Here is a 113,757-nt window from a genome sequence, read left to right as displayed (position 1 = left end):
TCGTCGCGCACGACCGCCACGATGCGGCGCTCCCCCGCCGCCGACAGGGCGGCGCTGCCCGCGTCCGCTCCCGTGAACGTGCCCGCCTCCGTGCCGGGGAGCAGGGCGGTCAGTTCCGCCGCGACGCCCCACGGGGTCTCGTCGCCGACGGCGATGTTGGCGACGGGGGTGAGGGCCGCGACGTAGGGGGGCGCGGTGAGGGGCGTGAAGGCATCCCCACCGGTGACCTTCAGCGCCCTTCGCGCCGCGCGCAGGCCCACGTCACCGTCCGCGCCGGCCTGCGTCCCCGCCTGCCCTGCGACCTGCCCCCCGGCCTGCCCCGCGGGCCGCGCGCCCGCCGCCGTCGGGCTCGCCCAGGTCGCCAGCCGGCGTACGCGGTCCGCCGCGTCCGCCAGCCGTTCCTCGGGGAGTTCACCGGCCCGCACCGCCGCCACGAGGGCGTCGCGCAGGCGCCGTACCGTCTCGTCGTCGGCCAGGCCGCCGCCCACGCAGATCGCGTCCGCGCCGGCCGCGACGGCGAGGACGCTGCCGCGTTCGATGCCGTAGGTGCCCGCGATGGCCTGCATCTCCATGCCGTCGGTGACGATCAGGCCGTCGTAGCCGAGGTCGCCGCGGAGCAGTTCCGTGAGCACCCTGCCCGACAGCGTCGCCGGGCGCTCCGGGTCGAGGGCGGGGACGAGGATGTGGGCGCTCATCACGGCCCGCGTGCCCGCCGCGATGGCCGCGCGGAACGGGGCCAGCTCCCGGTCCCCGAGCACGGCCGTGTCCGCGTCGATGCGGGGGAGGGCGTGGTGGGAGTCGACGTTCGTGTCGCCGTGGCCGGGGAAGTGCTTGGTGCACGCCGCCACGCCCGCCGACTGGAGGCCGGTGACGTAGGCCGCGGTGTGGCGGGCGACCAGCGCCGGGTCGGCGCCGAACGACCGCACGCCGATGACGGGGTTCACCGGGTTGGAGTTCACGTCCGCCGACGGGGCCCAGTTGAGGTTCACCCCGCACGAGGCGAGGCGGCGGCCCAGTTCCGCGGCCACCTCCCGCGTCAGCTCGACGTCGTCCACCGCGCCGAGCGCGTGGTTGCCGGGGAAGGAGGAGCCCGTGCGCACCTCCAGGCGTGTGACGTCACCGCCCTCCTCGTCGATGGCGACCAGGACGTCGTCCCGTTCCGCCCGCAACTGTGCGGTCAGGGCAGAGAGTTGCTCGGGCGAGGCAATGTTGCGGCCGAACAGGCCGACCGAGGCGAGGCCCTCGCCGAGGCGGCGCAGCAGCCAGTCGGGGGCCGCCGTCCCGGTGAAGCCGGGCTGGAGGACCGTCAGCGCGTCCCGGGTCAGCGTGTCGGTGTCGCTGGCGAATGTGGTCATGGAGGGTGCTATCCCTTCACCGCGCCGGCGGTCAGACCACTGACGGCCCTGCGCTGCAGGAAGACGAAGAGGATGAGGATCGGGATCGCGAACAGCGAGGACGCCGCCATGGTCGCGCCCCAGTCGTTGCCGAAGACGCTCTGGAAGCTGGTCAGCCACAGCGGCAGCGTCTGGGCCTCGGCGTCCTTGTTCAGCACCAGGACCAGCGGCAGCTCGTTCCAGGCGGTGATGAAGCCGAACATCGAGGTGGCCATCAGGCCCGGTGCGAGCAGCGGCAGGATGACCCGGCGGAAGGCCTGCACCCGGGTGCAGCCGTCGACCATCGCCGCCTCCTCCAGCTCCACGGGCACGGCGGCGACGAAGCCGCGCAGCGTCAGGATGGTGAAGGGCAGGATCATCATCATGTAGAAGGCGGTCAGCGGCACGAGGCTGTTCAGCATCGAGGCGTCGCGCACGATCATGTACATCGCGATGATCATGACTTCCCAGGGCGCCATCTGCGCGACCATGAAGCCGATGACGAAGCCGCGCCGCCCCCGGAAGCGCATCCGCGCCAGGGCGAAGGAGCCGGCCAGCGCGATGACCAGGGAGAAGAGCACGGCGAGGGCGGTCACGGTCAGGGAGTTGGTGACGAACGTCCAGAAGTGGTCGGCGTCGACCGCGGTCTTGAAGTGGTCGAGGGTGACGTCCGTCGGGAACCAGACCGGGTCCTCGGCGATGATGTCGCCGGTCGGCTTGAAGGCCGTGGCGAACATCCAGTAGACGGGGAAGACGAAGCCGACGAACAACACGACGGCCGTGACGTTGGGCCACAGGCGGCCGAAGAGCGAGCGCTTCACAGCTCGTCCTCCTCTTGCTTGAGCACGATCCTGAGGTAGTAGGCGGTCAGTCCGAGCAGGATCAGGATGGTCAGGACGGCGATCGCGGCGCCCATGCCGTAGTGCTGGTTGCCGACGCCCTCGACGTAGGCGTAGACGGGCAGGATCTCGGTGAGCCGGTCGGGACCGCCGCCGTTGATGGTGAAGACCTGCACGAACGCCTTGAAGATCCAGATGATCTCCAGGAACGTCGTCGCGTAGAGGAAGGGCCGCAGGAACGGCATGGTGACCGTCGTGAAGCTGCGCCATGCGCCGGCGCCGTCGAGGGAGGCGGCCTCGTACAGCTCGTTCGGGATGGTGGTGGTCGCCGCGTAGAGGTTGATCGCGACGAACGGGATCGACATCCACACGATCAGCAGGGTGACGACGAAGAAGGTCGACATCTGGCTGCTGGTCCAGCTGTAGTCGGCCATCGAGTGCCAGCCCAGCTTGTCCAGCACCCAGTTGACGACGCCGAAGCGCTGGGCGAACAGCCACTGGTAGACGGTGCTCGCCGCGACGACCGGCATGGCCCACGCCAGCACCAGGCCGAGCAGCAGCGTCAGCCGCATCCGCCTGCCGAGCCGGGCGAGCAGCAGGCCGACCAGCGTGCCCAGGACCATGGTCAGGGCGACGTTGACCGCCGTGAACAGGATCGAGCGCAGGGTGACCCGCCAGAAGTCCTCGCCGGTGAGGACCTCCTGGTAGTTCTCGATGCCGTTCCACTCGGTGGCGTGCTGGATGAGCTGCGCCATGTTGAGGTTCTGGAAGGACAGCAGGACGTCCTTCACCAGCGGCCAGCCGAGCAGCAGCACGGTGGCCGCGCAGGCCGGCAGCAGCAACAAGTACGGGACGGACCCGCCGAGGCGTCCCGCGGCGCGCGGCCGGGGCTCGCCGGAGGCCGAGCCGCCGGGTTTGCGCACCTCCACCGGACCGGAGGGCGGCAGTTCGGTCTGCACGGTCATGCTCGCGATCTCTCTCTCGACCTACGTGAACCGGGGGGCGGGGGCCGTACGCTGCACGTGCGGCCCCCGCCCCCGAGGCGGTCAGCTCTCCTGCGACAGGCGCTTGTTGAACTCGTCCTCGACCTGCTTGGCGGCCTCGGCCGGGGTCTTGCCGTTCAGCACGGCGGTCATGTAGGTCTTGATCGGGTTGGGCGCGTTCTCGACCGCGGCCCACTCCGGGATCAGCGGCGTGGTGCCACCGCCCGCGGCGGCCGGCGCGGCGGCCTCGGCGGCGGCGTTGCCCGTGAGGTTGGACTGCAGCGACTCCTTGTTCGGGATGACGCCGTTGAGCTTGGCCAGCTGGCCCTCGTACTGGTCGCTGAGGGCGATCCTCAGGAACTCCTTGGCCAGCTCCTGCTTCTGGCTGCCCGCGGCGACCGCGAGGTTGGAGCCACCGAGGAAGACACCCTCGGGCTTGTCGGCCGTGGCGCCCGGGATGGTGAAGTAGCCGATCTCCTTCTCGATCTCCGGGTTGGCCTCGATCGCGATGCCGGCTTCCCAGCCCATGCCGATGAAGGCGCCGACGTCGCCCTTGCCGAAGACCTCACCCTGCTGCGGGGTGGCCTCGTCCTTGTCCTTGGGCGCCTTGGACAGGGCCTGGAACTTCTTGTACGTCTCCATGGCGGCGGCGACCTTCGGGTCGGCGAGGTTGGAGACGTACATGTCGCCGTCCTTCTTGACCAGTTCGCCGCCCTCGCCGACCACCAGGCCGACGAAGTGGTACCAGTTCTGGCCGGGCAGGTAGATCGGCTCGGCGTCGGTCTTGTCGCCGATCGTCTTCAGGGCGTCGTAGAACTCGTCGCGGGTCTTGGGCGTGTCCTTGATGCCGGCGTCGGCCCAGACCTTCTTGTTGTAGATGACGACGCGGTTGGCGAAGTACCAGGGCGCGGCGTACTGCTTGCCCTCGAACACCGAGGAGTTGTTCAGGGACTCGGTCCACTCGCCGCCGATCTCGGCCTTGAGGTCGGCCAGGTCGGCGAGGCCGCCGGTCTTGGCGTAGGCCGGGGTCTGGGTGTTGCCGATCTCGAAGACGTCCGGCGGGTTCTCCTCGGACAGGGCGGTGGTCAGCTTCTGCTGGATGCCGTTCCACTGCTGGATCTCGAACTTGACCTTCGCCTTGGTCTTCTTCTCGAAGGCGGCGGCGACGTCCTTCTGCCACTGGTCCGGCGAGGAGCCGTCCATCACCCACACGGTGAGCGTCTGGCCCGCGTAGCCGTCCGCCCCGGCCTTGCCCTCGTCGTCGCCCTTGTCGCCCCCGCACGCCGCAATGGAGACCATCATCGCCGCGACACCGATCGCGGATATCAGCTTGCGCTTCACGCCACCCTCCTCAGGGATGCCACAAACCCCCCTCGTCCCCGCGGTGACTGACGTACCGCCCTGGGGCCGGGACCTGGACCAATGGTGTAGACCAGTACGGGGAGCTTGGCCCAGACCATAGGGCGTGTCAAGGGTCTCGAGTACGCCCCCACCAGCCGTTATGGGACCTACATATGCAGGAACCTTTAAGTAAGAACCCGTCGAAAAGAGCGGCCCAACCGGCCTCCGCCAGGTAGACCACATGGTCGTCGTGGACTAGACCATACGAGGCGGCGACGGTATACAGGGGGGATCACGGAGCGTGCGGGGGAATCTCTCGCGCGCGGCCGTGCCACGATGTGAGCCGTGACCGACGGACGTCGGTCGTGTCGGTACGTGAGCCGGGAAGGCGGAGCATGAGCACTGAGGTCAGCAGTGCGGAGAACGAGAGCGGGACGCCCGTCCGTACCGCACGCGTGCCCAAGTACTACCGCCTGAAGAAGCATCTGCTCGACATGACGGAGACCCTGCCGCCCGGCACGCCGGTCCCGCCGGAGCGCACGCTGGCCGCGGAGTTCGACACCTCCCGCACGACCGTGCGCCAGGCCCTGCAGGAGCTGGTGGTCGAGGGGCGGCTGGAGCGGATCCAGGGCAAGGGCACGTTCGTCGCGAAGCCGAAGGTCTCGCAGGCGCTGCAACTCACCTCGTACACCGAGGACATGCGCGCCCAGGGGCTGGAGCCCACCTCCCAGCTGCTGGACATCGGCTACATCACCGCCGACGACCGGCTCGCCGAGCTGCTCGACATCACCGCCGGCGGCCGGGTCCTGCGCATCGAGCGGCTGCGCATGGCCAACGCCGAGCCGATGGCCATCGAGACCACCCACCTGAGCGCCAAGCGCTTCCCGGCCCTGCGCCGCAGCCTCGTCAAGTACACGTCCCTGTACACCGCGCTGGCCGAGGTGTACGACGTCCACCTCGCCGAGGCCGAGGAGACGATCGAGACCTCGCTGGCCACGCCCAGGGAGGCGGGACTGCTGGGCACCGACGTCGGCCTGCCGATGCTGATGCTGTCCCGCCACTCGCTGGACCGCGACGGCAATCCGGTGGAGTGGGTGCGCTCGGTCTACCGCGGCGACCGCTACAAGTTCGTGGCACGACTGAAGAGGCCCGAGGCATAACCCTGTCCGCGGTGTAGCGCAGATCACATCGCCTGCCCTACGGTCCTCCCGTCATCGCATCGACGGGAGGACGACCCGTGCGCACAGCGAACCCCCGAACCATCGTCATCTGGAGCCTCGTCGCCCTCGTCGGCGCCCTCGGCTGGACCGTGCTCGCGCTGTCGCGCGGTGAGGAGGTCTCGGCCGCCTGGATGGTCGCGGCCGCCCTCGGTTCGTACGCGATCGCGTACCGGTTCTACGCCAGGTTCATCGCGTACCGGGTGCTCAAGGTCGACCGGACCCGCGCCACCCCGGCGGAACGGCTCGACAACGGCATCGACTACCACCCCACCGACCGCCGCGTCCTGCTCGGCCACCACTTCGCGGCCATCGCCGGCGCCGGACCCCTCGTCGGCCCCGTGCTCGCCGCCCAGATGGGTTATCTGCCGGGCACGATATGGATCGTCGCCGGCGTCATCTTCGCGGGTGCGGTGCAGGACATGGTGGTGCTGTTCTTCTCGACCCGCCGGGACGGCCGCTCGCTCGGCCAGATGGCCCGGGAGGAGATCGGCCCGTTCGGCGGGGCGGCGGCGCTGCTCGCCGCGTTCGCCATCATGATCATCCTGCTCGGCGTGCTGGCCCTGGTCGTCGTCAACGCCCTCGCGGCCTCCCCCTGGGGCACCTTCTCCATCGCGATGACCATCCCGATCGCCCTGCTGATGGGCTTCTACCTGCGCGTCCTCAGGCCCGGCCGGGTCGCCGAGGTGTCGCTGATCGGCGTCGGCCTGCTGCTGCTCGCGCTGGTCGCGGGCCGTTGGGTCGCCGAGTCGTCCTGGGCGGAGACTTTCACGCTCGCCCCGTCGACACTGGTGATCTGGCTGGTGGCGTACGGCTTCATCGCCTCGATCCTGCCGGTCTGGATGCTGCTCGCCCCGCGTGACTACCTCTCCACCTTCATGAAGATCGGCACGATCGTGCTGCTCGCCGTCGGCGTCGTGGTCGCGCTGCCGACGCTGAGGATGGACGCGGTCACCGGCTTCGCCTCCCGCGGCGACGGCCCGGTCTTCGCCGGTTCGCTGTTCCCGTTCGTCTTCATCACGATCGCCTGCGGAGCCCTGTCCGGCTTCCACTCCCTCATCTCGTCCGGCACGACCCCGAAGATGATCCAGAAGGAGACGCAGGTCCGGATGATCGGATACGGCTCCATGCTGATGGAGTCGTCCGTCGCGGTGATGGCGCTGATCGCGGCCAGCATCATCGACCCGGGCCTGTACTTCGCGATGAACGCGCCCGCCGGCGTCATCGGCACCACCGTGGAGAGCGCCTCGCAGGTCGTCAGCGGCTGGGGCTACCAGATCTCGCCCGACCAACTGGCCGCGGCGGCGCGGAGCGTCGAGGAGTCCACGCTGCTGTCCCGCACCGGCGGCGCGCCCACACTGGCGGTCGGCGTCGCGGAGATCTTCTCCACGGTCACCGGTGACGGCCTCAAGGCGTTCTGGTACCACTTCGCGATCATGTTCGAGGCGCTGTTCATCCTGACCGCGCTGGACGCCGGCACGCGTGTGGGCCGGTTCATGCTCCAGGACACCCTCGGCAACGTCTACAAGCCCTTCCGGAACGTCAGCTGGAAGCCCGGCCTGATCATCACCAGCGCGGTCGTGTGCGGGCTGTGGGGCTACTTCCTGTGGGTGGGCGTCCACGAGCCCCTGGGCGGCATCAACCAGCTGTTCCCGATCTTCGGCATCTCCAACCAGCTCCTCGCGGCCGTCGCGCTGGCGGTCTGCACGACGCTCCTCATCAAGTCCGGCCGCCTGAAGTGGGCCTGGGTCACCGGTGTCCCGCTCGTCTGGGACGCGGTGGTGACCCTGACCGCCAGTTGGCAGAAGGTCTTCTCCAGCGACCCCAGGGTCGGCTTCTTCAAGCAGCGCCAGGTCTTCCAGGACGCCATCGACCGGGGCGAGATCCTGCCGCCGGCCAAGTCCATGGACGACATGCACACCGTCGTCACCAACTCCACGGTGGACGGCGTCCTGTCCGCCGTACTCGCCCTGCTGATCGTCGTCGTGATCGTGGACGCGGCGCGGATCTGCGTCCGGCATGTCCGCCGGCCCGCGCTCACCACGCTCAGCGAGGCGCCGCACGTCGAGTCGAGGATCGTGGCACCGGCCGGCCTGTTCGCCACGCCGGAGGAGAAGGAGGAGGAGCGCCGTGCGACCGTCGGCACTGCTGCGCCGGCTGACTAGCGGGGTGCGCTGGTACGTCCGCGAGCTGACCGACGAGTCGGCATACGACCGCTATGTCGCGCACATCCGTGAAGGCCACCCGGATGCGGAGGTGCCGTCCCGACGGGAGTTCGAGCGAATGCGGACAGAAGGGCAGGAAAGGGACCCTCGGCAGGGCTTCCGCTGCTGCTGAGATACCGGTATCTGAACGAGGGCTTCCGGTAACGGGACACCGTGACCTACATTGCCTGCGTTTTACGCCAGGTAATTTGCGAGGGGACGGAGCCGTCAGATGTCAGATGCCCCAGATGTGAACAGAGGGCCGGTGGTGACGCCCGTGCGCGTCGCCGTCGCCCTCTGCTTGATAGCACCCTTCGTGGCCATGCTCTGGGTGGGCTCGTACGCGAAGGTGGAGCCGACGTTGATCGGCATCCCGTTCTTCTACTGGTACCAGATGGCCTGGGTCGTGATCTCCACCGGGCTCACCATGATCGCGTACCGGCTGTGGCAGCGTGACCAGCGCGCCCGCAAGTCGCAGGGGGGTGCCGGAGCATGAACGACGGAGTGAACGGCGTCGCGCTCGCCGTCTTCATCCTCTTCTTCCTCGCCGTCACGGTGATGGGCTTCCTGGCCTCGCGCTGGCGCAGGGCCGAGAACGAGCACAGCCTCGACGAGTGGGGCCTGGGCGGCCGGTCGTTCGGCACCTGGATCACCTGGTTCCTGCTCGGCGGCGACCTCTACACGGCGTACACCTTCGTCGCCGTGCCGGCGGCGATCTACGCGGCGGGCGCGGCCGGCTTCTTCGCGGTGCCCTACACGATCCTCATCTACCCGCTGATGTTCGTCTTCCTGCCGCGTCTGTGGTCGGTCTCGCACAAGCACGGATACGTGACCACCTCCGACTTCGTCCGGGGCCGCTTCGGCTCCAAGGGTCTGTCCCTGGCGGTGGCGGTGACCGGCATCCTCGCGACCATGCCCTACATCGCGCTCCAACTGGTCGGCATTCAGGCCGTGCTGGACGTGATGGGCATCGGCGGCGGCGAGGACACCAACTGGTTCATCAAGGACCTGCCGCTGCTGATCGCCTTCGGCGTGCTGGCCGCGTACACGTACTCGTCGGGTCTGCGCGCGCCGGCCCTGATCGCGTTCGTCAAGGACACCCTGATCTACCTCGTCATCGCGGTCGCCATCATCTACATCCCGATCAAGCTCGGCGGCTTCGACGACATCTTCGGCGCGGCGAGCGAGAAGTACTCGGCGGCGGGTGCCGGCGGACTGGTACCGAACGCGGCCTCGCAGTGGACGTACGCCACGCTGGCACTGGGCTCGGCGCTCGCGCTGTTCATGTACCCGCACAGCGTGACGGCCGTGCTCTCCAGCCGGAGCCGGGACGTCATCCGCCGCAACTCCACGATCCTGCCGCTGTACTCGCTGATGCTCGGCCTGCTCGGCCTGCTCGGCTTCATGGCGATCGCGGCCGGCATCAAGGTGGAGAACGGCCAGCTGGCCATCCCGCAGCTGTTCGAGAACATGTTCCCGGACTGGTTCACCGGCGTCGCCTTCGCGGCGATCGGCATCGGCGCGCTGGTCCCCGCGGCCATCATGTCGATCGCCGCGGCCAACCTCTTCACCCGCAACATCTACAAGGACTTCATCAAGCGGGACGCCACGCCCGCGCAGGAGACCAAGGTCTCCAAGCTGGTGTCCCTGCTGGTGAAGGTCGGCGCGCTGGTCTTCGTCCTCGGCATGGACAAGACGGTCGCGATCAACTTCCAGCTGCTGGGCGGCATCTGGATCCTGCAGACCATGCCCGCGCTGGTGGGTGGCCTGTTCACCCGCTGGTTCCACCGCTGGGCCCTGCTGGCCGGCTGGGCGGTCGGCATGCTCTACGGCACGGTCGCGGCGTACGGGGTGGCCTCGCCGACCCAGAAGCACTTCGGCGGCTCGTCGGCGGAGATCCCCGGCATCGGGGAGATCGGTTACATCGGCCTCACCGCGTTCGTCCTCAACCTGCTGGTCACGGTGGTCCTGACCTTCGTACTGAAGGCCGCGAAGGCCCCCGAGGGCATCGACGAGACGAGCCCGGAGGACTACACGGCGGACGCCGGCGACCCCGGAGTCCAGGCGGAGCTCCCCCCGGCAACGGCTGGGGCAAGCCACTAAGAAGCGCGAGAACAGCGCCCTCAGGGGCGCGGGGAACTGCGCGAGAACCCACCACAATCCGCAGCGGGCCGCCGGCATCGAGCCATACGGCGGCCCGCTGTCGTGCACACTCCCCCCATGGACGTCCGAATCCGCCCCGCACACACCACCGAATTCGGCACCCTCGGCGAGATCACCGCCCAGGCCTACCTCCAGGACGGCCTACTCGACTTCGGTGAAAGCGACGAATACCTCCACGAACTCCGAAACGTCGCCAAAAGAGCCTCCGCCGCCGAAGTCCTGGTGGCCACCCAGGACGGCCACGTCGTCGGCGGCGTGACGTACGTGCCGCAAGGCGGCCCCATGGCCGACATTGCCCGCCCCGGAGAGGCGGAAATCCGCATGCTGGCCGTAGCGCCGGAGGCGCGAGGCCGAGGTGTCGGCGAGGCCCTCGTACGCGCCTGCGTCGAGCGCGCACGGGCCACCGACGGCTGCACGCGCATCGTCCTGTCGACCCAGCGCACCATGCGCTCGGCCCACCGCATCTACGACCGCCTGGGCTTCACCCGCACCCCCGGCCGCGACTGGAACCCGCTCCCGCACCTGGACGACATCACGCTCCTCACCTACGAGTTGACGCTCTGAAGTCATCGACGACACAACATATAGGGGTGGCTCTCGTCCCCGGCACTAGATGTATGCTCATGCTCGCTGTCGCCGCAGGGGAATCCGGTGCGAATCCGGAACTGTCCCGCAACGGTGTACTTGTGCATGTCCGTGCACAGGAGTCAGTCCGAGGACCTGCCGACAGTGCGCCCGGCCACCCGGTCCGGGTGCCCTGACGTCCGGGCCTCGTGGAATGGGCCGGTGGACGCGACGCCGCGTGCGCTCGTGTGCTGCCCCCTGCCCTCCGCAAGGCCCCCGTGCCGAGCGAGGGAGAGCCCCACGTGACCATCGCGCCAGCCGATCCGGCCTCAGCGATCCAGGAGTCCGACGGCCCCGGAACCGCGTTGCTGCGGACCCTGACGGAGCTGACCGCCGACCTCCCCGACGCCGACCCCGGCCGGGTCGCCGCCGCCGCGCTGCGCGGCCGCTCCGCGCGGGCGGACGAGACGGAGCTGCGCGAGCTGGCCACGGAGGCCGCCGCCGGTCTCATCTCCGAGGACCCCGCCTACTCGCGGCTGGCCGCCCGGCTGCTGACCCGTTCCATCGCCGCCGAGGCCGCCTCCCAAGGCGTCACGTCCTTCACCGAGTCGGTCGCCGTGGGGCACCGGGAGGGCCTCATCGCCGACCGCACGGCCGACTTCGTACGCCTGCACGCCGGCCGGCTGGACGCCCTGGTCGACCCCGAGGGCGATGACCGCTTCGGCTACTTCGGGCTGCGCACCCTGCACAGCCGTTACCTGCTCCGGCACCCGATCACCCGCAAGGTCGTCGAGACGCCCCAGCACTTCATGCTGCGCGTCGCCGCCGGCCTCGCCGAGGACGACACCCCTCGTGCGGTGGACGAGGTCGCCGCGCTCTACGGGCTCATGAGCCGCCTCGACTACCTCCCCTCCTCCCCCACCCTGTTCAACTCCGGCACCCGCCACCCGCAGATGTCGTCCTGCTACCTCCTGGACTCCCCCAAGGACGAGCTGGACTCGCTCTACGAGCGCTACCACCAGGTCGCCCGGCTCTCCAAGCACGCCGGCGGCATCGGGCTGTCCTTCTCCCGCATCCGTGCCCGCGGTTCCCTGATCCGCGGCACCAACGGCCACTCCAACGGCATCGTCCCGTTCCTGAAGACGCTCGACGCCTCGGTCGCCGCCGTGAACCAGGGCGGCCGGCGCAAGGGCGCCGCCGCGGTCTACCTGGAGACCTGGCACTCCGACATCGAGGAGTTCCTCGAGCTGCGCGACAACACCGGCGAGGACGCCCGCCGTACGCACAACCTCAACCTCGCGCACTGGGTCCCGGACGAGTTCATGCGCCGGGTGAACGCGGACGCGCCGTGGTCGCTGTTCTCGCCGTCGGACGTGCCCGAGCTGGTCGACCTGTGGGGCGAGGAGTTCGACGCCGCCTACCGCCGGGCCGAGGAGCGGGGCCTGGCGAAGAAGACGCTGCCCGCGCGCGAGCTGTACGGCCGGATGATGCGCACCCTGGCGCAGACCGGCAACGGCTGGATGACCTTCAAGGACGCCGCGAACCGGACCGCCAACCAGACCGCCGAGCCGGGCCACGTCGTGCACTCCTCGAACCTGTGCACGGAGATCCTGGAGGTCACCAGCGACGGCGAGACGGCAGTCTGCAACCTGGGGTCGGTCAACCTCGGCGCGTTCGTCACCGGGGACGGCATCGACTGGGAGCGGCTGGACGCCACCGTCCGCACCGCCGTCACCTTCCTCGACCGCGTGGTCGACATCAACTTCTACCCGACCGAGCAGGCGGGCCGCTCCAACGCCCGCTGGCGTCCCGTCGGCCTCGGCGCGATGGGCCTGCAGGACGTCTTCTTCAAGCTACGGCTGCCCTTCGACTCGCCCGAGGCCAAGGCGCTGTCCACCCGGATCGCCGAGCGCGTCATGCTCGCCGCGTACGAGGCGTCCGCCGACCTCGCCGAGCGCAACGGGCCGCTGCCCGCGTGGGACAAGACCCGTACCGCCCGGGGCGTGCTGCATCCCGACCACTTCGACGTCGAGCCGGCGTGGCCGGAGCGCTGGGCGGCGCTGCGCGAGCGGATCGCCGCGGTCGGCATGCGCAACTCCCTGCTGCTGGCCATCGCGCCCACGGCCACCATCGCCTCGATCGCCGGTGTCTACGAGTGCATCGAGCCGCAGGTGTCGAACCTGTTCAAGCGAGAGACCCTGTCCGGCGAGTTCCTGCAGGTCAACTCCTACCTGGTGCGGGAGCTCAAGGCGCTCGGCGTCTGGGACGCCCGCACCCGTGAGGCGCTGCGCGAGGCGAACGGCTCGGTGCAGGACTTCGCCTGGATCCCCGAGGACGTACGGCGGCTCTACCGCACGGCGTGGGAGATCCCGCAGCGCGGGCTGATCGACATGGCGGCCGCGCGGACCCCGTTCCTCGACCAGGCGCAGTCGCTGAACCTGTTCCTGGAGACGCCGACCATCGGCAAGCTCTCCTCGATGTACGCCTACGCCTGGAAGTCGGGCCTGAAGACGACGTACTACCTGCGCTCGCGTCCCGCGACCCGTATCGCCCGCGCGGCCCGAGCCACCGTCCCCGTACAGGCGACCCCGGACCCCGAAGCGGTCGCCTGCTCCCTGGAAAACCCCGAGTCCTGCGAGGCCTGCCAGTAATGACCACCCGTCACCAGAATCTTCTCGACCCGGGCTTCGAGCTGACCCTGCGTCCCATGCGCTACCCCGACTTCTACGAGCGCTACCGGGACGCCATCAAGAACACCTGGACCGTCGAGGAGGTCGACCTCCACTCGGACGTCGCCGACCTCGCCAAGCTGACGCCGGGCGAGCAGCACCTGATCGGCCGACTGGTCGCGTTCTTCGCGACGGGCGACTCGATCGTGGCCAACAACCTGGTGCTGACGCTGTACAAGCACATCAACTCCCCCGAGGCGCGGCTCTACCTGAGCCGTCAGCTGTTCGAGGAGGCCGTGCACGTCCAGTTCTATCTGACCCTGCTGGACACCTACCTGCCCGACCCGGACGACCGGGCGGCGGCGTTCGCGGCGGTCGAGAACATCCCGTCCATCCGCGAGAAGGCCGAGTTCTGCTTCCGGTGGATGGACTCGGTCGAGAAGCTGGACCGCCTGGAGTCCAAGGCCGACCGCCGGCGCTTCCTGCTCAACCTGATCTGCTTCGCCGCGTGCATCGAGGGCCTGTTCTTCTACGGCGCCTTCGCGTACGTCTACTGGTTCCGCAGTCGGGGCCTGCTGCACGGCCTGGCGACCGGCACCAACTGGGTGTTCCGCGACGAGACCATGCACATGAGCTTCGCGTTCGACGTGGTCGACACCGTCCGCAAGGAGGAGCCGGACCTCTTCGACGACCAGCTCCGGCAGCAGGTCACCGACATGCTGCGGGAGGCCGTCGAGGCCGAGCTGCAGTTCGCGCGCGACCTGTGCGGTGACGGCCTCCCGGGCATGAACACCGACTCGATGCGGCAGTACCTGGAGTGCGTCGCCGACCAGCGCCTGACGCGCCTCGGCTTCGCCCCGGTCCACGGCTCCGAGAACCCCTTCTCCTTCATGGAGCTCCAGGGAGTTCAGGAACTGACCAACTTCTTCGAGCGGCGTCCCTCGGCGTACCAGGTCGCGGTGGAGGGGACGGTCGACCTGGACGAGGACTTCTGATCCTTCATCTCCTCGAGGTGGTCCTGGGCCTCCCTGATCTCCCGGTCGACGCGCCGGTCGTGCGCGGCGCCGATGAGCGCGGGGAGGACCATGATCGCGAAGAGTGCGACGACGGCCAGCATTCCGATGAGTGCTTCGATCTGGTTCGCGTTCATGGACACCACTGTCGCGCTCTATGCTCCTTACCAACAGTGGCAGGACTGCCGTAGACCCTCGATTTACTGCCACCGCCGAGGCACACTGGGCGCATGCTTCAGAACGTGGCGGCCGTCCTCGTCGACGGCGTGAACCCCTTCGAGCTCGGTGTGGTCTGCGAGGTCTTCGGCATCGACCGCAGCGACGACGGACTGCCGGTCTACGACTTCGCGGTGGCCTCCGCCGAGGGGCCGGTGCTGCGGGCGAACGCCGGCTTCGCCGTGCGGGTCGAGCACGGGCTGGAGCGCCTGGAGACCGCCGACCTGATCGCCGTGCCGGCGGGCTCGGCCTACGAGTCGCGGACCTTCCCGCCCGAGCTGCTCGACGCCCTGCGCCGGGGCGTCGAGCGCGGGGCGCGGGTGCTCAGCGTGTGCTCCGGGGTCTTCGTGCTGGGGGCCGCCGGACTGCTGGACGGGCGGCGGTGCGCGGTCCACTGGCGGCACGCCGAGGAGCTGGAGCGGCAGTACCCGCGGGCGGTCGTCGAGCCGGACGTGCTCTACGTCGACGAGGACCCGGTGATCACCTCGGCCGGTACGGCCGCGGGCATCGACGCCGCCCTGCACATCGTGCGCAAGGAGCAGGGGCCGGAGGTCGCCAACAAGATCGCCCGGCGGATGGTGGTGCCGCCGCACCGGGACGGCGGCCAGGCCCAGTACATCGAGCGCCCGCTGCCCCGCTCCGAGGGCGACGCGGTCGCCGAGGTGCTGGTGTGGATGCAGCGCAACCTCGACCAGGAGGTCACCGTCGAGCAGCTCGCCGCCCGCGCCCTGATGTCCCCGCGCACCTTCGCCCGCCGCTTCCAGCAGGAGACGGGGACCACTCCGTACCGCTGGATCCTTCGCCAACGGGTGCTGTTGGCCCAGCGGTTGCTGGAAGCGACGGACGAGACGGTGGACGCGATCGCCGGCCGGACGGGGTTCGGCAACGCGGCCGCGCTGCGCCACCAGTTCGTCCGGGCGCTGGGGACCACCCCCAACGCCTACCGGCGCACGTTCAGGGGCCCGGAAGCCGCCTGACCGCACGCCCCGCGACTCACCTCGGCACAGGGGTGAGCAGCAGCTTGTGCGGGCGGAGCGTGATGCCGACCCGGGTCGCGTCATTGGAGCCGGGCACCTGCTCGAAGCGGTACTTCGTCGCCACCGCCGCCGTGATGAGCGTCAGCTGGGCCATCGAGAAGTGGTCGCTCGGGCACTTGCGATTACCCACGCTGAACGGACTCATGGCATATTTCGGCACGTCCTTGACGCGTTCCGGAAGCCATCGGTCGGGGTCGAACTCCAGGTTGTCCGCGTACGATCGCGGATCGCGCTGTATCGCGTACGGACTGTAGATGATGTCGGCTCCGGCCGGAATGCGATAGCCGCCGAGTTCCGTGTCGGTGACCGCCCGCCGGGTCAGTATCCACACGGCGGGACGCAAACGCATCGCCTCCACGACGACATTGTTCGTGTGCGTGAGCTTCCGGACGTCCGCGAATGCGACGGGCCGGCCACCGGTTACGGATTCAACTTCGTCTCGGATCCGGTCCGCGTGTTCCGGATGCTCGGCGAGCACCTGAAGCAGCCACATGATCGTGGAGGCCACGGTTTCGCTTCCCGGGGTGAGTATCGCGACCACCTGGTCGTGGATCTCCTGTTCCCCGATGGGCTCGCCATTCTCGTCCTTCGCTTCCAGCAATGCCGTCAGCAAATCGTCCGGCTTTTGACCGGATGCCCGGCGTTCGGCCACGATCTCGTCGACCAGGAGATGCAAATCGGCCAGCGCCCGGTTGAATTCGCGGTTCGCCGGGAGCGGCAGCCGGTACAGCGGCCCGAGCGGGATCACCATCCGCTGGTACATGCCGCGGAACACCGTGGCGAGGGCGAGGCACAGCCGCTCGGCGCGCTCGTCCATGTACTCGCCGCGCAGCAGGCAGCGGGCCGCGATGCGCACGGCCACCCGGAAGGACTCCGAGGTGCAGTCGACGGTCCGGCCGGGCTGCCAGCGGGTGGTGAGCGCGTGCGCCTCCTCCTCCATGATCGGCCCGTAGGCGGGGATCGCGTCGAGCCGGAACGCGGGCTGAATGGTGCGGCGTTGACGCCGGTGGCGGGGGCCGTTGGCGGTGGCCACGCCCTCCTTGCCGAGCAGGCCCTCCAAGGACTCCCACAGGGGGCCGTCGATCTTGTAGTCGGGGCTCAGCGCCAGGGCGCCGGTGAGTGCGGGGGTGGTGACGGCGTACACCGTCTTCGGGCCGAGCCGCAGCCGCACCACGTCGCCGTGGTCGCGCAGCCGCGTCATGAAGGCCAGGGGATCGCGGGCCAGCCGCCAGCCGTGGCCGAGGAGCGGGACTCCGCCGCCCGCGAGGGGCGGCTCCCGCAGCGGTGACGTCTGCTGCTGTTGCGGGGCCCGGGGCCGCACGGATTCGACGGTCATTTCTCACCTGCCGTTTCGTTGTTGACGTACGGGGGCGTGGACCGGTCGTCCCAGCTGTCGACCATGTAACGGCCGGACTCGTGGTGGAACCAGTAGACGGAGCTGAACCAGTTCCGCATATTCCCGAGGCAGGCGCGCACGGCAGCGCTCAGTTCCTTTCCGCGCACCGTGCCGTCGGCGAGGGAGTCCGCGAAGCGTAAGCCCTCCCGTTCGGCGACGAGGAAATCGGCGATGCATTCCTCGACGCGCCGCCGGACTTCGGCGATCGCCTCTTCCAGATTCAGTCCCTCATGGGTTATGAGACTGATTCCGAGATTGTGCACCTCGTCGCCCGCGATTTCCTTGGGGAGCGAACAGAGGTCGTTGTACCAGGCGGCGAACTCCTGGCTCAGCAGCGCCGCTCTCCGATACGCCGGGTGTTCCCGCACCGCCTCCGGGAGTTCCTGCCCGGCACTCGGCTCCAGCAGGTCCGTCCATATCCAGTGCGCGAAGGTGAGCCGGCGCAGCGCCAGGTATTCGTCGACCGTCGGGACGATGCCCTCGACTCGATTGCGGAATTCCTTGTCGTACGCCTCGATCACCGCGTGGAAATGCCGGGCGAAGCGCTCGTTCCAGGTGCTGGGAAGAAACGAGTACAGCCGCAGCACACTGTCCGCGAACCCCGCGACCAGCGGGTCCTCGTGGTGCAGATGGTCCTGGGGGGAGTCGAGCGCCTCGTGCAGCCGTGCCCGGAGCCCGCGCCAGGCCACGGGACGGCGGTGGACGATGTCGCGGTCGTGCCGGTCGTCCCAGACGAAGAACCACGCGCTGTAGTCCGCTATCGCCTGCAGGACGTCGTCGGGGGCGCCTATGTAGTACCCCGCCATGAGATCGGTGTAGCACAGGCCGTCGGCATATTCCTCAACCTTGTCCGCCGGCATGAGCCGTTTTTCCAGGAGCCACGCACGGGTCTTCTCCTGGAGCCTGGGCCAATACGGGTGCAATTGCCTGGGAAACGCCGCCTCGATCACCGGAAGAGACAGCGAGGGTGGGACCGGGACCGCGGTTGCGGTCGCGGTGGTGCTGTGTGGGAAAGCAGGCACGAACAAACCCCTCTCAGCCGCCAGTTGGGCACGCCCCTTCCGCTGTGCCGGGCGTGCGCCGTTGCGTTACCCCGCACTTCCATTCAGCACCACAACTGACCGATCTGGGAACGGATTTGCTTCATTCACTACCCCACAGTGCCGAGATCCTCCCGCCGCCCGACTGGTTCTGGATCACTCGCGACGCGCATCCGCTCACACGTGCGAAGGACAGACGAACGGCGCCTGATCAGGCGGAGAAACCTGATCAGACGCCGTACGGGAGAGACGGGTGAGGTGTCAGTCGTTGGCGACCACGGGGTAGCGGGGCTCGTTCTCGGCCATCTGCCGCAGCGCGTCCTTGCGTTCCCGCTTGGACAGCCGGTCGATGTAGAGGTAGCCGTAGAGGTGGTCGGTCTCGTGCTGCAAACACCGAGCGAAGTAACCGCTGCCGCGGACCTTGATCGGGTTGCCCCGCTCGTCCTGCCCGGTGACCTCGGCGTAGTCCGGTCGGGCCAGCGGCATGTACGCCGTCGGCACCGACAGGCAGCCCTCGTTGCTGTCGTCCAGCCGGCGCTTGTCGGCGGGCAGTTCGACGAGCTTGGGGTTGCAGACCACGCCGACGTGCCGGACACCCTCGTCGTCCGGGCAGTCGTAGACGAACACCTTCAGGTCGACGCCGATCTGGTTGGCGGCCAGGCCCACGCCCTCGGCGGTGCGCTGGCTGGCGAACATGTCCGCGACCAGCTGCTGGAACTCCTCACCGAAGTCGGTGACGTCCTTGCACTCCTTGTGCAGCACCGGGTTGCCGACCACGGTGATCGGCCGCGAGGTGCCCCGCTCGCGCCAGGCCGCCTCGCGCTCCTCGCACTCCTCGGTGTCGATGACGAAGCCCTCGTCGTCCACGGGGAGCACGCCCGCGTGCTGCTGATCGGTGTCCTGCTGCGCCATGACCGACGTACGCCTTCCTCGGAAATCTGGGGTGTGGTGCTGATACAGGGTACGGGGAACCCTCCCCGCCAGGGGCCGGGACCGTGTCCGACGGGGGGCTCCGCCGCGTGGACGCGGACGGCCCCCGCGCATCGCCCGGCCGGCCGGACGGCCTCAGCAGACCTCTTCCAGGTCCCGCCAGTCCCGGGAGTCGGGGCTGTCCGCGACCCACCCGTCCAGCAACCCGCGGACCAGCGAAGCCGGCGCGGCCACCCCGCACTCGCGCTCCGGGACCCACAGCTGCCCGTCCGTGCGATGGCCGAGCGGCCCCGGATGCCCGGGCTCGCTGTGGTCGTGCGGGTCCAGGTGCTCGCCGTCGCCCTCGTCGGCCGGCATCCGCGACTCCGAGCACAGCCGGCACAGCAGCCGCACCGACGACGACCAGTCCTCCGCGGCGAACCCGGCGTCCGCCGCGAGCTGCTCCAGGGAGTCCCGGTCGGCCTCCGTCGCGGCCTCCAGCAGCACCACCCAAGTGGGCACGGGCGAGGGCGCCCACAGCTCGATCTCGTCGAACACCGGGTAGGAGTGCCCGGCAGCCGTGGTCCGCTCCCCGTGCGGGACGCCGTCGTGCAGGACGACCTCGCCCCAGCGCCGCCCCGACGACGGCAGCGGGATGGACAGCACCTCGATCCGCGCCGGATCCAGCCGCCGCCCCCACACCACCTCGGCCTCGCCCTCGGGCGACAGCCGGACGGCTGCGCTGCCCAGCTCCATGCCGAGGGGCTCGCCGGAGTCCGTGGCGCCGCCGGGCACGTGCAGCCCGTACGCCTGCCAGGCGCGCCGGGCCAGCGGCCAGTCCTGCAGGGCGGTCGCGGCGATGCCGACGTTCCACCAGTCGGGTGCTCCGGTCTCCCGGTCGAGCAGGGCGACGGCCCGCAGACCGGCCGCCCGGGCCTGCTCCCAGTCGTGCCGGAACTTGTGCAGCAGCGCGAGGTTGAACCAGGACTCCGACAGCCAGGGCTCGAGATCCGCGGCCCGTGTGAGGAGCGCGCCCGCGTCCTCGTACCGACCGTCCCCGATGAGCGTGAACGCCCGGTCGGTGGCCTGCCGCCAGGAGGCGGAGGGCCGGTGCCGTCCCTTGCCGAAGATCCTCACGATTCCCGCCTGCCAGTTCCGTGGAGTGGGCCGGCCTGTGCCCCCGGACACCCTCTCCTTCGCATCCAACCACGTGCGGCTGGAGAGGCGCTCATTACCCATGGGTTACCCAGCCGAGGGCAGGGTCAGACCCTCCCTCGACAGCACCCGGGCCAGCGCCTCGACGACCTCGGGAGCGTAGTCCCCGGCGGTCCCCAGCCGCAGTTCCTCCAGCGCGGTCAAAGGCCCGCCGGGACCCGCGTCGCGCGCCTTCTCCTCGTAGGCGTTCACCGCCCGCACGATCCGGGCGGCCGGTGGCTGCTCGGGGTACGGATCGGCCTGGCGCTCGACCACCACGGCGACCTCGGCGTCCACCCCGGTCTGCCGTACGACCGCGCCGCCCAGGAGCGCGATCCGCCGCTGCTCGGCATCGGGCAGCCCGGCCGTCGCCCCGGCCGGCACCGGGTCGACCAGGCTCAGCTGCCCGATGTCGTGCATCAGCGCCGCATACTCCAGCACGGTGAGTTCCGCCTCGCTCAGCCCCAGGTCCCGCCCGACGGCGCGGCTGAGCGCGGCGACCCGGCGCGCGTGTCCCGCCGGGGTGCAGCCCGCGATCTCGGTGGCCCGGGCCAGGGAGGCGATGGTCTGCCGGTACGTCGTCCGCACGGCGGCGTACCGGCGCACGGACACCTGCGCGAGGAGCAACGGCAGACAGAACACGGGCAGCGCCCACAACCCGACGACGGCGACCGCGAGCGCCATCACGGCTCCCGTCGCACACACGGCCGAACCGATCCCGAGCATGCCGCGCAGCTCTTCCCGCAGCAGCGGCCCGAACGGCCACCCGGTGCGCAGATGCGCCGGCGCGGCGGCGAGCACGGCGTCGCACAGCGCGGTGAGGGCGAGCAGGGTGATGAGCAGCAGCGCGTAGGCAGGGCCGCTCCAGTCCGTGAACGCGCCGCTGTTGTACAGCGGTTGGAAGCACACGGCGGCGAACCCGACGGTCAGCACCCGCCGCGCCAGATGGTCGAAGACGGGCCCCCGCCCCCGGGCGACGTGCGGCACGCACCCGACCAGCGAGGCGGCCAGCACGACACTCACCACCTGCGCGACCCCGTGGGTGGTGGCCCGCCCGGCGTCCTCCCCGAGCAACGCGTACGACAACGCCCCGGCGGCCCCGAGCGGCGCGGCCTCCCTGACCTGCGGCCCGTACCAGCGGGCGAGTTCACCGAGGGCGACGAGCGCGCCGAAGGCGAGCGCGATGCCGCGCTGCTCGAGGCCGGTCCAGGAGGTGACGCCGAGGCAGACCAGGGACAGGAGGGCGGCGGAGCCGTGGATCAGCAGGAGGGCCCGGCCGTCTCTCACCGGTTCGCTCCCGTCCGGCCGGGAACGGACGGGGCGGGCGGGGGAACGCTCCGGGAGCGCATGCCGTCGGCGGTCACCACGGGGCGCCACCCGGACCGCCGTACGACCCGGACCAGCGCGGCGACCATCACCGGGTCGAACTGCCGCCCGGCGCACCGCTCGAGTTCTTCGAGCGCCAGGGGAACCGGCCGCGCCCTGCTGTAGGACCGGTTGGACGTCATCGCGTCGAACGCGTCGGCCACCGCGACCACCCGGGCCGACTCGGGGATCTGGCTGCCCGCGAGCCCGTACGGGTACCCGCTCCCGTCCAGCCGCTCGTGATGGTGCAGTACGGCGGCCCGGGCCTCCCCGAGGAACGAGATGCCGCGCACCATCTCGTGCCCGTACTCCGGATGCAGCTCGATCACCCGCCGCTCCTCGGGCGTCAGTGGCCCGTCCTTCCGCAGCAGCCGCGTGGGCACCCCCAGCTTCCCCACGTCGTGCAGGATCCCGGCGAACCGCAGGACCTCGACCCGCTCGTCGTCCATGCCCAGCTCGCGCGCGATCATCATGGAGGCCAGCCCGACCCGCTCGCTGTGCCCGCGCGTGTACCGGTCCTTGATGTCGACGGCCTGCACCAGCGCCCGGATGGTCGCCTGATGGGCCCCTCGCTCCCGGTGGTACTGCGCGAACGCCCACCACGACACACCCATCGGCAGCAGCACGAGCAGCGCGGCCACGGCCCCGTACGGGCTGCGCCACAGCACGGCCATCATCAGTCCGGCGAGCCCGTGCACACCGACCGGCGCCAGCGACCGCAGGAACAGGCCGCGCCAGGCCCGCCGGGCCGGCACCCGTTCGGCGACGACGAGGATCCCCCCGTCGAGCACCGTCAGGACCGCGCACAGCGTCAGCACCGCACCGGCCGCCGGGCCGAGGGCGTGGGCGACGTCGGACGTCACGACGGCGTCCCGGCCGCCCAGTGCCCAGAACACCCGCCCGGCCGCCCATACGGCCACCACCAGCTCGGCCGCCCGCCAGGCCCGCCGCAGCCGGGCGGGGCGCTGCGCAACGGGCGACAGCAGCGCACCCGACAGCGCGACCAGCGCGGCGGCGGGCGGGGGCAGCAGGAAGACCCCGGCGAGCAGCACGGGGTAGAAGGTGCCGGGAAACCGCCTGAGGGCGAGCCACTCCCCGCCGGCGTACAGGACGGCGAGCAGCGCCACGGCCCACCAGGGCGTCCGCAGCAGGGGCAGCGGAAGCAGGCACAGCAGCGCGCCGCCGACGACACAGGCCACGTACGCGCGTGCCCCCGCCGGAACCGCTTCCATCACGACCGCCCTCCCGGTCCGAGCCTGTCCAGGCTCCGGAGCCTAGGGCGGTGGGGGAGGGGGCCAGGGCCGATGGCCGGCCGATTAACGCATTCGGGTGACCAGGACCTTGTGACCGGGAAACGTGCCTGCGCCCCTCGTGCGGCGCAGGCACGACATGCGGCGCGGGCGCACTGCGCGCGCCGTCAGGACTCCTTCGCGGCGGCCGTCACGTCGTGCTCCGGCGCGCCCTGCCCGGAGCGGATCAGCTCGATCCGCCCCATGACCTTGGCACGCAGGTCGGTGGGCACGTCGTCATGCCCGCAGCACCGCTTGACCAGCTTCTTCACGGCCTGCTCCAGGCCGTACTTCTCCAGGCACGGCGAGCACTCCTCGAAGTGCTGCTGGAACTTCTCGCGATCGACGTCCGGCATCTCACTGTCGAGGAACTCGTACAGATGATCGAGAACCTCGCCGCAGTCCGTCTCGTGCGGCTCTCCGCAGCTCATGAGCCCGAGCCTTTCGCTTCGTTCGACTCTCCGGCGCCGGCCGGGACCAGCCCGCGCTCACGGGCGTAGTCCTCGAGCATGCCGCGCAGTTGACGGCGGCCCCGGTGCAGCCGGGACATCACCGTCCCGATGGGTGTCCCCATGATGTCCGCGATCTCCTTGTACGCAAAGCCCTCTACGTCGGCGAGATAGACGGCGATGCGGAATTCCTCGGGGATCGCCTGCAGCGCTTCCTTCACGTCCGAGTCGGGCAGGTGGTCCAGCGCCTGCGACTCGGCGGAGCGCAGCCCCGTCGACATGTGCGACTCGGCGCGGGCGAGCTGCCAGTCCTCGATCTCCTCGGCCGCACTGCGCTGTGGCTCGCGCTGCTTCTTGCGGTACGAGTTGATGAAGGTGTTCGTGAGAATCCGATACAGCCACGCCTTGAGGTTGGTGCCCTCGCGGAACTGGTGGAAGGACGCGTACGCCTTGGCGTACGTCTCCTGCACCAGGTCCTCGGCATCGGCCGGATTGCGCGTCATGCGCAGCGCGGCCGAGTACATCTGGTCGAGGAATTCGAGCGCGTCCCGTTCGAAGCGCGCGCTGCGCTCCGTGGTCGACTCCGCGCTGTTGCCCCGGCCCTCGGGCAGCTCCGCCTGGCCGTTGTCGGTCCCTGCGTCGTTACCGGTGACCGGACCCACCTCCTCAGCAATCTGGGCAGGGCCGAAACCGGTCCCACCAGAATCGGAGGATAGACGACGATCCGCACTCGCCGCCGCCCGAAGAGGGGCGGTCTTCGCCGCATGCAGCACCGTCCAGTCCAGATCAGTACGGCTGCTGCGGCTCGGGCAGAAGGTCGAACCCATGCGGCGGACTTCCTCTCCTACGACGTCGGTGCTGGTCATCAGCACTTACGTCCGCCTCAACAGTGCACGGGGTCCCGGCATTCCCGCATCCTCACCCCAGTGACCCGGTCCACCTCACCACCGCGTCCGTGATGATCCGGACGGCCTCCTCCTGACCGATCCCGGCCCGTTTCGGCACGGCGAAGCCATGATCGCCGTAGGGCACCTCGACCAGCTCGTACTCCCCTGCCGGGAACTCCTCCGGCCTGCCGAACGGGTCGTTCCCCCCTTGGACGACGAGGGTGGGCACCCCCGCGCCGAGCAGTTCCCCGGCGCGGGACTTCTCCGGCCTGCCCGGCGGGTGCAGCGGGAAGCTGAGGGCGAGGACGGCTGCCGCGCCCAGCTCGGTGGCCGTACGGCAGGCGACCCGGGCACCCGCGCTGCGCCCGCCCGAGACCACCGGGTGCCCCGGGGCGGCCAGCGCGGGCCAGACGCCGCGCCAGCCGACGTCCAGCGTCTTCGGCGCCGGTGCCACCTTCTTCCCGGCGACCCGCCAGGGCTGCTCCACGCGGGCGACGGTCACGCCGTGCCGGGGCAGCACGTCCGCGAGCGCCTTCAGGTCGCGGGCCTCGATGCCGCCGCCGGCGCCGTGGCTGACGGCCAGGACCAGCCCGGGCCGGTCCGCCCTGTGCCAAGTGACGCGGGCGGTGCCTGCCTCGGTCTCGACCGTCTCTGCCTCTACCGTCCCTGCGGTCTCGGGGGTCGTAGCAGTCACCTCGTTCGCACCGGTCACGTCGTTCACGTGGTTCACGCCGTTCCGTCGTTCACATCTCGGCTCACGTCAGAAGAGTGTGCCCTCCACCGGCCCCTCCAGCTCCTTCAGCAGCTCCGGCCCGTTGTTGCGGACGTTGGAGACGGCCGTGGTCACCGGGTAGGCGCGCATCAGGCCGGGCGGCGGCGGAGCGAGCAGTTCCCGCAGGTCGTCGGGGTCGGTGCGGGACGGGTCGAGCCAGGCGTCCCAGCGGTCGGGGGTGAGCATCAGCGGCATCCGGGGGTGGATGTCGGCGAGCGAGTGCGGACCCTCGGCCGGGGACACGGCCAGCGGGCCGCTCTCGGCCTCGGTGGTGATCACCGAGCAGGTGACCCACCACGCCTGCGGGTGGTCGTCGGGCAGCGTCCGGTCCCGCCAGAACTCGTACAGCCCGGCCATCGCGAAGACCGATCCGTCGGCGGGCAGCACGAAGTACGGCTGCTTGCGCGGCCGCTTCTTCTTGCCCTCGACCTCCAGGTCCCGCTCCTGCTTGCCGGTGACCCACTCGTAGTAGCCGTCGGCGGGGAGGACGCAGCGCCGGGCGGCGAAGGCGCGGCGGTAGGCGGGCTTCTCGTGGACGGTCTCGGCACGCGCGTTGATCATCCGGGCGCCGCCCTCGGGCGTCTTGGACCAGGACGGGACGAGTCCCCACTTGAGCCTGCGCAGCTGCCGAACCGGCCGCGGGTCGTCGACGTCCTTCAAAGGACGGTCGAGGACCGCGTAGACCTCCTTCGTGGGCGCCACGTTGTAGTCGGGCTCCAGGGTCTCCTCGGGCTCCCACTTGTCGATCTCGAAGATTCCTGCGAGATCCTCGGGCCTACGACTCGCTGCATACCGTCCGCACATACGTGCCACACTGCCAGACCTTCGCCGATCACAGGGAGCGCCCCAGCCACATGGACAGCACGACAGCCACCTCCCTCTGGGACGAACTCGTCGGCACTCAGCCCGACCCCGACCTGTGGGTCGTCCTCGCCACCCTGGCCGCCGCCGTCGCCGTGGTCGTCCCGCACGGGCTGTGGCGTCTCGCCCGCAACGCCATCACCATCGCCCACGAGGGCGGCCACGGCCTGGTCGCACTGCTCACCGGCCGCACCCTGACCGGCATACGCCTGCATTCCGACACCAGCGGCCTCACGGTCAGCCGGGGCAAGCCGTACGGCATCGGCATGATCCTCACCGCGGCCGCCGGCTACACCGCTCCCCCGCTGCTGGGCCTCGGCGGCGCGGCGCTGCTCGCGACGGGGCGCATCACGCTGCTGCTGTGGGTGGCGACGGCCCTGCTGCTGGCCATGCTGGTGATGATCCGCAACGCGTACGGCGTCCTGACCGTCTTCCTGACCGGCGGCGCCTTCCTGCTGGTCTCCTGGCTGGCCGGGCCCCAGGTGCAGGCGGCGTTCGCGTACGTGGTCGTGTGGTTCCTGCTGCTCGGCGGGGTGCGTCCGGCGTTCGAGCTCCAGGCGAAGCGGCGGCGGTCGGGCGCCGGCGACTCGGACGCGGACCAACTGTCACGGCTGACGCACGTACCGGCGGGGCTGTGGCTGTTCCTCTTCCACGTGGTGTCGCTGAGCTCGCTGATCGGTGGCGGGCGCTGGCTGCTGGAGGTGTGAGCGCCCCGCGACGGCGCACCGCCGACTGCCCGACCAGCCACAACGCACCCGTACCCGAACCACCGCCGCCCACTAGAGTGGGGCCCATGGCGCAGAACCCCGCAGACACCGCCCTCTGGCCCGCCCCGCACGCGAGCGGAGCCGTCGACGCGACGGTCCACGTGCCCGGGTCCAAGTCGGTCACCAACCGGGCGCTGGTGCTCGCCGCCCTCGCCTCGGAGCCCGGCTGGCTGCGGCGCCCGCTGCGCTCCCGCGACACGCTCCTGATGGCCGGCGCCCTGCGGACGATGGGCGTCGGCATCGAGGAGGGCGTGGGCCCGGACGGCACCGGAGAGGCGTGGCGCGTGCTCCCGGCAGGCCTGCGCGGCCCCGCCACGGTCGACGTCGGCAACGCCGGCACGGTGATGCGCTTCCTGCCGCCGGTCGCCGCGCTCGCCGACGGCCCCGTCCGCTTCGACGGCGACCCGAGGTCGTACGAGCGTCCCCTGAACGGCGTCATCGACGCCCTGCGTGTGCTCGGCGCCCGGATCGACGACGACGGCCGCGGCGCGCTGCCGCTGACCGTGCACGGCGGGGGCGCGCTGGACGGCGGCCCGGTCGAGGTCGACGCCTCGTCGTCGTCCCAGTTCGTCAGCGCCCTGCTGCTGTCCGGCCCGCGGTTCAACCAGGGCGTCGAGGTCCGCCACATCGGCTCCACGCTGCCGTCCGTGCCGCACATCCGGATGACCGTCGACATGCTGCGCGCGGTCGGCGCGCAGGTCGACACCCCGGAGTCGGGCGGCGAGCCCAACGTCTGGCGGGTCACGCCGGGTGCCCTGCTCGGCCGGGACCTGACGATCGAGCCGGACCTGTCCAACGCCCAGCCGTTCCTGGCGGCGGCCCTGGTCACCGGCGGCAAGGTGCTGATCCCGGACTGGCCGGCCCGCACCACCCAGCCCGGCGACCGACTGCGGGAGATCTTCACCGAGATGGGCGGTTCGTGTGAACTGACCGACTACGGCCTGGTATTCACCGGATCGGGTGCGATCCACGGCATCGACGTGGACCTCGGCGACGTCGGTGAACTGACCCCCGGCGTCGCGGCGGTCGCCGCCCTCGCCGACTCCCCCTCCACGCTGCGCGGCGTGGCGCATCTGCGGCTGCACGAGACGGACCGCCTGGCCGCGCTCACCAAGGAGATCAACGAACTCGGCGGTGACGTCACCGAGACCGCCGACGGTCTGCGCATCCGCCCGCGTCCGCTGCACGGCGGGGTCTTCCGCACCTACGAGGACCACCGCATGGCGACCGCCGGCGCGATCATCGGCCTCGCGGTGGAGGGCGTGCGGATCGAGAACGTGGCGACGACGGCGAAGACCCTGCCGGACTTCCCCGAACTGTGGACCGGGATGCTCGGGGCCTAGGGATCACGCCATGCGCCGTTACGGCAAGCACACCGACGAGGACGACATCCGCTCCCGCCCCAACCGCAAGGGCAACCGGCCGCGTACGAACATCCGCCCCAAACACGAGGACGCGGCCGAGGGCATGGTCCTCACGGTCGACCGCGGCCGCCTGACGTGTCTGGTCGAGGACCGCGTCGTCCTGGCCATGAAGGCCCGCGAGCTGGGCCGCAAGGCGGCGGTGGTCGGTGACCGGGTGGCCCTCGTCGGCGACCTGTCCGGCGCGAAGGACACGCTCGCGCGGATCGTGCGCATCGAGGAGCGCACCTCGGTGCTGCGCCGCACCGCGGACGACGACGACCCGTACGAGCGGGTGGTCGTCGCCAACGCCGACCAGCTCGCCGTCGTCACGGCCCTCGCCGACCCCGAGCCGCGCCCGCGCCTGATCGACCGATGCCTGGTGGCGGCGTACGACGGCGGCCTCGACCCCCTCCTGGTGCTGACCAAGTCGGACCTCGCCCCGCCCGACAAGCTCCTGGAGCTCTACGGCGACCTGGACATCCCGTACGTCGTCACCAGCCGCGAGGAGCTGGAGGACGGCAGCGCGGCGGAGCGGGTGTTCGAGCAGTTGGAGGGCAAGGTTACGGCGTTCGTCGGTCACTCGGGCGTCGGCAAGACGACGTTGGTCAACGCGCTCGTCCCGGAGGAGCGGCGGCGGCTGACGGGGCGTGTGAACGCGGTGACCGGCCGTGGCCGGCACACCACCACGTCGGCGCTGGCCCTGCCGCTGACCGGCACGGACGGCTGGGTGATCGACACCCCGGGCGTACGGTCGTTCGGGCTCGCGCACATCGACCCGTCCCGGGTCATCCACGCCTTCCCCGACCTGGAGCCGGGCACGGAGGGCTGCCCGCGCGCGTGCAGTCACGACGAGCAGGACTGCGCGCTGGACGCGTGGGTGGCCGAGGGGCACGCCGACCCAGCCCGGCTGTACTCGCTGCGGCGGCTGCTGGCGACCCGGGAGCGCACGGAAGGAGACTGACCGTTCCCTTGTTTCTCTGCACGCAGGGTTTGTCTTCGCGCGGGTTCGGTAAGGGCATAATCGCAAAAGCCGGATGCCAACCCTGACAAACGCCTGACAAGCGGTCACAGTACGTGAGAAACGGGGAGGACAGCACATGGCGTGGCTGCTGGTCATCGTGGCCGGGTTGCTCGAAACCGGTTTCGCCGTCTGTCTGAAGCTGTCGCACGGCTTCACCAGGCTCTGGCCGACCATCGCTTTCTGCGTCTTCGCGCTCGGCAGCTTCGGTCTGCTGACGCTGGCCCTGAAGAGACTCGACGTGGGTCCCGCCTACGCGGTGTGGACCGGGATCGGCGCGGCCGGTACCGCGATCTACGGCATGGTCTTCCTCGGCGACATCGTCTCCACGCTGAAGATCGTCTCGATCACCCTGGTCATCGTGGGCGTGATCGGGCTCCAGCTGTCGGGGTCGGCACACTGAGGCGTGCGCGGGCGGTGCGTACAGCGTCGTACGGTGCGTACAGCGTCGTACGGTGCCTGCGGGATGCGTGCGGCGGGTGCGTCGGGGTGCGTGCGGGGCTCACGCCGGCTGCCGGTGCAGGGCGTCGCGCACCAGGCCGGCAACGCCGCCCTGCCCGGGGGGCGCGGCCACGCAGGACAGCGCGAGACGGACGACGAGCTCGCAGGAGCTGACCAGATCTGCGGTGTCCGCCCTGGCCACGCCGGGTCCGGCCAGCACCGCAACGGCGCGGTCGCGGACCAGCGCGACTAAGTCGCCGGGCGAGGGCAGGGGCCCGTCCGCCCGCCGTTGCGCGGGCACCGCGGCGGAGGCGGAGGGCACCGCGGACAGCGTGGGTGAGGGCAGCCGCTCGCTCCAGCAGCCGGTGAGCATGGCACGGACGATGGCGTTGTCCCGGGCGGTCGCGAGCGTCCACTCGGCGGCCGCCATGAGCCGCTCGCGGTGGTCGCCGCCGGCGGCGAGGGCCCGGTCCACCCCGGCGAGATAGCCGTCGGCCTCCCTGCGCACCAGGGCTCTGGCCAGCCCCTCCTTGCTGCCGAACTCGTTGTACAGCGTCTGCCGGGACACCCCGGCCGCCGCGGCCACGTCCACCATCCGCACCGCGGCCCACGGCCGCCGCGCGAGTGCCGTGTAGGCGGCGTCCAGCAGGGACTCCCGGGCAGCAGGCATCATCGCCTCCCTGGGGGGACGGACTCTGCGCCCAGATTTGACGGGTGCGGGAGCACTGTCAAGGGTCCGCGCGGAGGCTCGGGACGGGACGGGCCCGTGGGGGTCGACGGGCGTGCGAGGCGCTCGAACGGCCCGGGGTGGTGGGGTTACTCGCACCTGAGTGGAGGCTCGGCGAGCACGGGCGACGAGCAATCCCCGCACCTGCGCGACGGCACGGCGGGCGCGGGTCGCGGGCAATCCCCGCACCTGCGCGGCGGCACGGCGAGAGCGGAGCGTGGGCAAACCCCGCACCTGCGCGACGGCACGGCGAGAGCGGAGCGTGGGCAAACCCCGCACCTGCGCGACGGCACGGCGAGAGCGGAGCGCGGGCAAACCCCGCACCTGCGCGACGGCACGGCGAGCGCGGAGCGCGGGCAAACCCCGCACCTGCGCGACGGCACGGCGAGCGCGGAGCGCGGGCAAACCCCGCACCTGCGCGACGGCACGGCGAGCGCGAGCAATCCCCACACCTGGGCGCGACGGCACGGCGAGCGCGGGGCGCAGGCAAACCCCGCACCTGGGCGCGGCGGCACGGCGAGCGCGGGCGATGGGCGCTCCCCACAACTGCCATCGCACCCCCTGCCTGCCCGGCTCCCCGGCGGGCGTGGTGGTGTGGTCTCGCGCCGGGACGTGCGCCCGCTCGCGCCCGGCCGCACGCCGCGCAACCCCCGCCGTCACCGACCCCTGTAGCCCCGTACCGATCAGGACAGATACCGTGCCTCACATGCCCGACTATCTCGACGACCTGCGTCTGGCCCACGTCCTCGCCGACGCCGCCGACGCCGCGACGACGGACCGCTTCAAGGCCCTCGACCTGAAGGTCGAAACCAAGCCCGACATGACGCCGGTCTCCGAGGCCGACCGGGCCGCCGAGGAACTCATCCGGGGCCACCTCCAGCGCGCCCGCCCGCGCGACGCGATCCTCGGCGAGGAGTACGGCGTCGAGGGCACGGGCCCGCGCCGCTGGGTCATCGACCCCATCGACGGCACCAAGAACTACGTCCGCGGCGTCCCCGTCTGGGCGACGCTCATTTCCCTGATGGAGGCGTCGGAAGGCGGCTACCAGCCCGTCGTCGGCGTCGTCTCCGCCCCTGCCCTCGGCCGCCGCTGGTGGGCCGCGAAGGGCCACGGCGCGTTCAGCGGCCGCAGCCTCACCTCCGCGAGCCGGATGCACGTCTCACGCGTCGCCAAGCTCTCGGACGCGTCCTTCGCGTACTCCTCCCTCTCCGGCTGGGAGGAGCAGGGCCGCCTGAACGGCTTCCTCGACCTCGGCCGCGAGGTGTGGCGCACGCGCGCGTACGGCGACTTCTGGCCGTACATGATGGTCGCCGAGGGGTCCGTCGACATGTGCGCCGAGCCGGAGCTGTCCCTGTGGGACATGGCGGCCAACGCGATCATCGTCACGGAGGCCGGCGGCACCTTCACCGGCCTCGACGGCCGCCCCGGCCCGCACAGCGGCAACGCCGCCGCGTCGAACGGCCTGCTGCACGACGAGTTGCTGGCATACCTCAACCAGCGTTTCTGAACGCCTACTTGTTGACCCGGGCTTTGCCTGCCACCCTGAAGGTCCCCCCACTTGTGAACTTGTGAAACTCTGAACGAACGGACACTCGGCGGGGGCACTCCAGGAGGTGGCTCCATCCATGCTCGTACGTGACGCCATGAGCACAGTCGTCCTCACCATCGGCCCCACCCACACCCTGCGCCAGGCCGCGGCGCTGATGTCCGCCCGCCGGGTGGGCGCGGCCGTGGTCCACGACCCCGACGCCGGCGGAATCGGCATCCTGACCGAACGCGACATCCTCAACTCCGTGGGCCACGGCCAGAACCCCGACACCGAGCACGCCCACGCCCACACCACCACCGACGTCGTGTTCGCGGCCCCGTCGTGGACCCTGGAGGAGGCCGCCCGCGCCATGGCGCACGGCGGCTTCCGGCACCTCATCGTGCTGGACGGCGGCGAACCCGCCGGCATCGTCTCGGTCCGCGACATCATTCGCTGCTGGGCGCCGGTACGACAGCAGATCCCGGCCTGATCGCGTCCCGCCGCCGGTTCGATGCGATTCGCGTGCACGAACGGGCCGGATCCCCCCGTGTGCGGGGGGATCCGGCCCGTCCTCTCGGCAAGCGGTCCAGTGCTGGTTGTGTCAGCCGCGCAGGGCCTGGACCGCGGCCTCCAGCCGCTTGCCGAAGTCGGCGTCCGCCTGACGGAAGTTGTCGATCGCGCGCTCGACGATCTCCTCGCGCGAGACCTGCGAGAGGGCGCCCGCCAGGTTGCCGACCAGACGCTCCTTCTCGTCCTCCGACATCAGCCGGTACAGGTTGCCCGCCTGGACGAAGTCGTTGTCCTCGGCGTGCACAGGGGCCGGGTGGTTGCCGGTGCCGCCCGTGAAGGCGTCGAACGGCTGCCACAGCGCACGGCCGGTCTGCGCCGGACCGCCGAAGCTGTTCGGCTCGTAGTTCTTCGCGCCGCCGTGCCGACCGTCGTAGAGGAAGCCGTCACGGGAGTGGGTGCGCGCCTCGGTGGCGTGCGGGCGGTTCACCGGCAGCTGGTCGGCGTTGATGCCGACGCGGTAGCGGTGGGCGTCGCCGTACGCGAAGAGGCGGCCCTGGAGCATCTTGTCCGGGGACGGGCCGATGCCCGGCACGAAGTGGGCGGGGCTGAAGATCGACTGCTCGACCTCCGCGAAGATGTTCTGCGGGTTGCGGTTGAGCTCCAGCTTGCCGATCTCGATGACCGGGTAGTCCGCGTGCGGCCACACCTTGGTCAGGTCGAACGGGTTGAAGCGGTACGTCGCCGCCTCGGCCGCCGGCATGATCTGCACGCCCACGGTCCAGCTCGGGAACTCGCCGCGCTCGATCGCCTCCCGCAGGTCGCGCTGGTGGGAGTCGGGGTCCTTGCCCGCGAGGACCTCGGCCTCCGCGGCGGTGAGGTTCTTGATGCCCTGGTCGGTCTTGAAGTGGTACTTGACCCAGAAGACCTCACCGGCCTCGTTGTTCCACTGGAAGGTGTGGGAGCCGAAGCCGTCCATGTGACGGTACGAGGCGGGGATGCCGCGGTCGCCGAACAGCCAGGTCACCTGGTGCGTGGACTCGGGAGACAGGCTCCAGAAGTCCCAGACGTTGTCCGCCTCGGTCGAGCCCGTGTACGGGTCGCGCTTCTGGGTGTGGATGAAGTCCGGGAACTTGATGGCGTCCTTGACGAAGAACACCGGGGTGTTGTTGCCGACGAGGTCGTAGTTGCCCTCCTCGGTGTAGAACTTCAGCGAGAAGCCGCGCGGGTCGCGGACGGCGTCCGCCGCGCCCAGGTTGCCGGCCACCGTCGAGAAGCGGAGGAAGACCTCGGTCTGCTTGCCGACCTCGGAGAGGAACTTCGCCCGCGTGTACTTGGTCACGTCGGCGGTCACCGTGAAGGTGCCGTAGGCGCCGGCGCCGCGGGCGTGCACGACACGCTCAGGGATGCGCTCACGGTTGAAGTGGGCCAGCTTCTCGAGCAGGAGCTGGTCCTGGACGAGGACCGGGCCACCGACGCCCGCGGTCTCACTGTTCTGGTTGTCGGCGACCGGAGCACCGGTCTCCGTCGTGAGCGGTCCGTGGGTCACGTGCGCCTCCTGCGTCATTCCTTGCGTGGTCCTGCTCCTGGGCCGAATTCCTGTCCGTCGACCAGAGCCGAACCAGATCCTACATTGGACTAAGTCCAAGTCAAGTGGAGCTCCAAAGTCACACCTGTTCGGATTTTGTTCCCCCTGCTGCTAGGCTTGGCGCCATGAGCGACCTTCTGGAGAGGCTGCGCGGACGCGGATGGCGGATGACCGCGCAGCGACGCGTCGTGGCCGAGGTCCTTGACGGCGAACACGTCCATCTGACGGCCGACGAGGTGCACGCCAGGGCTGTCGCCAAGCTGCCCGAGATCTCCCGGGCGACGGTCTACAACACGCTGGGCGAGCTGGTCTCCCTCGGCGAGGTGCTCGAGGTCAGCACGGACAAGCGTGCCAAGCGGTACGACCCGAACGCACGCCAGCCGCACCACCACCTGGTCTGCGCCCAGTGCGGCGCGATCCGCGACGTGCACCCGAGGGGCAACCCGCTGGCCGACCTCCCCGACTCGGAGCGCTTCGGCTTCACGGTCTCGGACGTCGAGGTGACGTACCGCGGCGTGTGCCCGAACTGCGCGTCCGCGTAAGTACAGGAGTTTCCCGCGAGCCCCCGGCACCCACAGGGTCGCCGGGGGCTTCGTGCGTCGCCTGCGGCGGCACCAGCACGACGACACGACGACACAAAACCGAGGGCCGGATTCCCGTGACGGGAATCCGGCCCTCGGCCTTCAGTAGCGGGGACAGGATTTGAACCTGCGACCTCTGGGTTATGAGCCCAGCGAGCTACCGAGCTGCTCCACCCCGCGTCGGTGAATGCAACGTTACGTCAAGAACGCGGACAGAAGCAAATCCCTTGAGAATCCGACCGCCGTGGCTCCGTGCAGTCATGCCGCTGGGCCGGCACGGGTGGGCGCAGCGGCACCCCGCCCAGGCGGCACGCGTGGCCTCAACGACACCCTGCCGACGCGGCACGCGTGGGCGCAGCCGCACCCTGCCGACGCGGCACGCGTGGGCGCAGGGGCACCCTGCCGACGCCGGCAAGCGACACGCCCCCGGGCGCCGAGGCGCCGGGCGACTGCTCACGCACTCGGCACCGACGCCGGACCACCGCAAACGCACCCCCGTACCGACCCGGACGACCGCTCACACACCCCGCCGGCCCCCCCGTCAAGCCGACAGCTCCTCGCGCAACGCGTCCCGCAGCCGCGCCGCCCGCTCGGCCACCTCCGACGGACCCAGCGTCACCGCCCGATCGGCCCACCGCTGCCCTTCCGCCAGCTCCCCACGACGCGCGTAGACGAGGGCGAGCCGCAACGCCGCCCGCCCGTGCCCGGCATCGGCCGCCCGCGTCCACCACACCGCCGCCTCCGGCTCACTGCCCTCCCGAGCCAGCAGCAGCCCCAGGTTGAACGCCCCGTTCCGCGACCCCGCCTCGGCCGCCTCCCGGTACCACCGGGCCGCCTCGACCACGTCCCCGCGCGCCGCCGCGAGCATCCCGACCCGCACCTGTGCGCGCCGGTGCCCCTGCATCGCCGCCCGCTCGTACCACTCCTCGCACTCGGACTTCTCCTGCGACGGCTCCCCCAGCTCGTGCGGCGACACCGGCGGCCGCCGCGCGTCGAGGACGGCCGCGAGCCGGTACGCCGCCTCCGCGCTGCCGCCCCCCGCCGCGCACCGCAGATGCCGCTCCGCCTCCAGCTCGTCCCCGTCCCGCAGCCGCGCGATGCCGACCTGCAACGCCGCCTCGGTGTGCCCGGCGGCCGCCGCCCGCTCGTACCACCGCAGCGCGGCCGCGTCCTCGCCCCGCTTGGCGTACAGGATGCCCAGGTTGAACGCGGCGTCCACGCTCCCCGCCTCCGCGGCTTTGGAGAACCAGGGCTCCGCCCCGGTCTCGTCGCCCCCCTGGAGCAGCAGGATCGCCAGCGCGTTCGCCGCCTCGCGGTGCCCGGCGTACGCGGCACGCCGGTACCACTGCTCGGCCTGCGTGGTCCGCCCCTGCTCCGCGCAGAGCAGCCCGAGGTTGTACGCCCCGTTGACGTCCCCGGCGTCCATGGCCGCCCGGTACCACCGCTCGGCGGTCTGCGTCTGCCCGCGCTCGGCGTGCAGCGCGCCCAGCGCGTTCGCCGCGTTGCCGTCGCCGTCCTGCGCGGCCCGCAGCCACCACACGGCGGCACTCTCCTCGTCCCCCGCGTCGCGCAGCAGGAACCCGAGCGCACAGGCGGCGCGCGGCTCGCCGTCCTTGGCGGACGTCAGATACCAGCGTCCGGCCTCCTTCAGCTCCCCGCGCCTCTCCAGGATCGCCCCGAGGTGCAGCGCGGCCCGCCGATGCCCGCGCGCCGCGGCCTGCCGGTACCACTGCTCGGCCTCCTCGTCCGAAGCGGCCTCCGGGTAGCCTCGCGGACCGGCCCGACCGGCGCCCCCGACACCGTTGTCAGCCACGGCCCCGCCCTCGTGCACGGTTCTGCGATCAAGGGTCCGCGCCAGCCGGTACGCCGCTTCCCGGTGCCCCCGCTCGGCGGCGACCCGCATCCACTGCTCGGCGTCGTCGTCCCCCCGGTGCTCCAGCAGATCGGCCAGCGCGTACGCCCCCAGGACGTGTCCCTGCTCGGCGGACTGCCGCAGCCAGTACTCGGCGGCCGGCTCGTCGCCGCGCTCACGGTGGTGCCGCCCGAGCGCGTGCGCGGCGGCGGCGCTGCCGGCGACGGCGGCGATCCGCCACCATCCGGCGGCCTCGTCGGCGTACCCGCGCTGGTGCAGCAGGACGCCCAGGTTGTTCGCGGCGGCGCGGTCGCCCTCGGCGGTCGCGGCGCGCAGATGGGATTCGGCTCCGTCGAGATCGCCGCGGCGCAGCAGCATGGCCCCGAGAACGCTCATCGCCTCGATGTCACCAGCCTCGGCGGCGAGCCGCTGACGCGCCTCCTCGGCCGCTTCGCCCGTTTCGTCCCGGGCTTCCTCCTGGCCGGTAGGCTGCACAAATCGCCCTGTCTCGCACAGAGTTGCCTTGTCCCCCATAACGTCCATCGTCGCACCACCTGCAACCTGGGTACACCTCGTATACCGCAGCCAGTGAGGTCACTTCAGCGTTTTGTCGACATGCCCACAGAGAGATAAGTCAAACACAGATCCCCCAACTCCCCACGGCGGCACGGCGACAACGCACATCGGCACATGCGTTCGCACACCACGAAGGCCCGGATCCTCGAGAGGATCCGGGCCTTCGCCTCGGCCGACAATCATGTCGACATCCGTAGCGGGGACAGGATTTGAACCTGCGACCTCTGGGTTATGAGCCCAGCGAGCTACCGAGCTGCTCCACCCCGCGTCGTTGTTCGGCAACCGTATCACGACGCGGGAGGAGCTTTTCGATCAGCCGCTCTGCGGACTGCGGGTGGGACTCGGACTGCCGGTCGGACTTGGACTGCCGGTCGGGCTCGGACTGCTGGCGGCGCCGCCGCCTGCACCTCCGGAGCCGCCGGCCCGCGACTGCGCCTCCTCGGCCTTCCGCAGCGCCGCCTCCAGGTCAGCCTGCGCCTTTCCGTACGCCTCCCAGTCGCCGTTCTTCAACGCCTCCTGGCCGGCCTCGAAGGCCTTCTGGGCGTCGTTGAGCGCCTCCTGGACCGTCGGGTTGTCACTCGTCGGTGGTGGCGGCGTGGTGTCGCCGTCGCCCTCGCCGGTGTCCTCCTCCGGCGGCGGGGTCGAACCCTCCGCCCCGAACACCTTGTTGAGGGCCTCGTCCAGGGTGTCCTCGAACGCGGTGTTGCCGCCGTAGCTCACCAGCACCTTGCGCAGCAGCGGGTACTGGAGCCCGCCACCGCGTACGTAGACCGGCTCGACGTACAGCAGTCCGCCGTCCAGCGGCACCGTCAGCAGGTTGCCGTACTCCACCTCCGAGTCGCCGCCTCGCAGCAGCCGGATGGATTCGGCGATGTCCTGTTCGGAGTTGAACTGGCTCTGCACCTGCTTGGGTCCGTTGACCGTGGTGCTCGTCGGCAGTTTCAGGATTCTGATCTTGCCGTAGTCGCTCTTGCCCGCCTCGGCGTCGACCGCCATGAACGCGCTCAGATTGTCCCGGCCGTTGGGAGTGAAGGTCGTCGTCAGCGAGAACGCCTGCTCCTGCTGGTCGGGCATCCTCATGCTGAGGTAGTACGGCGGCACCGCGTCACCCGACTTGTTGGTCGGGTCGTCCGGCACCTGCCACACCTCGCTGCCGCTGAGGAAGGTGTCGGCGTCCTTCACGTGGTAGCGGGTCAGCAGCTCACGCTGGACCTTGAACAGGTCCTGCGGGTACCGGAGATGGTCCATCAGGGCGCCGGAGATCTCACTGCGGGGCTCGACCGTGCCGGGGAACGCCTTCATCCAGGTCTTGAGGACCGGGTCCTGGGTGTCCCACTGGTAGAGCTTGACCTCGCCGGTGTACGCGTCGACGGTCGCCTTCACCGAGTTGCGGATGTAGTTGACCTGGTTCTGCTGGGCCACCACGGCGCGCTGGTCGTTGGTCGCGGTCAGCGAGTCGGCGGTGGTGTCACCGAGGGTCGTGCGCGAGGCGTACGGGTATCCGTTCGTGGTCGTGTACGCGTCGACGATCCACTGGATCCGGTTGTTGACGACCGCCGGGTAGGCGTCGCCGTCGATGGTCAGCCACGGGGCGACGGCCTCGACGCGCTGCTTGGGCGTGCGGTTGTACAGGATCCGCGAACCGTCGCCGATCGCACCGGAGTAGATGATCTGCGGCTCGTTGAGCGCCACGGCGTAGGCGGCCCGGTTTATCGGGTTCTCCAGGTTGACGCCGCTCTTGCCCTCGTAGCTGTAGGTCTTCTCACCGCTGTCGTCGGAGTAGTCGATCTCCTTCTGGGGACCGCCGACGATCGAGTACGTGTTGGTCTTCTCGCCGTAGTAGATCCGCTGCTCGTACTGGCCGAGCTGGCCCTTGGACGGCAGGTCCGACTCGGTGAAGACCGGGCGGCCCTCTGAGTCCACGGCGGTGCCCTTCGCGGCGACCGCGCCGTAGCCGTGGGTGTAGCGGAAGTGGTTGTTGATCCAGTTCTTCTTGTCGATACCCGCGTAGTTCAGCTCGCGCAGACCGATGACCGTGTCCTGCTCCGTGCCGCCCGCGCCGTAGCGGTCGACGTCCAGATTGGTCGGGAACGCGTAGTACTTCCGCATCTGCTGGAGCTGCTGGAAGGTCGGCGAGATGATGTTCGGGTCCATGATGCGGATGCTCGCCGTGGAGTCGACGTCGTCCCGCAGCTTGGCGGTGTCCTTGGTGTTGGCCGTGCCCGAGTACTCGGTGACCTGCGTGCCGTCGATGCCGTAGGCCTCACGTGTCGCCGCGAGGTTCTTCTCGACGTACGGGGCTTCCTTGGCCTGCTCGTTCGGCTGGACCTGGAACTTCTGCACGATCGCCGGGTACAGCCCGCCGATCAGGATCGCCGAGAGCACCATCAGGCCGAAGCCGATCAACGGCAGCTGCCAGGTGCGACGCCAGATCGTGGAGAAGAACAGCAGGGCGCAGATGACGGCGATGCAGAACAGGATCGTCTTGGCCGGCAGGTAGGCGTTGGCGTCGACGTACCGCAGGCCCGTCCAGTTGTCCGTCGCCTTGAAGTCGCTGGACTTGACCGCCAGGCCGTACCGGTCGAGCCAGTAGGCGACCGCCTTCAGCGCGACGAAGATGCCGATGAGGACCGACAGATGGCCGGTCGCGGCGGCCGTGGCGCGCGCGCCCGGGCTGGAGACGCGCAGCCCGCCGTACAGGTAGTGCGTGAGCGAGGCCGCGATCAGGGAGAGGATGGCGGCGGCGAAGCCGAAGCCGAGCAGGAACCGGTACCACGGCAGGTCGAAGGCGTAGAAGGCGACGTCCAGGTTGAACTGGGGGTCCTTCTGCCCGAACGGCACGCCGTTGACCCACATCAGCCAGGTCCGCCACTGCCCGGACGCGGAAGCGCCCGCGATCAGACCCACCAGGGCGGTGATCCCGAACAGCAGCCACTTCTTGTACGGCGCGATGCCCATCCGGTAGCGGTCGAGGCTCTGCTGCTCCAGCGACATCGCGCTCAGCGGGGGGCGCAGCCGGTGGGCCAGCCAGATGTTGAACCCGACGGCGACGGCCATGAGCAGGCCGAAGACGAAGAAGAGCCCGATCTTGGTCCACAGGGTGGTGGTGAAGACGGAGGAGTAGTTGACCGACCGGTACCAGAGCCAGTCCGTCCAGAAGCCCGCGAACATGGTGAACGCCATGCCGAGCACGGCAAGGACACCCAAGGTCATGAGCAGGGTCCGGACACGCCGGGACGGGCGGCCCACTCTGATCCGTGGCCCCGTCGGGCCTCCGCCGCGGTCCGGCATCTGGAAAGCCAAGGTGGCACCTCGAAAAATCGCTGTTGGTCTGTCAGGCCCCCGTTTTGTGGGCCGTCCGTGGGCCCCGTGATCGTAGGGCCTCACCTATGCAACTTACTCACGCTTTACTCGGTTCCCGATTCCGGGCGGGAACGAGGCAGGATTGTGACCATGTCCAACACACCCATGGCGGCGAGCCCGCTCACCCGGGCCGTACTCGAGATCGACGAGTACGCCTCCGGCCTCGGCTGGGACCAGCCCGCACGCCTTTTCGCCCTCGTAGACACCGCGCGGCTGCGGGTCCAGGAACCCGCGCTGGCGGCGCAGCTCGGCCTGGGTGACGAGCCGGACGCCGCCGGTCTCACCCCGATCGAGCAGGACGAGATTCCAACGGACAAGCCGCTCGACGAGTTCCTCGGCACCATCGCCTGGCCCGACGCGGTGGCCGGCTGCGCGCTCACGGTGGAGCGGCTGATGCTGCCGCCGTCCGCCGAGGCCCAGGTCCCCGACGACCTGGACGAGGCCGCGCTGGCCAAGTGGGTCGCCCGGCACCCCGAGCGCCAGGAGGTCCGCATGACGGTGGCCGTGCTGCGCGACGGCGCGCGCGAGTCGGCCCTGCGACTGCGCGAGAAGGACTCCCCGACGGAGGTCCTCACCGGTTCCGAGCTGGTGCCGGGCCTCGCGGAGGCGCTGGCGGCCACGTTCGCGGACTGAGTGACTCGGGTACGACGCCGGACCGTGCCGGGCGCGTGGTGCACGGCGCCGGGCGGCCGGCGCCTGCCTCGTGTGCGCCGTCGGGGACGCGCCAGGTCCCCTGTACGCCGCTGGGGGCGCCCTCGATCATGAGGGCGCCCCCAGCGGCGTACCGGCCCTGTCAGCCGGTCAGCCCTTGGCCGTGCACCTCGGCAGGCCGGCGGTGTCGCCGTCGCGGATGTCCTTCAGGGCGCCGAGGGCGTCGTCGATGGTGTCGACCTTGACGAGGGTCAGGCCCTCGGGGGTGTCCTTGGCGGCGGCCGCGCAGTTGTCGGCGGGCGTCAGGAAGTACTGGGCGCCCTTGCTGCGCGCACCGACGGTCTTCATCTCGACGCCACCGATCGGGCCGACCGTCCCGTCGTCGTCTATGGTGCCGGTGCCGGCGACGAACGATCCGCCGGTGAGCGAACCCGGGGTGAGCTTGTCGTAGATTCCGAGCGCGAACATCAGGCCGGCGCTCGGCCCGCCGACGTCCGCGAGCTTGATGTCGATGCTGAACGGGAAGGTGTGGTCGGTGCCGGCCGAGATGCCGACGATGGCGCGCTTCTCGCCGGCGTCGTCGGAGGCCCTGGTGGTGATCGTGACCTTCTCGGTCTTCAGCGGTTCCCGTTTCTCCTTCTCGGCCGCGGCCTGCTCCTTGGCGGGCACGATGGTGAAGACGACGTCCTGGCCCGGTTTGTGTCGGGTCACGAGCTCGGCCACGTCCGCGGGCGCCGTTACCGTCGTCCCGTCGACCGCCTTGATCACGTCACCGGCGTGCAGCCTGCCCTGGGCCGGGGAGTCCTTCACGACGGTGGAGACGATCACCCAGGACTCCACCGCTACGCCGAGTTCCTTCAGGGCGGCGACCTTGGCGCTCTCCTGGGACTGGCTGAACTCCTCGGCGTTCTCCTGCGTCGACTCCTGCTCGGTCTTGCCGTCCGGGTAGAGGGTGTCGTGCGGAACGACCTTGTTGTCGTGCGCCAGCCAGCCGTAGACCGCCTCGACGAGGTTCATCCGGTAGTCGGCGCTGGTGACGCGGACGGTGGTCATGTTGAGGTGACCGTCCGTCGGGTAGGTCTTGTGCCCGGAGATCTGCAGCACCGGCTCGCCGTCGTGGTCCCCCAACGTGTTCACCGTCGGCCCCGGGGACATCTCCGCGTACGGCACGGGGATGAGCACTCCCGCGCACAGGAGCGCGATCAGCATCAGGGTGGAGGCGAGCATCGTCGCGGTGCGGCGTGGCATGTCACGACAGTACGGGACAGTTCTGTCAGCGCACCGTCAGGGCCGCCTCCGGGTTCACGGCCCGGTGTGGGACTTCTCCATGGCGGCGCGGAAGCGGGCGTATCCGTCCAGCTCGGGGCCGTCACTGCGGGCCCTGCGGGTCCTGTTGGCCCAACTGCCCCACAGTCCCGCGCCGACAGCAGCCACAAGCGGAATCAGCAACCAGGCAAGCGCCGCCATGCCGACCTCCAACCCCATGAGCGTCCGCAAACTGATCAACACATTAACCGTCCGCAGTGACAACGCTCATCTCAGGGGTGCGGTTACGCAACCGGAGTCGCCCGGCCGGCGGGTCGGCGCGCGCCCAGCCGGCCTCCCGGCGACGGCCCTACGCGCCGACCCACTCCTCGGAGCCGTCCGAGAACTTCTGGTGCTTCCAGATCGGCACCTCGTGCTTGAGGTCGTCGATCAGCTTCCGGCAGGCCTCGAAGGCCTCACCGCGGTGGGGACAGGACACGGCCACCACGACCGCGAGATCCCCGACCTCCAGATCCCCCACACGGTGTACGGCGGCCAGCGCCCGCACCGGGAACTCGGCGACGACCTTCTCGGCGATCCGCCGCATCTCGGCCTCGGCGCTCGGGTGACAGGAGTACCCGAGCTCGTCGACGTCTGCGCCCCCGTCGTGATTGCGCACGGTGCCCACGAACAGGGCGGTTCCCCCGGCGGCGTCGTCGCCGACGGCCCGGAAGACCTCGTCGAGGGAGAGCGGCGTCTCGCGGACGGCGATCAGCTTGATGGGCTCCTGAGCGCCGTGCTCACCGGGGTGATCGTTACTGGCTGCCATGGGATCCATCGTGCCCCACGCGCGTGGGGACGCGGAATAGCGCTTTCACCCCGCACGCGCGCGTGGGCGTTGGAGTCTTCTACAGGCAGGCGCCCGCCGTCCGGCAGCGGCCACGTCCTCCCGGCGCGCACGTCGTAGCCGACGCCGCACCTCAGAGCCGCCGCCGCGCCTTCCGGGCCCTGCGCACCACGGCCGCCGCGCCCAGCAGCGCGACCGTCGCCCCCGCGGCCCCCGCGGCCGTGGCGTCCTTGCGCCCCAGTCGCCTCCCGGCCACCGTGTGCCGCCCGGAGACCTCCTCGAGCAGCTCGGCGAGCACCTCCTCGTTGGTCCACCCCGCCCGCCACCCGGCGTCGTGCAGCCGGCTTCCGCTGACCACCCAGGGGTACATCGTGTACGCCAGATCGCCCGCCGGCGACGGCGTGAGCCCGATCCGGTGCAGCCGGGCCGCCGCCCCCAGCGCCACCGCCGACGGCAGCTCCATCCGCCGGATGCCGCTGAGCTCCTCGACCTCCTCCTGCTCCAGCCACCCGTCGCACCCCACGGCGAGCTCCCCGTCGACCTTCTCCAGGACGGCGTACTCCAGAGCGCTGCACAGGTCCTCGACGTGACAGAACTGCCAGGCCGGCCGCGATCCCGCGACCACGAGTAGTCGAGGCGACTCGAAGTACCTGGTCAGCGCGGTGTCGGTGCCTCCGACCAGGACAGCGGGACGCACCACGGTGACGTTGAGCCCCGGATGGGCGCGCGGCGCCCGCCGTGCCAGCCGCTCGATCTCCAGCAGGTCCCCGACCCCGGTGGCCTCCGCCGTCGCCCGCAGCTCGGCGTCCTCCGAAAGCGGCAGCTCGTTGTCCGGCAGCGCCCCGTAGACCATGGCCGACGTGCACAGCACCACCCGGTGCACGCCCACCGCCGCGGCCGCGGTCAGCACGGTCTGCGTGCCGCGCACGTTGTACGCCGTCCGGGCGGCCCCGTCCGTCTCCAGGTCCAGGTCGAGCGCCAGATGCACCACCACGTCCGCGCCGCGCAGCTTCTCCGCGATCGCCGGGTCCCGCACGTCCAGGATGTGCCACTGCGCGGCCGCGCACTCGCCGCGCCGCTCGTCGATGGCGATGACCTGCTTGATCTCCTCCGAGGCGGCCAGTCGCTCGGTGAGCAGCGCGCCCACGCCGGACGCGGCGCCGGTGACCGCGACGACGGGCCCGCGCAGGGCAGGCGTGTGGCCGGCGCGAAGCGCCGTCGTGGAGGGGCGGTGGTCGGGCGACGGGTGGGCGGAGAGGTTTCGCGCTGCGCGAACCTGCGGATCTGGGGAACTCACCGGGTGACTCCAGCGGTTGTCTTCACATACGAGCGCGAGTGACGCGTACGTACCAGGTGGCATCCATCCTGCCGCAGGCGGTGAGTCGGCGAAGCACCGAGGCCCGATCCGTTCCAGGTGTCTAGGCTGGGTGGTGTTGTCGGGCAGTCGTGCCGTCGGAGAAGACCGGCGGCCTTACCAGCCGAGGAATCCCGTGAGTGACACCCCATTCGGATTCGGCCTTCCGCCGGAGGAGCCGGAAGACGGCGACGAGGGCAAGAAGAAGGACCAGCAGAGCGGTGGTGGTCAGGGACCGGCCAACCCGTTCGGTTTCGGCGGGCTGCCCGGTGCCGGAGGCTTTGGTGGCCCCGGTGCGGACAATCCGCTCGCTGCCATGTTCGGTTCGCTGAACCCCACCGACCTGGGCGCCGCGTTCCAGCAGCTGGGCCAGATGCTCTCCTACGAGGGCGGCCCGGTGAACTGGGACATGGCCAAGCAGATCGCCCGCCAGACGGTCTCCCAGGGCACCCCGGACGGTACGAAGGACGCGAGCGTCGGCCCCGCCGAACGCACCGCGGTCCAGGAGGCCGTCCGCCTGGCCGACCTGTGGCTGGACGACGCGACGTCCCTGCCGTCCGGCGCCGCCTCCGCGGTGGCCTGGAGCCGCGCGGAGTGGGTCGAGGCGACGCTGCCGGCGTGGCAGGAGCTCGTCGACCCGGTCGCCGAGCGCGTGGGCGCCGCCATGGGCGACGTCCTGCCGGAGGAGATGCAGGCCATGGCCGGCCCACTGATCGGCATGATGCGCTCGATGGGCGGCGCCATGTTCGGCACGCAGATCGGGCAGGCCGTGGGCGTGCTCGCCGGCGAGGTCGTCGGCTCGACCGACATCGGCCTGCCGCTCGGCCCGGCCGGCAAGGCCGCGCTGCTGCCGGTGAACATCGAGGCGTTCGGCAAGGACCTGGGCGTGTCCAAGGAGGAGGTGCGGCTGTATCTCGCCCTGCGCGAGGCCGCCCACCAGCGTCTCTTCGCACACGTGCCGTGGCTGCGCTCGCACCTGTTCGGCGCGGTCGACGGGTACGCGCGCGGGATCAAGGTGGACACCGCCAAGCTGGAGGACGTGGTCGGCCAGTTCGACCCGCAGAACCCCGAGCAGTTGCAGGACGCGCTCCAGCAGGGCATGTTCCAGCCGGAGGACACGCCCGAGCAGAAGGCCGCCCTCGCCCGTCTGGAGACGGCTCTGGCGCTCGTGGAGGGCTGGGTGGACGCCGTCGTGCACGCGGCCGCGAAGCCGCGCCTGTCGTCGGCGGACGCGCTGCGTGAGACGCTGCGCCGCCGCCGCGCCTCGGGCGGCCCGGCCGAGCAGACGTTCGCGACGCTGATCGGCCTCGAGCTGCGCCCGCGCCGGCTGCGGGACGCCTCCCGTCTGTGGGCGTCTCTCACGGACGCGCGCGGCGTCGACGGCCGGGACGCCCTGTGGGCCCACCCGGACATGCTGCCGACCGCGCAGGACCTGGACGACCCGGACGGCTTCGTCCACCGCGAGCACCTGGACTTCTCCGAGCTGGACAAGATGCTCGGCGAGGCGGCGGACGGTTCCTCCGGAAAGCCGGACCTGAAGAAGGACGAGGACGACGGCAAGGGCGACGGCGCCGAGTGAGCCTCCATGACGACGCTGTCCTCGTACTCAAGGGCTACGAGGACCAGCAGAAGTTGCGCGAGGTCTACCTCGACCACCTGGCGGCCCACCCGGACGGCATGTGGAAGTCCTGTACGGACGGTCACATCACGGCGAGCGCCCTGGTGCTCGACGCGGAGCGCGGCCGGGTCCTGCTGACCCTGCACCGCAAGCTGCGCATGTGGCTGCAGATGGGTGGTCACTGCGAGCCCGGGGACGTCTCCCTGGCTGCCGCCGCCCTGCGCGAGGGCACGGAGGAGTCGGGGATCCGGGGCCTGACCCTGCTGCCGGGCGGTCCGGTGCGCCTGGACCGGCATCACACGCCGTGCGCCTGGCACCTCGACGTCCAGTACGCGGCACTCGCTCCGGCCGGGGCCGTGGAGGCGATCAGCGACGAGTCCCTCGACCTGCGCTGGTTCGCCTACGACGAGGTCGCGGACGTCGCCGACGAGTCGGTCGTACGACTGGTGGCGGCGACCCGCGCCAGGCTCTGAACGTGTAAGGGGCGCCCGCACGAGCGGGCGCCCCTTACTGACGTGCGTTTCCGGACGGTCAGCTCCAGACGTTCCCCTGGTTCTGCCCCCGCGCGCCCTGCTGCCCCATGCCGTACTGCGCGGCGATGCCGGAGCCGATCCGGGCGTTCTGCGGTGGCAGCAGCTCACTGGGCTGGACCAGCACGTAGCCGGTGCCCATGAAGCTGAGCTCCCAGCCCTCGCCGGTGTTGCCGCGGCGCCGCCACACCCCGGACGAGTGCGTCTGGGCCTGCATCTGCACGCGCAGCGCGGTGGACCAGGCGACGATCGCGTCGGCGTCGCAGTTGACGTACTTGTCCGGGGTGACCTGCATCATCAGTGGCGCGCCCGAGGTCATCAGGGCGACCTTGCCGCGGCCGGTGATGTTGAGCTGGTACTTCCCGGACCCGGAGATGCCGTACAGGCTGTCGACGGCGATGACCTCGTGGTGCAGCCCGGAGTCCATGGCCAGCACGTAGGTGCTGTCGACGGTGAGCCCGTCCTGGTCGACGTCCACGACGTGGATGTGCTGGGCGAGGTTGGCGAAGTAGACCGTGCCCTGCCCGTGACAGCGCATCAGGTCCAGGCCCTCACCGGTGCGGGCACGCGCGCGTGACTGCTGGTTGCTCTGGAACTCGGCGTCGAACTCCACGAAGCCCTGGTAGGCGACCATCGTGCCCTTGCGCGCCAGGACGTCGTCGTGGCCCTCCAGGGCCACGCGCAGCATCTGCTTGTTCTGCAGGCTCCAGCGTTCCTGGGTCTGCTGGTCGTTGTGGGCGAAAAGCGGACTCTGCATGGTGTGGTGCTCCCCCTCAGCCCCGGACCCGGAGACGGTCGGTGCTGTCCTCGCTGGGCTGGACGACGACGATGCCCTGGCCGGAGAAGGCCATCTGGTAGGCCTCGCCGCTGCCCCGGCCGATCAGTGACTGGGCCCTGAAGCTGCGCTTGCCCTTCACCTTGAGGTTCGGGGACCAGGCGACGAGTGCGTCCGGGTCGACGTACGTCTCGTCCTCGCCACCGCCGCAGTCGACGACGATCGGCTTGCCCCGGGAGGTCAGCGCGACCCAGCCCTGCCCGGAGATCTTGGTGTTCCACAGGCCCTGCCCGGCGAACTTCGCCAGCCCCTTGACCCGTTCGACACCCCACGTGAGGTGCGCGTCGAAGGCGAGCAGGTTGGTTGCGTTGACGGAGATGCCGTCGCCGTTGAGGTTGATCACGACGACGTTGGCGCCGTAGTCGGCGAGGTAGAGCAGTCCGTCGCCGGAGCACTTCATCAGCGGCGCGCCCTCGCCGGTCATCCAGTCCTTGGCGATCTGGCGCACGGCGGGCGGGTTGGGCTCGTACTGCACGAACCCTTCGTAGGCGACCATCGACCCCACGCGCGCGAGGAGGTCGTGCCCGGTCTGCATGGCGACCTTCAGCATGTGGTTGCCGTGGTTCTCCATGCGGGCGGTGACGGGTGCGGGAGCGTAGCCCGCGAGCGGCTGGTTCATGACGGGCTCTCCCTCAGATCTCGTACGGCTGGACGACGATGAAGTTGCCGGGCGCGCCGCGGAACTGGAGGTTGACGCTCTCCCCGCTGTCGCCGGGGTAGGCGTTGCGGCGCATCCTCACCTGGCTGGAGACGACCACCTGGGAGGCGGCGGACCAGGCGACCACGGCGTTGCAGTCGGCGAACGTCGTCGGCGTGACCGGCAGCACCACGGGTGTGCCGTGCGTCTTGACGACGATGGTGCCGGTGCCGGTGAACTGCATGGTGAACAGCGCACCACCGGGGATGCCGTGACCCTCGATGCGGCGCACCTCGTACTGGAGCCCCTCGTCGAACGCGAGGACGTTCTCCGCGGAGACGCAGATGCCGTCGCCCTGCAGTTCGATGGGGTGCAGCATCGTGGAGTTCTCCGCCAGGAACACCTGCCCCTGGCCCGTGCAGCGCATCAGCTGCATCTCCTGGCCGGTCGCGTTGCCCACGATCCGGCCGGTGAACCCGGCGCCCTTGTAGCTGAAGTCGACCTTGCCCTGGTAGAGCACCATGCTGCCCTGCCGGGCCAGCACGGGCTGTCCGCCGATGCCGAGGTCCACGCGGACGAGCTTCTTGTTCTGCTGCGTCCAGCGCTGCCCGGTGGGCGTCTCCTTGAACTGCTGCAGCGCCCCGGCGACACCGGGTGCCTGGGACGCAGCCTGGGGTCCGGCTTGCGGCACCCCGTAGGGAGCCTGCTGGCCGTAGCCGGGAGGCGGGGTGGGGGCCTGCGGAACGGGCGGCTGGCCGTAGCCCGGGGGCAGCGGGGCGGTCTGGCCCGGGGCGCCCTGGCCGTACGGCGGCTGTTGCTGGGGCGGCTGACCGTACGACGGCTGCGGCTGACCGCCGTAGGACGGCGCGGGTGCCGGTGCGGGCGGCGGCACGGAGACGCCACCGGGCGGGGTCATGGGCGCGACGACGGTCGGCGCGGAGTGCACCTGCGGCGCGGGGGCCGGGGGCGGGGTGGCACCAGGGGGCGGCGCGAAGCCCTGCGCGGCCGGCTGCGGCGCGGGAGCCGGGGCCGGAGTCGAGGCCGGTCCCGTCGGGACGCCGAACGCCGGTGGCGCGGAGGTCTGGGCGGGCGGGGCGAAGCCGGGAGCGGCGCCGGCCTGGGGCTGCGGCTCGGCCGGCGTCTCCTCCTCGAGCACCTGGCCGCCGAAGTTCTTCAGCAGCGCCTCCAGGCCGCCGTCGAAGCCCTGTCCGACGGCCGCGAACCGCCACACGTCCTTCAGGTAGAAGTCGCCCAGCATCACGGCCCGTTCGGTGGAGAACTCCGAGCCGTTGAACGCGTACCGGGCCACCTCCTGGCCACCCGCGACGATGCGGATGTAGCCGGGGGCGATCTGCGACATCTGCCCGGCGCCGTCGATGGTCGCCGTGAACGACAGCTTCTGGATCTGCGGCGGGATACTGTCGAGCGTGACCCGGAAGGACTCCGTGTCGCCCGCCTGGGCACCCAGCAGCTGAATGGCCTCCTCCGGGGACTTCGGCTGGTTGAAGAAGACGAAGTACCGGTCGTCCGAGAGCCGTTCGTCGGCGTCCAGACCGAAGCAGCTGATGTCGAAGGTCAGTCCGGGGCCCGAGATCTGCACGCCTACGTACAGATCCGTCCCCGCGGTGAGGTCACTGATCCTGGCCTTGTGGCCGCGTTGGAATTCCCTGGCCATGCGTAACGACCGTCCCCCATCCCGAAGTGCGAGTGCGTCGCGTCAGGCTAACGGCAAACTCGGACACCGGACGCGGTCGGTACAGACCCGGTACACAACCTCTTTCCCAGCCATGCCGGGGGCACATGCGGTGGGGGCGGCTCATTCCCCGCGCGCGGTGGGCAGATGCGGCAACCGGTCCGCGGCGACGACGCCCTCGAGGTAGCCCCGGGCCCGCTCGGTGCGCGGATAGGCCTCCAGCAGCCGCCAGAAACGAGGCCCGTGCCCGGGCACCAGCAGATGCGCCAGCTCGTGCAGGAGCACGTAGTCGAGGACGTACTCGGGCATGCCCTGGAGCCGGTGCGACAGGCGGATGCTGCCCTCGGAGGGGGTGCACGAGCCCCAGCGCGTGTTCTGGTTGGTGACCCAGCGCACCGACGTGGGCCGGGCCCGGCCGTCGAAGTACTGCGCGGACAGCCGCTCGGCGCGCTCGGCCAGCTCGGCGTCGCCCAGCACCCGCTTGCTCTCCTGGGCGGCCAGCTTGTCGAGCATGAGGGTCACCCAGCGCTGCTCCTCGGCCTCGGACATCCGGGCGGGGATGAGCACGACGGTGCGATCGCCCTCGCGGTACGCGGAGACCGTCCGGCGTCGACGGGTACTCCGGCGCACCTCGATCACGCTCGCCCCCGAGCCGCTCGGCGACGGGCTCGTCGTGCTGCGCTGCGGCTTTCCGGCGCGGTGCAGTGGGTCGGCGGACACGCCCCGACGTTACCCGCTGCACATGGGGGAAGTCCCGAGTCCGGGACGGTTCGATTCCGATCCCCCGCCATGCGTTTGAGTTGTACGACGAACATCCCCTGCCTGTGGATAACTTTCGGCGGCGCACCGCCGGGCCGGGCATGCTGTCACTCGTCGGCGAAGACCCGACCGGGCCCGACCATCCCGGCACCTTCACCGACGAACAGTGACATTCAGGACGTTCCTGACTACGGGGGCCTGTCATGCATCCGATGGTGAAATCCGCGCTGCGGCGCGGCTGGCGCGACCTCAGCACCGTGCAGTTCGGCATGACGCCGGCGCACGCGATGACGCTGGGCCCGGTGGACACCGCGACCGCCGCCTTCCTGGACCTGCTCAACGGCACACGCGGGCTGCCTCTGCTGCGCGAGGAGGGCCGCCGGATGGACCTGCCCGACGGCCACGTCGACGAACTGGTCCGACGGCTGGCCCGCTCCGGGCTTCTGGACGACGCCAAGGGCGGCGGGCCGGCCGCGGATGCCCTGCGAGCCAAGCAGGCCGTCCTCGACCGGCTCCGCCCGGAACTGGCCACGCTGTCCCTGACCACCGCCGAACCGGGCGAGGCGATCCAACGCCTCGCCGCCCGCCGCGCCCTGCGCGTGCAGGTACGGGGTGCCGGCCGCGTGGGCGCCACGGTGGCGGCGCTGCTGTCGGGCGCGGGCGTCGGAGAGGTGGACGTACGCGACGGCGGCTGCGTCGAGCCCTGGGACGTCGCGCCGGGCGGGCTGCCCGCAGAGTCCGTCGGCGAGCGCCGCGACGATGCCGCCCGCCGCGTCGTTCGTGGGGCCGCGCCGGACCGCCCGCCCCGCCGCGACCACCGGACCCCGACGGATCCCGCCGAGCCCGGCCTGTCCCTGGTGATCCTCGCCCCACGCGACGACGTCGCCGTGCACGCGCCCGCCCCGGACACCGCCGAGCCCCTGATCGCCTCCGGCACACCCCACCTCTACGCCGGGGTCGTCGAGGGCACCGGCGTCGTCGGTCCCTTCGTCCTGCCCGGCGAGACGGGCTGCGCCCGCTGCCTGCACGAGACGCGGACCGACCGGGACCCGACCTGGCCCCGGTTGGTCGCCCAGTGGCGCTCGGGCCGGCAGCGGCACGTCCGGCCCTGCGACGTGACCTTGGCCACCACGGTCGCCGGCCTGACAGCCGCACACGCCCTCGCCTTTCTCGACGGACACCGCCCCACCAGCACCGGAGCCCGCTGGGAGGTCTCCGTCCCGGCTCTGCAGTGGCACGCGCGACCGGTCTGGGCCCACCCGGCGTGCCCGTGCGGGGCCGCGGAGAGGGGTATGGAGAAGGCCAAGGGGGAACGCGCCTCGGAGAACGGCGAGGCGCACGAGACAATGGCGGTGGAACGGTCGTCGATGCGGGTACGCCGTCGGGCAGGCGCGGCACGGCCGGCTGGGACTTGGAGGGCGCATGTCTGATCTTCCCCGCAAGGCGGTCACCCGGACCGCCAAGCTCGCCGCGCTGCCGCTCGGCTTCGCCGGCCGGGCGACCTGGGGGCTGGGCAAGCGGATCGTCGGCGAGTCCGCGGAACTCGTCGGCCGCGAACTGCAGCAGCGCACCGCGGAGCAACTCTTCAAGGTGCTCGGCGAGCTCAAGGGCGGCGCGATGAAGTTCGGGCAGGCCATGTCCGTCTTCGAGTCGGCCCTGCCCGAGGAGATCGCCGGGCCCTACCGGGCCGCCCTGACCAAGCTCCAGGACGCGGCACCCCCGATGCCGACGCGCACCGTCCACACGGTGCTCGCTGAGCGGCTCGGCCGGAACTGGCGGAAGCTGTTCCTGGAGTTCGAGGACAAGCCGTCCGCGGCGGCCTCGATCGGCCAGGTGCACCGCGGGGTGTGGCACGACGGCCGCGAGGTCGCGATCAAGGTGCAGTACCCGGGGGCCGGCGAGGCGCTGCTGTCCGACCTCAACCAACTGAGCCGTTTCGCACGCCTGTTGGGTCCACTGATCCCCGGCATGGACATCAAGCCGCTGATCGCGGAGCTGAAGGACCGCGTCTCGGAGGAGCTTGACTACGGGCTGGAGGCGCAGGCCCAGCAGGCGCACGCCGAGGAGTTCGCCGACGACCCGGACTTCGTGGTGCCCGCCGTGGTCCACCAGAGCGACGAGATCCTGATCACCGAGTGGATCGAGGGCATCCCCCTGTCGGAGATCATCGCGGACGGCACCCAGGAGCAGCGGGACCGGGCCGGTCAGCTCCTGGCCCGCTTCCTCTTCTCCGGCCCCGCCCGCACGGGCCTGCTGCACGCCGACCCGCACCCCGGCAATTTCCGCCTTCTTCCCGGCGGCCCCGCCGGTGACGACGACTGGCGTCTGGGTGTCCTGGACTTCGGCACGGTGGACCGCCTCCCCGGCGGCCTGCCGACGACCATCGGCGACTCGCTGCGCATGACGCTGGACGGCGAGGCCCAGGCGGTCCACGACCTCCTGTGCGCCGAAGGCTTCATCAAAGAGTCCGTCGAGCTCGACCCCGACGCGGTCCTCGACTACCTGCTGCCGATCATCGAACCGGCCCACGTCGACGAGTTCACCTTCACCCGCGGCTGGATGCGCAGCCAGGCGGCCCGCGTCGCCGACATCCGCTCCCCTGCGTACCAACTCGGCAAGCAGCTCAACCTGCCCCCGGCGTACCTGCTGATACACCGAGTGACCCTGAGCACGATCGGCGTCCTGTGCCAACTGAACGCCACGGTCAGCCTCCGCGAGGAACTGGAGGAGTGGCTGCCGGGGTTCGTGCCGGAGGACGCCGGTGACGAGGAGGAGTCGGCGGCGGAGGCGTGACGTCGGGCTGCTCGGCGATCGACCGATGAGGTGTCGGCGCCCTGGCCGCGTGCTCCTGCTGTCTCACCACCACGCCGAGTCCAGCCGCCCCTCGATGGCCCTCAGGTTCTCCCGGGAGCAGGCGTCGCAGAAGTACCGGCGTGCGCCGTTCTCCACGGAGCAGGTCCAGGTGGGCTGGGGCACGCGGGCCTGGGCGCCGCAGCGGGCGCAGACGACGGGGTGGGCCAGCGAGGCAAAACCGCCCTCGCCGTCTCCGGGAAGACTCGTCATCCAGCGACGATATCGCCGTGTCCGGCGGATGGGCGGACACAACGCACCGCGGGGGCCGGTCCGTTAGGTGGGACCGGCCCCCGCGGGGAAGGATCTGCCTCCTCGGCAGGGAGGCCACCGCTTCAGGTGTGGTGGTTACTGCATGACGGCCATGGCCAGCGCCCGCCGGGCGCGCCGCGAGGCGCGCTCGGCCCGGCGCTGCATCCGGCGGGCGGCCACCAGGCTCATGGCCTGGCGCTCCTGCCTCGCCTCATGCAGCCGGTCGTGCATATGCGCACGAGCCAGGGCTTCTGGGATGAGTTGCATCTCTCGGGTCCTGTTCTGACGCGAGTCGTTCGCGCCGGTGGTGGTGACGTCTTCGGTCGCGGAGCCGGTGGGCTCGCTGGTGGACGGCTTCATCGGGGCCTGCTTCTGGGGGTCGTGCGTGAGGGGGCGATCGATCGTTCCTGCGGTGTTCATGCCGTGACCGGGTTCTTCCGCGGGCGACCACGCGGCCGCTTCCGGGCGACGACGACACCCTGGACGAACAGCTCGCCACCCCAGACGCCCCAGGGCTCACGCCGCTCCTTGGCGCCGGCGAGGCAGGCCTCGATCAGCGGGCAGGTGCGGCAGAGGGACTTGGCGTACTCGACGTCCGCCGGCGACTCGGCGAAGAAGACCTCCGGGTCGTACGAACGGCAGGGGACGGGTACGCCGAGGTTCTCGATGGCGTCGTCGAGCGCGGTGAGCGCGGTGAGCGCGGTGAGCGGGGTCAAGGTGGAGTCCTCCGTGAGGCCGGGCGGGGGGATCGTTTCGGAAGGCGGTACGGACGGGGCGTGCGCTTCGAGTTGCACGGTGTCGACTTCCTCGTCTGGTCGTTCCGGTCCGGTAGGACCGGGTGGCGGCTGGTACCGGGTTCTTTTCTTGTCCCGAGGCCCCTTCGCCCTGCCGTCCCGTTCGGGACAAACAGAAGGGCCGCGGATCCCGGATGGGGTTCCGCGGCCCTGAAGGCGCCGGCCTGATTGCCAATCAGGCTGGATCACTCCAGGGTTCTGGCCCACGGAAGGCCCACATCAGGTGGTGCTGCGTCGTCTGCTTCCGGAATCCGGCACCGGTCGCCGTAAAGGCATAGGCCTGGGCCTGTGCCACTACTGCTGCTTCCAGTGCCTTGGTCGGTCGCTCATCGCGCTCGCGGACGGGAAGGCCGGCGAGAGACAGGGAGGACGCCGGACGGACGGCACGAATGCCGGACAGACCGGTGCCCGGGTTCGAGGCGCCGAGCATGCACACGGAGGCGACCGAGCGATCGGTCATTTTGACGATGCTGGTGCTGCTGTTCTTCATGCTGATCACTGGACTCGCCTCCTCTCGGCGTCTCGGGGGACTGGCGTGAGCCAGTCCGACGGATATGAAGTACACCACGGAATCAGGGCCTCCGAGAAGGCCGCTGCTCTCGTGCCTAAGAACCTATGGGGATCGCTGGGGCATGCGCAAACTATTTTTTCGACGAGTTGGCGTCAGTCTCCGTCTTCCTCTCCCACGGGCTCTTGGCCGGCGCAGATGGCCAGAACGTCGGCTCCGTAACGGTTCAGCTTGCGCATCCCGACCCCGGGGATCCGTGCCAGCTCACCGTCGTCGTCCGGGGCTGCCTCGGCGATCGCCATGAGGGTCTTGTCGGTGAAGACGCAGAAGGCGGGTTGACCGCTGCGCCGGGCCTGCACCGCGCGCCAGTCCCGCAACCGCTCGTACAACCCCTCGTCCATGTCGGAGGGGCAGTCCTCACACCGCATCAGCTTCATCTCGCCGGCGTCGGTGAGGGTGCGTCCGCAGACGCGGCAGCGGGCGGGAGCGCGCTGCGTCCGTCTCGGCGCGGCGCCCCCCACCGTGCCGTTCGCCCCCCTGGAGTAGCCGCGCTCGACGCCGCCCGCGGCCCCTCCGCCGGCGCGGCCCGCCGCGCCGGCGGAGGGGCCGCGGCGCAGCCCGTCGAGGAAGCGGCTGGGTCGGCGGCTCGGACGGCCGCCGGGTGAGCGGGCGAGCGCCCAGGAAAGGTGCAGGTGGGAGCGGGCGCGGGTGACGCCGACGTAGAGGAGGCGGCGTTCCTCCTCGATCTGATCGTCCGTCTTGGCATAGGTGATCGGCATCATGCCCTCGGCCACTCCGACCAGGAAGACGACGTCCCACTCCAGACCCTTGGCCGAGTGCAGGGAGGCGAGGGTGACGCCCTGCACGGTCGGGGCGTGCTGGGCGTTCGCCCGTTCGTCGAGTTCCGCGACGAGGTCGGCGAGGGTGGCGCCAGGCTGCGCGGCGGCGAAGTCCTGGGCGAGGCCGACGAGCGCGGCCAGGGACTCCCAGCGCTCTCGGACGGCGCCGGAGCCGGCGGGGGGCGTGGTCGTCCAGCCCTCCCCGGACAGCACCGCCCGGACCTGCGAGGGCAGGTCCACAGCCTCGTCGAGGAGGGAGTCGTTGCCGCCGAAGCGGGCGGCCCCGCGCAGGGCGATGCCCGCCTTGCGCACCTCGGGCCGGTCGAAGAAGCGTTCGGCGCCGCGCAACTGGTAGGGGATGCCTGCGTCGGCGAGCGCCTGCTCGTAGGTCTCGGACTGGGCGTTCGTGCGGAAGAGCACGGCGATCTCGCTGGCCTGGACGCCGGAGTCGAGCAGCTCCCGGATGCGGCGGGCCGCGCCCTCGGCCTCGGCGGGCTCGTCGGTGTACTCGGTGAAGACGGGCTCGGGGCCCGCGGGTCGCTGGGAGACCAGTTCCAGCCGGTTGTCGGCGGCGCGGCCGCGGGCCTGGGCGAGCAGTCCGTTGGCGAGGTGCACGACCTGGGGGGTGGAGCGGTAGTCGCGGACGAGCTTGACGACGGTCGCGCCGGGGTGGCGGGCGCGGAAGTCGAGGAGGTAGTCGGGGGTTGCGCCCGTGAACGAGTAGATCGTCTGGCTGGCGTCACCGACCACGCACAGGTTGTCCCGGTCGCCGAGCCAGAGGTCGAGCAGGCGCTGCTGGAGGGGGCTGACGTCCTGGTACTCGTCGACCACGAAGTGCTGGTACTGGGCACGTACCTGGTCGGCGATGTCGTGGCGGTCCTGCAGGACGGCGACGGTCAGCAGCAGGACGTCCTCGAAGTCGATGACCGCGCGGTCGCGCTTGAGGTCCTCGTAGGCGGCGTAGACCTGGGCGACCTCGGCGGGGTCGCGGGGCGTCTCACGGCCGGCCTTCGCGGCTGCGAGCGCGTAGTCGGACGGAACGGTCTGGGTGACCTTGGACCACTCGATCTCCCCGGTGACGTCCCGCAGCTCGCCCCTGTCGAGGCGGATACGGCAGGCGGCGGCCGCGTCGGCGACGAGCTGGACCTTGCGGTCGACGAGCCGGGGCATCGAACCGCCGACGGCTTTCGGCCAGAAGTACTGGAGCTGGCGCAGGGCCGCCGAGTGGAACGTACGGGCTTGGACTCCGGCGGCGCCGAGCCGGCGGAGGCGGCCGCGCATCTCGCCGGCCGCGCGGTTGGTGAAGGTGACGGCGAGCACGCTGGAGGGCTGCAGGATCCCGGCGCGCACGCCGTAGGCGATGCGGTGGGTGATCGCCCGGGTCTTTCCGGTACCGGCGCCCGCCAGCACGCACACCGGTCCGTGCAGTGCGGTGGCGACCTCGCGCTGCTCGGGGTCGAGTCCTTCGAGCACCGCGTCGGCCGAATCCGGTACCTGCGGGAAGAGGGTGGAGTGCGTTGCTGCTGTCACACGGCCATGCTGCCAGGTCGCCGGAGACGGGTGAGCCGGTTATCCACAGGCGGGGTACTGCGGTCGTATTAATGCGGCGGGGATCACGTCGACGGGCAGCCCTCCCATGCCGGTGCCCCGGGCCCGGGGAGCACCGCCCGCCCTTGGGCGCCTCGGGTCACCCGCATACCCCCCACGGGAATGGCGGCGCCATCGCGTACGTTCCCCCACTGCGACCACTTCCCCGACCCGCAGAAGGAGCGCGAGCGACATGCCGGGCACTGTGACGATGTACAGCACCACGTGGTGCGGCTACTGCCGCCGGCTGAAGAGCCAGCTGGACCGCGAGGGCATCGCGTACGACGAGATCAACATCGAGCAGGACCCGGAGTCCGCGGCGTTCGTGGAGAAGGCGAACGGCGGGAACCAGACGGTCCCGACCGTCCGCATCATGCCCGTCGCGGGTGGCGCGGAGGTCGTGATGACCAACCCGAGCCTCGCCCAGGTGAAGCAGGCCCTCAGCGCCTGACCCACCAGCGGCCCCCACCGGAAACTCTCCGGTGGGGGCCTGTTTGTTTTCGCCCCGCTCCGATGTGCCCGTGCCTGGGCACGTCCCCTTCCGCCCTGCCACGCCGCGTCGCGCGTCGACAGGGACAGCCAAGGGCACGTCCGCCCCGTCGGGTCAGGCCGCGCTGCGTGTCGGGAGGGGCTTGCCGTACCAGAGTTCGATCAGGCGGGCGGCGATGGAGATGCCGTACGGCGGCAGCACCTCGCCGGACTCGAAGGCGGCGCACAGTTCGTCTCGGGAGAACCAGCGGGCCTCGTGGATCTCGTCGCCGTCGACCTCGATCTCCGTGGACGTGGCGCGGGCCATGAAGCCGAGCATCAGGCTGGACGGGAACGGCCAGGGCTGGCTGGCGACGTACTCGACCTCGCCGACGGTGACGCCGGCCTCCTCGCGGACCTCGCGGCGTACCGACTGCTCGATGGACTCGCCGGGCTCGACGAAGCCGGCCAGCGTGGAGAAGCGCCCCTCGGGCCAGTGGACCTGGCGGCCGAGCAGGATGCGGTCGTCCTCGTCGGTGACCGCCATGATCACGGCGGGGTCGGTGCGCGGGTAGTGCTCGGCGCCGCAGGCGGGGCAGCGGCGGATGTGCCCGGCCGCCGCGATCACCGTGCGTTCGCCGCAGCGGGAGCAGAAGCGGTGGGTGCGCTGCCAGTTCTCCAGACCGACGGCGTGCACCATCAGCCCCGCGTCGCGCGGCGACAGCAGCAGCCCGGCCTCGCGCAGGCCCGCCGGGCGCGCGGACTGGTCCATGCGGCCGGGCAGCGCGTCCTTCTGGAGCGCGAAGTAGCTGACGCCGTCCTCGTCGATGCCCAGGAAGTAGCGGTGCGCCTCGGTGAGCGGGGCTTCGAAGGACGGACTCATGACGAGTTCGGTACGTCCGTCGGGTGTCTCGTCGATGAGGACCTGGCCGCCGGAGACCACGAAGCAGCGGGTCGAGGGGTGGCTCCACGCCGCCGCGAGCCAGGCCTCGTCGAGCCGGTGGTGCGCGGCACGGTCGATGCCGCTGGGGGCGGTGAGTGAGATGGGTCGGTCGGCGGTGTGGTCGGTCCAGGTGGTCACGGGTGCTTCCAACTCCCCCGGTGGAACGGTTGATTCAGCGGCGGTTCAGCGGGTCGTGCGGCAGGAGGCGACCGGGTCCGGCGCTGCTCCGTGCTGCGGGCGGCCTCTCCAGTGTGCCCCGCGCGGGGCACATCCCCGGCCCGGACGGTCAGGGCGCATGGCGCCAGTGTTCGGCGAGGTCAGCCCACAGGTACGCGCTGGTTTCGGCGCCCTTGAGAAGCAGGTCGAGCTCGACCTTCTCGTTCGGGGCGTGCCAGCCGTCGGAGGGGACGGAGATGCCCAGGAAGAGGACCGGAGCGCCGAGGACTTCCTGCAGGTCGGCGGCCGGTCCTGAGCCGCCCTCGCGCGTGTACCGGACGGGTTCGCCGAAGGCGCGGCTCATGGCGCGTACGACGGACTGGAGCGCGGGGTGGTCCAGGGGCGTCAGGCACGGGCGGGTGGCCGCCGAGAAGGCGATCTCGTGCCGGATCCCGGCGGGCACCTGGTCGGCGGCCCAGGCGCGGACGGCCCGCTCGACGTGGTCGGGGTCCTGCCCGGCGACCAGGCGGAAGGACAGCTTCACCATCGCCGAGGACGGGACGATCGTCTTGCTGCCGGGGCCCTGGTAGCCACCGCCGATGCCGTTGACCTCGGCGGTGGGACGGGCCCAGACGCGCTCCAGGGTGGTGAACCCGGCCTCACCGTGGGTGGCGTACGACTTCGCGGTGCGCAGCCACTGCCGCTCGTCGAAGGGCAGCTCCGCGAACAGGGCGCGCTCACGGTCGGTGAGGTCGACGACACCGTCGTAGAAACCGGGGATCGCCACGCGCGCGTGCTCGTCGTGCAGGGCGGCGACGAGACGGGCGACGGCTGTCGCCGGGTTGGGGACGGCGCCGCCGAAGGACCCGGAGTGGATGTCCTGGTCGGGGCCGTACAGCCGGATCTCGCACTCGGCGAGGCCGCGCATGCCCGTACACACCGTGGGGGTGTCCTCGGACCACATACCGGTGTCGGAGACGATCACCGCGTCGGCGGCGAGCCGCCCCGCATGCTCCTCGACCAGTGCCCGGAAGTACGGGGAGCCGGACTCCTCCTCGCCCTCGATCAGCAGCTTCAGGCTGACGGCCGGGGTGGTGCGGCCGGTGGCGGCGAGGTGGGCGCGGACACCGAGGGTGTGGAAGAAGACCTGGCCCTTGTCGTCGGCCGCCCCGCGCGCGTAGAGGCGGTTGTCGCGGACGACGGGTTCGAAGGGGTCGCTGTCCCAGCCGTCCTCGCGTGCGGCGGGCTGCACGTCGTGGTGGCCGTAGACGAGGACCGTGGGCGCCTGCGGGTCGTCCGAGGGCCACTCGGCGTAAACGGCGGGTGCGCCCGGTGTCTGCCAGACCTCCGCGGTCGGGAACCCGGTCTCCTTGAGCCTGCTCGCGAGCCAGTCGGCGCTGCGCCGCACGTCAAAGGCGTGCTCGGGCTGCGCGGACACCGACGGGACGCGCAGCCACTCGGCGAGGCCTTCGAGGAAGGCGGCACGGTGCTCGTCGAGGTACGTGCGGACGGCGCTGTCCGGGGTCTGGCTCATGCGCACGAGCCTATCGGCCCGCGCCGACACCCTGTTCGTGCGGTTCGTCACCGTACGGCTCGCCCAGCAGCAGCCGTTCCAGCGCGGCCCGGTCCGGAAGGTCGTCCGGCCGTACGACCTCGCCCGTGCGCACGTAGACGAACGCGGCCGTGACCGACTCCAGGGGCACGCCCTTCTGCTCGGCCCAGGCGAGCCGGTACAGGGCGAGCTGGAGGGGGTCCGCGGTCCGGCCGCGGCCGGTCTTCCAGTCGACGATCTCGTACGTCGTCCCCTCGCCGTCCCCGTACCGGTAGACGGCGTCAATACGGCCCCGGACGACGCGGCCGGCGAGGGCCAGCTGGAAGGGCGCCTCCACCCGGTAGGGCGTGCGGTGGGCGTACTCGGTGCGCTCGAACGCCTCCTTCAGAGCCTCCAGGTCACGCTCGTCGGCGATCTCCGCCTCACTGCCCGGCAGCTCCTCCGGCTCCAGCATGGGCAGCGTCAGCTCCTCGAAACGGGCCTCCACCCAGGCGTGGAAGCGCGTTCCCCGGCGGGCCGCGGGCTGCGGCGGCCGCGGCATGGGGCGGGCCAGTTCCTGTGCGAAGCCGTCCGGGTCGGCGGCCAGGCGCAGCAACTGGGAGGCGGTCAGCGAGGCGGGCAGCGCGACTTCCGTGACGGACTCCCGCGCGCGGAGCAGCTCGCCGGTGAGGGCGTCGAGGTCACGGTCCCAGGAGGCGATCGTGCGGGCCTCCTCGGGGGTGAGGGGGTGCGGCCCGGACTGCGGGGGGTGCGGGCGGGCGCCCGGTGTCGCGTCGACGTCCGGGGGCGTCGCCTGGTGCGGGACGGTCGGGCGGCGCGCGTCCGCGGCCCCACGGGAGTCCGTGTCGGTCGGCCGGTGCGTGTCCCACGAGTCCCAGTCGGCCGGGTCCCCTTCCCCGTACGGGTCGTCCTCGTACGCGTCCCCGTCGCCCGGAATCTCGTCGTCCGGCGGTGCGGGCCAGTCCGGGTCGTCGTACGTGCCGGGGTCGTGTACGGCGCCGGGGTGGGCGGTGGCGAGGGTGTCGAGGTGGGTCAGGACCGTCTCGGCCGCCGCGCGGCGGCGCGCCAGGGCGTCCTCGTCCAGGGGCAGCGGCCACAGCTGGTCGGCGGCCGTCCGGTGGAGGGCCGGGTTCTCCTCGTCCTCGGCTGGTTCGTCCGCCCACGCCTCGATCTCGCCGTGACCGGCGGCGCAGTGCTCGTAGAGGGCGAGGAGGAAGTCGGAGGGGCCGCGGGGCTTCTTCTGGGTGGGGCCCCACCAGTGGCCGGAGCCGAGGAGGAGGGAGCGAGGGCGGGTGAAGGTGACGTAGCCGAGGCGGAGCTCCTCGGTGTGCTGGTGGTCCTTCATGGCCTCGTGGAAGGCCTTCATGCCGCGCGCGTCCCACGTGCGGATGTCGGGCAGCGTGTCGGCGTCGCCGCGCAGTTCGTGCGGGAGCACCCTGGCCTGGGAGGTCCACTTCTCACGACCCTGACTGCTGGGGAACGTCCCGGTGACGAGCCCGGGGACGGCGACGACGTCCCACTCCAGGCCCTTGGACTTGTGGGCGGTGAGCACCTTGACGGTGTTCTCACCGCCCGGCAGCGCGTTGTCGAGGCCCTTCTCGTACTGGGCGGCGGTGCGCAGGAAGCCCAGGAAGGCGAGCAGACTGGCCTCGCTCTCGTTGGCGGCGAAGGAGGCGGCGACGTCCAGGAAGTTGGACAGGGTCTCCCGGCGACGGGCGGCCAGAGCGTGCGGGGACGCCGACAGCTCGACTTCCAGTCCGGTGACGGCGAGGACGCGGTGCAGGACGTCCATGAGCGGGTCGGACAGGGAGCGGCGCAGTTCACGCAGCTCGGTGGCGAGGCGGGCGAACCGCACACGCGCGTCCGGCGAGAACGGCAGCCCGTCGTCGTCCCCGCCGCCCTCCAGCGGGGTCTCCAGGAACGTGTCCAGGGCGTCGGCGAGGGAGATCACCTCGGCCGGGTCGACGCCCTCGACCGCGTCGGCGAGCCTGCGGTCGGGGTCGTCGTCGGCGTCCACCCGCGCGTGGGACACCAGAAGCCGGGCGCGTCGCCCCAGGAGAGCGAGGTCGCGCGGACCGATGCGCCAGCGGGGGCCGGTGAGCAGGCGGACCAGGGAGGCGTTGGCGCCCGGGTCCTGGAGCACCTCGCAGACGGCGACCAGGTCGGCCACCTCCGGCAGGTGCAGCAGCCCCGAGAGGCCGACGACCTCGACGGGAATGTCCCGGGCGACGAGCGCGCCCTGGATCTGGGCGAAGTCGGTCGCCGTGCGGCACAGGACGGCGATCTCGCCGGGCCCCTTGCCGGTGCGGACCAGATGTGCGATCGAGTCGGCGATCCAGTCGATCTCCTCGGCGTGGGTGCGCAGCAGGGCGCAGCGGACCATGCCGTCGCGTTCGGCGCCGGGGGCGGGGCGGAGGGCCTCCACGCCCGCGTGCATGGCGCGCAGCGGCTCGGCGAGACCGTTGGCGAGGTCGAGGAGGCGGCCGCCGCTGCGGCGGTTCTGGCTCAGCGCCTGGCGCTCCGCCGTGCTGCCGTCGGGGTGGGCGAAGTGCTCGGGGAAGTCGTCGAGGTTGGCGACGGAGGCGCCGCGCCAGCCGTAGATGGCTTGGCAGGGGTCACCGACGGCGGTCACCGGGTGGCCGGTGCCGCCGCCGAACAGGCCTGCCAGGAGGACGCGCTGGGCGACGGACGTGTCCTGGTACTCGTCGAGGAGGACCACGCGGAATTCGTCGCGCAGGATGCGGCCGACGTCGGGGAGCTGGGCGAGCCGTGCGGCGAGGGCGATCTGGTCGCCGAAGTCGAGCAGGTCCCGTTCCCGCTTGGCGGCCCGGTAGCGCAGGACGAGCTCGGCCAGCTCGCGGCGGGCGGCGGCGGTGTCGGGGACCTTGCGCAGGTCGGCGTTGGTGAGCTTGGCGCCCTCCAGCGTGCGCAGCAGCCCGGCGTCCCACGCGCGCAGGCTTTCCGGCCTCACGAGGTGTTCGGCCAGCTCGGAGTCGAGGGCCAGCAGGTCGCTGACCAGGTCCGGGAAGGAGCGGGTGAGCGCCGGGTAGGGACCCGGGGCCTCGCGCAGCACGCGTGCGGCGAGCTGGTAACGGGTGGCGTCGGCGAGCAGGCGGGAGGCCGGTTCGAGGCCGATGCGCAGGCCGTGGTCGGTCAGCAGGCGGCCCGCGAAGGCGTGGTAGGTGGAGATCACCGGCTCACCGGGCGGATGGTCCGGGTCGATGACGTCCGGATCGGTGACGCCGGCCTTGACGAGCGCCTTGCGGACCCGCTCGGCGAGTTCACCGGCGGCCTTGTTGGTGAAGGTGAGGCCCAGCACCTGTTCGGGCGCGACCTGGCCGGTACCGACCAGCCACACCACGCGTGCCGCCATCACCGTCGTCTTGCCGGACCCGGCTCCGGCCACGATCACCTGCGGGGCGGGCGGCGCGATGATGCAGGCCGTCTGCTCCGGGGTGAACGGAATCCCGAGGAGCTCCTTGAGCTGCTCGGGATCGGTGATACGTGCGGACACCCCAGAGAGGCTAGCGGCGGGCACTGACAGCGGATGCCGGATCGGCCTCCCGGACGAAAGAAGTGCAGGTCAGCCCCTGTGGTGCCGTAAATCACTCCACTACGTGGCGTCCCTCGGGGCGGGCGCTGCACGACGCCCGGAACGCGCAGTGCGCGCAGTGCTGGCCGGTCGTCGGCGTGAAACGCTCGTCGAGCACCTTGCCGGCCGCCGTCGCCAGCAGCTCGCCCACCCACTCCCCTTCCAAGGGCTCCTGGGCCTGCACCTTGGGAAGGGTCTCGCCGCCGTCCCGTTTGGCGGCGCCCTGACGGAGCTGGACCAGTTCGGCGCCACCCGGCTCGGGCCGCACGCCGTCGAACGCCGCGTCCACGGCGCCCTCGCGCACCGCCAGCTGATAGACGGCCAGCTGGGGATGGCGGGCCACCTCGGCGGCGCTGGGGGCCTGCTTGCCGGTCTTGAAGTCGACGACGTACGCGCGTCCGTCGCCGTCCGCCTCGACCCGGTCCATGGAGCCGCGGATGCGTACCGCGTAGTCGCCCGCTTCGAGGGTGACGTCGAAGTCGTGCTCGCTCGCCACCGGCGTACGCCCCGTGCGGTCCGTCACATGCCACTCGAGGAAGCGTTCGAGCGCCACGCGCGCGTGCTGCTTCTCCTGCGCCGACTTCCACGGCGCGTCGAAGGCGAGCGCGTCCCACACCGAGTCGAGGCGTTCCATGAGGACGTCCAAGTCGGCCGGCGTGCGCCCGGAGGCGACCTCGTCGGCGAGGACGTGCACGACGTTGCCGAACCCCTGGGCGGCGGTTGCGGGCGCGTCGGCCTTCACCTCGCGGCCGAGGAACCACTGCAGGGCGCAGGTGTTGGCGAGCTGGTCCAGGGCGCTGCCCGACAGCACGACGGGTTGGTCCCGGTTGCGCAGCGGCACCTTGGACTCGGTCGGCTCGAACATGCCCCACCAGCGGTACGGATGGGCGGACGGGACCAGTGGCCTGCCGTCCTCGTCGGTGAGCGCGGCGAGCCTGGCCAGCCGGCGGGCGGCCGCCTCCCGCAGAGCGTCCGACACGCGCGGGTCGACGGTCGTGGCGCGCAGTTCGGCCACGAGCGCCGCGACGGACAGCGGGCGGCGCGGGCGGCCGGTGACGTCCCGGGGTTCGACGCCGAGCTCGGTCAGGAAGCGGGACGGCTGGTCGCCGTCGTCCGCGGGGGCCTTCACCGCGGTGACGACGAGGCGTTCACGCGCGCGCGTGGCGGCGACGTAGAACAGGCGGCGTTCTTCCGCGAGCAGTGCGCCCGGGGTGAGCGGTTCGGCGAGCCCGTCGCGGCCGATGCGGTCGGCCTCAAGGAGCGAGCCGCGGCGGCGCAGATCGGGCCACAGGCCCTCCTGGACGCCCGCCACGACGACCAGACGCCACTCGAGCCCTTTGGAGCGGTGCGCGGTCATCAGGCGCACGGCGTCGGGCCGCACGGCCCGCCCCGCTAGGGTGTCGGCGGCGATGTCCTCGGCTTCCAGCTCCTCCAGGAAGTTCAGTGCGCCGCGCCCGCCGGTGCGCTCCTCCGCGCGGGCCGCGGTCGCGAACAGCGCGCACACGGCGTCCAGGTCGCGGTCCGCGTTGCGTCCGGCGGCGCCGCCGCGGCGGGCGGCCCGCTCCAGGCGGGTGGGCCACGGCGTGCCCTCCCACAGGTCCCACAGCGCCTCCTCGGCCGTACCACCGCCCGCGAGCCGCTCCCGCGCCTTCCGCAGCAAGGCGCCGAGGCGCTGGGCACCGCGCGCGTACGCCGGGTCGTGCGCCACGAGGCGCTCGGGTTCGGCGAGCGCCCGCGCGAGCAGCTCGTCCGACGGCGGCGGCACGGGGTTGCCGGCCGCCCGTTCCTCGTCCCGCAGGGCGCGCCCGAGCCGGCGCAGGTCGGCGGCGTCCATGCCGGCGAGGGGTGAGGCGAGGAGGGTGAGGGCGGTCTCGGTGTCGAGCCAACAGGAGCTCTGCTCGGGCCCGGACTCGGGCTCGGGTTCGGACGTGGGCTCGGGCCCGGACCCGGACTCGGGCTCGGGCTCGGGCTCGGGCTCGGGCCTGAACTCGGACTCCGGCTCGGACCGGGACTCCGGCTCGGACGTGAGCTCGGGCTCGGGCTCGGACCGAGGCTGCCGCTCGGGCTCGGGCTCGGGCGCCGGCTCCGGCTCGCACGCCGGCTCCGGTTCGGACGCGGACTCGGACTGGGGCTCCGGCTTCGGCTTCGGCTCCGGCTCCGGCTCCGGCTCCGGCTCGGCCAATCCCCCATCAGCGACCTGCCGAGGTGGGCTCCCCGCCTCGGCCGCGGCCACCGCCCGCAGGGCCGTCAGCAGCGGCGTCACCGCCGGCTCGTGGCGCAGAGGCACGTCGTCGCCGTCGATGTCGAGGGGAACGCCGGCCGCTGTCAGGGCCCGGCGGACGGTCGGGATCGTCCGGGATCCCGCGCGGACCAGGACCGCCATCTCACCCCAGGGGACGCCGTCCTCCAGATGGGCCCGGCGCAGGATGTCGGCGACGTTGTCCAGCTCGGTGCCCGGCGTCGGGTAGGTGTAGACCTCGACGCGACCGCCGTCCCGCACAGGGGTCAGCTCGCGATGGGCGCGCACCTTGTCGGCCGGGAGGCGGGTGAGGGGCATGCGCTGGGTCAGCAGCCGGGTCGCGGCCAGCAGGGCGGCGGAGGAACGGCGGGAGGTCCGCAGGACCTCGACGGGGGCCGGGGGGCCGTCCGCGCGCGGGAAGGCGCCCGGGAAGTCGAGGATGCCGTTGACGTCCGCGCCCCGGAAGGCGTAGATCGACTGGTCGGGGTCGCCAAAGGCGACGAGGGTGCGGCCGTCGCCGGCCAGCGCGCGCAGCAGCCGTACCTGGGCGGGGTCGGTGTCCTGGTACTCGTCGACGAACACGGCGTCGTACCGCGCGGCGAGCTGGGCCGCGACATCGGGGCGGCGGGCGAGGAGCACCGCGCGGTGGACGAGTTCCGCGTAGTCGAGCACGCCCTGCAGGTCGAGGACGTCGAGGTACTCGGCGAGGAACGCGGCCGCCGCGCGCCAGTCGGGGCGGCCGATGCGCCGGGCGAAGGCGTCCAGGGCGTCCGGGCCCAGGCCGAGTTCGCGGCTGCGGGCGAGCACCGCGCGCACCTCGTCGGCGAAGCCACGCGTGGTCAGGCAGGCACGCAGCTCGTCCGGCCAGCGCACGTGCGCCAGGCCGAGCCGCTCCAGGCCGGGCTGGCCCGCGAGCAGCTCACGGACGGCGACGTCCTGCTCGGGACCGGACAGCAGCCGCAGGGGTTCGACGAACAGGTCGCTGTCCTGGTGGGCGCGGACCAGGGCGTAGCAGTACGAGTGGAAGGTGGTCACCTGCGGCGCGTGCGCCGCCCCCATGCGCAGCGCCATGCGGTCCCGCAGTTCGACGGCGGCCTTGCGGCTGAACGTCAGCACCAGGATCCGCTCGGGGTCGCCTCCGCGCGCGATGCGGGCCGCGACGGACTCCACCAGGGTGGTGGTCTTGCCGGTTCCCGGGCCGGCGAGGACGAGCAGCGGACCGGCCTCGTGGTCAACCACCGCGCGCTGTGCCGCGTCCAGACGAGGGGGGTCCGAACGGGCCGGCGGGGTTCGCACCAGCCGGTAAGCACCACGGTTCCCCTGTCGCACCGGGTGGTGCGACAGCCGCTTGGTGGAGGAAGAGGAGCTCACGTGGTTCGCCGGTCCTGGTGGGTGTGCTGGTGTGCGGACCGCCCTGCGTGGAAGGCGGTGGTCGCGGGGTGAGGGGGACACGTGCAGCCGACGCTACGCCGACGGGCTGGGTGGAAGCAGGGCTTCCGCTTCTTCCCGTGCGGCTCACGGAACCCACGAGTCCCTCGCACCACGAACGTACGTCATGCCACGGACGTGCCTTGTTTCCCCCGTACGGATCACGCGTCACCCGCGGACGCGTCCGATGGCGGAAGCTGTCAGGTGTGAGCCTCCGTGCGTTCGCCGCCGTCCCACCGCGCGCGTCTCATGTCGATGCGCGGCTGGTGGCCCTCGGCCGCCCGGGCAGCCTCCTTCAGGGGCGTGCCCTCCGCCCGGTAGCGGTCGAGCGCCACCAGCTCGTGCCCCGGGAGCAGCACCCCGTCCGCACGGACGACGCGCCACCAAGGAACGGCGCCCCCGTAGAGAGCCATCACCCGGCCCACCTGCCGCGGGCCGCCCTCCTCCAGCCACTCGGCGACGTCCCCGTACGTCATGACCCGCCCTGCCGGAACCAGTTCGGCGACCTCGAGAACCCGCTCGGCGTACTCCGGCAGGCCCTGCGCATACTCCGGGCGGGCGTCCTCGGAAAGGCTGTCCTCGCTCATTCGCCCCATCCTGCAACACGCCTCCGACAACGCGACGCGCTGGCCACTGTGCGTCACCCTCGCTCTCGGGCAGTGCGTCGGGCAGACTGTGCGCCCCCGCATTTGCACCCTGATGCCCCCGTGTGTCGGTGCGGCATGCCACCATCGTGCGGGCGGTGACTGGTGATACGAGACCAAGAAGAGACGATGAAGCAGCAGGGCGTGCACCCCGAGAACGCGGAGAGCACCCCTGATGCCTCGCCGCGCCCACCCACCGCCGACGCGGACGAGGCGCCCGTGATGGGGGCCGAGCCCGTGAAGGGAGCCGGGGAGCCTGCCGGGCCCGCAGCGGCCGAGGAGGCCGACGGCGCGGCCGGGCGGGTTACCGGCAACGCCTCCGGCCACCCGGCGGGGCGTGGCACCGCCGACGCCTCCGGCACCACGGCCGGGCGAGGCACCATCGACGACTCCGGCACCACGGCCGGCACCGGCAGCCACCCCGGGGAGCCCCACACCGACGAGGTGGAGGGCGACGAGCCGCTCCTCCCCGCGCGCGTGCACCGCCCCTCGGACCTGATGCGGCTCCTGGTGGGCGTGCTCGCCATCGCCGTACTGCTCGCCATCGCCGCGTTCGCGCACGGCACCACCTCGGGGCTCGAACAGGACATCAACAAGGGCACCGGACAGGCGCCCGACCTGCTCATCAAGATCGCTGGACTGGCGTCCAGCATCGCGATCCTGCTGGTGCCCGTCGCGTTCGCGATCGAACGGCTGATCAAGCGGGACGGGCTGCGCATCGCCGACGGCGTGCTCGCGGCGGTCCTCGCACACGGTGTGACGCTCGCCACCGACCTCTGGGTCGCCCGGGCCGCCCCCGACTCGATCCAGGAGGCGCTCACCCAGCCCTCCCCCGGTGACATCCAGGCCCTGACCGACCCCGTCCACGGCTACCTGGCCCCGGTCATCGCGTACATGACGGCCGTGGGCATGTCCCGCAGACCACGTTGGCGCGCGGTGCTGTGGATCGTGCTGCTGCTCGACGCCTTCTCGATGCTCGTCACCGGCTACACGACACCGTTCTCGATCATCCTGACGGTGCTGATCGGCTGGACCGTGGCCTACGGCACGCTGTACGCGGTCGGCTCGCCCAACGTCCGCCCGACGGGCCGCACGCTGATGGCGGGCCTGCGGACCGTCGGCTTCCACCCGGTGAGCGCGGCCCGCGAGGACACCCTGGACGCCGCGGACGCCGGCGACCGCGGCCGGCGCTACTTCGTCACCCTGGAGAACGGCCCGCCGCTCGACGTCACGGTCGTCGACCGGGAGCAGCAGGCGCAGGGCTTCTTCTACCGGGTGTGGCGCAACCTGACCCTGCGCGGCTTCGCCACCCGGCGCAGCCTTCAGTCACTGCGGCAGGCTCTGGAGCAGGAGGCGCTGCTGGCGTACGCGGCGATCGCCGCGGGCGCCAACGCGCCGAAGCTGATCGCCACCTCCGAACTCGGACCCGACGCCGTGATGCTCGTCTACGAGCACACCGGTGGCCACACCCTCGACTCCCTGCCCGAGGAGGAGATCACCGACGAGCTGCTGCGCCACACCTGGCACCAGGTGCGGGCGTTGCAGTCGCGGCGCATCGCGCACCGCAGGCTGGCGGGTGACGCAATCCGGGTGGATCGTTCCGGCACGGTGATCCTCACCGACCTGCGCGGTGGCGAGATCGCGGCCGGTGACCTGCTGCTGCGCATGGACGTGGCCCAGCTCATGACGACGTTCGCCCTGCGGGTCGGCGCCGAACGCGCGGTGGCCTCCGCCGTCGAGGTGCTCGGTCCCGACGCCGTGGCCGACTGCCTGCCGATGCTCCAGCCCATCGCCCTGACGCGCTCCACGCGCGCGACGCTGCGACGGCTGGCGAGGGAACGTGCGGATCGCGAGCGCGAGGCCGTGCTGGAGGCGTCGCGGCAGGCCAAACCGGCCCGTCCGGAGGCGGCCGGGGCCGACGCCGCGGTCGTCCTCGACAAGCCCGACAAGAAGGCCGTCCGCGCGCAGAACCGGGCCGAGAAGCGGGCCATCGACGAGGCGCTGGACGAGGCACGCGAGGACGATCTGCTCACGCAGATCCGGCACGAGGTGCTGCGGATCCGGCCGCAGGCGCCGGTCGAGCCGGCCCGCCTGGAACGGGTGCGGCCGCGCACGCTGATCAGCTTCATCGCCGGCGCGATCGGCGCGTACTTCCTGCTCACGCAGCTCACACACATCGAGTTCGGGCCGCTGGTGGCCAACGCCGAGTGGGGCTGGGTCATCGCGGCCGTGCTGTTCTCGGCGCTGAGCTACGTGGCCGCAGCGATGGCCCTGCTGGGCTTCGTGCCCGAGCGGGTGCCGTTCCCGCGGACCGTGGCGGCGCAGGTCGCCGGGTCGTTCGTGAAGATCGTGGCGCCCGCCGCCGTGGGCGGTGTCGCACTGAACACGCGCTTCCTCCAGCGCTCGGGCGTACGGCCGGGGCTCGCGGTGGCCAGCGTAGGCGCGTCGCAGTTGTTCGGGCTCGGCTGCCACATCCTGATGCTGCTGGCGTTCGGCTATCTGACCGGCACCGAGAAGACGCCCTCGCTGTCGCCCTCCCGGACCGTCATCGCGGGCCTGCTGACGGTGGCGGTGCTGGTGCTCGTGGTGACCTCGGTGCCGTTCATGCGGAAGTTCGTCTCCTCACGCGTGAGGTCGCTGTTCGCGGGTGTCGTGCCGCGCATGCTCGACGTGCTCCAGCGGCCGCAGAAGCTGGTCACCGGCATCGGCGGCATGCTGCTGCTCACCGCCTGCTTCGTGATGTGCCTGGACGCGTCGATCCGCGCGTTCGGCGACGAGACCACCTCGCTCAGCATCGCCAGCGTGGCCGTGGTCTTCCTCGCCGGGAACGCGCTCGGCTCGGCCGCCCCGACGCCCGGCGGCGTGGGAGCCGTCGAGGCGACCCTGACCGTCGGCCTGATCGCCGTCGGCCTGCCCAGCGAGGTCGCCGCCCCTGCCGTGCTGCTGTTCCGCCTGCTGACCCTGTGGCTGCCGGTGCTGCCGGGCTGGCTGGCGTTCAACCATCTGACGCGCAAGGGCGCGCTGTAGGGGATCGGTGCGGGCACGGGCGGGGCCGCCGTACGCGCGCGGGTACTCTGCCCCTGCCTCCCACGGGCACCTCTACGTGCACGCCGATGTACCCCGTCCCACCGGCAACGCCACGCACGCCACACCTACCTCGTACGGCCCGCGTCCCGAGCGGCCCGGCGGCTGCGGGCGCAGGATGGATGCATGCCGAATCCGTCCCGGCTGCGCGCCGCCGCACTGACCGTCACCGCCGTGCTGCTGTCCACCGTGCTGGCGGGGTGCGGCGGAGCCTCCGAGAACGACCAGGATCTGTCGGCCCAGAAGCTGAGCTGGACGGACTGCCCCGTGCCCTCCCAGGCGGAGGGCGGCGGCGATGCCCCGTCACCACTGCCGGACGGTGACGAGTGGCAGTGCGCGACCATGAAGGCGCCCCGCGACTGGGACGACCCCCGGGGCGACACCATCGACATCGCGCTGATCCGGGCGAAGGCGAGCGGCGAGGCGAGCGAGCGCATCGGCTCGCTGATCTTCAACTTCGGCGGCCCCGGCGGCTCGGGTGTCACCACGCTGCCCGCGTTCGGCGCTGACTACACCACCCTGCGCACCCGCTACGACCTGGTGAGCTTCGACCCACGCGGCGTCGGCCGCAGCGCCGCGGTGTGGTGCGAGAACGACCAGCAACTCGACGTCTACTTCCAGCAGGACGCCACACCCGACGACGCCCGCGAGCGCACCGAGTACGTCGACAACGTCAAGGAGTTCAACGAGGCCTGCGAGAAGAACTCCGAGGAGATGCTGCCGCACGTGCGCACCACCGACGCGGCCCGGGACATGGACCTGATGCGCCAGGTGCTCGGCGACGACAAGCTGCACTACTTCGGCATCTCCTACGGCACCGAACTGGGTGGCGTCTACGCCCACCTGTTCCCCAAGAACGTGGGTCGCGCGGTGTTCGACGCGGTCGTCGACCCGACGCAGAACCCCGAACAGGGCTCGCTCGGTCAGGCCAAGGGCTTCCAGCTCGCCCTCGACAACTACGCGCAGCACTGCGTGTCGCAGGTGGAGGACTGCCCGGTCGGGGACAGCGCCCAGGACGTCAAGGACCGCATCGCCCAGCTGCTGAAGGACCTGGACGGCAAGCCGATCCCGGGCATCTTCCCGCGTGAGCTGACCCAGACCGCCGCCACCAGCGGCATCGCCCAGGCGCTGTACTCGCAGGACTTCTGGGAGTACCTCACCGAAGGCCTCCAACAGGCCTACGACGGGGACGGCCAGATCCTGATGCTGCTGTCGGACTCGCTGAACGGCCGTAACCAGAACGGCGAGTACAGCAACCTGACCGCGGCCAACGTCTCCATCAACTGCGCCGACGACAAGCCGCGCTACGACACCGAGTACGTGCAGCGGAAACTGTCCGAGTTCCGGGCCGCCTCGCCGGTGTTCGGCGACTACCTGGCCTGGAGCATGCTCAGCTGCACCGACTGGGCCGTGCCCGGCGCCGCCGATCATCCGGACGTGAGCGCCCCCGGTTCGGCGCCGATCCTCGTCGTGGGCAACACCGGCGACCCGGCCACTCCCTACGAGGGTGCGCGCAGGATGGTCCAGGCGCTGGGCAAGGGCGTCGGCGTGGAGCTGACGTACAAGGGGCAGGGGCACGGCGCGTACGACAGCAAGAACACGTGCGTTCAGGGCGCGGTAGACGGTTATCTCCTGAACGGCAGGATGCCGACGGCCGGGACGGTCTGCTCCTGACAATGGCCGCCCGGCAGTCGGCGCCGGCGTCCGCGGTTCGGCGGTCCCGGCCCGATTGGCGCTTGAACGCGCAGGTCAGCGGGTTATCCACAGGCTCCGGCGGGTGCGGTTCGATCGGCCTACCATGGCGGGACACCTGTTCGCGATCGAGCGCGGGCGGCCCGACTGGGGGGATCGAGACCATGGCACGTTTCGTACGGTGGACGGCGCTGACCGTCGCGGCCGGGCTACTGGCGGCGGGATGCGGCGGCTCGTCCGACGACTCCTCCGACGACGGCAAGGGGACGTCCGCCCCGCCGCCGGCCGAATCGTCCGGCGGGTCGGCGTCCGGGCTGCCCTCCTCGCTCACCGGCCAGAAACTCGACTGGGGCGACTGCGAGGCCACCGACGACGCCCCCGCGCCGGGTGACGAGTGGCGCTGCGCGACGCTGAAGGTCCCGCTGGACTGGGCGGAACCGGGGGGCAGGACGATCGACCTGGCCCTGATCCGCTCCGAAGCCGCCGGCGACGACCGCATCGGCTCGATGCTGTTCAACTTCGGCGGCCCCGGCGGCTCGGGAGTGTCGACGCTGCCGGCGTACGCGTCCACCGCCTCGGCGCTCCACGAGCGGTACGACCTTGTGAGCTGGGATCCGCGGGGCGTCGGCGCCAGTGAAGGCGTCCGCTGCCGCAGCGACGAGGAGATACAGGCCGCCGAGGCGGTGGACGTCAGCCCCGACACACCGGCCGAGGAGACGGCGTACTTCCGGGACGCCGCCGACTTCGGCCAGGGCTGCGAGGAGTCCGCCGGTGAGCTGCTGGCGCATGTGTCGACCGCCGACACCGCCCGCGACATGGACCTGATGCGGCATGTCCTCGGGGACGCGAAGATGCACTACTTCGGCATCTCCTACGGCACCGAGCTCGGCGGCGTCTACGCCCACCTGTTCCCGAAGAACGTCGGACGCCTGGTCCTCGACGCGGTCGTCGACCCGAGCGCCGACGCGGTGGGCCACGCCAAGAACCAGACGATCGGCTTCCAGCGCGCGCTCAACGACTACCTGAAGGCGACCGGCCAGGACCCGGAGCAGGGCACCCGCAAGATCGCGGACCTGCTGGAGCGGATCGACGCGGAGCCGCTGCCGACGTCGAGTGAGCGCGAGCTGACGCAGACGCTCGCCTTCACCGGCGTCGTCCTGCCGCTGTACAGCAAGGCGAGCTGGCCCACGCTCACGGGCGCCCTGGAGGCCGCCGAACAGGGCGACGGCTCCGGGCTGCTGGCGCTCGCCGACAGCTACAACGAGCGCGATGCCGCGGGCGACTACGCCACGACGACCCACTCGCAGCGGGTCATATCGTGTCTGGACGACAAGCAGCGGCCCACGCCCGAGGAAGCGGAGAAGCTGCTGCCGGAGTTCGAGAGGATCTCGCCGGTGTTCGGTCCGTTCCTCGGGTGGGACACGGCGGGATGGTGCCACGAGTGGCCGGTGGCCGGACAGTTCGACACCCCGGAGGTGAGCGCCCCGGGCGCGGCGCCGATCCTCGTCGTGGGCAACACGGGCGACCCGGCGACACCGTACGAGGGCGCCCGCCGGATGGCGGACGAACTGGGCAAGGGCGTCGGCGTGATGCTCACCTGGAAGGGCGAGGGACACGGTGCCTACGGGAGCGGCAGCGACTGCGTCGACTCCACGATCAACGCCTACGCACTGAACGGAACGGTCCCGAAGGACGGCAAGGTCTGTTCATGACCCCGCCGGGGCCCAGCGACGACCGCTGGGCCGTCTCCCCCGGTGAACCGGGGGCGAGTCAGGCCCCGTACGACGGTGAACTGCGCCCCCGGTCGATGGTTCGAACCCGTGTCAGCTGGTCCGCCCGCGCCGGCCACGGGCATCCCGTTCCGCGGGGCTTCGCCTGGTGGCTGCGTCGAAGCGGGCCCGGTTCTCCCGGATCTCGTCGTGGTGGATGCCGGCCCAGTCGATCAGGGACACCACGATGTCGTGCAGGGTGAGGCCCAGGGGCGTGAGGACGTACTCCACGCGCGGCGGCACTTCGGCGTAGGCCGTGCGGCTGATCAGTCCGTCGCGATGCAAGTGCCGCAGCGTGAGGGTCAGCATGCGCTGGGAGATGCCGGGGATGCGGCGCAGCAGGTCGGTGTAGCGCAACGGGCCGTCGTCCAGGGCGGCGATCACGAGCGTGCTCCATTTGTCGCCGGCCCGATCCAGGATCTGCCGGATGATCTCCCTGTTCTCCGCCGGCCAGCGGGCACAGGGTCCCGAGACCGCGGCGATGTCCGTCTCGCCTGTGACCTGACGTGCGGTGGTCTCCATGACGCACATTCCCTTCCGGTCGCGCACACGCGTGTGCCTTTTGTACGGCCTTCCGTGCCGGCCCATCATGGCGCTACACCCAAAGCGTAAGTATGGGAGGTGGCAGCCCATGAAAGTGGAAATCTGGTCCGACCTCACGTGCCCGTGGTGCGGTCTGGCCGGCCACCGTCTCGACAGGGCCGTGGAGCGGTTCGCCCATGGCGGCGACGTCGAGCTCATCCACCGCTCCTTCCCGCTGGACCCGGACCTGCCGAGCAGTCCCGCGGTGCCCACGCGGCAGGCGCTCAAGCAGAAGTACGGGATGGACGACGCTCAGGCCGAGGCGGCCACCCGCCGGGTGGAGGTGCTGGCCGAGCGCGAAGGGCTGAGGCCGTACATCGTGCTGGACAACAAGAAGGCCGGCACCCAACTGGCCCACGAGTTCCTTGCCCATGCCACCGCCCAGGGCAAGCACGCGGAGGCGTGGCGCCTGACCTTTCGCGCCTACTTCGGCGAGGCCCACTCGCTCTTCGACGTGGACGCGCTGCTCGAACTGAGCGACGAACTCGGACTGGACCGGGAGGAGACCCGGCAGGTCCTGGTGGAGCGCCGATTCCGGCAGCAGGTCCGGGACGAAGCGCGCCGCGCCGGCACCCTCGGCGCCCGCGGGGTGCCCTTCCTCGTCATCGACGGCCAGTACGCCGTCGCCGGCGCCCAGGACACCGAGACATTCCTTGACGTGTTCCAGCAGGTGTGGGACGCCACCCATCCGCAGCTCGTCCAGACCCCGGACGGGGACGCCGACGGGGTCTGCGGCCCGGACGGCTGCGTGCTGCCGGGCGATCACGCCGCCCGTGCCTGACCCCCGCTCGGGTCCGCTGCGCTCCTAGCTCGGTGGTCCGCACGAACCCCGGCCCACCATCCATCACCCCGTACGAAGGGCTTTGCTCACCATGTCCTACCTTCTGCACCTCGACTCCTCCTCCCTCGGTGCCGCGTCGGTCTCCCGCCAGGTCGCCGACTCCTTCCGGGAGGCCTGGACGGGCGAGGTCGTCCACCGGGACCTGGCCGCCTCTCCCGTGCCGCACCTGAGCGCGGCGGCCGTTGCCGCCCAGCACACCGACCCCGCCCAGCACACCGCGGAGCAGGCCGCGGCTGCCGCCGTTCGGGACGAACTCGTGGGGGAGTTCCTGGGAGCGAGCGCCTACCTGTTCACCGTGCCGATGTACAACCGCACGATGCCCTCGGTGTTCAAGGCCTGGCTCGACCAGGTCATCATCGTCGGCCGCACCGTCATCCCCTCCGGCACGGCCCCCTCCGCCGGCCGGCCGGCCGTGCTGATATCCGCCCGCGGCGGCGGCTACGGCCCCGGCACCCCCAACCACGGCAAGGACTTCCTCGTCCCGACCCTGGAGTCCGTCCTGGGCGACCCGGCCTACCTCGGCCTCGACGTCACCACCCTCACCCCCGAGCTGACCAAGGCCCCTGTCGTCCCGGCGCTCGCCCACCTCATCCCGGCCCACGAGACCTCCCTGGCCAACGCCCACGAGCAGGCCCGTGTGCAGGCGGAGAAGATCAGCCAACAGCTCGTCGCCTGACTTCCCAACGGGAGAAGCCGACGCCCCAACGGCAGAAGCCCACGGCATCCGAGCTGGTCGGGGCCGTGGGCTTCGTGGGCCTCGCGGGGCGGCGAGAGCCCTGGTCAGTAGACCGGCTTGTGCGGTTCGATCTGGTTGACCCAGCCGATCACGCCGCCGCCGACGTGGACGGCGTCGGAGAAGCCCGCGGACTTCAGGACCGCGAGGACTTCCGCACTGCGGACGCCCGTCTTGCAGTGCAAGACAATTTTCTTGTCCTGCGGGAGGCTCTCCAGGGCGGTGCCCATCAGGAACTCGTTCTTCGGGATCAGTCGAGCGCCCGGGATCGAGACGATCTCGTACTCGTTGATCTCACGGACGTCGATGATGTCGATGTTCTCGCCGTCGTCGATCCACTCCTTGAGCTGCTTGGGAGTGATCGTGGAGTCGGCGGCCGCCGCCTGGGCCTCCTCCGACACGACGCCGCAGAAGGCCTCGTAGTCGATGAGCTCGGTGACGGTCGGGTTCTCGCCGCAGACCGCGCAGTTCGGGTCCTTGCGGACCTTGACCTGGCGGTACTGCATCTCCAGGGCGTCGTAGATCATCAGGCGGCCGACCAGCGGCTCGCCCGTGCCGGTGAGGACCTTGATGGCCTCGGTGACCTGGATGGAGCCGACGGACGCGCACAGCACGCCGAGCACGCCGCCCTCGGCGCAGGAGGGGACCATGCCGGGGGGCGGGGGCTCCGGGTAGAGGCAGCGGTAGCAGGGGCCGTGCTCGGACCAGAACACGGAGGCCTGGCCGTCGAAGCGGTAGATCGAGCCCCAGACGTACGGCTTGTTCAGCAGCACGCAGGCGTCGTTGACCAGGTAGCGGGTGGCGAAGTTGTCCGTGCCGTCGACGATCAGGTCGTACTGGCTGAAGATGTCCATCACGTTGTCGGCCTCGAGCCGCTCTTCGTGCAGGACCACGTTCACGTACGGGTTGATGCCGAGCACGCTGTCGCGGGCCGACTCGGCCTTGGAGCGGCCGATGTCCGCCTGGCTGTGGATGATCTGGCGCTGCAGGTTGGACTCGTCGACCTCGTCGAATTCCACGATGCCGAGGGTGCCGACGCCCGCCGCGGCCAGGTACATCAGGGCCGGCGAGCCCAGGCCGCCGGCGCCGACACAGAGCACCTTGGCGTTCTTCAGCCGCTTCTGCCCGTCCATCCCGACGTCGGGGATGATCAGGTGGCGGGAGTACCTGCGGACCTCGTCTACGGTGAGCTCGGCGGCCGGCTCGACCAGGGGTGGCAGCGACACGGGGACTCCGTTGGTCGGTCAATCACTACGGATGTTCTCCCCGTAACACTGCCACGGCCTTTTTCATTCCGAGACACCCGTTCCGACCAGCGAGACGATCTCGTCCCAGTAGCCGGGCATGCCCTCCCAGGGGTCCGTCCGCCCGCCGCGCTCCGTGCGGTCGGTGAAGTAGATGGTCGCGGCGCCCTGCCAGCGGGCGATGCGCAGCGCCTCGTCGAGATGACCCCGGGGCACTCCGTGCACGAAGTGGCAGAAACGCTCGGGCTCGTGGTCGGCGGTCCACTCGGCCGCCTGCGACCAGCGGTAGTCGCTCCACGAGCCGCGGAAGGTGACCAACTGGTCGGCGCACTCGACGTAACCGGGATACGGGTGGGTGCCGTGCCCGAGGACGATGTGGGCATCGTCACGCAGGGCACGCAGGGCGGTCGCGGTGCGGCCGGTCCCGGGCAGGGAGTCGCGGTCGGCCGGGCAACAGTCCAGGAGGAAGCCGTCGACCTGGTACCAGTCGAGATACCGGCGGGCGTCCGCGACCGTCTCGCCGAAGGCGCGGGCCCCGTACCGGATGTCGAGATGCCCCAGGACGCGGACGCCGGCGTTGCGCAGCCGGCCCGCGGCCTCCAGGCAGTGCGGGTCCGGCAGGACACCCGGGCCGTCGGCGATGTTCAGGACGACCCAGTGCAGAGCGGCGCCCCGGCGGGAGAGTTCGGCCCACTCGGTGGGGGCGAGGAGGGGGTGGGCAGGGCCGGGGACGCCTAAGCCGGTGTCGAAGCCGGTACCGGCCGTTCTTGCCTTTGCCCTGGTCAGATACGGCATGCCGCCTCCATCCAGATGTCGGCGAGGGACTCCTCGAGGTTGATGCGGGGGCGCCAGCCGAGACGGTCGCGGGCGGTGCGGACGTCGGCCTGCTGCCAGCTGCCGCAGCCGTCGGGGTAGGGGTAGGCGCCGGGACCGGTGTGCGCGGAGTGCGTGGCGTGCGGGTGCGCGCCGTGGGTGCTCAGGGCGCTGTGGGTCGTCGCTTCGTGAGACGCGTGGTCCTGGTCCGTGCGGTGACCGAGGGGGTCCGTCGAGCGGGGATGGACCAGTGGCTCGGGGCGAGGGTGGCCGATCGACGGGCGCAGGGCACCAGGAGGGCTGTCGAGTTCGTGCAGGGCGCCGCCGAAGCCGGCCACGCGGGCCAGGATCGCGGCGGCGTCGCGGAGGCGGACGGCACGGCCGGAACCGATGTTGATGACGCCCTGAGCGGCGGAGAGCGAGGCGGCGTGCACCGCGCGGGCCACGTCGCGTACGTCGACGAAGTCGCGCTGGGCGCCGAGGCCGCCGAGCTTGAGTTCGCCGTCGCCGGTCTGCATGGCGCGGCGCATGGCCTCGGCGAGGCGGCCAAGGGGGGAGCCTGCGGGGGTGCCGGGGCCGGCCGGGGAGAAGACGCGCAGGACGACCGCGTCCAGGCCGGAGCCGAGCACGAGTTCGGTCGCGGCGAGTTTGCTGACGCCGTACGGGCCACCGGGGCGGGGGACGGCGTCCTCCGCCGTGGAGGAGCCGGGCTGGCTGGGGCCGTACTCGGCGGCGCAGCCGATCTGGACCAGGCGGGCGCCGCAGCCGCTGCGGCGGAGGGCCTCGCAGACGGTGGCCACGGCGACGGTGTTGTGCCGGGTGAGCTCGCGGGCCCCGCCTCTGGTCGTGCCGGCGCAGTTGATGACCACGCCGGGGTGGACGGCGTCCAGGAAGCGGGTCAGGGCGCCGGGACTGCCGGAGGCGAGGTCGAAACGGACGTCGGCGTCGTCGCCGCGGCCGAGGGCGGTGAGCTGGACCGCGGGGTCGGCGAGGAGGCGGTCGGCCACGAAGCGGCCCAGGTAGCCGTTGGCTCCGATCAGCAGGACTCTCATCGGGCGGCTCCCGGGGCCTGGTCGGCGGGTCGGGAGGGTGTCATCTCGGGGTCTCCTTCGGAAGGGTGGTGCGGTGGCCTGCGGCGCCTCGGCGGGTGCGGCCACGTGTGGTGGGGTGAGTCGGCGGGTGCGGCCCGAGGTGGTGCGCCGCCTGTGACGCCTCGGCGGGTGCGGACACGGGCGGGCCTGCGGTGCCTGAGCGCTGGGCCGCGTGCCGTGGGGGAGCCTGCGGTGCATGAGCGCGAGACCGCGTGCAGGGCGGCTGCGATCCCTGAACGGGCCGCGTGCGATGCGGCGAGCCCGCGGCGCCGAAGCGCGGAGCCACGTGTTCGGCCGGTGCGGGCCGCGGGCTCCCCGGTGGGGGTGTCATGCCTGCGGCGGCCAATGCCGGTGGCGTGCCCGCGGCGGTCCGTGCGGGTGGTGGGGGTGCGCGTGGCGCCTGCGGATGTGCGCGGCGAGGCGTAGCGGGGCCGATCGACTCACCATCGCGTTGCCCTTTCCGCGTGTGCCGACGCGCGGGTCAGTTTGCGGGTGGCGTGGATCAGGAGTGCGGGGGCCGCTGTTCCGCAGGTCAGGGTGGGGACGGTGCCGGGGCCCCAGGTGTCGATCAGGGCCTGGACCGGGGTGGCCAGGAAGGCGCAGTACGGGAGGCGGGCCGCGAAGAGGGTCGCCAGCGCCGTTGCCTGGGCCGTGGCGGTTGCCGTGAGGATCACGGCGGGGGCGTAGGCGAACCCGTGGACGGCGAGCAGGCGGGCCAGGAAGAGCAGCGCGCCGAGGGCGAGGGCTTGGGGGTAGGGGGCGGGCTCTCCGAGGGCGAGGGCGGTGAGCGCCAGGAGGGCCGCCGTGGCCACCAGGAACGAGCCGACCGTGCCCAGCAGGAGGGGCCGTACCGACGCGGCGAACTCTTCGAGTCCTCTGCTGGTCATCAGTCTGCCGCGGGCCCTCGCGCCGAAACTGTGGGCGAGCCAGGCGGCGGGGGCACAGGCCAGGGCGAGGGTCAGGACGGGGATCGTGGTGATCGGCCAGGGGCTGTCCGGGCCGGCGGCCGGGAGGGCTTCGGGTCCTCCCGAGGCGGCTGCCCCGAGCAGGCCGTCGCCCAGCACGGCGTAGGCGAGGAGCCAGCAGGTCCAGACGAGGGACCCGGGCGAACCCTTGGCCCTCAGGGGGCCGCGGGTCAGGGCCGCGCGCAGGGAGACGGCGACGGCCACGGCGCCTGCGATGCCGGCCAGGAGGCGCGCCTGGCCCTGCGTCTGGTGGAGGGCCGCCACGGTCGCGGCGCAGCTGACGCCGGGGAGGAGGGCGCGCAGGAGCCAGGTCGCGCGCGGGCGAGGAGTGGTGTCCTCGGTGACGGCACGGGGGGTGTCCTCGTCGCGGGGGACCCTGGCGTACATCTCCTCCGCCAGGGAGAAGACGTGCCTGTGGCGGAAGCGGGCGGCGGTGCGGTCGGTGATGCCGTGGGCCTCCAGACCCGCGGCGATCTCCAAGGGGTCGACCGCGCGTTCGCACAGGTCACGGTGTTGGTGCATCAGGGCCTTCACCGGGTCCGCGGGTCCGCGGCGCGGGGTGCGCCGGGGTGCGGGAGCGGGGGCGGCCGGCGGCTCCGTCGTGAGGCGCTGCTCGGAGCAGGCGTCCCCTGCGCCGGGGCCGCTCGGCGTGCCGGGGAGATCCCATGCACCTGGGAGCTCCGGTGTGCCTGGAAGATCCGATGTGCCGGACAGCTCTGGTCTGCCGTGAAGGTCCGGTGTGCGGAGGTCGGTCATCGGGCTGCCTCCGCCGTGGAGACGCGGGTGGTGGCGCGTACGGGTGGACCCGCGGCCCAGCCGGGGCCGCCGCGGGCGACCATGCGGCTCCTGGCGGCGGTCCAGCGGCCGGGGACGTGGGCCTCGGCGGGGACGGCGAAGGGCAGGAGGGCGCCGGTGTCGCCGAGGGCCGCCCGACGGGCCGGGGTGTGCGAGACGATCTCCAGGTAAATGCCGTGAAATGCCGTGATGTTCTGCTCGACGGTGAACAGTTCGAGGGCGCGGGCGCGCGCGGCGGCCCCCAGGCGCTCGCGGCGCTCGGGGTCGCGCAACAGCGACACGCACGCCTCGGCGAGCGCCCGTGGGTTGCGCGGGGGCACCACGAGCCCCGTGCCGCCGATGACCTCCACCACCGCGCCGGCGTCCGTCGAGACCGTCGCCCGGCCGCAGAACATCGCCTCCACCAGGCCGATCGGGAAGCCCTCGACGACGCTGGACAGGACGGTCACGGCGCCGCACGCATAGGCGTCGGCGAGGGTGGGCACCTCGGGGCCGCCGATCTCCTCGAAGGAGACGGGGTTGTCGCCGACCGCGTGCGGGCCGTCCGCCTCGTCGGGGAAGAGCTGGGCGGCGAGCGCCTTGCAGTGGGTGAGGTAGGCGTCGCCGTCGGGGCCCGTGGAGGTGGCGACGACGCGCAGCCGGGTGCCCGGTTCCTCCTTGCGGATCTCCGCGAAGGCGTGGAGCAGAGAGATCAGGTCCTTGGCCGGTTCGACCCGCCCGACCCAGACGAGCGTGTCGGGGGCCGCGCGCTCCGGGGACTCCCCCACCTCGGCGAAGGGGGTCGCGTCCATGCCGGGATAGACCGTGCGCAGCTTCGTACGGTCGGCGCCGCAGCGCTCCTGCCAGCGACGGGCGTGGGCGTTGCCGGGCGTGACGAACGCGGCCTGTCGGTAGATCTCGGCGGCGAGCCTGCCGTGGAAGGCGGCGAGCAGGGACCGTACGGCGGGCGAGGAGTCGGTGTCGGCCAGATAGTGCGTGCGCAGCCGCACCCCGTACTCGGTGACCAGCAGGGGTACGCCGGTGAAGTGCCGGGCCAGCAGGCCGGGCAGGGCCGCCGCGCCGCCCGACGCCGCGTGACACAGGTCGACCGAGCCGAGCCCGTCGTCCTCGTACCAGTCGAGCGAGAGGAGGCGCAGGGCGTGTTCGAGATGCGCGGCGACGGTCAGGAGATCCGGTACGCGCGCCTCGTGCGCCGTACGCGGGGCACCCGGCGCGCGACAGGCGCGCTCCAGCGCGCGTACGGCGGTCTCCGAGCGCAGGGCGCCCACCAGTCCGCCCTCGTCGCGGGCGAGCTCGGCGAGGCCGTAGAGGGCACTGGCGAAACGGTCCGCCACAGCGGACTGGCCCGATGTGCGCTCTCCGTCAGCAGGGGCCCCGGCGCACAGTACGGCCGCCAGCTCCCCGTAGCACTCGGCGAACCGTCGGCGCGCACGCCTGCCGTACGCGACGCCGTCCTCCTCCGCCGTCCACACCGGTGCCGTGCGGACGCGGCGGACCTGGGACGGCAGCGGGAGCCAGCCCTCGTCCTCCTGGCGCTCGCTGCGGCTGAGCGCGTAGATGTCGAACTCGTGCTGCGCGAGCCCACGCACGAGCCGGTCGCACCAGGGACTGGCGTCACCACTCACGTACGGATAGCCACTCTCCGTGAGAAGTCCTATGCGCACGATTGCACCCCCGATCTTCCCTAAGGGGAGCCGTCGTCGGGCCGACGGCTCGCAGCGGGAAAGAACGTATGCGGACAAGCCGGTGGCGCGACGGACGGTTGTCCGTCGCGCCACCAAAAGGGGTGAACGGTCGTAACTTTCCCGCGCAGGGCGCGTTCCATCGCGCTAAGAGATCACATGTGCACCGATCGTCATCACGCGCGACGCGGGGTCAACTCTTCGGAAACGCCCACGGGTTGGCCTTGCAGCGGATGCCGTCGTGCTCCAGGAACTTCGTCTGCTGCTGCATGACGGGCGCCAGTTCGCCGTCCTTGTCGCAGGTGACGTGGGAGTAGCCGAGCCGGTGGCCGATCTCGTGGTTGATCAGCATCTGCCGGTAGGCGTGGATCTCGTCGCCGTACGTCTCCGAACCCTGCGCCCAACGGTAGGCGTTGATCATCACGCGTTCGGTGGAGGCGGAGTCGCAGGACACATTGTCGACCGTCGTGTCCAGGCCCGATTTGGCGCACCAGTCCGCGGTGGTGCCGGGGCTGGCGAGCGTGATCACGAAGTCGGGGTTCCCGGAGTGGATCCGTTCGAAGGTGCGGCCGCCGTTGTGCGCCCAACTCCGGTCGTCGTTCAGCGTCTTGTGCACGGCCTGCGCGAAGAGCTCGCCGTCCAGGCCGAGCCCCTGCTCGACGTCCACGCGGTAGGTGTACTTCTGCCCCGCTCCCGGCGCCTTGTCGATCCCGGGGATCGCGTCGAACCTCCCCGAGCCGTCGAGCTTCGCGCTCAGCGGGAACGTGCGGTCCATCTTCTGCTCGTACGCCAGCGGGGTCGCGCTCGGCGTGCTGGACGGCGTGGGCCGCCCGTCCCCCCGCGACGCGGAGTCCCGGACGTCCCTGGACCGGTCGGTGCCGGACCGCGACTCCACGGCGCCTTCCTCACCCTGGCCGGTGACCTGTCCGGCAACGACGACGGCCAGCACGGTGGTCACGGCGGCGGCCGCGATACCGGCGACGGCGCGGCCCCGGCCTCCCTTGGCGGGCGCGGGCTCGCCGGTCGGGGGCGGCTCGTGGTCCGCGTCGGTTTCCGTGTCCCAGCTGGTGACGGACGCGTACGGGTTCGAGGGGTGCGCGGTGGCGGGGGCGTACGGGTCCGAAGGGCCGCCGGGAGGTGCCGGGTGACGGCGTACGAAGACATCGTCCCGCTCGTCGAAGGCGTCGACGTAGTCCTGGCGCGGGCCGGGGGGCGCCTGCCGCTGGCGCGGAAACGCCGGAGCGCCGGTTCCCGCGACCGTGCGCCCTCGCAACTCGCCCCAGCGGTCACCGCGTTCACGCTGCTCGGGATGACCACCGCGCACCTGGGGGATGCCGTGGGCCGGTGTGCCGTCCGGCAGACGCGGCATGCCGTGGGCGGGCGTCCCGTCCGGCAGACGCGGAACACCGCGGGCAGGGGTCCCGTCGGGCAGCCGCGGGACGCCATGCGCGGGTGTCCCGTCCGGCAGACGCGGAACCCCGCGCGCGGGTGTGCCCTCAGCGAAGCGAGGCACCCCCCGCGCCGGCGTGCCGTCCGTCAGACGCGCGAAACCGTGCGCCGTCGTCCCGTCCGGCAGACGCGGAACCCCGCGCGCGGGTGTGCCCTCAGGGAAGCGAGGCACCCCCCGCGTCGGCGTGCCGTCCGCGAACCGTGGCACCCCCGGTCCGGGAGGACCCTCCGGCAACCGCGGCACCCCGCGCGCCGGCGTGCCGTCGGACAGCCGCGGTACTCCCCGCGGAGGCGTCTCCTCGGCGACCCCCTGCGCAGCCGAGCCCCGCTGACCTCCCGAGTGGCCGGACGCGCGGCGGCGTGACCCCTTGTCCGTGATCTCGGTCTTGGGTGCCGGACCACGGCGACTGTGGCGTCCCACCTCGCCCCTCAGCTCCCCGCGCTCGCGGACTCGGCCCCACCGGAGGAGCCGCCGTCCTGGAAGCCGGCACCCGTGGAGGTCCGCCCGGCCGTGGCCGCGCCGCGGGAGGCGACACCACCGGAGGCAACACCGTCAGTCGCTCGCACCCTGGCCTCCGCCTCCGCCTTCAGTTCACAGAACGCCTTCGCCACCGTATCCGGGTACTCCATCATCGCGACGTGCCCACCGTTCGGCAGCGTCAGCAGCCGCGCGTCACGGAACGTGCGGGCGGCCTTCTGGGCCATGCGGAAGCCGACGAGCTGGTCACGGCCACCGTAGATGAGGAGCGTGGGGGCGAGCACCCGCTCGGCCTGGCGCCACAGTCCGTGTTGGCCACCGAGCGTGTACGCGTTGACGATACCGCGCGCGGAGCGCGCCATCGCATCCCAGAAGTACGGTAGTTGCAGCCGCCGCTCCATTTCCTGCACGGCGTTGCGGAAACCTTCGGGCGACACGCGATCGGGGTCGCCGTAACAGAGCGTCAGCACGCCACGGACCCGCTGTTCGGCCGTCCAGCCGGTGGTGAACCGGGTGAACAGCCGGACCACGCCCGGCAGCGCCAGGAGGGCCGTGGGTACGGCGGTGCGCTGTACCCGGAGCTCCGGCAGCGCCGGCGACACGAGCGTGAGCGTCCGGACGAGGTCGGGACGAACGGCGGCGACGCGGGTGGTGACCGCGCCGCCGAGGGAGTTGCCGAACAGGTGCACAGGACCGCGTCCCGCCGAGTCCAAGTAGCGGATGACCGCGCGCGCGTGCCCGGTGATCGAGTAGTCGCCGTCGTCCGGGGGCGGAGAGTCGCCGAAGCCCGGCAGGTCCACGGCCTCGCAGTCGACCTCCGCGTCGAGCAGCTCCATGAGCGCCGACCAGTTCTGCGAGGAACCGCCGAGTCCGTGGACGTAGAGCGCGGGCGGCAGTCCCTCACGCGCGGGTGGCCTCGAACGCACCGTGAGCGTGATGCCGGGCAGTCGGACCGACTTGAGGCGCTCGCCCTCCGCGACCCGGACGGGCGCCACCTTCGGGAGCACGTTGCTGGTCGGAACGAACGGCAACTCGGTCGAAGACATGCGGCAATGTTACGAGGTGATCACGCAGTGGTTCATGTGTTCGCCGACACGGACACGCGAGATCACCGTCACAGCCATGGGTACGAAGGTTCCGGGCAGCGAAGATCCGCACAGTCGCCGACTCGAAGATCCACCGAGTCCGGATGCGCAGAGAGCAGCGGTCCCCGTTACGTCGAGGGGGCGCACGGTCGGCGGATGCGCAGCGCGTGACGTTCCGGACGCGGATCGCATAGCGTCCGGATCGGGTGTCTCCTAGGCTCGTAAAGAGGGCACCCGCGTGTGGCCCCTGCATCTCTCAGGGACGTTCGTAGGAAGGGAGCCCCGCCATGGCCGTTGACCCCACCGACCCCGAGACCTTCGTGGACGAGGAGATCGAGGAAGTCCAGGAGTTCGACGTCGAGGCACCGCCGGTCGACGCGGCCGAGCAGCACACGGACATCGCGCAGGACCGCGACGACCCGCTGACCGGCGTGGAGCCCGACCGCGGCAGCGAGGCGGACCTCGTGGAGCAGGCCCGTGTCGTGAGCCTCGACGAGGATGACTATCGGTGACGTATGACGACACCTGGTGCCGTTGAGCGGGAAAGAGGCGCTTTTTTGCCCGCTCTGAGCTCGTTCGAAACGCTCTGTGCGGCTTTCGTAGCCGTCCGGTCCGTGAAATTCTGCGCTCGCAGCGCGCACAGCACGGTTACCGAAAAGTACGATGGCCGGGCGGCGCACACCGCATGTGGACGACTTTGGGAGGCGGCGTGACAGCCATCGAGCAAACTGAGGCAGCACGCCCGCGGGGTACGCGCCTGCCGCGCCGTGCCCGTCGGAACCAGCTGCTGGGCGCCGCCCAGGAAGTCTTCGTGGCCCAGGGCTACCACGCGGCCGCGATGGACGACATCGCCGAGCGTGCCGGTGTCAGCAAGCCGGTGCTCTACCAGCACTTCCCGGGCAAGCTGGACCTCTACCTGGCCCTGCTGGACCAGCACTGCGAGTCGTTGATCCAGTCCGTGCGCAACGCGCTCGCGTCGACCACCGACAACAAGCAGCGCGTGCGGGCCACGATGGACGCGTACTTCGCCTACGTCGAGGACGACGGCGGCGCATTCCGGCTCGTCTTCGAGTCGGACCTGACGAACGAGCCCGCCGTGCGCGAGCGCGTCGACAAGGTCACGAACGAGTGCGCGGAGGCGATCTGTGACGTGATCGCCGAGGACACCGGGCTCTCGCGCGCGGAGTCGATGCTGCTCGCCTCCGGCCTCGGCGGCCTCGCCCAGGTGGTGGCGCGTTCCTGGCTGCACAGCGACCGCAGTGTGCCGCGCGACCAGGCGGTGCAGTTGCTCACCTCCCTGGCGTGGCGGGGCATCGCCGGCTTCCCGCTGCACGGGAACGAGCACGGGCACCACTGACCTGCACCTTTGGCGAGCAGGCGCACTACTCACCTGCACATGTCCGCGTGTTTGTTCCCGTCGGCTGTTCGCTCCTGGCGTTCTCGCGCTGAACGTGCGCGTCCCCTCACCGGGCTAATGTGTGCTGGGTACGGCGCGGACGCCCGCGCACTTCACTGACCGTTCGGAGGGACATAGCCGTGGAGGTCAAGATCGGCGTTCAGCACGCGCCGCGCGAGATCGTTCTGGAGAGCGGTCAGAGTGCCGAAGAGGTCGAGCGCGTGGTGGCCGAGGCGCTGGCCGGCAAGTCGCAGCTGCTCAGCCTCGTGGACGAGCATGGCCGCAAGGTGCTGGTCCCGGCCGACCGGCTCGCGTACGTGGAGCTCGGCGAGCCGGCACCGCGCAAGGTGGGCTTCGGCGCGCTGTAGCGGGCTGCGGACAGAAGCAGACGGAAGGGGCCCGGCGGCTCGTGGGAGCCGCCGGGCCCCTTCCGTTTCGACCGTTTCCGGCGACTCCCGCACGACTTCACCAAGAGGTCACAGCTCCCGCACAGAGGAGGATTGCATTCCGCAGGTCAGGGGTAAGACGGGCTACGACCGTTTCGGGCAGGCCGGCCATGTGGGAGGACCCTGACATGCTCCTGGAAGCACTCAGCTCCGCGATCCTCGGCCTGGCCCTGTCATGGGTGTACGCCGCCCGCCTGCCGCACCGCCTCCCGGCCCGCCCCCTGGTCCTGTCCACCGGTGTCGCCGGAGCCCTCTTCGGCGCCTTCCTCACGCACACGGCGCTGGAGGCCGGCGGCTTCCTGCTGGTGCTCCTCGGCGCCGCGATCGTGTCCGCCGCGTCCCTCTCCCTGCTGCTGCGCCCGGCGGGAAGACTCCGCCGACGATCGGCGACGGCCTGAGCCGCCGCCGCGGCCGCCGACGCCCCTGACGCTGCTGGAGGTTTCGAGCCCTCGAGGGCCGTCCGGCGGCGCGTGCCCGACGGTTCCTAGGCGGCCAGCCCAAGAGCGGCCATCCGCTTGGTGTGCGCCTCGGTGATGCGGGAGAACATCCTGCCGACCTCGGCGAGGTCGAAGCCGTCGGCCACCCCGCCCACGAGCATCGTGGACAGGGCGTCGCGCTCGGCGACCACCCGCTGCGACTCGGACAGGGCCTCGCCCATCAGCCGTCGCGCCCACAGCGCGAGCCGCCCGCCCACGCGTGGGTCGGCGTCGATCGCCGCCCGCACCCGCTCGACGGCGAAGCCGGCGTGGCCGGTGTCGTCCAGGACGGCCAGCACCAGCGAGCGGGTGTCGGCGTCCAGCCGGGCGGCCACCTCGCGGTAGAAGTCGCTGGCGATGGAGTCGCCGACGTAGGCCTTGACGAGCCCCTCCAGCCAGTCCGAGGGCGCCGTCTGCCGGTGGAAGCCGTCGAGCGCGGCCACGAACGGCTCCATGGCGGCGGTCGGTTCCTCGCCGATCTCGGTGAGCCGGTCGCGCAGCCGCTCGAAGTGGTGGAACTCGGCCGACGCCATCTTCGCGAGCTCCGCCTTGTCCTCCAGCGTCGGCGCCAGCTTGGCGTCCTCCGCGAGCCGCTCGAAGGCCGCGAGCTCCCCGTACGCGAGCGCGCCCAGCAGGTCCACGACCGCGGCCCGGTACTGCGGATCGACGGAGGCGGTCGCCCAGTCCTGGGCGGCGACCCCGGTGTGTGCGGCGGCGTCGGTGGTCTCGGCGGCGTGCTCAGGCTTGTCAGAGGTCGTCATGAAGCGCACAATAGTCCGCTCGCCGCGGGGTGGAAGTCCCTGGTCAATCGTGTGACCACGACGACGCGAAGGAACGCCCGCGCGAGTGTGACGATGACTACGTGACCGAATCGGCCATCGCATGTGCGCGATTCCGGGGTATGGTGGTAATGCGCCTGCTGGTACGGCGACGTCTTCGCCGTACCTCGACAGGCCGCACGTATGAGGATGCCCGGTCGGTGGCCCGATCGGCTCCGACCCGACAGCCCTCCCTGACCGTACGGCACTGTGCGTACGACGATCGGAGGGACCCCTCAGTGGTACGAACGCTGGAGCGTTGGTAGAGGTCCCGTGTCCACGGCGCGCCCCTACGGCGGCCGAAGTCCCCGGCACGGTCCGACACGACCCCCGCGCTCGCCTCGTACCGCGCACACAGAAGAGGCAGCACCCTGACTAGGACGTTCCGAGAGCTCGGGATCCTCCCCGAGACCGCCGAGGCCCTGGAGGCCGTCGGCATCGTCACCCCGTTCCCCATCCAGGAGATGACCCTCCCCGTCGCCCTCTCCGGCACGGACGTCATCGGCCAGGCGAAGACCGGTACTGGCAAGACGCTGGGCTTCGGTCTTCCGCTCCTGGAGCGCGTCACCGTCCCCGTCGACGTAGAGGCCGGGCGCGCCAAGCCCGAGGCCCTCACCGAGGCCCCGCAGGCCCTCGTCGTCGTCCCCACGCGCGAGCTGTGCACGCAGGTCACCAACGACCTGCTGACCGCGGGCAAGGTGCGCAACGTGCGCGTCACCGCGATCTACGGCGGCCGCGCCTACGAGCCGCAGGTCGAGGCCCTGAAGAAGGGCGTCGACGTGGTCGTCGGCACCCCGGGCCGGCTGCTGGACCTGGCCGGCCAGAGGAAGCTCGACCTCAACCACGTCAAGTGCCTGGTCCTCGACGAGGCCGACGAGATGCTCGACCTGGGCTTCCTGCCCGACGTCGAGAAGATCATCAACATGCTTCCGGCCCGCCGCCAGACCATGCTGTTCTCGGCGACCATGCCGGGCGCTGTCATCGGTCTGGCCCGCCGTTACATGTCGCAGCCCACGCACATCCGCGCCACGGCGCCGGACGACGAGGGCGTGACGGTCGCGAACATCTCGCAGCACGTGTACCGCGCGCACAACATGGACAAGCCCGAGATGGTCGCCCGCATACTGCAGGCCGAGGGCCGCGGTCTGGCGATGATCTTCTGCCGCACCAAGCGCACCGCGGCCGACCTCGCCGACCAGCTCAAGCAGCGCGGGTTCGCCTCCGGCGCGGTCCACGGCGACCTCGGCCAGGGTGCCCGTGAGCAGGCGCTGCGCGCCTTCCGCAACGGCAAGGTGGACGTGCTCGTCTGCACCGACGTGGCCGCGCGCGGCATCGACGTCGAGGGTGTGACGCACGTCATCAACTACCAGTCGCCTGAGGACGAGAAGACGTACCTGCACCGCATCGGCCGTACGGGCCGCGCGGGCGCGTCGGGTACGGCGATCACGCTGGTCGACTGGGACGACATCCCGCGCTGGCAGCTGATCAACAAGGCGCTGGAGCTGGACTTCAACGACCCGCCGGAGACGTACTCCACGTCGCCGCACCTGTTCGCCGAACTCAGCATCCCCGAGGGCACCAAGGGCGTCCTGCCGCGCTCGGAGCGCACGCGCGCCGGGCTCGACGCGGAGGAGCTGGAGGACCTGGGCGAGCCGGGCGGCCGCGGTGGGCGCGGCCGTGGTGGCCGGGGCGGCCGGGAGGAGTCCCGCTCCGCCGACCGCGAGCGTTCGCCCCGTACGCCGAGGCGCCGCCGCCGCACGCGCGGTGGTACGCCGCTGGACGCCACGGAGACTCCCGCTTCCACGACCGCCGAGGCGGCCACGGAGACCACGGAGGAGGCCGCCGCGCCGCGCACGCTGCGCCGCCGGCGCCGCACCCGGTCCGGCGCCCCGGCACAGGCGACGGCCGCGGCAGGGGTCGAGTCCCCCGTGAGCGAGGCCGCCGAGACCGCGGTGACGACGGCCGAGGGCGCCACCACGGTGGACGCCCAGGAGACGCCGGCGAAGTCGCGCCGCCGCCGCACCCGCAAGTCGGCGGAGACCCAGCCGGTCGAGGCCGTGGAGACCGTGGAGGCTCCGCAGGCCACCGAGGCTCCGCAGGCCGCCCCGGCCGAGGTCGCGGTGGACACGGCCGAGACCACCGAGGCCAAGCCGAAGCGGACGCGCGCCCGTAAGACGGCCGCCCCCGCGGCGGAGACGGCCACCGACACAGCCGAGGGCGCGGAGGCCAAGCCGAAGGCCCGCCGCACCCGCAGGACCGCGGCGCCGGCCGAGGTTCCCCAGGCCCCCGAGGTTCCCCAGGCCCCCGAGGCTCCCATGGCCACCGTGCCCGCGCAGGCCGGCGAGGCCGTGCCGGCGGAGGCGGAGGCGGAGTCCAAGCCGAAGGCACGCCGCACCCGCAAGGTCACGGCCGCCGCCGAGGTTGCGCTTGACACGGCCGAGGGCGCGGAGGACAAGCCGAAGCGCACCCGCAAGACGGCGGCCACTGCCGCCGAGGCAGCGGTCGACGCCGCCGAGGGCGCGGAGGACAAGCCGAAGCGCACCCGGACGCGCAAGACGGCAGCCGCCGCACCCGAAGCGGCGGCCGACACCGCCGAGGGCACGGAGGCGAAGCCGAAGCGCACCCGCAAGGCGACCGCCTCCGCCGAGGACGCCGAGGCCAAGCCCAAGCGCACCCGCAAGACGGCGGCCACTGCCGCCGAGGCAGCGGTCGACGCCGCCGAGGGCGCGGAGCACAAGCCGAAGCGCACCCGGACACGCAAGACGGCAGCCGCCGCACCCGAAGCGGCGGCCGACACCGTGGACGGCACCGAGGCCCAGCCGAAGCGCACGCGCACCCGCAAGGCCACCGCCCCCGCCCCCGCCCCGGAGGCGACCGCCGAGATCCCGGCGCAGGCCACGCAGGAGCCGGAGCCCACGCCGCGCCGCCGCACCCGCAAGGCCACGGCCGCCGCGGAGGCAGCGGACAGCTGATCACCGCCGTACCGACGGCCCGGCCCACCTCACCTGGTGGGACCGGGCCGTCGGCGTTCCCGCACGCGGCGGACTGCGACGCAAGGGCCACGAGCCCGGGCCCGTCCCACTCCCCCGCCGCCCCCTGCCCCTTCTCCGCCCTCTTCTCCACTCCCTTCCCCTTCCCGCCCTCCCCCGTACGCCCCCACCCGTTACCCTCACCCCGTGACGACGCCCGCCGCCCACACCCCGCCCCCCGGCGCTCGCGCCTATCCCCTGTCCACCGCGCGCGGTGACTTCGCGGTCGTGGACGTGCCGGTCGCCCCGGGTGTCGCGCCGCGCGGCACGGCCCTGCTGGTCCCCGGTTTCACGGGCAGCAAGGAGGACTTCCGGCTGATGCAGGGGCCGCTCGCGGCGCGCGGGTACCGGACGGTGGCCGTGGACGGGCGGGGACAGTTCGAGTCGGACGGACCGGCGGACGACGAAACCGCCTACGCGCAGCACGAGTTGGCGCGTGACGTGCTCGCTCAGGCCGAGGCCCTGGGCGTCGGCCTGCACCTCCTCGGGCACTCCCTGGGCGGCCAGATCACCCGGGCAGCGGTCCTGCTCGACCACTCCCCGTTCGTCTCGCTGACCCTCATGTCGTCCGGCCCGGCGCAGATCTCGGTCTCCCAGCAGCAGCGCGTGAAGCTGCTGCGGGACGCGCTCACGGTGATGTCGATGGACGAGGTGTGGGAGGTGATCCAGTCGATGGGCGCCCCGGAGGAGGTCGGCGGCCCGGCTCGCGGCATCGGCGGCGCCGACCTCCTGCGCCGCCGCTGGCTCGGCAACAAGCCCGCGCAACTCATCGCCACCGGCCGTCAGTTGTCCACCGAACCGGATCGCGTCACCGAACTGGCGGCCGTACGGCTGCTGTTCCACGTCCTGTCGGGTGTGCGGGACGACACCTGGCCGTTGCCGCTCATGGACGACATGGCCGTACGACTGGGCGCGCACCGAACAGTCATCGAGGGCGCCGAACACTCACCGAACGCCGAACAGCCGCTGCCGACAGCCCGGGCGATCGCCGACTTCTGGGACACGGCCGACCCGACGGCCTAGGACCGCGCCCGGAAGGCCCCCGTACCGGCCGGCCCCCCGGCTCAGTACAGCGTCTGCAGGTGCTCCCAGAATCCGTCTCGCAACGCCCGCCGCAGATCCGCCTGTCCACGCAGCGAGTACTGCAACAGCCCTTCGGCCTCCACCAGCAGATCCTGGTCCACCGACCCGGGCAGATACGGATGTCCCGGCAGCAGCTCCACCAGTGACTCACGCCCCCGCGCCGCCAGCCACTTGGCCGCGATCTGGGCGCCGACGAAGCGGACGTCCTCGCGGGCCGGCCGGGCGGCCGCGGCGGGCTCGTAGGCGGCGGCCGTGCGCCGGGAGACGTATGGCTTGAAGAAGTCGAGGTCCAGGGTGCGCTGGCTGTCGACCTCCCACAGCAGCGGCTCGGCCTGGTTGCGGCCCTCGGGTGCCTCGATGCCCCACAGGTGCACCCGCGCACCGTACCCCTGGGCCGCCTCGACCGCCGACACGAGGTCCTCGTCGCCGCCGAGCAGGGCCGCGTCGCTGATGGCGCGATGCCGGGCAAGGGACTCCAGATCGGTGCGAATCAGGGAGTCGACGCCCTTCTGCTGGTTGTTGGCGTTGAGGTTGCCGAGCCGGACCTTGACGTCGGGCAGTTCGGCGATGGACTGCTGCTCGGTGGTGTGGATGCGGCGCCGCGCGCCGTCGTACCAGTAGACCCGCAGCAGCCGGCTGTCCGCGAAGATCTGGCGGGCCTTGTCGATGAGCGCCTCGATCAGCCCTTCGGCGTCGAGGTCGAAGGCGCGCCGGTCCTCGGTGCCGGCGATCAACCGGCCTGCGGCCGCGTAGAGATACCCAGCGTCGACGAAGATGGCGTGGGTCGAGGGTGTCTTCGCCACCTCGGCGAGCATGCGCTGCAGCAGCTCGTTCGTGCGGTCGATACGGGCGGTCAGGGCCGCGAGGTCGTCGTTCATCACGTCCATTGTCCCGTCGGTCACGCTGCGAACACAACCGGTCCCGGTTAGTCTCAAGAGAGCTGCTTACCGTTCAGTAATTAGCCGATCGAAAAATTTCCTTAGCGTAGGGAATGTTTGTAACAAACGGTGTGTTGCATACGTATGGAGCCGGAGGCACCCGCCTTCGGGGCCATCCCCAGTAGTTCTCCTCAGGAGGATGACCAGACGAAGGGAGAAGCCATGCGCTTCGAAATCATGCGACTCGACGACGTGGACGGCACGCCCGTGGACACGACCGTCGTGGACGCCGCCTCCGTCAACCGGATCGTTCAGCAGGCCGCCGCCATCGGGCAGCGACTGTGGATCCGCCCGGCCGAGACCCCGGCCTCGTAAAGCAGAACACGCCGAAGAGTGCAGGACCCCGTACGGACGCGCCGTACGGGGTCCTGCTGTGTGCACGGGGCCGCTCAGCCGCCCCGGATCACCTGCGTCACACCGTTGATGATCTGCTGCACGGCGATCGCGGACAGCATCATGCCCGCGAGCCGGGTCACCAGCACCACGCCGCCGTCCTTGATGACCCGGATGATCAGCAGCGAGTACCGCATCACCAGCCACAGCACCACATGGATGGCGAGGATCGCGGCCCACACCGACACCTGGAGACCGACGCCGTCCGCCTTCTGCACGGCGAGGATGACCGACACGATCGCACCCGGCCCGGCCAGCAGCGGCATGCCGAGCGGGACGAGGGCGACGTTGACGTCCTTGGTCTGCTTGGGCTCGTCGGTCTTGCCGGTGAGCAGGTCGAGCGCGATCAGCAGAAGCAGCAGCCCGCCGGCGATCATCAGCGCCGGCACGGAGACGTGCAGGTAGTCGAGGATCTGATGCCCCAGCACCCCGAACACGGTGATCACGCCACCGGCGACACAGACGGCCTGGAAGGCCATCCGCCGCTGCACCTCGGCGGGCCGTCCCGAGGTCAGGGCGAGGAAGATCGGGGTGACCCCGGGGGGATCCATGATGACAAAAAGGGTGAGGAAGAGGGAGCCGAAGACGGCGAGGTCGAGCATGACGGGACTACAGGCCTTGCGTGAGGATGAAAAGCGGGACGACGGACGTGGGCGCGAGGGTCGTGCGCCTCAGGCTCCGCCGGTCCCCGGCACCGGGAACGCGCCGGTCGCGCGCCGGGTGATCTCCCCGTACACCTCGGGGTCGGTCACGTACTCGCCGAGCGCGACCGTCTTGCGGCTGCCGTGGTAGTCGCTGGACCCGGTGACCAGCAGCCCCAGCTCCTTGGCCAGCCCGCGCAGCCGCGCCCGGGTGTCCGGGTCGTGGTCCATGTGGTCGACCTCGATGCCGTCGAGCCCGGCGGCGGCCAACTCGGCGATCGCCGGCTCCGGTACCGTACGCCCGCGCTTGGCGGCCCCGGGGTGCGCGAACACGGCGACGCCACCCGCGCCCTTGATCAGCCGGATCGCCTCGAACGGATCGGTCTCGTGCTTCTCCACGTAGGCGCGCCCGCCGTCGGCCAGCCAGTCCTGCGTGAAGGCGTCGCCGACACTCGGCACGACGCCCAGCTCGACCAGCGCGGACGCCACGTGCGGCCGGCCCACCGACCCGTCGCCGGCGATCCGCGCGACCTGCTCCCAGGTCACCGGCACGCCCAGCGCGTTCAGCTTGGCGATCATCCCCTTGGCCCGCGGCACCCGGTCGTCCCGCACCAGCTCCCGCTCGGCGAGCAGCGCGGGCTCCTCGGGATCGAACAGGTAGGCCAGCAGGTGCATGCCGATGCCGTCGATGCGGCAGGAGAGCTCGGCACCGGTGACCAGCGTGAGCCCTTCGGGGAGCGCCGCGATCGCCTCGGCGTGCCCCCGGGTGGTGTCGTGATCGGTGAGCCCGACGACGTCCAGCCCGGCAGCGGCGGCGTTCCGCACCAGCTCGGCGGGGGTGTCCGTGCCGTCGGACGCGGTGGAGTGGGTGTGCAGGTCGATACGCACGACGCAGACTCCAGGCGGTGACGGGACGGAGGGACACCTAAGGATAACGGGTGAATCCGCGCACCCTTGTCACACCCGCAACCGGCATGCGCCCCCTACAGACGACTCGCCCGACACCCGGCGCGCCACGGCCCGCCCGGCACCCGGAGCCCGGCTGCTCGACCGGCGCCCTACGGTTCGAGCAGGCGCGGCGACAACGCGCCGCACGGCACGAGCTCGACCTCCGCCCCCGCGTCCCGCACGTCCGTCAGCACCAGCTCGTCGTACATCAGCAGCCCCGACTGCTCGGGCCACACCACGGCCCACAGCCACAGCCCCCGGGCCTCTCCCGCGAACACGGCCCGGTCGGTCGGCGATCCCGAGACGTGCCACAGCGGCGTGGGCCGCCCCGCGGCCAGGACCTTGACCTCGGGAGGCTTCTCGACGTTCATGTACGGCCCCGGGTCCGGCCCGGCGATGCCCGCGTACCGCGCTCCGAGGCCGACACCGAGTTCCTCGGCGACCAGGATCAGCTCCCCGATGCCGCCGAGCGGCCCGGGACCCGAACAGGCCACCGCCGTGGCGCGACCGCCGCTGCGGTCGTCACCGGCGCAGGCCACGCCCGTGAACAGCCAGCCGACCGGCAGGGGCCACGGCATCCACACCGGTACCTGCGTGCGAGCCACCACCACGCTGAGGGCCTCGACGCTGGGCGGGATCACGGGTTGCAGCGGATGCACGGCACCGTGCACGTCGCACTGCCAGGAATCGGCGAAGAGTCCGGGAGCCCTGACCCGGCCACCACACTTCGGGCAACTGGGTTCGCCCCTCATAGGGCTCCACGGTCCTACCCCTGCTGCGCCACGTCAAGGACGATCACCCGTCCGGGCGGAACCCGCGCCACAAACATTCAGATGTAACTTGCATCAATTAGCCAAGCTAACTCATTCGGTGCCTCCGTGGTCGCCTTCATGGGCATCGGCCTCGTCGACCCGATCCTGCCCTCCATCACCAAGGGCCTGGACGCACCGCCGGCCAGGTCTCCCTGCTCTTCACCTCGTCCTTCCTGGTCAGGCGATCGCATGCTGCTCACCGGGTTCGTCTCCGCCGCGTCGGCGGCCTCGGACGCTGCTGCTCGGCCTCGGCCTCGTCGTGGTGTTCGCCGACCTGTCCGGCGCCTCGGGCTCGGTCGGCGAACTCGTCGGCTTCCGGGCGGGCCGGGGCCTGGGCCACGCGCTGTTCGTATCCACGGCCCTCGCGGTCGTCGTCGGCGCGGCGGCGGGCGGAAGCGCCGCGGCGATCCTGCTGTACGAGTCCGCGCTACGGCCTCGGCATGGCCTGCGGGCCGCTCCTGGGCGCGCTGCTCGGCGACGCCGGCTGGCCCTACCCGTTCTTCGGCACCGCGTTCCTGATGGCCGTCGGCTTCCTGTGCATCACGGCGTTCCTCAAGGAGCAGCCGCAGCCCGCGCGCCGGACCGACGTACTCGTCCTCGGCCACGGCGACCACACGACGGCCGTCGTCTGCACGATTCTCTCGGGCGCCCTCATCGGCGTGGACAACACCGTCTACACCGAGCCGGCGCTCGGCGTGTCGGACGCGCCGCGACCGGCGGCGAGCACGGGCTACAACTTCGGGCGCTGGTTCGCGGCGGCCGCCGCGCCTTCCTCGCACCGCGGATCGAGGAGTGGACCGACGTCCACGTCCCGTTCGTCGTCGCGGCGGTCACGGCGTTGCTGGGCGCGAGCGTGGTCGCCGTACGGCGAAGGGCACTGACGGCGAAGGCGGAGCAGCTCCAGGTGCGGCACGCCACCGAGGACGGTGTGGGCGTCTTCGTCAACTGACCGATTCCGGACGGACTTTGGTGACCTTGCTCACGCTCCGGCTCAGTCCAGCGGGACCGATGTGCGGGACGGATCGCGCAGGTCGGTCCCGTGCGTGAGCCAGCGCTCCTGGAGGGCCTGCGCACCGTGGACGCGCTTCCAGGCGGCCTCGTTCGGCGTCATGGGCAGCAGCGGCAGGAAGCGGACCGGGTCGAGGGGCGCGTCCAGTTCCAGGTCCTCGACCAGGCCGCCCGGCTCGGCGACCAGGACGGAGGTGAAGGGAGCGCCCGGCCACAGCGGTTCGCCGACGTCCAGGGAGGCGCCGGGGGCCACGACCACGCCCTCGACCTGCGGGGACGCGGCGAGAACAGCCAGCGGGCGGAGCACCTTGTCGGTGTCGGCGCGACCGGAGCGCACGGAGAGGAACAGCTCGGCGCGGGGACCCTTGACCGGATCGGCGAGGACCCCGGTGGGGTCCGCCATGGGCTGGGCGGACATGCCGAGGGTGGCGTAGCGGACGATGTCCCCCTCCTGGAAACGCAGCACCTCGACGCGGTCCGTGCCGAGGAAGGTGACCGCGGCGCGCGCGTCCGGCTCGCCGAGCGCGGAGCGCAACCTGGCCTCGACCAGTGGGAGAACATCAGCCATGCGGCGAGCATAGAACTCGTTAGGACAGGGCAAAGCAGCGCCTTGACACTTAGGTCTGCTGATACTCTTGGCCGGTGGTTCGGGGCAGCACGCGGTGGCGTCGCGATCAAGTCCCGACGCCGACGACACTCCCTTACGAGGGACCGGCCGGAGGAGGTGGGGCTGCAATGGACCGAAGTCGACCGTGCAGTACCACCCGCTCTTCCCGCCGCTGACGTTGCTCCGGCTCTAGCCTGCCGCCACCTCTCGCATGCGCATCTCCTGCGTGTTTCCGCGGAAGAGCACTTAGTTCCGTTTTGCCTCTGCTTGATCTGTATGACCTGCATCAGCAGCTGAATCAGCAGCGAAAAGTTCGCCACCGCGACGGTGCGGTGCTCCCCGCTTTGTGGACGTGCGAAACATCCTTCCCTGCCTGACGGCGGGGAGACCTTGCAGGACGTCCCCATTCCGGGCAGTTCCACCCGGCGCCCCGCGGCCTGACGCTGCTCGCCCGCGAAGGAGCCTGCCATGTCGATGATCCGTGACCTCCGTGCCGCGGTCCGCCCGTCGCGTCCCGCGCTGCGCAAGGACACCGGGGCGTACGACACCACGCGCGACCCGAAGAGCACCACCGCCGTCGTCGACTGCGCCGTCTACCGCGACGGCACCCGCGTCGAGACCGCGGGACCGCTCACCCCGCACGAGGCGATGCGCCGGGTGCGGCGTGACGGGGGCTTCGTCTGGATCGGGCTGCACGAGCCCACCGAGGCCGAATTCGCGGGTATCGCGAGCGAGTTCGGGCTGCACCCGCTGGCGGTCGAGGACGCCGTCCAGGCGCACCAGCGGCCGAAGCTGGAGCGCTACGACGACTCCCTGTTCACCGTCTTCAAGACCATCCACTACGTCGAGCACGACGAACTCACCGCCAACAGCCAGGTCGTCGAGACCGGCGAGGTCATGTGCTTCACCGGGGGGGACTTCTTCATCACCGTCCGGCACGGCGGGCAGGGCTCGCTGCGGGCGCTGCGGCACCGTCTGCAGGACGACCCCGAGCTGCTCGCCAAGGGCCCCTCGGCGGTGCTGCACGCGATCGCCGACCACGTCGTCGACGGGTACATCGCGGTCGCCGACGCGGTGCAGGACGACATCGACGAGGTGGAGACGGAGGTGTTCTCGCCGGGCCGCAAGGGCGCGCCGCGGGGCACCGACGCAGGGCGGATCTACCAGCTCAAGCGTGAGGTCATGGAGTTCCGGCGGGCGGTGCAGCCGCTGATGCGTCCGCTGGCGCTGCTGAGCGAGCGGCCGATGCGGCTGATCGACCCCGACATCCAGAAGTACTTCCGGGACGTCGCCGACCACCTCGCCCGGGTGCAGGAGCAGGTCACCGGCTTCGACGAGCTGCTCAACTCCATCCTCCAGGCCAACCTCGCGCAGGCGTCGGTCGCGCAGAACGAGGACATGCGCAAGATCACCTCGTGGGCCGCCATCATCGCCGTACCGACCATGGTGTGCGGCGTGTACGGAATGAACTTCGACTACATGCCCGAGCTGCGCTGGAAGTTCGGCTACCCGATGGTGCTCGGCATCACGGCGATGATCTGTTTCGGCATCCACCGGACGCTGAAGCGCAACGGCTGGCTGTGAACGGCCTCGCTACCCTGCTGCCATGACTAGCGAGCTGCTCGACCAGGCCCTCGTCGAGGAGGCCACCAAGAAGTCCGGGCTCATCTGGGTGCGGGGTGCCGGGGCGCCGGCAGCGCGGGCGCTGTGGCACGTGTGGCACGAGGGCGCGGCCTGTGTGGTCGGCGACGGTCCGGGCGAGCAGCCGCTGCCGGGGCTGGCCGACGGCGGGGCGGCCGAGGTGACCGTCCGCAGCAAGGACAAGGGCGGCCGGCTGGTCGCCTGGACGGCACGGGTGGTGGAGCTGGCGCCGGGCTCCGAGCGGTGGGACGCGGCCGTCGCCGAACTGAAGGGCAAGCGGCTCAACGCCCCCGACGGCGAGGCCATGCCCGAACGGTGGGCCCGCGAGTGCCGGGTGCTGCGTCTGGAGCCGACCGGCACGACCTCGCCGCTGCCGGACGGCTCGCTGGCCGAGGCGCCGCTGCCGACGCCGGCGACGACCCGCGAGCCCGTCCCCGAGGGACTGCCGCGCCTGCTCTTCCGGAAGAAGAAGCGCGGGCGCGCCTAGCGCCTCACGACGTCGGCAGCTGCTGGCCGTAGTCGACCGTCTTGTCCTTCGCGGGCTGCTCCAGCTTGAAGTCCTCGCCCCAGTCCGAGAACGTGAGGGTGCCCGCGCCGCCCGCGCGGACCAGGCGCAGGGGATACGGCGTGCCTTCCAGGGAGACGTCCAGGGTGCCGCCGGAACCCTTGTCGCCGGTGATGCGGATGGTGCGCACGCCGGACTCCTCGTGGCGGCCGTCGGTCGCCAGGGTGCCGTGCAGCGTCAACAGGCTGTCGAGCAGGACGTCCTTGTCGGTGAAACCGCTGAACCGCTTGTACGACGGGTCGCCCTCCGGCACCTTCACGAACTTGCCCTCCAGCTTGTCCGCCGCGGCGTCGTCGGACTGGTCGCCCTCGTCCCCGCCGTCACCGTCGCCGTTGCTCCAGAAGTCCGCGTCCGCCATCAGGAACAGCTCCTCACCGACCCGCAGCAGCTGGAAGGTCGCCCCCTCCGCGCTGACCGACCCGGTGCCGCCGTCGGACTTCAGGCGCATGTCCAGCTTGTACGTGCTCCCGCCCGCGACCACCGTCCCCGACAGCCGTACCGCCCGCGCGGACTCGGCCGCCGTGCGCGTCTTGGCCTGGATCTTCTCGGCGGGCAGTTTGCCGACGCCGTTCGTGCCCGCGTCCGGGTCCTCGCCGCCACCACACCCGGTCAGCCCCGTCCCGGCCACGACCAGCGCACAGATGGCGCTCACCAGTGTGGTCCGGCGCGTACGGCCCTGGCGCATCGCAGTCACAGGTGGTGCTGCCTTTCTGACGTCGGTCCTGAGCGGCGTATCGCAGCGTACCGGGGTGCCGGGCGGCCGGCGGAGCCAGTCCGTCCGGACCGCTCACCAGGGCGGATCCGATCGGGACGGGCTAGCCTGAAGCCCATCCGAGCGAGCATTTTCGACACAAGCGGAGCAAACGCAACGCACGGCAGGAAAAGGAGGCGCAGCCATGGCCGCGGGCGCCCCCAGGATCTTCGTCTCGCACCTCTCTGGCACCGCCGTGTTCGACCCGAACGGCGACCAGGTGGGCCGCGTACGCGACCTGGTCGCGATGCTGCGGGTCGGCAGCAGGCCGCCCCGGCTGCTCGGGCTGGTCGTCGAACTCACCACCCGCCGCCGCATCTTCCTGCCCATGACCCGGGTCACCGGCATCGAGTCCGGACAGGTCATCACCACCGGCGTGCTCAACGTGCGCCGCTTCGAACAGCGCCCCACCGAGCGCCTCGTCTTCGGCGAACTGCTCGACAAGCGCGTCACCCTCACGGAGACCGGCGAGCAGGTCACCGTCCTCGACCTGTCGGTGCAGCAGCTGCCGGCCCGCCGCGACTGGGAGATCGACCGGGTCTTCGTCCGCAAGGGCAGGAAGGGCGGCGCCTTCCGGCGGGCCAAGGGCGAGACGCTGACCGTCGAGTGGTCCGGCGTCACCGGCTTCTCCCTGGAGGAGCACGGGCAGGGCGCCGAGAGCCTGCTCGCCACCTTCGAGCAGCTGCGCCCCGCCGACCTCGCCAACGTCCTGCACCACCTGTCGGCGAAGCGGCGCGCCGAGGTCGCCGCCGCACTCGACGACGACCGCCTGGCCGACGTCCTCGAACAGCTCCCGGAGGACGACCAGATCGAGATCCTCGGCAAGCTGCAGGAGGAGCGCGCGGCGGACGTCCTGGAGGCGATGGACCCGGACGACGCGGCCGACCTGCTGTCCGAGCTGCCGGAGGAGGAGAAGGAGCGGCTGCTGAGCCTGATGCAGCCCGCCGACGCGGCCGACATGCGGCGCCTGATGGCCTACGAGGAGCACACCGCGGGCGGCCTGATGACAACCGAGCCGATCGTGCTGCGTCCCGACGCCACCGTCGCCGACGCGCTCGCCCGGGTCCGCAACCCCGACCTCTCCCCCGCCCTGGCCGCCCAGGTCTACGTCTGCCGCCCGCCCGACGAGACGCCGACCGGCAAATACCTCGGCACCGTCCACTTCCAGCGGCTGCTGCGCGACCCGCCGTACACCCTGGTCAGCTCGATCCTGGACGACGATCTGCAACCCCTCGCCCCGGACGCGGCGCTGCCCCTCGTCGCCGGGTTCTTCGCGACGTACGACATGGTCTCCGCACCGGTCGTCGACGAGTCCGGGTCGCTGCTGGGCGCGGTGACCGTGGACGACGTGCTGGACCACATGCTGCCCGAGGACTGGCGGGAGTCCGAGTTCGAGCTCGACGAGGGCGAGGGGGTGGTCGCCCATGGCTCCTGAGCGCGAGGTGGTGCGGCGCGAGGCGTGGCGCGAGACCGGCCGGGAGCGGGTGCCCGCCGGGGCCACGGCGACCACGCGCCCGCGCGCCCGGCTCGACCAGCCACGTCCCCGGCGGCCGAGAATGCTGCCCGAGTGGGACCCGGAGGCGTTCGGGAAGCTGTCGGAGCGCGTCGCCCGCTTCATCGGCACCGGGCGGTTCCTGGTCTGGATGACGTTCGTCGTCGTGGCGTGGGTGCTGTGGAACGTGTCCGCGCCCGCCGGCCTGCGCTTCGACGAGTTCCCGTTCATCTTCCTGACCCTGATGCTCTCGCTCCAGGCCTCCTACGCGGCCCCGCTGATCCTGCTCGCGCAGAACCGCCAGGACGACCGCGACCGGGTCAACCTGGAGCAGGACCGCAAGCAGAACGAGCGGTCGATCGCGGACACCGAGTACCTCACCCGGGAGATCGCCGCCCTGCGCATCGGGCTCGGCGAGGTGGCGACGCGGGACTGGATCCGCTCCGAGTTGCAGGACATGGTCAAGGAACTGCAGGACGGGCATCCGGACGGTCACCAGGTATTCCCGGCAGAACGGTCGGGGCTGCGTGACGCAGACGACCGCTGACGGGCTTTCCGGGGGAGACGGGCGGCGCCGTACCATCGTCCTTATGGCTACGGAAGACGCGGTGCGCGAAGCACTGGCGACGGTGAACGACCCCGAGATCAACCGGCCCATCACCGAGCTCGGGATGGTCAAATCGGTGGAGATCGCCGCGGACGGAGCGGTCGCGGTCACCGTGTACCTGACCGTCTCGGGCTGCCCCATGCGCGAGACGATCACACAGCGCGTGACCGAGGCGGTCTCCCGGGTGGACGGCGTCACCCGCGTCGACGTCACGCTCGACGTGATGAGCGACGAACAGCGCAAGGAGCTGGCGAACGCCCTGCGCGGCGGCCAGGCCGAGCGCGAGGTCCCCTTCGCCAAGCCCGGCTCCCTGACCCGCGTGTACGCGGTCGCGTCCGGCAAGGGCGGCGTCGGCAAGTCGTCGGTCACGGTGAATCTGGCGGCGGCGATGGCGGCCGACGGCCTCAAGGTCGGTGTGGTCGACGCCGACATCTACGGCCACTCGGTGCCGCGCATGCTGGGCGCAGACGGGCGTCCCACCCAGGTCGAGAACATGATCATGCCGCCGTCCGCGAACGGCGTGAAGGTCATCTCCATCGGCATGTTCACGCCGGGCAACGCCCCCGTCGTGTGGCGCGGCCCCATGCTGCACCGCGCGCTCCAGCAGTTCCTGGCGGACGTGTACTGGGGCGACCTGGACGTCCTGCTGCTCGACCTGCCGCCGGGCACCGGTGACATCGCCATCTCCGTGGCCCAGCTGGTCCCCAACGCCGAGATCCTGGTCGTGACGACCCCGCAGCAGGCGGCGGCCGAGGTGGCGGAGCGGGCCGGCTCCATCGCCGTGCAGACCCACCAGAAGATCGTCGGCGTCGTCGAGAACATGTCCGGCCTGCCCTGCCCGCACTGCGGCGAGATGGTCGACGTCTTCGGCACCGGAGGCGGCCAGACGGTCGCCGACGGCCTGACCCGCACCACGGGCACGAACGTCCCGGTCCTCGGCAGCATCCCCATCGACGTCCGCCTGCGCGAGGGCGGCGACGAGGGCAAGCCGGTCGTCCTGACCGACCCGGACTCCCCGGCGGGCGCGGCCCTGCGCTCGATCGCGGGCAAGCTGGGAGGCCGCCAGCGGGGCCTGGCGGGCCTGTCCCTGGGCATCACGCCGCGCAACAAGTTCTAGTGCCGCGACAGGCAACGTTCACCCCGTCCCGACGCCCGGCACGCCCTCTCGCCGCACCGGCCGGAAGCCCAAGTACATCCAGTACGAGGGCTTCCGGCCGGCACGTCGAGCGGACGCACCGGACGCCGCTCCTTGCCGGGCAAACGTTGCCTGCCGCGGCACTCGGTTCCCGCGCGGTTCCCGCACCACACACCCAGGACGGACGGCGAAAGGGCGCCCCGACCCGGCGGCGCCCTTTCTCACGCGCACGCGGCTTGTCCCGCGTACGCGGCGATTCTCACGCGTACGCGGCGATGTCCTTGATCACCGCGAAACCCAGCCCGTACGCGCTCATCCCCCGGCCGTAGGCGCCCAGGTGGACCCCCTCCGGCGTCGACCCCGCGAGGACCCACCCGAACTCGGACTCCCGGTAGTGGAACTGCGTCGGCACCCCGTCGACGGGGAGGGACAGCGACGACCACTCCTCCCCGGCGAGGTCGTCCGCCAGCGCCCACGCGGTCTCGGTCTGCTGCTCCAGCCAGTCGTCCCGCAGGCTGTGGTCCATCTGCCCGGGCCAGGTGAAGGACAGCAGCCCCACCCCCGCCAGCCAGGCCGCCGAGGAGACCGACGTGGCCTCCAGCAGCCCCGTACCGTCGGCACTGCGCCGCACCGGGTTCGCGGCGACGGTCACCACGACCGCGAACCGCTCCCGTTCCTCGCCGACCCCTTCGGCACGCACCGAGGGCTCGTCACCGTGGCCGACCGAACCGTGTTCCACGGCTCCGTCGGCCGTCATGCCCACCTGCATCAGCCAGCGCGGGCCCGTGAACGCCTCGTCAAGGCCGTACCACGGGAAGGGCGCACGCAGGTAGCCGTCGACCGTGCGCCGCGCGGAGAGGACCTGCTGCTCACCCTCCCCGGCCGGCGCCTGCGCGACTGCCCGACTCGTCGTCTCCATGTGCCCGGACGCCTCCTCGCTCTCGTCGGAACGGACGGCCCGCCCCCCTTCGGGCGTACTCGTCCGGTCCGCACAACAACTCGGCAGCATATCGACACCACTGCGAGCAGCCGCGAACGCGCCCGGCGCGTGGGTCGCCCGGGCGTCGTGTTCAAGCCGTCGGGACGGGTGCACGCGGGAGGCCACACGTCCACGTCCGACGCGGTGAGGGCGGGCCGGCGCCGCCGTCAGGTTCGCCGTCAGGTGGCGTCGGCGTCGAAGGGCGGGCGGTCGTCGGGCTTCTTCGTCATGTCGACGCGGGGACCCGAGGAACCGGAGGCGGCGGACGGCTCGGCGTCGCGGCCGTGGACCGCGTCCGTGACCTCGGCCATCTCCTTCTTCAGGTCGAAGCCGTTGCGGAGTTCCTTCAGCCCCAGGTCGTCGTTGTCCAACTGCTTGCGGATGAACGTCTTGGGGTTGAGGTCCTCGAACTCGAAGTCCTTGAACTCCGGGCCGAGTTCCTGCCGGATGTCCTGCTTGGCGCTCTCCGAGAACTCACGGATCTTCCGGACCGTGCGCATCACGTCCTGGATGACCTTCGGGAGCTTGTCCGGACCGAACACGAGCACGGCAAGGATGACGAGCGTCACCAGCTCCAGCGGTCCTATGTCATTGAACACCTGAAAGCTCCTTGCGATGTCCCGGGCCGGCTCCACGGTACCCGGCGATCGTGTCCGACCGGTACCGTCCCGTGCCCCCCACGTGCGGGTTAGTGAGCGTTTTTCCGGTTGTTTGCCTTGTGGGAGAGGGTGCGCGGTCCTGTCTGTGAGGTTTGTGTGAGTTTGCTCAGTCCCCGTCCGAGGAGCCGAGCACCAGCGAGATCGTGCGTTCCTCACCGTCCCGCCGCAGCGTCAGCTCCAGCCGGTCGCCCGGGCGGTGGGCGCGGGTCCTGACGATCAGTTCCTCACCGCTGTGGATCCGCTGCCCGTCGATCGCGGTGATCACGTCGCCCGGCTGGATCCCGGCCCTGTCGCCGGGGCCGCCGGGGGTGACCGGGTCACCGCCGTCGCCGCCCTTGGTGCCGACGCGGGCACCGTCGCCGGTGTAGTTCATGTCGAGGGTGATGCCGATGACCGGGTGGGTCGCCCGGCCGGTGTTGATCAGTTCCTCGGCGACGCGCTTGCCCTGGTTGATCGGGATGGCGAAGCCCAGGCCGATGGAGCCCGCCTGGCCGCCGTCCAGGTCGTCGCCGTCGGCGGAGCGGATGGCCGAGTTGATGCCGATCACGCGGGCTCGGGCGTCGAGCAGGGGGCCGCCGGAGTTGCCCGGGTTGATGGGCGCGTCGGTCTGGAGGGCGTCGACGTAGGAGACGTCGCCGGCGTCGCCGCCCTCGCCGCCCGCCGTGATGGGGCGTTCCTTGGCGCTGACGATGCCGGAGGTGACGGTCCCGGCCAGGTCGAAGGGGGCGCCGATGGCGACGACCGGGTCGCCGACCTGGACGTTGTCGGAATTGCCCAGGGGCAGCGGCTTCAGGCCGCTGACGCCGCGGACGCGGACGACCGCGAGGTCGTAGCCGGCGTCCCGGCCGACGACCTCGGCCTTCGCCGACTCGCCGCTGTGGAAGGTGACCGTTATCTCGCCGTTCGCGCCGGCGGGCTCCACGACGTGGTCGTTGGTGAGGATGTGGCCGCGGCCGTCCAGCACGAAGCCGGTGCCGGTGCCCGCTTCGGCGGAGCCGCTGACGTGCAGGGTGACCACGCTGGGCAGCGCCCGGGCGGCGATCCCTGCGACGCTGTCGGCGTCCCGCCCGGCGGCCTCCTGCCCGGCCTGTGGCAGCTCCACCCGGCCGACCCCGCCGTTGCGCTCCAGATACGCGCCCACGACACCGCCGACGCCGCCGGAGACGAGGGCGACGAGCACGGTGCCGACGACGAGGATCTTGAGCCCGCGCTTGTGACGCTGCTGCTTCGTGAGCACCGCGGCGCCGGTCTGCTGGAGAGGGGCGGGCGTCGGGGCGGCCCAGGGGTCGTAGCGCTGCCAGGGGTTGGAGGGGGCGGGGGTGGCAGCGGCGGGTGCGAGTGCCTGCCCGGCCGCCGGTGCAGTCGGCACTGTCGGTGCAGACGGGGCCGGATGTGCGGCCGGTGCCGGAGCAGCCTGCGTGTGGGCCGGGGCGGCCGGGGTGGTCTGAGCGGGCAACGGTGTCGGCAGCGCGGGTGCCGGAGCGGCTGGAGCGGACGCCGGGGCGGCCGAAGCAGGCGCTTGGGCCGCCGGAGCCGGTGCCGGGACCGCCGGAGCGGCTGAAGCAGGTGCAGGAACTACCGGAGCAGGCACCGAGGCCGCCGGAGCGGGTGCCGGGACCGCCGGAGTGGCCGCCGGAGCGGGCACCGGCGTCACCGGAGCAGCCGACGCGGGCCCCGTATGCGGCGGCGGTGTCACGGGAGCCCGGTCCGCCGTCGCCGTGCCCTGCGCGGGCGTGGTCGCCGGATGCTGTACGGGTGGGGCGGGTGCCCAGGGGCCGGGCCGGCCGTAGGGCGGGGTGCTGTAGGGGTCGGGGTCGTGGAGGGGCCTGCGGTCCTCGACGACGGGAGCGGGTGCCGGAACCGTGTCCGTCTGCGTGGCGGACACGCTCACGTCGTCCCGCGCTCCACCGGCCCCCGGTACGCGGTCCACGGGCGCGTCGTCCATCCACGCATCAGGTCTCGACGGGTCCCCGATCGACCCGTCGCCCTCGGACGCATCACCGGCCGACCCGTCGCCCCTCGGTGCCTGCGCCCCCGGCGCCTCGTCGGAAGCCGTCTGCGCGGGCACCTCCTCCGGGCGCCTCAGCTCGAAGTCGCCCTCCCCCTTGCCCGGCGTCGGCACGGTGCCCTCGTTCATGGTCTCCCCACAGTCGGCCGCAGCACGGCTCGTCGTCGGTGCGGCCGCAGTTCGTCGATTCCGCGCCGGACGCCGTGGCGCGGGCGCGTTTCCCCCTGGATTCAACCAGGTTCGGACGCCGTGGCCGAGGGGCCGGTCAGCGGGGTGCGCGGGCGGAGGACGCGGAGGGAGCGGGACTCCCGTCGGTGACGGGCGCCGCGAGCAGGCCGGGAACCGTGACCTCCGGTGCCGTCGACCAGCTGGTGAGCGTGATCGGCGGGGTCGCCGCCGGCGGACGTATCAGCGGCGACATCGCGGCCGCGCCGGCCACCACCGGTGCCGTGAGCGCGTGCACCGGCTGGGCCGCCACCCCGGGCAGCAGCGGTGCGGACACCTCCGTCGGCGCCACCGGCATGTCCCCGAGCGTCCGTCCGCCCTGTCCCTGCGCCAGCAGCGGGCCGACGCCGCGGCGCCGCTGGTTCTCGGGTGCCGTCGCCGTCCCGGATCCCGGCCGCGCCGGGGTCACGTTGCTGCCGGAGCCACCCCGCGTGTCCGTGTCGGCCGGGGTGCCGACGGTGACGCCGCCCAGGGCGATGGCGGCCAGGGACACCGCCCCGGCGGCCACGAAGGCGAACCGGCGCCCGCGCGAGGCCGCCGCCCGCTCGGCCTCACTGCGGCCGACGTCATGCATGCGGAAGCCGCGCTGTACGGAGCCGGGCAGTACGGACGCGTGCGCGGCGGCGGGGACGTACGCGAAGTCGAAGCGCTCCCCGCGCCTCACCCCGAAGACGCCCGGGGCGCCGGGCCGTGCCGTGGGCAGTCCGCCGCCGAAGCCGCCCCCCATCGGTGGTACACCACCGTCGACATCACCTCCGCCGGGCAGCCCCTGGAGACGGGCCAGGAAGCTCTCGGAGGGCGGCGGCGGGGCGGCCTCCGCGAAGACGTTCTTCAGCCGGCGCTGGGCGTCGACCTCCGCCTTGCACTTCGGGCAGGTCGCCACGTGCGCCAGCACGCGCTCACGCGTGTCATGACCGAGCTCACCGTCCACCAGGGCGGCGAGTCGGTCTCCCAGGTGCTGCTCTGCGAGGTGCTCCTCGGCAGCCGTCGGCCGTGTGCCACTCACGCGGACGCGCCTCCTCCCCCCAGAGCGGGGACACGGGGCACGAACGAGCGGCGCTCGGCTCGCGCCTCCGGAGACCGGTGCGCGAGGGCCTTCCGCAGCTGGGAACGGCCGCGGTGGATCCGCGAGCGGACGGTGCCGAGCTTGACGCCGAGGGTCGCGGCGATCTCCTCGTACGACAGTCCTTCGATGTCGCACAGGACGACCGCGGCGCGGAACTCGGGCGCGAGGGTGTCGAGGGCCTGCTGGACGTCCGCGTCGAAGTGCGCGTCGTTGAAGACCTGCTGCGGGGACGGCTCGCGGCTGGGCAGCCGCTCGGCCGCGTCCTCGCCGAGGGCGTCGAAACGGATGCGCTGCTTACGGCGGACCATGTCCAGGAAGAGGTTCGTGGTGATGCGGTGCAGCCAGCCCTCGAACGTGCCCGGCGAGTACGTCGACAGGGAGCGGAAGACGCGGACGAAGACCTCCTGCGTGAGGTCCTCGGCGTCGTGCTGGTTGCCGGTGAGGCGATAGGCCAGCCGGTAGACACGACCGCTGTGGGTGCTGACGATCTCCTCCCAGGTGGGCGGAGTCCACGCCTGCCCGTCCGCGTCGGTGGTGAAGGTCGCGGTCCGGTCGTGGCCGGCGGCGTGGCTGTGGTCAGCGGTGTCGTTCACGGATTTCGGCCTGCCCGCCGACCCGAGGAAGCGCCGCAGCACTCCTGTGCGGTCCACAGGCGCAGCCGCACCTCCCCTGTCAGCTCTGGTGGTGTCCAGTGGAGCCCCTACCATAGCCACCTCGCCCGTTAGCTCCCCATAAGCGGTTTTACGAGAAATTGATCTGTGCTGATACGGCTCATGCGGCTGCGTCAGCACTTGCTCGCCGTCCCGCTCGCGGTCGTGATCCAACTGTGTCCCCCGCCGTCGTCTCCCACCCCTCTAAACGCCCGGTCCCATCTGCGGGTTCCCGACGCCAACGGATACAGTCACGCCCAGGCAACCACGGGGACAGGAGAGGGTCATTACCGGCAACCGGCTGACGAGCTGGGCGTTCGCCGACGCCTTTGTCGCCGAGGACGACGCGCTGCACTGGGCCCGCGACCGGGCCCAGGACGCAGGGCTGCGCTCGGTGTCGCCCGGCACGGGCGCGGCGCTGCGGTTGCTGGCCGCCTCCGTGGACGCCAAGGCCGTCGCCGAGATCGGCACCGGCACCGGTGTCTCCGGAATCCATCTGCTGCACGGGATGCGCCCGGACGGCGTGCTGACCACGGTCGACCCCGAGCCGGAGCACCAGCAGTTCGCCCGGCAGGCCTTCCGCGCCTCGGGGTTCGCCAGCAACCGGGCCCGCTTCATCCCCGGCCGCGCCCTGGACGTGCTGCCCCGGCTCGCGGACGCCGGCTACGACCTCGTCTTCTGCGACGGTGACCGGCTGGAGGTGCTGGACTACCTCGCTGAATCGTTGCGCCTGCTGCGGCCGGGCGGCCTGGTCGTGTTCGAGGGCGTCTTCGCCAACGGGCGCACGGTGGACTCGGGGCCGCAGCCGACGGAGGTGCTGCGACTGCGGGAACTGCTGCGGGCGGTGCGCGAGAGCCAGGAACTGGTGCCGTCGCTGCTGCCGGTGGGCGACGGGCTGCTCTGCGCCGTCAAGCGGTGAGCGGTGAGCGGTCTCGGCGGATCGCTCGCCCGTGACACCGGTACAACCGGCAGTCCTCCGCCCAGGAAACCGGTGGGACCGGAGTCGCTCGCCCGGCCAACCGGTACGACCGACAGTCGCTCCCCCGGGCAACCGATGGCCAGGGCGGAGCGCTGCCACGACGGCCCGCCGCACCGCTTGCCGAGGAAGCCGGCGGACCGCTGCCGACCGCCCGATGACCCCGACGACCTGGTGGACCGCATGTTCGATGCACCCGGGCAAACAACCGCCCCGGCACCGAATGCGGTGCCGGGGCGGCTGAAAGGGTATGGTCGCCTCCGGGTCAGCCCACGACCTTCTTGAGGGCGTCGCCGAGCGCGTCGGCCTCGTCCGGGGTCAACTCGACGACGAGCCGACCGCCGCCTTCGAGCGGAACGCGCATGACGATGCCCCGCCCCTCCTTGGTCACCTCGAGCGGGCCGTCACCCGTCCGCGGCTTCATGGCCGCCATGCTCGTTCCCCTTCCTGAAAACCAGCTCATCGTCAAGGCCGACGGCCCGCTGAAGGGCACGCGCGGTCCGTGAAGCCAGACACGCGACACCGGCATCGAACACATTGCTTCCAGGCCATTATCCCGCATCTCACGACCCGATGACCAACATCAGTCGGCATCGCTTGGGCAACGCGCGCGAGCAAAACCACTCAATTCGGCGATGTGACTGCGATACTGCGCAGCCGCACGGACATCCGCGGTCCGGAAACCGTCCCGAATTGTTTGACGCAGCTCACACGGACGTCCGGGGCCGTCTCCGGTGATCTCCGCCATGCTGTCTCAGACAGGACGTACCGACCGGTACGCCCCGAGCCGCCGAACCGGAGGGGATACGCCATGGCAGACACCGTGCTCTACGAGGTGAACGACGGGCTCGCGACGATCACGCTGAACCGCCCCGAGGCGATGAACGCGCTGAACATCGAGGCCAAGGTCGCCCTCCGGGACGCGGTCCGGACCGCCGCGGCCGACGACGCCGTCCGGGCGGTGCTGCTGACCGCCGCCGGTGACCGGGCGTTCTGCGTGGGCCAGGACCTCAAGGAGCACATCGGACTGCTGGCCGCCGACCGGGAGGCGGGCGAGGGACAGACGATGAGCACCGTGCGCGAGCACTACAACCCGATCGTGCGGGCGCTGACCGAGATGGCGAAGCCCGTGGTCGCGGGCGTGAACGGGGTCGCCGCCGGGGCCGGCTTCGGCTTCGCGCTCGCCGCCGACTACCGGGTCGTGGCGGACACGGCCGCCTTCAACACGTCGTTCGCGGGCGTCGCGCTGACCGCCGACTCCGGTGTCTCCTGGACGCTGCCGCGCGTGGTCGGCCCCGGACGCGCCACTGACCTGCTGCTCTTCCCGCGCAGCGTCAAGGCGCAGGAGGCGTACGAGCTGGGCCTCGCGAACCGGGTCGTGCCGGCGGCGGAGCTGCGCGCGGAGGCCGAGAGCGTGGCCCGCGCGCTGGCCGAGGGACCGACGGTGGCGTACGCCGCGATCAAGGAGGCCGTGGCGTACGGGTTCAGCCACTCCCTGGCCGAGACGCTGGAGAAGGAGGACGAACTCCAGTCGCGGGCGGGGGCGTCGGAGGACCACGGGATCGCGGTCCAGGCGTTCGTCAACAAGGAGAAGCCGAAGTACCTGGGCCGCTGAGCCGGTCCGCGGGGTCCGCCGCTCAGCCGGCGCGGCGTGCGCAGCAGTCCACGAGGTGGTCGTCGACCAGACCGCAGGCCTGCATCAGCGCGTACGCCGTCGTCGGCCCCACGAAGCGCAGGCCCCGCTTCTTCAGGGCCTTGGACAGGGCCGTCGACTCCGGGGTGACCGCGGGGACGTCGGCGAGGGTCTTCGGCACCGGGCGGGTGGCCGGGTCGGGCGCGTGCGACCAGATCAGGTCGTCCAGCTGGCCCGGCGCCCAGTCGGCCAGCGCGCGGGCGTTGGCGAGGGTGGCGTCGATCTTCGCGCGGTTGCGGATGATGCGGGCGTCGGCGAG

100 protein-coding genes, 2 tRNA genes, 1 pseudogene and 1 riboswitch (2 of these 104 cut by a window edge) are annotated in these 113,757 nt (G+C 71.5%); of the genes and pseudogenes, 42 read left to right on the top strand and 61 right to left on the bottom strand.

Annotated elements, in window-relative coordinates:
• The 4 genes from IPT68_RS24160 to IPT68_RS24145 form a co-directional block, all read right to left on the bottom strand.
• On the bottom strand, positions 1–1,355 hold the 5' portion of the coding sequence (locus IPT68_RS24160) for a glycoside hydrolase family 3 protein (RefSeq protein WP_189696465.1). It extends 178 nt beyond the left edge of the window; the window shows 1,355 of its 1,533 coding nt (coding positions 1–1,355); the start codon lies at positions 1,353–1,355; its stop codon lies off the left edge, out of view.
• 8 nt (positions 1,356–1,363) lie between these two features.
• On the bottom strand, positions 1,364–2,194 hold the full coding sequence (locus tag IPT68_RS24155) for a carbohydrate ABC transporter permease (RefSeq protein WP_189696464.1): 831 nt from the start codon (positions 2,192–2,194) through the stop codon (positions 1,364–1,366).
• A complete protein-coding gene (locus IPT68_RS24150; RefSeq protein WP_189696463.1) occupies positions 2,191–3,177 on the bottom strand; it encodes a carbohydrate ABC transporter permease in 987 nt (328 codons plus the stop codon). The genes IPT68_RS24155 and IPT68_RS24150 overlap by 4 nt, the downstream gene beginning before the upstream one ends.
• A gap of 81 nt (positions 3,178–3,258) precedes the next feature.
• Positions 3,259–4,536, bottom strand: a complete 1,278-nt coding sequence (locus tag IPT68_RS24145) for an extracellular solute-binding protein (protein ID WP_189696462.1) — start codon at positions 4,534–4,536, stop codon at positions 3,259–3,261.
• A 395-nt stretch (positions 4,537–4,931) separates the two neighbouring features.
• On the opposite strand from IPT68_RS24145, the gene IPT68_RS24140 reads away from it, so the two are divergent.
• From IPT68_RS24140 to IPT68_RS24110, 8 genes are all read left to right on the top strand, one after another.
• On the top strand, positions 4,932–5,696 hold the full coding sequence (locus tag IPT68_RS24140) for a GntR family transcriptional regulator (RefSeq protein WP_189696461.1): 765 nt from the start codon (positions 4,932–4,934) through the stop codon (positions 5,694–5,696).
• A gap of 77 nt (positions 5,697–5,773) precedes the next feature.
• Positions 5,774–7,918, top strand: a complete 2,145-nt coding sequence (locus IPT68_RS24135) for a carbon starvation CstA family protein (RefSeq protein ID WP_189696460.1) — start codon at positions 5,774–5,776, stop codon at positions 7,916–7,918.
• Positions 7,899–8,090 (top strand): YbdD/YjiX family protein, encoded by a 192-nt coding sequence (locus tag IPT68_RS34235; RefSeq protein ID WP_228040600.1) that lies wholly within the window; start codon positions 7,899–7,901, stop codon positions 8,088–8,090. Before IPT68_RS24135 ends, IPT68_RS34235 begins: the two co-directional genes overlap by 20 nt.
• Positions 8,091–8,189: 99 nt before the next feature.
• Positions 8,190–8,453, top strand: a complete 264-nt coding sequence (locus IPT68_RS24130) for a DUF3311 domain-containing protein (RefSeq protein ID WP_189696459.1) — start codon at positions 8,190–8,192, stop codon at positions 8,451–8,453.
• Positions 8,450–10,060, top strand: a complete 1,611-nt coding sequence (mctP, locus tag IPT68_RS24125) for a monocarboxylate uptake permease MctP (RefSeq protein WP_189696458.1) — start codon at positions 8,450–8,452, stop codon at positions 10,058–10,060. Before IPT68_RS24130 ends, mctP begins: the two co-directional genes overlap by 4 nt.
• Positions 10,061–10,177: 117 nt before the next feature.
• Positions 10,178–10,684, top strand: coding sequence for a GNAT family N-acetyltransferase (locus IPT68_RS24120; RefSeq protein WP_189696457.1), 507 nt, complete (start codon positions 10,178–10,180; stop codon positions 10,682–10,684).
• Positions 10,685–10,737: 53 nt separating this feature from the next.
• Positions 10,738–10,862: riboswitch (cobalamin riboswitch) on the top strand.
• Between the two features lie 124 nt (positions 10,863–10,986).
• Positions 10,987–13,335, top strand: coding sequence for a ribonucleoside-diphosphate reductase subunit alpha (locus IPT68_RS24115; protein ID WP_189696456.1), 2,349 nt, complete (start codon positions 10,987–10,989; stop codon positions 13,333–13,335).
• Entirely contained in the window at positions 13,335–14,348 is a 1,014-nt protein-coding gene (locus tag IPT68_RS24110) for a ribonucleotide-diphosphate reductase subunit beta (protein WP_189696455.1), read from the top strand. Before IPT68_RS24115 ends, IPT68_RS24110 begins: the two co-directional genes overlap by 1 nt.
• Here the strand turns inward: IPT68_RS24110 and IPT68_RS24105 are convergent.
• Positions 14,261–14,503 carry a hypothetical protein gene (locus IPT68_RS24105; RefSeq protein ID WP_189696454.1) on the bottom strand — a complete coding sequence of 81 codons (243 nt, stop codon included), beginning with the start codon at positions 14,501–14,503 and terminating at the stop codon, positions 14,261–14,263. The two genes, IPT68_RS24110 and IPT68_RS24105, sit on opposite strands and share 88 nt — an antisense overlap.
• A 93-nt stretch (positions 14,504–14,596) precedes the next feature.
• Between IPT68_RS24105 and IPT68_RS24100 the strand changes: the two genes are divergently transcribed.
• A complete protein-coding gene (locus IPT68_RS24100) occupies positions 14,597–15,559 on the top strand; it encodes a GlxA family transcriptional regulator (protein ID WP_189696453.1) in 963 nt (320 codons plus the stop codon).
• A 16-nt stretch (positions 15,560–15,575) separates the two neighbouring features.
• Here the strand turns inward: IPT68_RS24100 and IPT68_RS24095 are convergent, their stop codons facing one another.
• From IPT68_RS24095 to IPT68_RS24050, 10 genes are all read right to left on the bottom strand, one after another.
• A complete protein-coding gene (locus tag IPT68_RS24095; RefSeq protein WP_189696452.1) occupies positions 15,576–16,955 on the bottom strand; it encodes a bifunctional albaflavenone monooxygenase/terpene synthase in 1,380 nt (459 codons plus the stop codon).
• Positions 16,952–18,037 (bottom strand): epi-isozizaene synthase, encoded by a 1,086-nt coding sequence (gene cyc1 / locus IPT68_RS24090; RefSeq protein WP_189696451.1) that lies wholly within the window; start codon positions 18,035–18,037, stop codon positions 16,952–16,954. Before cyc1 ends, IPT68_RS24095 begins: the two co-directional genes overlap by 4 nt.
• Positions 18,038–18,316: 279 nt before the next feature.
• A complete protein-coding gene (gene def, locus IPT68_RS24085; protein WP_189696450.1) occupies positions 18,317–18,967 on the bottom strand; it encodes a peptide deformylase in 651 nt (216 codons plus the stop codon).
• A 153-nt stretch (positions 18,968–19,120) separates the two neighbouring features.
• A complete protein-coding gene (locus tag IPT68_RS24080; RefSeq protein WP_189696449.1) occupies positions 19,121–20,101 on the bottom strand; it encodes a tetratricopeptide repeat protein in 981 nt (326 codons plus the stop codon).
• Positions 20,102–20,206: 105 nt separating this feature from the next.
• Positions 20,207–21,445, bottom strand: coding sequence for an HD-GYP domain-containing protein (locus IPT68_RS24075; RefSeq protein ID WP_228039838.1), 1,239 nt, complete (start codon positions 21,443–21,445; stop codon positions 20,207–20,209).
• Entirely contained in the window at positions 21,442–22,755 is a 1,314-nt protein-coding gene (locus tag IPT68_RS24070) for an HD-GYP domain-containing protein (protein WP_189696447.1), read from the bottom strand. Before IPT68_RS24070 ends, IPT68_RS24075 begins: the two co-directional genes overlap by 4 nt.
• 185 nt (positions 22,756–22,940) lie before the next feature.
• Positions 22,941–23,243, bottom strand: coding sequence for a mycothiol system anti-sigma-R factor (gene rsrA, locus IPT68_RS24065; RefSeq protein ID WP_189696446.1), 303 nt, complete (start codon positions 23,241–23,243; stop codon positions 22,941–22,943).
• Positions 23,240–23,923 (bottom strand): RNA polymerase sigma factor SigR, encoded by a 684-nt coding sequence (gene sigR, locus IPT68_RS24060; RefSeq protein ID WP_189696445.1) that lies wholly within the window; start codon positions 23,921–23,923, stop codon positions 23,240–23,242. The genes rsrA and sigR overlap by 4 nt, the downstream gene beginning before the upstream one ends.
• 256 nt (positions 23,924–24,179) lie before the next feature.
• A complete protein-coding gene (locus tag IPT68_RS24055) occupies positions 24,180–24,842 on the bottom strand; it encodes an alpha/beta hydrolase family protein (RefSeq protein ID WP_189696681.1) in 663 nt (220 codons plus the stop codon).
• Between the two features lie 66 nt (positions 24,843–24,908).
• Positions 24,909–25,724 (bottom strand): SOS response-associated peptidase, encoded by an 816-nt coding sequence (locus IPT68_RS24050; RefSeq protein ID WP_189696444.1) that lies wholly within the window; start codon positions 25,722–25,724, stop codon positions 24,909–24,911.
• 50 nt (positions 25,725–25,774) lie between these two features.
• Here IPT68_RS24050 and IPT68_RS24045 point away from each other — a divergent pair, with 50 nt between their 5' ends.
• The 4 genes from IPT68_RS24045 (at position 25,775) to IPT68_RS24030 (ending at position 29,372) form a co-directional block, all read left to right on the top strand.
• Complete coding sequence (locus tag IPT68_RS24045; RefSeq protein ID WP_189696443.1) at positions 25,775–26,488, top strand: M50 family metallopeptidase; 714 nt, start codon at positions 25,775–25,777, stop codon at positions 26,486–26,488.
• Positions 26,489–26,574: 86 nt separating this feature from the next.
• Positions 26,575–27,891, top strand: a complete 1,317-nt coding sequence (gene aroA / locus IPT68_RS24040) for a 3-phosphoshikimate 1-carboxyvinyltransferase (RefSeq protein ID WP_189696442.1) — start codon at positions 26,575–26,577, stop codon at positions 27,889–27,891.
• A gap of 10 nt (positions 27,892–27,901) precedes the next feature.
• Positions 27,902–28,912, top strand: a complete 1,011-nt coding sequence (gene rsgA, locus IPT68_RS24035) for a ribosome small subunit-dependent GTPase A (RefSeq protein ID WP_189696441.1) — start codon at positions 27,902–27,904, stop codon at positions 28,910–28,912.
• Positions 28,913–29,048: 136 nt separating this feature from the next.
• Positions 29,049–29,372 carry a DMT family transporter gene (locus tag IPT68_RS24030; protein WP_189696440.1) on the top strand — a complete coding sequence of 108 codons (324 nt, stop codon included), beginning with the start codon at positions 29,049–29,051 and terminating at the stop codon, positions 29,370–29,372.
• A 99-nt stretch (positions 29,373–29,471) separates the two neighbouring features.
• Here IPT68_RS24030 and IPT68_RS24025 read toward each other — a convergent pair whose 3' ends face one another.
• Positions 29,472–30,083 (bottom strand): TetR/AcrR family transcriptional regulator, encoded by a 612-nt coding sequence (locus IPT68_RS24025; protein ID WP_194074004.1) that lies wholly within the window; start codon positions 30,081–30,083, stop codon positions 29,472–29,474.
• Positions 30,084–30,843: 760 nt separating this feature from the next.
• Between IPT68_RS24025 and hisN the strand changes: the two genes are divergently transcribed.
• Positions 30,844–31,644, top strand: a complete 801-nt coding sequence (hisN, locus tag IPT68_RS24020; RefSeq protein WP_189696439.1) for a histidinol-phosphatase — start codon at positions 30,844–30,846, stop codon at positions 31,642–31,644.
• Between the two features lie 118 nt (positions 31,645–31,762).
• Positions 31,763–32,155, top strand: a complete 393-nt coding sequence (locus tag IPT68_RS24015; protein WP_189696438.1) for a CBS domain-containing protein — start codon at positions 31,763–31,765, stop codon at positions 32,153–32,155.
• Between the two features lie 111 nt (positions 32,156–32,266).
• Here IPT68_RS24015 and IPT68_RS24010 read toward each other — a convergent pair whose 3' ends face one another.
• Positions 32,267–33,721, bottom strand: a complete 1,455-nt coding sequence (locus IPT68_RS24010) for a catalase (RefSeq protein WP_308438736.1) — start codon at positions 33,719–33,721, stop codon at positions 32,267–32,269.
• Positions 33,722–33,885: 164 nt separating this feature from the next.
• Between IPT68_RS24010 and IPT68_RS24005 the strand changes: the two genes are divergently transcribed.
• The gene (locus tag IPT68_RS24005; protein WP_189696436.1) at positions 33,886–34,302 is read left to right on the top strand and encodes a Fur family transcriptional regulator; all 417 of its coding nucleotides are present in this window, start codon (positions 33,886–33,888) and stop codon (positions 34,300–34,302) included.
• A 145-nt stretch (positions 34,303–34,447) separates the two neighbouring features.
• Here the strand turns inward: IPT68_RS24005 and IPT68_RS24000 are convergent.
• The 4 genes from IPT68_RS24000 to IPT68_RS23985 all read right to left on the bottom strand — a co-directional run bounded on the left by IPT68_RS24000 (position 34,448) and on the right by IPT68_RS23985 (position 40,060).
• Positions 34,448–34,521, bottom strand: a tRNA-Met gene (locus IPT68_RS24000).
• Positions 34,522–34,882: 361 nt separating this feature from the next.
• Positions 34,883–36,736, bottom strand: coding sequence for a tetratricopeptide repeat protein (locus tag IPT68_RS23995; protein WP_189696435.1), 1,854 nt, complete (start codon positions 36,734–36,736; stop codon positions 34,883–34,885).
• Positions 36,737–36,963: 227 nt separating this feature from the next.
• Positions 36,964–37,037: transfer RNA gene (locus IPT68_RS23990), tRNA-Met, on the bottom strand.
• A gap of 44 nt (positions 37,038–37,081) precedes the next feature.
• Positions 37,082–40,060, bottom strand: a complete 2,979-nt coding sequence (locus IPT68_RS23985) for a UPF0182 family membrane protein (protein ID WP_189696680.1) — start codon at positions 40,058–40,060, stop codon at positions 37,082–37,084.
• A gap of 162 nt (positions 40,061–40,222) precedes the next feature.
• Here IPT68_RS23985 and IPT68_RS23980 point away from each other — a divergent pair, with 162 nt between their 5' ends.
• Positions 40,223–40,765 (top strand): PPA1309 family protein, encoded by a 543-nt coding sequence (locus tag IPT68_RS23980; RefSeq protein WP_189696434.1) that lies wholly within the window; start codon positions 40,223–40,225, stop codon positions 40,763–40,765.
• Between the two features lie 168 nt (positions 40,766–40,933).
• On the opposite strand, the gene IPT68_RS23975 is transcribed toward IPT68_RS23980, so the two are convergent.
• From IPT68_RS23975 to IPT68_RS23960, 4 genes are all read right to left on the bottom strand, one after another.
• A complete protein-coding gene (locus IPT68_RS23975) occupies positions 40,934–42,031 on the bottom strand; it encodes a YlbL family protein (RefSeq protein ID WP_189696433.1) in 1,098 nt (365 codons plus the stop codon).
• A 54-nt stretch (positions 42,032–42,085) separates the two neighbouring features.
• The gene (locus IPT68_RS23970; protein ID WP_189696432.1) at positions 42,086–42,250 is read right to left on the bottom strand and encodes a hypothetical protein; all 165 of its coding nucleotides are present in this window, start codon (positions 42,248–42,250) and stop codon (positions 42,086–42,088) included.
• Between the two features lie 148 nt (positions 42,251–42,398).
• Complete coding sequence (locus IPT68_RS23965; protein ID WP_189696431.1) at positions 42,399–42,857, bottom strand: molybdenum cofactor biosynthesis protein MoaE; 459 nt, start codon at positions 42,855–42,857, stop codon at positions 42,399–42,401.
• Between the two features lie 151 nt (positions 42,858–43,008).
• Positions 43,009–44,172: an SDR family oxidoreductase gene (locus tag IPT68_RS23960; RefSeq protein WP_189696430.1), complete on the bottom strand. Its 1,164-nt coding sequence runs from the start codon at positions 44,170–44,172 to the stop codon at positions 43,009–43,011.
• A 193-nt stretch (positions 44,173–44,365) separates the two neighbouring features.
• On the opposite strand from IPT68_RS23960, the gene IPT68_RS23955 reads away from it, so the two are divergent.
• Positions 44,366–45,808 carry a zinc-dependent metalloprotease gene (locus IPT68_RS23955; RefSeq protein ID WP_189696429.1) on the top strand — a complete coding sequence of 481 codons (1,443 nt, stop codon included), beginning with the start codon at positions 44,366–44,368 and terminating at the stop codon, positions 45,806–45,808.
• Positions 45,805–46,320, top strand: coding sequence for an NUDIX hydrolase (locus IPT68_RS23950; RefSeq protein ID WP_189696428.1), 516 nt, complete (start codon positions 45,805–45,807; stop codon positions 46,318–46,320). The genes IPT68_RS23955 and IPT68_RS23950 overlap by 4 nt, the downstream gene beginning before the upstream one ends.
• 58 nt (positions 46,321–46,378) lie before the next feature.
• Here IPT68_RS23950 and IPT68_RS23945 read toward each other — a convergent pair whose 3' ends face one another.
• The 4 genes from IPT68_RS23945 to IPT68_RS23930 form a co-directional block, all read right to left on the bottom strand.
• Positions 46,379–47,134, bottom strand: coding sequence for an AIM24 family protein (locus tag IPT68_RS23945; RefSeq protein WP_189696427.1), 756 nt, complete (start codon positions 47,132–47,134; stop codon positions 46,379–46,381).
• Between the two features lie 16 nt (positions 47,135–47,150).
• On the bottom strand, positions 47,151–47,831 hold the full coding sequence (locus IPT68_RS23940; RefSeq protein ID WP_189696426.1) for an AIM24 family protein: 681 nt from the start codon (positions 47,829–47,831) through the stop codon (positions 47,151–47,153).
• 13 nt (positions 47,832–47,844) lie between these two features.
• Positions 47,845–49,524, bottom strand: a complete 1,680-nt coding sequence (locus IPT68_RS23935) for a TerD family protein (protein ID WP_189696425.1) — start codon at positions 49,522–49,524, stop codon at positions 47,845–47,847.
• A gap of 141 nt (positions 49,525–49,665) precedes the next feature.
• The gene (locus IPT68_RS23930; RefSeq protein ID WP_189696424.1) at positions 49,666–50,262 is read right to left on the bottom strand and encodes a M48 metallopeptidase family protein; all 597 of its coding nucleotides are present in this window, start codon (positions 50,260–50,262) and stop codon (positions 49,666–49,668) included.
• Between the two features lie 242 nt (positions 50,263–50,504).
• On the opposite strand from IPT68_RS23930, the gene IPT68_RS23925 reads away from it, so the two are divergent.
• Positions 50,505–51,731, top strand: coding sequence for a TOMM precursor leader peptide-binding protein (locus IPT68_RS23925; protein WP_189696423.1), 1,227 nt, complete (start codon positions 50,505–50,507; stop codon positions 51,729–51,731).
• The gene (locus IPT68_RS23920) at positions 51,724–53,094 is read left to right on the top strand and encodes an ABC1 kinase family protein (protein ID WP_189696422.1); all 1,371 of its coding nucleotides are present in this window, start codon (positions 51,724–51,726) and stop codon (positions 53,092–53,094) included. Before IPT68_RS23925 ends, IPT68_RS23920 begins: the two co-directional genes overlap by 8 nt.
• Before the next feature lie 63 nt (positions 53,095–53,157).
• Here the strand turns inward: IPT68_RS23920 and IPT68_RS23915 are convergent, their stop codons facing one another.
• The 5 genes from IPT68_RS23915 to IPT68_RS23895 all read right to left on the bottom strand — a co-directional run bounded on the left by IPT68_RS23915 (position 53,158) and on the right by IPT68_RS23895 (position 57,074).
• Positions 53,158–53,364: a hypothetical protein gene (locus IPT68_RS23915; RefSeq protein WP_189696421.1), complete on the bottom strand. Its 207-nt coding sequence runs from the start codon at positions 53,362–53,364 to the stop codon at positions 53,158–53,160.
• Positions 53,365–53,499: 135 nt separating this feature from the next.
• Entirely contained in the window at positions 53,500–53,823 is a 324-nt protein-coding gene (locus tag IPT68_RS23910; protein ID WP_189696420.1) for a hypothetical protein, read from the bottom strand.
• Positions 53,820–54,197, bottom strand: coding sequence for a WhiB family transcriptional regulator (locus IPT68_RS23905; protein WP_141316074.1), 378 nt, complete (start codon positions 54,195–54,197; stop codon positions 53,820–53,822). Before IPT68_RS23905 ends, IPT68_RS23910 begins: the two co-directional genes overlap by 4 nt.
• A gap of 175 nt (positions 54,198–54,372) precedes the next feature.
• Positions 54,373–54,687 carry a hypothetical protein gene (locus tag IPT68_RS23900; RefSeq protein ID WP_373300506.1) on the bottom strand — a complete coding sequence of 105 codons (315 nt, stop codon included), beginning with the start codon at positions 54,685–54,687 and terminating at the stop codon, positions 54,373–54,375.
• A gap of 173 nt (positions 54,688–54,860) precedes the next feature.
• Positions 54,861–57,074, bottom strand: a complete 2,214-nt coding sequence (locus IPT68_RS23895; RefSeq protein WP_194074003.1) for an ATP-dependent DNA helicase UvrD2 — start codon at positions 57,072–57,074, stop codon at positions 54,861–54,863.
• A 250-nt stretch (positions 57,075–57,324) separates the two neighbouring features.
• On the opposite strand from IPT68_RS23895, the gene IPT68_RS23890 reads away from it, so the two are divergent.
• Positions 57,325–57,582, top strand: a complete 258-nt coding sequence (locus tag IPT68_RS23890; protein WP_189696417.1) for a mycoredoxin — start codon at positions 57,325–57,327, stop codon at positions 57,580–57,582.
• Between the two features lie 153 nt (positions 57,583–57,735).
• On the opposite strand, the gene nudC is transcribed toward IPT68_RS23890, so the two are convergent.
• From nudC to IPT68_RS23865, 5 genes are all read right to left on the bottom strand, one after another.
• On the bottom strand, positions 57,736–58,680 hold the full coding sequence (gene nudC, locus IPT68_RS23885; RefSeq protein ID WP_189696416.1) for an NAD(+) diphosphatase: 945 nt from the start codon (positions 58,678–58,680) through the stop codon (positions 57,736–57,738).
• A 148-nt stretch (positions 58,681–58,828) separates the two neighbouring features.
• Positions 58,829–60,232: a dipeptidase gene (locus tag IPT68_RS23880; protein ID WP_189696415.1), complete on the bottom strand. Its 1,404-nt coding sequence runs from the start codon at positions 60,230–60,232 to the stop codon at positions 58,829–58,831.
• A gap of 10 nt (positions 60,233–60,242) precedes the next feature.
• The gene (locus IPT68_RS23875) at positions 60,243–63,764 is read right to left on the bottom strand and encodes an ATP-dependent helicase (protein ID WP_189696414.1); all 3,522 of its coding nucleotides are present in this window, start codon (positions 63,762–63,764) and stop codon (positions 60,243–60,245) included.
• Between the two features lie 91 nt (positions 63,765–63,855).
• Positions 63,856–67,452, bottom strand: a complete 3,597-nt coding sequence (locus tag IPT68_RS23870) for an ATP-dependent helicase (protein WP_189696413.1) — start codon at positions 67,450–67,452, stop codon at positions 63,856–63,858.
• 257 nt (positions 67,453–67,709) lie between these two features.
• A complete protein-coding gene (locus IPT68_RS23865; protein ID WP_189696412.1) occupies positions 67,710–68,096 on the bottom strand; it encodes an MGMT family protein in 387 nt (128 codons plus the stop codon).
• Between the two features lie 186 nt (positions 68,097–68,282).
• On the opposite strand from IPT68_RS23865, the gene IPT68_RS23860 reads away from it, so the two are divergent.
• The 3 genes from IPT68_RS23860 (at position 68,283) to IPT68_RS23850 (ending at position 74,641) form a co-directional block, all read left to right on the top strand.
• Positions 68,283–71,180, top strand: coding sequence for a lysylphosphatidylglycerol synthase transmembrane domain-containing protein (locus IPT68_RS23860; protein WP_194074002.1), 2,898 nt, complete (start codon positions 68,283–68,285; stop codon positions 71,178–71,180).
• A 183-nt stretch (positions 71,181–71,363) separates the two neighbouring features.
• Complete coding sequence (locus tag IPT68_RS23855) at positions 71,364–72,911, top strand: alpha/beta hydrolase (RefSeq protein WP_189696410.1); 1,548 nt, start codon at positions 71,364–71,366, stop codon at positions 72,909–72,911.
• 182 nt (positions 72,912–73,093) lie between these two features.
• Entirely contained in the window at positions 73,094–74,641 is a 1,548-nt protein-coding gene (locus IPT68_RS23850) for an alpha/beta hydrolase (protein WP_189696409.1), read from the top strand.
• A gap of 111 nt (positions 74,642–74,752) precedes the next feature.
• Here the strand turns inward: IPT68_RS23850 and IPT68_RS23845 are convergent, their stop codons facing one another.
• Entirely contained in the window at positions 74,753–75,220 is a 468-nt protein-coding gene (locus IPT68_RS23845; protein ID WP_228039836.1) for a winged helix-turn-helix transcriptional regulator, read from the bottom strand.
• 109 nt (positions 75,221–75,329) lie between these two features.
• On the opposite strand from IPT68_RS23845, the gene IPT68_RS23840 reads away from it, so the two are divergent.
• Both IPT68_RS23840 and IPT68_RS23835 read left to right on the top strand, forming a co-directional pair.
• The gene (locus IPT68_RS23840; protein ID WP_189696408.1) at positions 75,330–76,061 is read left to right on the top strand and encodes a DsbA family oxidoreductase; all 732 of its coding nucleotides are present in this window, start codon (positions 75,330–75,332) and stop codon (positions 76,059–76,061) included.
• Positions 76,062–76,152: 91 nt separating this feature from the next.
• The gene (locus IPT68_RS23835; protein ID WP_189696407.1) at positions 76,153–76,797 is read left to right on the top strand and encodes an FMN-dependent NADH-azoreductase; all 645 of its coding nucleotides are present in this window, start codon (positions 76,153–76,155) and stop codon (positions 76,795–76,797) included.
• A 104-nt stretch (positions 76,798–76,901) separates the two neighbouring features.
• Here the strand turns inward: IPT68_RS23835 and moeZ are convergent, their stop codons facing one another.
• The 7 genes from moeZ to IPT68_RS23800 form a co-directional block, all read right to left on the bottom strand.
• A complete protein-coding gene (moeZ, locus tag IPT68_RS23830; RefSeq protein WP_189696406.1) occupies positions 76,902–78,080 on the bottom strand; it encodes an adenylyltransferase/sulfurtransferase MoeZ in 1,179 nt (392 codons plus the stop codon).
• Between the two features lie 63 nt (positions 78,081–78,143).
• Positions 78,144–78,893, bottom strand: coding sequence for a spherulation-specific family 4 protein (locus tag IPT68_RS23825; protein WP_189696405.1), 750 nt, complete (start codon positions 78,891–78,893; stop codon positions 78,144–78,146).
• Positions 78,881–79,963, bottom strand: a complete 1,083-nt coding sequence (locus IPT68_RS23820) for an NAD-dependent epimerase/dehydratase family protein (RefSeq protein WP_189696404.1) — start codon at positions 79,961–79,963, stop codon at positions 78,881–78,883. Before IPT68_RS23820 ends, IPT68_RS23825 begins: the two co-directional genes overlap by 13 nt.
• A 479-nt stretch (positions 79,964–80,442) precedes the next feature.
• Positions 80,443–81,723, bottom strand: coding sequence for a hypothetical protein (locus IPT68_RS23815; protein WP_373300500.1), 1,281 nt, complete (start codon positions 81,721–81,723; stop codon positions 80,443–80,445).
• Positions 81,720–83,426, bottom strand: a complete 1,707-nt coding sequence (locus tag IPT68_RS23810) for a DUF3492 domain-containing protein (RefSeq protein ID WP_189696403.1) — start codon at positions 83,424–83,426, stop codon at positions 81,720–81,722. The genes IPT68_RS23815 and IPT68_RS23810 overlap by 4 nt, the downstream gene beginning before the upstream one ends.
• Before the next feature lie 211 nt (positions 83,427–83,637).
• Entirely contained in the window at positions 83,638–85,314 is a 1,677-nt protein-coding gene (locus IPT68_RS23805; protein ID WP_189696402.1) for a DUF3152 domain-containing protein, read from the bottom strand.
• Positions 85,315–85,322: 8 nt separating this feature from the next.
• Complete coding sequence (locus IPT68_RS23800) at positions 85,323–86,417, bottom strand: alpha/beta fold hydrolase (RefSeq protein ID WP_189696401.1); 1,095 nt, start codon at positions 86,415–86,417, stop codon at positions 85,323–85,325.
• Positions 86,418–86,743: 326 nt separating this feature from the next.
• On the opposite strand from IPT68_RS23800, the gene IPT68_RS23795 reads away from it, so the two are divergent.
• The 4 genes from IPT68_RS23795 to IPT68_RS23780 all read left to right on the top strand — a co-directional run bounded on the left by IPT68_RS23795 (position 86,744) and on the right by IPT68_RS23780 (position 88,696).
• The gene (locus IPT68_RS23795; RefSeq protein WP_189696400.1) at positions 86,744–86,968 is read left to right on the top strand and encodes a hypothetical protein; all 225 of its coding nucleotides are present in this window, start codon (positions 86,744–86,746) and stop codon (positions 86,966–86,968) included.
• A gap of 197 nt (positions 86,969–87,165) precedes the next feature.
• The gene (locus IPT68_RS23790) at positions 87,166–87,813 is read left to right on the top strand and encodes a TetR/AcrR family transcriptional regulator (RefSeq protein ID WP_189696399.1); all 648 of its coding nucleotides are present in this window, start codon (positions 87,166–87,168) and stop codon (positions 87,811–87,813) included.
• Positions 87,814–87,992: 179 nt separating this feature from the next.
• The gene (locus tag IPT68_RS23785; RefSeq protein WP_073940165.1) at positions 87,993–88,220 is read left to right on the top strand and encodes a DUF3107 domain-containing protein; all 228 of its coding nucleotides are present in this window, start codon (positions 87,993–87,995) and stop codon (positions 88,218–88,220) included.
• 206 nt (positions 88,221–88,426) lie between these two features.
• Positions 88,427–88,696, top strand: a complete 270-nt coding sequence (locus IPT68_RS23780; RefSeq protein WP_189696398.1) for a hypothetical protein — start codon at positions 88,427–88,429, stop codon at positions 88,694–88,696.
• A gap of 86 nt (positions 88,697–88,782) precedes the next feature.
• Here IPT68_RS23780 and IPT68_RS23775 read toward each other — a convergent pair whose 3' ends face one another.
• On the bottom strand, positions 88,783–89,544 hold the full coding sequence (locus tag IPT68_RS23775) for a ferritin-like fold-containing protein (RefSeq protein ID WP_189696397.1): 762 nt from the start codon (positions 89,542–89,544) through the stop codon (positions 88,783–88,785).
• A 512-nt stretch (positions 89,545–90,056) separates the two neighbouring features.
• Between IPT68_RS23775 and IPT68_RS23770 the strand changes: the two genes are divergently transcribed.
• Both IPT68_RS23770 and IPT68_RS23765 read left to right on the top strand, forming a co-directional pair.
• On the top strand, positions 90,057–92,564 hold the full coding sequence (locus IPT68_RS23770; protein ID WP_189696396.1) for a DEAD/DEAH box helicase: 2,508 nt from the start codon (positions 90,057–90,059) through the stop codon (positions 92,562–92,564).
• A gap of 204 nt (positions 92,565–92,768) precedes the next feature.
• Entirely contained in the window at positions 92,769–93,644 is an 876-nt protein-coding gene (locus tag IPT68_RS23765; RefSeq protein WP_189696395.1) for an alpha/beta fold hydrolase, read from the top strand.
• A gap of 41 nt (positions 93,645–93,685) precedes the next feature.
• On the opposite strand, the gene IPT68_RS23760 is transcribed toward IPT68_RS23765, so the two are convergent.
• Positions 93,686–94,591 (bottom strand): NYN domain-containing protein, encoded by a 906-nt coding sequence (locus tag IPT68_RS23760; RefSeq protein ID WP_189696676.1) that lies wholly within the window; start codon positions 94,589–94,591, stop codon positions 93,686–93,688.
• 213 nt (positions 94,592–94,804) lie between these two features.
• On the opposite strand from IPT68_RS23760, the gene IPT68_RS23755 reads away from it, so the two are divergent.
• The gene (locus IPT68_RS23755; RefSeq protein ID WP_189696394.1) at positions 94,805–94,957 is read left to right on the top strand and encodes a hypothetical protein; all 153 of its coding nucleotides are present in this window, start codon (positions 94,805–94,807) and stop codon (positions 94,955–94,957) included.
• Positions 94,958–95,031: 74 nt separating this feature from the next.
• Here IPT68_RS23755 and IPT68_RS23750 read toward each other — a convergent pair whose 3' ends face one another.
• The 3 genes from IPT68_RS23750 to IPT68_RS23740 all read right to left on the bottom strand — a co-directional run bounded on the left by IPT68_RS23750 (position 95,032) and on the right by IPT68_RS23740 (position 97,376).
• Positions 95,032–95,637 carry a MarC family protein gene (locus IPT68_RS23750; protein ID WP_189696393.1) on the bottom strand — a complete coding sequence of 202 codons (606 nt, stop codon included), beginning with the start codon at positions 95,635–95,637 and terminating at the stop codon, positions 95,032–95,034.
• A 69-nt stretch (positions 95,638–95,706) separates the two neighbouring features.
• Positions 95,707–96,564, bottom strand: a complete 858-nt coding sequence (locus IPT68_RS23745; RefSeq protein WP_189696392.1) for a PHP domain-containing protein — start codon at positions 96,562–96,564, stop codon at positions 95,707–95,709.
• Between the two features lie 170 nt (positions 96,565–96,734).
• Entirely contained in the window at positions 96,735–97,376 is a 642-nt protein-coding gene (locus IPT68_RS23740) for a DUF6758 family protein (RefSeq protein WP_189696391.1), read from the bottom strand.
• A 96-nt stretch (positions 97,377–97,472) separates the two neighbouring features.
• On the opposite strand from IPT68_RS23740, the pseudogene IPT68_RS23735 reads away from it, so the two are divergent.
• Positions 97,473–98,385: pseudogene (locus IPT68_RS23735) on the top strand (MFS transporter).
• Positions 98,386–98,427: 42 nt separating this feature from the next.
• On the opposite strand, the gene IPT68_RS23730 reads toward IPT68_RS23735, so the two are convergent.
• Entirely contained in the window at positions 98,428–99,012 is a 585-nt protein-coding gene (locus tag IPT68_RS23730) for a suppressor of fused domain protein (RefSeq protein ID WP_189696390.1), read from the bottom strand.
• Between the two features lie 507 nt (positions 99,013–99,519).
• Between IPT68_RS23730 and IPT68_RS23725 the strand changes: the two genes are divergently transcribed.
• Entirely contained in the window at positions 99,520–100,635 is a 1,116-nt protein-coding gene (locus IPT68_RS23725) for a magnesium and cobalt transport protein CorA (RefSeq protein ID WP_189696389.1), read from the top strand.
• A gap of 22 nt (positions 100,636–100,657) precedes the next feature.
• Positions 100,658–101,179 (top strand): hypothetical protein, encoded by a 522-nt coding sequence (locus IPT68_RS23720; RefSeq protein ID WP_189696388.1) that lies wholly within the window; start codon positions 100,658–100,660, stop codon positions 101,177–101,179.
• Between the two features lie 4 nt (positions 101,180–101,183).
• Here IPT68_RS23720 and IPT68_RS23715 read toward each other — a convergent pair whose 3' ends face one another.
• Positions 101,184–101,951 (bottom strand): LolA-like protein, encoded by a 768-nt coding sequence (locus tag IPT68_RS23715; protein ID WP_189696387.1) that lies wholly within the window; start codon positions 101,949–101,951, stop codon positions 101,184–101,186.
• A 202-nt stretch (positions 101,952–102,153) separates the two neighbouring features.
• Here IPT68_RS23715 and IPT68_RS23710 point away from each other — a divergent pair, with 202 nt between their 5' ends.
• From IPT68_RS23710 to IPT68_RS23700, 3 genes are read left to right on the top strand one after another with little or no spacing between them, the layout of a single operon-like run.
• The gene (locus IPT68_RS23710) at positions 102,154–103,443 is read left to right on the top strand and encodes a magnesium transporter MgtE N-terminal domain-containing protein (RefSeq protein ID WP_189696386.1); all 1,290 of its coding nucleotides are present in this window, start codon (positions 102,154–102,156) and stop codon (positions 103,441–103,443) included.
• Complete coding sequence (locus IPT68_RS23705; RefSeq protein WP_189696385.1) at positions 103,433–104,047, top strand: DUF1003 domain-containing protein; 615 nt, start codon at positions 103,433–103,435, stop codon at positions 104,045–104,047. The genes IPT68_RS23710 and IPT68_RS23705 overlap by 11 nt, the downstream gene beginning before the upstream one ends.
• 43 nt (positions 104,048–104,090) lie before the next feature.
• The gene (locus IPT68_RS23700; RefSeq protein ID WP_189696384.1) at positions 104,091–105,224 is read left to right on the top strand and encodes an Mrp/NBP35 family ATP-binding protein; all 1,134 of its coding nucleotides are present in this window, start codon (positions 104,091–104,093) and stop codon (positions 105,222–105,224) included.
• A 277-nt stretch (positions 105,225–105,501) separates the two neighbouring features.
• On the opposite strand, the gene IPT68_RS23695 is transcribed toward IPT68_RS23700, so the two are convergent.
• The 5 genes from IPT68_RS23695 to sigE all read right to left on the bottom strand — a co-directional run bounded on the left by IPT68_RS23695 (position 105,502) and on the right by sigE (position 110,814).
• The gene (locus IPT68_RS23695) at positions 105,502–106,161 is read right to left on the bottom strand and encodes a hypothetical protein (protein WP_189696383.1); all 660 of its coding nucleotides are present in this window, start codon (positions 106,159–106,161) and stop codon (positions 105,502–105,504) included.
• A 239-nt stretch (positions 106,162–106,400) separates the two neighbouring features.
• The gene (locus IPT68_RS23690; RefSeq protein ID WP_189696382.1) at positions 106,401–106,820 is read right to left on the bottom strand and encodes a sec-independent translocase; all 420 of its coding nucleotides are present in this window, start codon (positions 106,818–106,820) and stop codon (positions 106,401–106,403) included.
• Positions 106,821–106,986: 166 nt separating this feature from the next.
• A complete protein-coding gene (locus IPT68_RS23685; RefSeq protein WP_189696675.1) occupies positions 106,987–108,825 on the bottom strand; it encodes a S1C family serine protease in 1,839 nt (612 codons plus the stop codon).
• A gap of 328 nt (positions 108,826–109,153) precedes the next feature.
• Positions 109,154–110,119 carry a zf-HC2 domain-containing protein gene (locus IPT68_RS23680; RefSeq protein ID WP_189696381.1) on the bottom strand — a complete coding sequence of 322 codons (966 nt, stop codon included), beginning with the start codon at positions 110,117–110,119 and terminating at the stop codon, positions 109,154–109,156.
• Positions 110,116–110,814 carry an RNA polymerase sigma factor SigE gene (gene sigE / locus IPT68_RS23675; protein WP_189696674.1) on the bottom strand — a complete coding sequence of 233 codons (699 nt, stop codon included), beginning with the start codon at positions 110,812–110,814 and terminating at the stop codon, positions 110,116–110,118. The genes IPT68_RS23680 and sigE overlap by 4 nt, the downstream gene beginning before the upstream one ends.
• A 235-nt stretch (positions 110,815–111,049) precedes the next feature.
• On the opposite strand from sigE, the gene IPT68_RS23670 reads away from it, so the two are divergent.
• Positions 111,050–111,748 (top strand): O-methyltransferase, encoded by a 699-nt coding sequence (locus IPT68_RS23670; RefSeq protein WP_308438740.1) that lies wholly within the window; start codon positions 111,050–111,052, stop codon positions 111,746–111,748.
• A 322-nt stretch (positions 111,749–112,070) separates the two neighbouring features.
• Here the strand turns inward: IPT68_RS23670 and IPT68_RS23665 are convergent, their stop codons facing one another.
• Positions 112,071–112,238 carry a DUF3117 domain-containing protein gene (locus IPT68_RS23665; RefSeq protein ID WP_003966491.1) on the bottom strand — a complete coding sequence of 56 codons (168 nt, stop codon included), beginning with the start codon at positions 112,236–112,238 and terminating at the stop codon, positions 112,071–112,073.
• 378 nt (positions 112,239–112,616) lie between these two features.
• Between IPT68_RS23665 and chcB the strand changes: the two genes are divergently transcribed.
• Positions 112,617–113,420 carry a 2-cyclohexenylcarbonyl CoA isomerase gene (gene chcB / locus IPT68_RS23660; RefSeq protein WP_189696380.1) on the top strand — a complete coding sequence of 268 codons (804 nt, stop codon included), beginning with the start codon at positions 112,617–112,619 and terminating at the stop codon, positions 113,418–113,420.
• 22 nt (positions 113,421–113,442) lie between these two features.
• Here chcB and IPT68_RS23655 read toward each other — a convergent pair whose 3' ends face one another.
• Positions 113,443–113,757, bottom strand: partial view of a DNA-3-methyladenine glycosylase I gene (locus IPT68_RS23655; protein WP_189696379.1) — the 3' portion only. Its footprint extends 273 nt past the window's final position; the window shows 315 of its 588 coding nt (coding positions 274–588); the start codon falls outside the window, past its right edge; it ends in the stop codon at positions 113,443–113,445.

The sequence above is a fragment of the Streptomyces chromofuscus genome (genome assembly GCF_015160875.1).
Lineage (GTDB): Bacteria > Actinomycetota > Actinomycetes > Streptomycetales > Streptomycetaceae > Streptomyces > Streptomyces chromofuscus.
This window is presented reverse-complemented; position numbering and strand designations above follow the sequence as displayed.

What these genes read in the sequence shown, in the direction of transcription:
- IPT68_RS24005 (WP_189696436.1), top strand. Translation starts at nt 33,886, where the DNA reads ATGAGCGACCTTCTGGAGAGGCTGCGCGGACGCGGATGGCGGATGACC.
- def (WP_189696450.1), bottom strand. Translation starts at nt 18,967, where the DNA reads ATGGCGCAGCAGGACACCGATCAGCAGCACGCGGGCGTGCTCCCCGTG.
- IPT68_RS24015 (WP_189696438.1), top strand. Translation starts at nt 31,763, where the DNA reads ATGCTCGTACGTGACGCCATGAGCACAGTCGTCCTCACCATCGGCCCC.
- IPT68_RS24110 (WP_189696455.1), top strand. Translation starts at nt 13,335, where the DNA reads ATGACCACCCGTCACCAGAATCTTCTCGACCCGGGCTTCGAGCTGACC.
- IPT68_RS23725 (WP_189696389.1), top strand. Translation starts at nt 99,520, where the DNA reads ATGTCGATGATCCGTGACCTCCGTGCCGCGGTCCGCCCGTCGCGTCCC.
- IPT68_RS23980 (WP_189696434.1), top strand. Translation starts at nt 40,223, where the DNA reads ATGTCCAACACACCCATGGCGGCGAGCCCGCTCACCCGGGCCGTACTC.
- IPT68_RS23760 (WP_189696676.1), bottom strand. Translation starts at nt 94,591, where the DNA reads ATGGACGTGATGAACGACGACCTCGCGGCCCTGACCGCCCGTATCGAC.
- IPT68_RS24100 (WP_189696453.1), top strand. Translation starts at nt 14,597, where the DNA reads ATGCTTCAGAACGTGGCGGCCGTCCTCGTCGACGGCGTGAACCCCTTC.
- IPT68_RS23860 (WP_194074002.1), top strand. Translation starts at nt 68,283, where the DNA reads ATGAAGCAGCAGGGCGTGCACCCCGAGAACGCGGAGAGCACCCCTGAT.
- IPT68_RS23825 (WP_189696405.1), bottom strand. Translation starts at nt 78,893, where the DNA reads ATGCCGTATCTGACCAGGGCAAAGGCAAGAACGGCCGGTACCGGCTTC.
- IPT68_RS23835 (WP_189696407.1), top strand. Translation starts at nt 76,153, where the DNA reads ATGTCCTACCTTCTGCACCTCGACTCCTCCTCCCTCGGTGCCGCGTCG.
- IPT68_RS23845 (WP_228039836.1), bottom strand. Translation starts at nt 75,220, where the DNA reads ATGGAGACCACCGCACGTCAGGTCACAGGCGAGACGGACATCGCCGCG.
- IPT68_RS23740 (WP_189696391.1), bottom strand. Translation starts at nt 97,376, where the DNA reads ATGAGGGGCGAACCCAGTTGCCCGAAGTGTGGTGGCCGGGTCAGGGCT.
- IPT68_RS24140 (WP_189696461.1), top strand. Translation starts at nt 4,932, where the DNA reads ATGAGCACTGAGGTCAGCAGTGCGGAGAACGAGAGCGGGACGCCCGTC.
- IPT68_RS23705 (WP_189696385.1), top strand. Translation starts at nt 103,433, where the DNA reads ATGGCTCCTGAGCGCGAGGTGGTGCGGCGCGAGGCGTGGCGCGAGACC.
- IPT68_RS23795 (WP_189696400.1), top strand. Translation starts at nt 86,744, where the DNA reads ATGGCCGTTGACCCCACCGACCCCGAGACCTTCGTGGACGAGGAGATC.
- rsgA (WP_189696441.1), top strand. Translation starts at nt 27,902, where the DNA reads ATGCGCCGTTACGGCAAGCACACCGACGAGGACGACATCCGCTCCCGC.
- hisN (WP_189696439.1), top strand. Translation starts at nt 30,844, where the DNA reads ATGCCCGACTATCTCGACGACCTGCGTCTGGCCCACGTCCTCGCCGAC.
- IPT68_RS23915 (WP_189696421.1), bottom strand. Translation starts at nt 53,364, where the DNA reads ATGACGAGTCTTCCCGGAGACGGCGAGGGCGGTTTTGCCTCGCTGGCC.
- chcB (WP_189696380.1), top strand. Translation starts at nt 112,617, where the DNA reads ATGGCAGACACCGTGCTCTACGAGGTGAACGACGGGCTCGCGACGATC.
- IPT68_RS23695 (WP_189696383.1), bottom strand. Translation starts at nt 106,161, where the DNA reads ATGGAGACGACGAGTCGGGCAGTCGCGCAGGCGCCGGCCGGGGAGGGT.
- IPT68_RS23880 (WP_189696415.1), bottom strand. Translation starts at nt 60,232, where the DNA reads ATGAGCCAGACCCCGGACAGCGCCGTCCGCACGTACCTCGACGAGCAC.
- IPT68_RS24025 (WP_194074004.1), bottom strand. Translation starts at nt 30,083, where the DNA reads ATGATGCCTGCTGCCCGGGAGTCCCTGCTGGACGCCGCCTACACGGCA.
- IPT68_RS23855 (WP_189696410.1), top strand. Translation starts at nt 71,364, where the DNA reads ATGCCGAATCCGTCCCGGCTGCGCGCCGCCGCACTGACCGTCACCGCC.
- IPT68_RS23820 (WP_189696404.1), bottom strand. Translation starts at nt 79,963, where the DNA reads ATGAGAGTCCTGCTGATCGGAGCCAACGGCTACCTGGGCCGCTTCGTG.
- IPT68_RS23945 (WP_189696427.1), bottom strand. Translation starts at nt 47,134, where the DNA reads ATGCAGAGTCCGCTTTTCGCCCACAACGACCAGCAGACCCAGGAACGC.
- IPT68_RS23815 (WP_373300500.1), bottom strand. Translation starts at nt 81,723, where the DNA reads ATGACCGACCTCCGCACACCGGACCTTCACGGCAGACCAGAGCTGTCC.
- IPT68_RS24105 (WP_189696454.1), bottom strand. Translation starts at nt 14,503, where the DNA reads ATGAACGCGAACCAGATCGAAGCACTCATCGGAATGCTGGCCGTCGTC.
- IPT68_RS24030 (WP_189696440.1), top strand. Translation starts at nt 29,049, where the DNA reads ATGGCGTGGCTGCTGGTCATCGTGGCCGGGTTGCTCGAAACCGGTTTC.
- IPT68_RS23900 (WP_373300506.1), bottom strand. Translation starts at nt 54,687, where the DNA reads ATGAAGAACAGCAGCACCAGCATCGTCAAAATGACCGATCGCTCGGTC.
- IPT68_RS23975 (WP_189696433.1), bottom strand. Translation starts at nt 42,031, where the DNA reads ATGCCACGCCGCACCGCGACGATGCTCGCCTCCACCCTGATGCTGATC.
- IPT68_RS23780 (WP_189696398.1), top strand. Translation starts at nt 88,427, where the DNA reads ATGCTCCTGGAAGCACTCAGCTCCGCGATCCTCGGCCTGGCCCTGTCA.
- IPT68_RS23710 (WP_189696386.1), top strand. Translation starts at nt 102,154, where the DNA reads ATGGCCGCGGGCGCCCCCAGGATCTTCGTCTCGCACCTCTCTGGCACC.
- IPT68_RS23770 (WP_189696396.1), top strand. Translation starts at nt 90,057, where the DNA reads ATGACCCTCCCCGTCGCCCTCTCCGGCACGGACGTCATCGGCCAGGCG.
- IPT68_RS23730 (WP_189696390.1), bottom strand. Translation starts at nt 99,012, where the DNA reads ATGGCTGATGTTCTCCCACTGGTCGAGGCCAGGTTGCGCTCCGCGCTC.
- IPT68_RS23755 (WP_189696394.1), top strand. Translation starts at nt 94,805, where the DNA reads ATGCGCTTCGAAATCATGCGACTCGACGACGTGGACGGCACGCCCGTG.
- IPT68_RS23665 (WP_003966491.1), bottom strand. Translation starts at nt 112,238, where the DNA reads ATGGCGGCCATGAAGCCGCGGACGGGTGACGGCCCGCTCGAGGTGACC.
- IPT68_RS23995 (WP_189696435.1), bottom strand. Translation starts at nt 36,736, where the DNA reads ATGGACGTTATGGGGGACAAGGCAACTCTGTGCGAGACAGGGCGATTT.
- IPT68_RS24150 (WP_189696463.1), bottom strand. Translation starts at nt 3,177, where the DNA reads ATGACCGTGCAGACCGAACTGCCGCCCTCCGGTCCGGTGGAGGTGCGC.
- IPT68_RS23985 (WP_189696680.1), bottom strand. Translation starts at nt 40,060, where the DNA reads ATGCCGGACCGCGGCGGAGGCCCGACGGGGCCACGGATCAGAGTGGGC.
- IPT68_RS24130 (WP_189696459.1), top strand. Translation starts at nt 8,190, where the DNA reads ATGTCAGATGCCCCAGATGTGAACAGAGGGCCGGTGGTGACGCCCGTG.
- IPT68_RS23910 (WP_189696420.1), bottom strand. Translation starts at nt 53,823, where the DNA reads ATGAACACCGCAGGAACGATCGATCGCCCCCTCACGCACGACCCCCAG.
- IPT68_RS23970 (WP_189696432.1), bottom strand. Translation starts at nt 42,250, where the DNA reads ATGGCGGCGCTTGCCTGGTTGCTGATTCCGCTTGTGGCTGCTGTCGGC.
- IPT68_RS24120 (WP_189696457.1), top strand. Translation starts at nt 10,178, where the DNA reads ATGGACGTCCGAATCCGCCCCGCACACACCACCGAATTCGGCACCCTC.
- IPT68_RS24045 (WP_189696443.1), top strand. Translation starts at nt 25,775, where the DNA reads ATGGACAGCACGACAGCCACCTCCCTCTGGGACGAACTCGTCGGCACT.
- IPT68_RS23965 (WP_189696431.1), bottom strand. Translation starts at nt 42,857, where the DNA reads ATGGCAGCCAGTAACGATCACCCCGGTGAGCACGGCGCTCAGGAGCCC.
- IPT68_RS23920 (WP_189696422.1), top strand. Translation starts at nt 51,724, where the DNA reads ATGTCTGATCTTCCCCGCAAGGCGGTCACCCGGACCGCCAAGCTCGCC.
- IPT68_RS23750 (WP_189696393.1), bottom strand. Translation starts at nt 95,637, where the DNA reads ATGCTCGACCTCGCCGTCTTCGGCTCCCTCTTCCTCACCCTTTTTGTC.
- IPT68_RS24070 (WP_189696447.1), bottom strand. Translation starts at nt 22,755, where the DNA reads ATGGAAGCGGTTCCGGCGGGGGCACGCGCGTACGTGGCCTGTGTCGTC.
- IPT68_RS23800 (WP_189696401.1), bottom strand. Translation starts at nt 86,417, where the DNA reads ATGTCTTCGACCGAGTTGCCGTTCGTTCCGACCAGCAACGTGCTCCCG.
- rsrA (WP_189696446.1), bottom strand. Translation starts at nt 23,243, where the DNA reads ATGAGCTGCGGAGAGCCGCACGAGACGGACTGCGGCGAGGTTCTCGAT.
- IPT68_RS23700 (WP_189696384.1), top strand. Translation starts at nt 104,091, where the DNA reads ATGGCTACGGAAGACGCGGTGCGCGAAGCACTGGCGACGGTGAACGAC.
- IPT68_RS23685 (WP_189696675.1), bottom strand. Translation starts at nt 108,825, where the DNA reads ATGGACGACGCGCCCGTGGACCGCGTACCGGGGGCCGGTGGAGCGCGG.
- IPT68_RS23925 (WP_189696423.1), top strand. Translation starts at nt 50,505, where the DNA reads ATGCATCCGATGGTGAAATCCGCGCTGCGGCGCGGCTGGCGCGACCTC.
- IPT68_RS23940 (WP_189696426.1), bottom strand. Translation starts at nt 47,831, where the DNA reads ATGAACCAGCCGCTCGCGGGCTACGCTCCCGCACCCGTCACCGCCCGC.
- IPT68_RS23720 (WP_189696388.1), top strand. Translation starts at nt 100,658, where the DNA reads ATGACTAGCGAGCTGCTCGACCAGGCCCTCGTCGAGGAGGCCACCAAG.
- IPT68_RS23840 (WP_189696408.1), top strand. Translation starts at nt 75,330, where the DNA reads ATGAAAGTGGAAATCTGGTCCGACCTCACGTGCCCGTGGTGCGGTCTG.
- IPT68_RS23865 (WP_189696412.1), bottom strand. Translation starts at nt 68,096, where the DNA reads ATGAGCGAGGACAGCCTTTCCGAGGACGCCCGCCCGGAGTATGCGCAG.
- IPT68_RS23850 (WP_189696409.1), top strand. Translation starts at nt 73,094, where the DNA reads ATGGCACGTTTCGTACGGTGGACGGCGCTGACCGTCGCGGCCGGGCTA.
- IPT68_RS24095 (WP_189696452.1), bottom strand. Translation starts at nt 16,955, where the DNA reads ATGACCGTCGAATCCGTGCGGCCCCGGGCCCCGCAACAGCAGCAGACG.
- mctP (WP_189696458.1), top strand. Translation starts at nt 8,450, where the DNA reads ATGAACGACGGAGTGAACGGCGTCGCGCTCGCCGTCTTCATCCTCTTC.
- IPT68_RS23935 (WP_189696425.1), bottom strand. Translation starts at nt 49,524, where the DNA reads ATGGCCAGGGAATTCCAACGCGGCCACAAGGCCAGGATCAGTGACCTC.
- IPT68_RS24050 (WP_189696444.1), bottom strand. Translation starts at nt 25,724, where the DNA reads ATGTGCGGACGGTATGCAGCGAGTCGTAGGCCCGAGGATCTCGCAGGA.
- IPT68_RS23890 (WP_189696417.1), top strand. Translation starts at nt 57,325, where the DNA reads ATGCCGGGCACTGTGACGATGTACAGCACCACGTGGTGCGGCTACTGC.
- aroA (WP_189696442.1), top strand. Translation starts at nt 26,575, where the DNA reads ATGGCGCAGAACCCCGCAGACACCGCCCTCTGGCCCGCCCCGCACGCG.